Source organism: Streptosporangium sp. NPDC049046, from assembly GCF_040649155.1.
GTDB lineage: Bacteria > Actinomycetota > Actinomycetes > Streptosporangiales > Streptosporangiaceae > Streptosporangium.
The window spans coordinates 115,344-228,256 of sequence record NZ_JBEZEZ010000002.1 but is presented as its reverse complement, the minus strand read 5'-3'; the positions used below and the strand labels follow the sequence as shown (position 1 = coordinate 228,256).

111 protein-coding genes (2 of these 111 cut by a window edge) are annotated in these 112,913 nt (G+C 69.5%); 33 read left to right on the top strand and 78 right to left on the bottom strand.

From position 1 onward, the window contains the following. From AB0B96_RS03455 to AB0B96_RS03440, 4 genes are all read left to right on the top strand, one after another. Positions 1-158 carry the 3' portion of an ABATE domain-containing protein gene (locus AB0B96_RS03455; protein WP_362896137.1) on the top strand. The gene continues 418 nt to the left of window position 1, outside the view, so 158 of the gene's 576 nt are visible here — the last part of the coding sequence; its start codon lies beyond the left edge, outside the window; the stop codon is at positions 156-158. A gap of 450 nt (positions 159-608) precedes the next feature. Continuing rightward, entirely contained in the window at positions 609-1,052 is a 444-nt protein-coding gene (locus AB0B96_RS03450) for a VOC family protein (protein WP_362896135.1), read from the top strand. Beyond that, a complete protein-coding gene (locus AB0B96_RS03445; RefSeq protein WP_362896133.1) occupies positions 1,053-2,024 on the top strand; it encodes a pyridoxamine 5'-phosphate oxidase family protein in 972 nt (323 codons plus the stop codon). It begins immediately after the preceding gene. A 179-nt stretch (positions 2,025-2,203) separates the two neighbouring features. Further along, positions 2,204-3,214, top strand: a complete 1,011-nt coding sequence (locus tag AB0B96_RS03440; protein ID WP_362896131.1) for an SRPBCC domain-containing protein — start codon at positions 2,204-2,206, stop codon at positions 3,212-3,214. 115 nt (positions 3,215-3,329) lie between these two features. Here the strand turns inward: AB0B96_RS03440 and AB0B96_RS03435 are convergent, their stop codons facing one another. The 5 genes from AB0B96_RS03435 to AB0B96_RS03415 all read right to left on the bottom strand — a co-directional run bounded on the left by AB0B96_RS03435 (position 3,330) and on the right by AB0B96_RS03415 (position 6,441). After that, the gene (locus tag AB0B96_RS03435; protein WP_362502782.1) at positions 3,330-3,536 is read right to left on the bottom strand and encodes a DUF397 domain-containing protein; all 207 of its coding nucleotides are present in this window, start codon (positions 3,534-3,536) and stop codon (positions 3,330-3,332) included. A 154-nt stretch (positions 3,537-3,690) separates the two neighbouring features. After that, positions 3,691-4,179, bottom strand: a complete 489-nt coding sequence (locus tag AB0B96_RS03430) for an AAA family ATPase (protein ID WP_362896129.1) — start codon at positions 4,177-4,179, stop codon at positions 3,691-3,693. A gap of 261 nt (positions 4,180-4,440) precedes the next feature. Further along, entirely contained in the window at positions 4,441-5,040 is a 600-nt protein-coding gene (locus AB0B96_RS03425) for a DUF4276 family protein (RefSeq protein ID WP_362896127.1), read from the bottom strand. A gap of 25 nt (positions 5,041-5,065) precedes the next feature. Next, positions 5,066-6,229, bottom strand: a complete 1,164-nt coding sequence (locus AB0B96_RS03420; RefSeq protein ID WP_362896125.1) for an AAA family ATPase — start codon at positions 6,227-6,229, stop codon at positions 5,066-5,068. Further along, a complete protein-coding gene (locus AB0B96_RS03415) occupies positions 6,229-6,441 on the bottom strand; it encodes a hypothetical protein (RefSeq protein WP_362896123.1) in 213 nt (70 codons plus the stop codon). The genes AB0B96_RS03420 and AB0B96_RS03415 overlap by 1 nt, the downstream gene beginning before the upstream one ends. Before the next feature lie 314 nt (positions 6,442-6,755). Here AB0B96_RS03415 and AB0B96_RS03410 point away from each other — a divergent pair, with 314 nt between their 5' ends. Then, complete coding sequence (locus AB0B96_RS03410; RefSeq protein WP_362896121.1) at positions 6,756-9,551, top strand: CDP-glycerol glycerophosphotransferase family protein; 2,796 nt, start codon at positions 6,756-6,758, stop codon at positions 9,549-9,551. Further along, the gene (locus AB0B96_RS03405) at positions 9,548-10,723 is read left to right on the top strand and encodes a glycosyltransferase (protein ID WP_362896119.1); all 1,176 of its coding nucleotides are present in this window, start codon (positions 9,548-9,550) and stop codon (positions 10,721-10,723) included. The genes AB0B96_RS03410 and AB0B96_RS03405 overlap by 4 nt, the downstream gene beginning before the upstream one ends. 157 nt (positions 10,724-10,880) lie before the next feature. On the opposite strand, the gene AB0B96_RS03400 is transcribed toward AB0B96_RS03405, so the two are convergent. The 4 genes from AB0B96_RS03400 to AB0B96_RS03385 form a co-directional block, all read right to left on the bottom strand. Next, positions 10,881-11,924 carry a sulfotransferase gene (locus AB0B96_RS03400; RefSeq protein WP_350943384.1) on the bottom strand — a complete coding sequence of 348 codons (1,044 nt, stop codon included), beginning with the start codon at positions 11,922-11,924 and terminating at the stop codon, positions 10,881-10,883. Between the two features lies 1 nt (position 11,925). Next, a complete protein-coding gene (locus AB0B96_RS03395; protein WP_350943382.1) occupies positions 11,926-12,936 on the bottom strand; it encodes a sulfotransferase in 1,011 nt (336 codons plus the stop codon). 25 nt (positions 12,937-12,961) lie between these two features. Then, the gene (locus AB0B96_RS03390) at positions 12,962-13,948 is read right to left on the bottom strand and encodes a CDP-alcohol phosphatidyltransferase family protein (protein ID WP_362896116.1); all 987 of its coding nucleotides are present in this window, start codon (positions 13,946-13,948) and stop codon (positions 12,962-12,964) included. A 165-nt stretch (positions 13,949-14,113) separates the two neighbouring features. Then, positions 14,114-17,602, bottom strand: coding sequence for a CDP-glycerol glycerophosphotransferase family protein (locus AB0B96_RS03385; RefSeq protein ID WP_362896114.1), 3,489 nt, complete (start codon positions 17,600-17,602; stop codon positions 14,114-14,116). A 490-nt stretch (positions 17,603-18,092) separates the two neighbouring features. Here AB0B96_RS03385 and AB0B96_RS03380 point away from each other — a divergent pair, with 490 nt between their 5' ends. The 3 genes from AB0B96_RS03380 (at position 18,093) to AB0B96_RS03370 (ending at position 23,748) form a co-directional block, all read left to right on the top strand. After that, entirely contained in the window at positions 18,093-19,610 is a 1,518-nt protein-coding gene (locus tag AB0B96_RS03380; protein ID WP_362896112.1) for an NAD(P)/FAD-dependent oxidoreductase, read from the top strand. 122 nt (positions 19,611-19,732) lie between these two features. Then, a complete protein-coding gene (locus tag AB0B96_RS03375) occupies positions 19,733-22,615 on the top strand; it encodes a bifunctional glycosyltransferase family 2 protein/CDP-glycerol:glycerophosphate glycerophosphotransferase (protein ID WP_362896110.1) in 2,883 nt (960 codons plus the stop codon). Further along, positions 22,612-23,748: a glycosyltransferase gene (locus tag AB0B96_RS03370; RefSeq protein ID WP_362896108.1), complete on the top strand. Its 1,137-nt coding sequence runs from the start codon at positions 22,612-22,614 to the stop codon at positions 23,746-23,748. Before AB0B96_RS03375 ends, AB0B96_RS03370 begins: the two co-directional genes overlap by 4 nt. 201 nt (positions 23,749-23,949) lie before the next feature. On the opposite strand, the gene AB0B96_RS03365 is transcribed toward AB0B96_RS03370, so the two are convergent. Then, positions 23,950-25,494, bottom strand: coding sequence for a hypothetical protein (locus tag AB0B96_RS03365; protein ID WP_362896106.1), 1,545 nt, complete (start codon positions 25,492-25,494; stop codon positions 23,950-23,952). Positions 25,495-25,769: 275 nt separating this feature from the next. On the opposite strand from AB0B96_RS03365, the gene AB0B96_RS03360 reads away from it, so the two are divergent. Then, positions 25,770-26,606: a polysaccharide deacetylase family protein gene (locus AB0B96_RS03360; RefSeq protein ID WP_362896104.1), complete on the top strand. Its 837-nt coding sequence runs from the start codon at positions 25,770-25,772 to the stop codon at positions 26,604-26,606. Positions 26,607-26,616: 10 nt separating this feature from the next. Here the strand turns inward: AB0B96_RS03360 and AB0B96_RS03355 are convergent, their stop codons facing one another. The 5 genes from AB0B96_RS03355 to AB0B96_RS03335 form a co-directional block, all read right to left on the bottom strand. Next, positions 26,617-27,822, bottom strand: a complete 1,206-nt coding sequence (locus AB0B96_RS03355; RefSeq protein WP_362896102.1) for an acyltransferase — start codon at positions 27,820-27,822, stop codon at positions 26,617-26,619. A gap of 81 nt (positions 27,823-27,903) precedes the next feature. Then, complete coding sequence (gene guaA, locus AB0B96_RS03350; RefSeq protein WP_362896100.1) at positions 27,904-29,454, bottom strand: glutamine-hydrolyzing GMP synthase; 1,551 nt, start codon at positions 29,452-29,454, stop codon at positions 27,904-27,906. A gap of 178 nt (positions 29,455-29,632) precedes the next feature. After that, positions 29,633-30,532, bottom strand: a complete 900-nt coding sequence (locus AB0B96_RS03345; RefSeq protein WP_362896098.1) for an SDR family NAD(P)-dependent oxidoreductase — start codon at positions 30,530-30,532, stop codon at positions 29,633-29,635. 282 nt (positions 30,533-30,814) lie between these two features. Beyond that, the gene (locus AB0B96_RS03340) at positions 30,815-31,354 is read right to left on the bottom strand and encodes a GNAT family N-acetyltransferase (protein ID WP_362896096.1); all 540 of its coding nucleotides are present in this window, start codon (positions 31,352-31,354) and stop codon (positions 30,815-30,817) included. Beyond that, positions 31,351-31,968, bottom strand: a complete 618-nt coding sequence (locus tag AB0B96_RS03335) for a hypothetical protein (protein ID WP_362896094.1) — start codon at positions 31,966-31,968, stop codon at positions 31,351-31,353. The genes AB0B96_RS03340 and AB0B96_RS03335 overlap by 4 nt, the downstream gene beginning before the upstream one ends. Before the next feature lie 57 nt (positions 31,969-32,025). Between AB0B96_RS03335 and AB0B96_RS03330 the strand changes: the two genes are divergently transcribed. Continuing rightward, positions 32,026-32,544, top strand: a complete 519-nt coding sequence (locus AB0B96_RS03330; RefSeq protein ID WP_362896092.1) for a hypothetical protein — start codon at positions 32,026-32,028, stop codon at positions 32,542-32,544. On the opposite strand, the gene cyaB is transcribed toward AB0B96_RS03330, so the two are convergent. From cyaB to AB0B96_RS03315, 3 genes are all read right to left on the bottom strand, one after another. Beyond that, the gene (gene cyaB, locus AB0B96_RS03325; RefSeq protein WP_362896090.1) at positions 32,541-33,095 is read right to left on the bottom strand and encodes a class IV adenylate cyclase; all 555 of its coding nucleotides are present in this window, start codon (positions 33,093-33,095) and stop codon (positions 32,541-32,543) included. The genes AB0B96_RS03330 and cyaB overlap by 4 nt on opposite strands. A gap of 170 nt (positions 33,096-33,265) precedes the next feature. After that, entirely contained in the window at positions 33,266-34,801 is a 1,536-nt protein-coding gene (locus AB0B96_RS03320) for a DUF885 family protein (protein WP_362896088.1), read from the bottom strand. A 47-nt stretch (positions 34,802-34,848) separates the two neighbouring features. Beyond that, positions 34,849-35,673, bottom strand: a complete 825-nt coding sequence (locus AB0B96_RS03315; protein ID WP_362896086.1) for an NAD(P)H-binding protein — start codon at positions 35,671-35,673, stop codon at positions 34,849-34,851. A 93-nt stretch (positions 35,674-35,766) separates the two neighbouring features. On the opposite strand from AB0B96_RS03315, the gene AB0B96_RS03310 reads away from it, so the two are divergent. Next, positions 35,767-36,174, top strand: a complete 408-nt coding sequence (locus tag AB0B96_RS03310) for a helix-turn-helix domain-containing protein (RefSeq protein WP_362896084.1) — start codon at positions 35,767-35,769, stop codon at positions 36,172-36,174. A 50-nt stretch (positions 36,175-36,224) separates the two neighbouring features. Here AB0B96_RS03310 and AB0B96_RS03305 read toward each other — a convergent pair whose 3' ends face one another. The 4 genes from AB0B96_RS03305 to AB0B96_RS03290 form a co-directional block, all read right to left on the bottom strand. Continuing rightward, positions 36,225-37,076, bottom strand: a complete 852-nt coding sequence (locus AB0B96_RS03305) for an RloB family protein (RefSeq protein WP_362896082.1) — start codon at positions 37,074-37,076, stop codon at positions 36,225-36,227. Then, positions 37,073-38,197 carry an AAA family ATPase gene (locus AB0B96_RS03300; protein WP_362896080.1) on the bottom strand — a complete coding sequence of 375 codons (1,125 nt, stop codon included), beginning with the start codon at positions 38,195-38,197 and terminating at the stop codon, positions 37,073-37,075. Before AB0B96_RS03300 ends, AB0B96_RS03305 begins: the two co-directional genes overlap by 4 nt. 341 nt (positions 38,198-38,538) lie before the next feature. Continuing rightward, complete coding sequence (locus tag AB0B96_RS03295; RefSeq protein ID WP_362896078.1) at positions 38,539-40,230, bottom strand: GMC family oxidoreductase; 1,692 nt, start codon at positions 40,228-40,230, stop codon at positions 38,539-38,541. A gap of 161 nt (positions 40,231-40,391) precedes the next feature. Beyond that, complete coding sequence (locus AB0B96_RS03290; protein ID WP_362896076.1) at positions 40,392-41,972, bottom strand: succinic semialdehyde dehydrogenase; 1,581 nt, start codon at positions 41,970-41,972, stop codon at positions 40,392-40,394. An 89-nt stretch (positions 41,973-42,061) separates the two neighbouring features. Here AB0B96_RS03290 and AB0B96_RS03285 point away from each other — a divergent pair, with 89 nt between their 5' ends. Next, positions 42,062-44,287 (top strand): beta-propeller domain-containing protein, encoded by a 2,226-nt coding sequence (locus AB0B96_RS03285; protein WP_362896074.1) that lies wholly within the window; start codon positions 42,062-42,064, stop codon positions 44,285-44,287. 204 nt (positions 44,288-44,491) lie between these two features. Next, positions 44,492-47,404: a M36 family metallopeptidase gene (locus tag AB0B96_RS03280; RefSeq protein ID WP_362896072.1), complete on the top strand. Its 2,913-nt coding sequence runs from the start codon at positions 44,492-44,494 to the stop codon at positions 47,402-47,404. A gap of 174 nt (positions 47,405-47,578) precedes the next feature. Here the strand turns inward: AB0B96_RS03280 and AB0B96_RS03275 are convergent, their stop codons facing one another. Continuing rightward, entirely contained in the window at positions 47,579-49,321 is a 1,743-nt protein-coding gene (locus AB0B96_RS03275) for a glycerol-3-phosphate dehydrogenase/oxidase (protein WP_362896070.1), read from the bottom strand. A 330-nt stretch (positions 49,322-49,651) separates the two neighbouring features. On the opposite strand from AB0B96_RS03275, the gene nagA reads away from it, so the two are divergent. Next, the gene (gene nagA / locus AB0B96_RS03270; RefSeq protein WP_362896068.1) at positions 49,652-50,788 is read left to right on the top strand and encodes an N-acetylglucosamine-6-phosphate deacetylase; all 1,137 of its coding nucleotides are present in this window, start codon (positions 49,652-49,654) and stop codon (positions 50,786-50,788) included. A 31-nt stretch (positions 50,789-50,819) separates the two neighbouring features. On the opposite strand, the gene AB0B96_RS03265 is transcribed toward nagA, so the two are convergent. The 3 genes from AB0B96_RS03265 to guaB all read right to left on the bottom strand — a co-directional run bounded on the left by AB0B96_RS03265 (position 50,820) and on the right by guaB (position 53,857). Continuing rightward, the gene (locus tag AB0B96_RS03265) at positions 50,820-50,963 is read right to left on the bottom strand and encodes a hypothetical protein (RefSeq protein ID WP_362896066.1); all 144 of its coding nucleotides are present in this window, start codon (positions 50,961-50,963) and stop codon (positions 50,820-50,822) included. 89 nt (positions 50,964-51,052) lie between these two features. Further along, a complete protein-coding gene (locus AB0B96_RS03260) occupies positions 51,053-52,168 on the bottom strand; it encodes a GuaB3 family IMP dehydrogenase-related protein (protein WP_362896063.1) in 1,116 nt (371 codons plus the stop codon). 207 nt (positions 52,169-52,375) lie between these two features. Next, complete coding sequence (gene guaB / locus AB0B96_RS03255; RefSeq protein WP_350943344.1) at positions 52,376-53,857, bottom strand: IMP dehydrogenase; 1,482 nt, start codon at positions 53,855-53,857, stop codon at positions 52,376-52,378. Between the two features lie 482 nt (positions 53,858-54,339). Here guaB and AB0B96_RS03250 point away from each other — a divergent pair, with 482 nt between their 5' ends. Continuing rightward, positions 54,340-55,350: a helix-turn-helix transcriptional regulator gene (locus tag AB0B96_RS03250; protein WP_362896056.1), complete on the top strand. Its 1,011-nt coding sequence runs from the start codon at positions 54,340-54,342 to the stop codon at positions 55,348-55,350. A gap of 197 nt (positions 55,351-55,547) precedes the next feature. Further along, positions 55,548-55,925 (top strand): DUF5319 family protein, encoded by a 378-nt coding sequence (locus tag AB0B96_RS03245; protein ID WP_350943341.1) that lies wholly within the window; start codon positions 55,548-55,550, stop codon positions 55,923-55,925. On the opposite strand, the gene AB0B96_RS03240 is transcribed toward AB0B96_RS03245, so the two are convergent. From AB0B96_RS03240 to groES, 4 genes are all read right to left on the bottom strand, one after another. Then, positions 55,886-56,089: a hypothetical protein gene (locus tag AB0B96_RS03240; RefSeq protein ID WP_350943339.1), complete on the bottom strand. Its 204-nt coding sequence runs from the start codon at positions 56,087-56,089 to the stop codon at positions 55,886-55,888. The two genes, AB0B96_RS03245 and AB0B96_RS03240, sit on opposite strands and share 40 nt — an antisense overlap. 82 nt (positions 56,090-56,171) lie before the next feature. Next, entirely contained in the window at positions 56,172-56,810 is a 639-nt protein-coding gene (locus AB0B96_RS03235; RefSeq protein ID WP_329090055.1) for a sigma-70 family RNA polymerase sigma factor, read from the bottom strand. A gap of 279 nt (positions 56,811-57,089) precedes the next feature. Next, positions 57,090-58,709, bottom strand: coding sequence for a chaperonin GroEL (groL, locus tag AB0B96_RS03230; protein ID WP_350943337.1), 1,620 nt, complete (start codon positions 58,707-58,709; stop codon positions 57,090-57,092). Positions 58,710-58,799: 90 nt separating this feature from the next. Next, on the bottom strand, positions 58,800-59,111 hold the full coding sequence (gene groES, locus AB0B96_RS03225; RefSeq protein WP_030912806.1) for a co-chaperone GroES: 312 nt from the start codon (positions 59,109-59,111) through the stop codon (positions 58,800-58,802). Positions 59,112-59,355: 244 nt separating this feature from the next. Here groES and AB0B96_RS03220 point away from each other — a divergent pair, with 244 nt between their 5' ends. Both AB0B96_RS03220 and AB0B96_RS03215 read left to right on the top strand, forming a co-directional pair. Further along, positions 59,356-60,522 (top strand): methyltransferase domain-containing protein, encoded by a 1,167-nt coding sequence (locus tag AB0B96_RS03220; protein ID WP_362896048.1) that lies wholly within the window; start codon positions 59,356-59,358, stop codon positions 60,520-60,522. A gap of 214 nt (positions 60,523-60,736) precedes the next feature. Then, positions 60,737-62,014: a hypothetical protein gene (locus tag AB0B96_RS03215; protein ID WP_362896045.1), complete on the top strand. Its 1,278-nt coding sequence runs from the start codon at positions 60,737-60,739 to the stop codon at positions 62,012-62,014. Between the two features lie 182 nt (positions 62,015-62,196). On the opposite strand, the gene AB0B96_RS03210 is transcribed toward AB0B96_RS03215, so the two are convergent. Continuing rightward, a complete protein-coding gene (locus AB0B96_RS03210) occupies positions 62,197-62,799 on the bottom strand; it encodes a MarR family transcriptional regulator (protein WP_362896042.1) in 603 nt (200 codons plus the stop codon). Positions 62,800-62,909: 110 nt separating this feature from the next. Here AB0B96_RS03210 and AB0B96_RS03205 point away from each other — a divergent pair, with 110 nt between their 5' ends. After that, a complete protein-coding gene (locus AB0B96_RS03205; protein ID WP_362896039.1) occupies positions 62,910-63,968 on the top strand; it encodes an alkene reductase in 1,059 nt (352 codons plus the stop codon). Positions 63,969-64,252: 284 nt separating this feature from the next. On the opposite strand, the gene tsaD is transcribed toward AB0B96_RS03205, so the two are convergent. From tsaD to glmS, 12 genes are all read right to left on the bottom strand, one after another. After that, positions 64,253-65,284: a tRNA (adenosine(37)-N6)-threonylcarbamoyltransferase complex transferase subunit TsaD gene (gene tsaD / locus AB0B96_RS03200; protein ID WP_350943328.1), complete on the bottom strand. Its 1,032-nt coding sequence runs from the start codon at positions 65,282-65,284 to the stop codon at positions 64,253-64,255. Continuing rightward, positions 65,277-65,708, bottom strand: coding sequence for a ribosomal protein S18-alanine N-acetyltransferase (gene rimI, locus AB0B96_RS03195; RefSeq protein WP_350943570.1), 432 nt, complete (start codon positions 65,706-65,708; stop codon positions 65,277-65,279). The genes tsaD and rimI overlap by 8 nt, the downstream gene beginning before the upstream one ends. A 17-nt stretch (positions 65,709-65,725) precedes the next feature. Beyond that, the gene (tsaB, locus tag AB0B96_RS03190) at positions 65,726-66,409 is read right to left on the bottom strand and encodes a tRNA (adenosine(37)-N6)-threonylcarbamoyltransferase complex dimerization subunit type 1 TsaB (RefSeq protein ID WP_362896034.1); all 684 of its coding nucleotides are present in this window, start codon (positions 66,407-66,409) and stop codon (positions 65,726-65,728) included. Between the two features lie 31 nt (positions 66,410-66,440). After that, complete coding sequence (locus AB0B96_RS03185) at positions 66,441-67,001, bottom strand: class F sortase (RefSeq protein WP_362896031.1); 561 nt, start codon at positions 66,999-67,001, stop codon at positions 66,441-66,443. Between the two features lie 6 nt (positions 67,002-67,007). Next, the gene (locus tag AB0B96_RS03180) at positions 67,008-67,664 is read right to left on the bottom strand and encodes a hypothetical protein (RefSeq protein WP_350943324.1); all 657 of its coding nucleotides are present in this window, start codon (positions 67,662-67,664) and stop codon (positions 67,008-67,010) included. Positions 67,665-67,833: 169 nt separating this feature from the next. After that, the gene (gene tsaE / locus AB0B96_RS03175) at positions 67,834-68,286 is read right to left on the bottom strand and encodes a tRNA (adenosine(37)-N6)-threonylcarbamoyltransferase complex ATPase subunit type 1 TsaE (RefSeq protein WP_362896026.1); all 453 of its coding nucleotides are present in this window, start codon (positions 68,284-68,286) and stop codon (positions 67,834-67,836) included. Positions 68,287-68,420: 134 nt separating this feature from the next. After that, on the bottom strand, positions 68,421-69,494 hold the full coding sequence (locus AB0B96_RS03170; RefSeq protein WP_362896024.1) for an alpha/beta hydrolase: 1,074 nt from the start codon (positions 69,492-69,494) through the stop codon (positions 68,421-68,423). A 20-nt stretch (positions 69,495-69,514) separates the two neighbouring features. Further along, positions 69,515-70,642: an alanine racemase gene (gene alr, locus AB0B96_RS03165; RefSeq protein ID WP_362896022.1), complete on the bottom strand. Its 1,128-nt coding sequence runs from the start codon at positions 70,640-70,642 to the stop codon at positions 69,515-69,517. Continuing rightward, the gene (locus AB0B96_RS03160; protein WP_362896020.1) at positions 70,639-72,255 is read right to left on the bottom strand and encodes an NAD(P)H-hydrate dehydratase; all 1,617 of its coding nucleotides are present in this window, start codon (positions 72,253-72,255) and stop codon (positions 70,639-70,641) included. The genes alr and AB0B96_RS03160 overlap by 4 nt, the downstream gene beginning before the upstream one ends. A gap of 10 nt (positions 72,256-72,265) precedes the next feature. Then, the gene (locus AB0B96_RS03155) at positions 72,266-72,616 is read right to left on the bottom strand and encodes a holo-ACP synthase (protein ID WP_350943315.1); all 351 of its coding nucleotides are present in this window, start codon (positions 72,614-72,616) and stop codon (positions 72,266-72,268) included. A 46-nt stretch (positions 72,617-72,662) separates the two neighbouring features. Continuing rightward, entirely contained in the window at positions 72,663-74,078 is a 1,416-nt protein-coding gene (locus AB0B96_RS03150; RefSeq protein WP_362896018.1) for an alkaline phosphatase PhoX, read from the bottom strand. Positions 74,079-74,255: 177 nt separating this feature from the next. Beyond that, complete coding sequence (gene glmS / locus AB0B96_RS03145; protein WP_350943566.1) at positions 74,256-76,103, bottom strand: glutamine--fructose-6-phosphate transaminase (isomerizing); 1,848 nt, start codon at positions 76,101-76,103, stop codon at positions 74,256-74,258. A 307-nt stretch (positions 76,104-76,410) separates the two neighbouring features. Here glmS and coaA point away from each other — a divergent pair, with 307 nt between their 5' ends. Together coaA and AB0B96_RS03135 are read left to right on the top strand one after the other, a co-directional pair. Beyond that, complete coding sequence (gene coaA, locus AB0B96_RS03140; RefSeq protein WP_362896016.1) at positions 76,411-77,346, top strand: type I pantothenate kinase; 936 nt, start codon at positions 76,411-76,413, stop codon at positions 77,344-77,346. 282 nt (positions 77,347-77,628) lie between these two features. Further along, the gene (locus AB0B96_RS03135; protein ID WP_362896014.1) at positions 77,629-78,402 is read left to right on the top strand and encodes a MerR family transcriptional regulator; all 774 of its coding nucleotides are present in this window, start codon (positions 77,629-77,631) and stop codon (positions 78,400-78,402) included. Positions 78,403-78,559: 157 nt separating this feature from the next. Here AB0B96_RS03135 and AB0B96_RS03130 read toward each other — a convergent pair whose 3' ends face one another. Both AB0B96_RS03130 and AB0B96_RS03125 read right to left on the bottom strand, forming a co-directional pair. Further along, the gene (locus tag AB0B96_RS03130) at positions 78,560-79,339 is read right to left on the bottom strand and encodes a class I SAM-dependent methyltransferase (RefSeq protein ID WP_362896012.1); all 780 of its coding nucleotides are present in this window, start codon (positions 79,337-79,339) and stop codon (positions 78,560-78,562) included. 179 nt (positions 79,340-79,518) lie between these two features. Then, on the bottom strand, positions 79,519-80,709 hold the full coding sequence (locus AB0B96_RS03125; protein ID WP_362896010.1) for a cytochrome P450: 1,191 nt from the start codon (positions 80,707-80,709) through the stop codon (positions 79,519-79,521). A gap of 552 nt (positions 80,710-81,261) precedes the next feature. Between AB0B96_RS03125 and AB0B96_RS03120 the strand changes: the two genes are divergently transcribed. The 8 genes from AB0B96_RS03120 to AB0B96_RS03085 all read left to right on the top strand — a co-directional run bounded on the left by AB0B96_RS03120 (position 81,262) and on the right by AB0B96_RS03085 (position 88,282). Then, on the top strand, positions 81,262-81,843 hold the full coding sequence (locus AB0B96_RS03120; RefSeq protein ID WP_362896008.1) for a hypothetical protein: 582 nt from the start codon (positions 81,262-81,264) through the stop codon (positions 81,841-81,843). Positions 81,844-81,955: 112 nt separating this feature from the next. Continuing rightward, positions 81,956-82,906: a DUF389 domain-containing protein gene (locus AB0B96_RS03115; RefSeq protein ID WP_350943306.1), complete on the top strand. Its 951-nt coding sequence runs from the start codon at positions 81,956-81,958 to the stop codon at positions 82,904-82,906. Positions 82,907-82,990: 84 nt separating this feature from the next. Beyond that, a complete protein-coding gene (locus AB0B96_RS03110) occupies positions 82,991-83,896 on the top strand; it encodes an ABC transporter ATP-binding protein (protein ID WP_350943304.1) in 906 nt (301 codons plus the stop codon). Further along, positions 83,889-84,779, top strand: a complete 891-nt coding sequence (locus AB0B96_RS03105; RefSeq protein ID WP_362896006.1) for an ABC transporter permease — start codon at positions 83,889-83,891, stop codon at positions 84,777-84,779. Before AB0B96_RS03110 ends, AB0B96_RS03105 begins: the two co-directional genes overlap by 8 nt. Next, positions 84,776-85,690, top strand: coding sequence for an ABC transporter ATP-binding protein (locus AB0B96_RS03100; RefSeq protein ID WP_350943301.1), 915 nt, complete (start codon positions 84,776-84,778; stop codon positions 85,688-85,690). The genes AB0B96_RS03105 and AB0B96_RS03100 overlap by 4 nt, the downstream gene beginning before the upstream one ends. A 2-nt stretch (positions 85,691-85,692) precedes the next feature. Further along, complete coding sequence (locus AB0B96_RS03095; RefSeq protein WP_362896003.1) at positions 85,693-86,409, top strand: ABC transporter permease subunit; 717 nt, start codon at positions 85,693-85,695, stop codon at positions 86,407-86,409. A gap of 50 nt (positions 86,410-86,459) precedes the next feature. Beyond that, the gene (locus AB0B96_RS03090) at positions 86,460-87,812 is read left to right on the top strand and encodes an ATP-binding protein (RefSeq protein ID WP_362896001.1); all 1,353 of its coding nucleotides are present in this window, start codon (positions 86,460-86,462) and stop codon (positions 87,810-87,812) included. A gap of 2 nt (positions 87,813-87,814) precedes the next feature. Next, positions 87,815-88,282, top strand: a complete 468-nt coding sequence (locus AB0B96_RS03085) for a hypothetical protein (protein ID WP_362895999.1) — start codon at positions 87,815-87,817, stop codon at positions 88,280-88,282. Between the two features lie 69 nt (positions 88,283-88,351). Here the strand turns inward: AB0B96_RS03085 and glmM are convergent, their stop codons facing one another. From glmM to rplM, 3 genes are all read right to left on the bottom strand, one after another. Then, positions 88,352-89,707, bottom strand: a complete 1,356-nt coding sequence (gene glmM / locus AB0B96_RS03080) for a phosphoglucosamine mutase (RefSeq protein ID WP_362895997.1) — start codon at positions 89,705-89,707, stop codon at positions 88,352-88,354. Positions 89,708-89,710: 3 nt separating this feature from the next. After that, positions 89,711-90,232, bottom strand: a complete 522-nt coding sequence (rpsI, locus tag AB0B96_RS03075; protein ID WP_350943295.1) for a 30S ribosomal protein S9 — start codon at positions 90,230-90,232, stop codon at positions 89,711-89,713. A 70-nt stretch (positions 90,233-90,302) separates the two neighbouring features. Next, the gene (gene rplM / locus AB0B96_RS03070; protein ID WP_344746717.1) at positions 90,303-90,746 is read right to left on the bottom strand and encodes a 50S ribosomal protein L13; all 444 of its coding nucleotides are present in this window, start codon (positions 90,744-90,746) and stop codon (positions 90,303-90,305) included. 564 nt (positions 90,747-91,310) lie between these two features. On the opposite strand from rplM, the gene AB0B96_RS03065 reads away from it, so the two are divergent. From AB0B96_RS03065 to AB0B96_RS03055, 3 genes are all read left to right on the top strand, one after another. Beyond that, positions 91,311-92,060 carry a CAP domain-containing protein gene (locus tag AB0B96_RS03065; RefSeq protein ID WP_362895995.1) on the top strand — a complete coding sequence of 250 codons (750 nt, stop codon included), beginning with the start codon at positions 91,311-91,313 and terminating at the stop codon, positions 92,058-92,060. 35 nt (positions 92,061-92,095) lie between these two features. After that, a complete protein-coding gene (locus AB0B96_RS03060) occupies positions 92,096-93,034 on the top strand; it encodes a hypothetical protein (RefSeq protein ID WP_362895993.1) in 939 nt (312 codons plus the stop codon). Positions 93,035-93,128: 94 nt separating this feature from the next. Continuing rightward, a complete protein-coding gene (locus tag AB0B96_RS03055) occupies positions 93,129-95,621 on the top strand; it encodes a hypothetical protein (protein WP_362895991.1) in 2,493 nt (830 codons plus the stop codon). On the opposite strand, the gene truA is transcribed toward AB0B96_RS03055, so the two are convergent. The 30 genes from truA to rplB all read right to left on the bottom strand — a co-directional run. Next, positions 95,611-96,531, bottom strand: coding sequence for a tRNA pseudouridine(38-40) synthase TruA (truA, locus tag AB0B96_RS03050; RefSeq protein ID WP_362895989.1), 921 nt, complete (start codon positions 96,529-96,531; stop codon positions 95,611-95,613). The two genes, AB0B96_RS03055 and truA, sit on opposite strands and share 11 nt — an antisense overlap. Positions 96,532-96,808: 277 nt before the next feature. After that, complete coding sequence (gene rplQ / locus AB0B96_RS03045; protein ID WP_362895987.1) at positions 96,809-97,348, bottom strand: 50S ribosomal protein L17; 540 nt, start codon at positions 97,346-97,348, stop codon at positions 96,809-96,811. 153 nt (positions 97,349-97,501) lie between these two features. Then, a complete protein-coding gene (locus AB0B96_RS03040; RefSeq protein WP_089210160.1) occupies positions 97,502-98,518 on the bottom strand; it encodes a DNA-directed RNA polymerase subunit alpha in 1,017 nt (338 codons plus the stop codon). Positions 98,519-98,619: 101 nt separating this feature from the next. Beyond that, on the bottom strand, positions 98,620-99,246 hold the full coding sequence (gene rpsD, locus AB0B96_RS03035; RefSeq protein ID WP_350943285.1) for a 30S ribosomal protein S4: 627 nt from the start codon (positions 99,244-99,246) through the stop codon (positions 98,620-98,622). A 20-nt stretch (positions 99,247-99,266) separates the two neighbouring features. Beyond that, the gene (gene rpsK, locus AB0B96_RS03030; protein ID WP_012887860.1) at positions 99,267-99,671 is read right to left on the bottom strand and encodes a 30S ribosomal protein S11; all 405 of its coding nucleotides are present in this window, start codon (positions 99,669-99,671) and stop codon (positions 99,267-99,269) included. A 45-nt stretch (positions 99,672-99,716) separates the two neighbouring features. Next, positions 99,717-100,097 carry a 30S ribosomal protein S13 gene (rpsM, locus tag AB0B96_RS03025; protein WP_306859572.1) on the bottom strand — a complete coding sequence of 127 codons (381 nt, stop codon included), beginning with the start codon at positions 100,095-100,097 and terminating at the stop codon, positions 99,717-99,719. 210 nt (positions 100,098-100,307) lie between these two features. Continuing rightward, complete coding sequence (gene rpmJ, locus AB0B96_RS03020) at positions 100,308-100,421, bottom strand: 50S ribosomal protein L36 (protein ID WP_003956441.1); 114 nt, start codon at positions 100,419-100,421, stop codon at positions 100,308-100,310. A 25-nt stretch (positions 100,422-100,446) separates the two neighbouring features. Next, on the bottom strand, positions 100,447-100,668 hold the full coding sequence (infA, locus tag AB0B96_RS03015; RefSeq protein WP_012887858.1) for a translation initiation factor IF-1: 222 nt from the start codon (positions 100,666-100,668) through the stop codon (positions 100,447-100,449). A gap of 630 nt (positions 100,669-101,298) precedes the next feature. After that, positions 101,299-101,778, bottom strand: a complete 480-nt coding sequence (locus tag AB0B96_RS03010) for a hypothetical protein (RefSeq protein ID WP_350943283.1) — start codon at positions 101,776-101,778, stop codon at positions 101,299-101,301. 111 nt (positions 101,779-101,889) lie between these two features. Then, positions 101,890-102,336: a DUF1707 domain-containing protein gene (locus tag AB0B96_RS03005; protein WP_362895984.1), complete on the bottom strand. Its 447-nt coding sequence runs from the start codon at positions 102,334-102,336 to the stop codon at positions 101,890-101,892. A gap of 32 nt (positions 102,337-102,368) precedes the next feature. Beyond that, the gene (map, locus tag AB0B96_RS03000) at positions 102,369-103,187 is read right to left on the bottom strand and encodes a type I methionyl aminopeptidase (protein WP_350943281.1); all 819 of its coding nucleotides are present in this window, start codon (positions 103,185-103,187) and stop codon (positions 102,369-102,371) included. A gap of 142 nt (positions 103,188-103,329) precedes the next feature. After that, positions 103,330-103,980 carry an adenylate kinase gene (locus AB0B96_RS02995; RefSeq protein WP_362895982.1) on the bottom strand — a complete coding sequence of 217 codons (651 nt, stop codon included), beginning with the start codon at positions 103,978-103,980 and terminating at the stop codon, positions 103,330-103,332. Beyond that, on the bottom strand, positions 103,980-105,299 hold the full coding sequence (gene secY, locus AB0B96_RS02990) for a preprotein translocase subunit SecY (protein WP_350943279.1): 1,320 nt from the start codon (positions 105,297-105,299) through the stop codon (positions 103,980-103,982). Before secY ends, AB0B96_RS02995 begins: the two co-directional genes overlap by 1 nt. A 179-nt stretch (positions 105,300-105,478) precedes the next feature. Next, positions 105,479-105,934, bottom strand: a complete 456-nt coding sequence (rplO, locus tag AB0B96_RS02985; RefSeq protein WP_350943278.1) for a 50S ribosomal protein L15 — start codon at positions 105,932-105,934, stop codon at positions 105,479-105,481. A gap of 2 nt (positions 105,935-105,936) precedes the next feature. Further along, positions 105,937-106,119, bottom strand: a complete 183-nt coding sequence (gene rpmD, locus AB0B96_RS02980) for a 50S ribosomal protein L30 (protein ID WP_012887849.1) — start codon at positions 106,117-106,119, stop codon at positions 105,937-105,939. 3 nt (positions 106,120-106,122) lie between these two features. After that, a complete protein-coding gene (rpsE, locus tag AB0B96_RS02975) occupies positions 106,123-106,755 on the bottom strand; it encodes a 30S ribosomal protein S5 (protein ID WP_329089955.1) in 633 nt (210 codons plus the stop codon). Positions 106,756-106,828: 73 nt separating this feature from the next. Next, entirely contained in the window at positions 106,829-107,212 is a 384-nt protein-coding gene (gene rplR, locus AB0B96_RS02970) for a 50S ribosomal protein L18 (protein WP_344913778.1), read from the bottom strand. A gap of 2 nt (positions 107,213-107,214) precedes the next feature. Continuing rightward, positions 107,215-107,757, bottom strand: coding sequence for a 50S ribosomal protein L6 (rplF, locus tag AB0B96_RS02965; RefSeq protein ID WP_350943277.1), 543 nt, complete (start codon positions 107,755-107,757; stop codon positions 107,215-107,217). Positions 107,758-107,774: 17 nt separating this feature from the next. Beyond that, complete coding sequence (gene rpsH, locus AB0B96_RS02960; protein WP_350943276.1) at positions 107,775-108,173, bottom strand: 30S ribosomal protein S8; 399 nt, start codon at positions 108,171-108,173, stop codon at positions 107,775-107,777. Between the two features lie 146 nt (positions 108,174-108,319). Next, a complete protein-coding gene (locus AB0B96_RS02955) occupies positions 108,320-108,505 on the bottom strand; it encodes a type Z 30S ribosomal protein S14 (RefSeq protein WP_068896544.1) in 186 nt (61 codons plus the stop codon). A gap of 2 nt (positions 108,506-108,507) precedes the next feature. Continuing rightward, on the bottom strand, positions 108,508-109,086 hold the full coding sequence (gene rplE, locus AB0B96_RS02950; protein WP_350943275.1) for a 50S ribosomal protein L5: 579 nt from the start codon (positions 109,084-109,086) through the stop codon (positions 108,508-108,510). Beyond that, positions 109,086-109,406, bottom strand: a complete 321-nt coding sequence (rplX, locus tag AB0B96_RS02945; RefSeq protein WP_350943274.1) for a 50S ribosomal protein L24 — start codon at positions 109,404-109,406, stop codon at positions 109,086-109,088. Before rplX ends, rplE begins: the two co-directional genes overlap by 1 nt. Beyond that, positions 109,406-109,774: a 50S ribosomal protein L14 gene (rplN, locus tag AB0B96_RS02940; RefSeq protein WP_012887841.1), complete on the bottom strand. Its 369-nt coding sequence runs from the start codon at positions 109,772-109,774 to the stop codon at positions 109,406-109,408. Before rplN ends, rplX begins: the two co-directional genes overlap by 1 nt. A 184-nt stretch (positions 109,775-109,958) precedes the next feature. Next, on the bottom strand, positions 109,959-110,240 hold the full coding sequence (gene rpsQ / locus AB0B96_RS02935; protein WP_326635528.1) for a 30S ribosomal protein S17: 282 nt from the start codon (positions 110,238-110,240) through the stop codon (positions 109,959-109,961). After that, complete coding sequence (gene rpmC / locus AB0B96_RS02930) at positions 110,233-110,469, bottom strand: 50S ribosomal protein L29 (protein WP_030912909.1); 237 nt, start codon at positions 110,467-110,469, stop codon at positions 110,233-110,235. The genes rpsQ and rpmC overlap by 8 nt, the downstream gene beginning before the upstream one ends. After that, the gene (rplP, locus tag AB0B96_RS02925; protein ID WP_350943270.1) at positions 110,469-110,888 is read right to left on the bottom strand and encodes a 50S ribosomal protein L16; all 420 of its coding nucleotides are present in this window, start codon (positions 110,886-110,888) and stop codon (positions 110,469-110,471) included. Before rplP ends, rpmC begins: the two co-directional genes overlap by 1 nt. Before the next feature lie 2 nt (positions 110,889-110,890). Next, entirely contained in the window at positions 110,891-111,766 is an 876-nt protein-coding gene (rpsC, locus tag AB0B96_RS02920; RefSeq protein WP_350943269.1) for a 30S ribosomal protein S3, read from the bottom strand. Next, on the bottom strand, positions 111,766-112,119 hold the full coding sequence (gene rplV / locus AB0B96_RS02915) for a 50S ribosomal protein L22 (protein WP_030912916.1): 354 nt from the start codon (positions 112,117-112,119) through the stop codon (positions 111,766-111,768). Before rplV ends, rpsC begins: the two co-directional genes overlap by 1 nt. 96 nt (positions 112,120-112,215) lie before the next feature. After that, complete coding sequence (gene rpsS, locus AB0B96_RS02910; protein WP_012887835.1) at positions 112,216-112,494, bottom strand: 30S ribosomal protein S19; 279 nt, start codon at positions 112,492-112,494, stop codon at positions 112,216-112,218. An 11-nt stretch (positions 112,495-112,505) separates the two neighbouring features. Continuing rightward, positions 112,506-112,913: the 3' portion of a 50S ribosomal protein L2 gene (gene rplB, locus AB0B96_RS02905; protein ID WP_350943268.1), read on the bottom strand. The gene runs 429 nt beyond the window's last position; only the last 408 of its 837 coding nucleotides appear in the window; the start codon falls outside the window, past its right edge — the gene reads right to left on this strand; the stop codon is at positions 112,506-112,508.

The following is a 112,913-nucleotide window of genomic DNA, read 5'->3' as shown; positions in this document are numbered from 1 at the left end:
TGCTCGCCGGGCCTCAGCGGGAGCGGCTCCGCACCTGCCCCGCGCCGCGCTGCGTGCTCTACTTCCTCAAGGACCACGCCCGGCAGGAGTGGTGCTCGGTCGGCTGCGGCAATCGTGCCCGCGCGGCCCGCCACTACCACCAGCACCGCGACGGCTGATCCCTCTCCGGATTCCCTCACGAGTGACACGTGAGCCGTCACTGCGGCGGCTCCCCCTTTCCCCAGGCACGGGTGCGAGGTGGCGCGGAACCGGCACCGGAACTTCGGCCACGAAACAACGCGAACCAACACCGAGACCCCGGGCGCGGAATGACATGAGGCGGCACCGAGCCCTCCGCCACGGAACGACGTGAGGTGGCACCGGACCCCGGCCACGGAACGACGTGGGCCGGTGCCGGGACGACCCACCTCACGTCCGCGTCCAAGGCGGGCCGCACCCGCGACACCCGCGCCGAACTCACACCCGCCGCCGCGATCTCACATCGAGGTCTTCTCTATTGTGATTTACACCACAAATTTATAATGGGAAAAATGCTAGTTATGCGTTAGATTCATCCTGCAGCCAAACTAACGGACCGATCCGTTAGAAAACCTGACGGGAGAGATCAGATGACCTTCCAGACCGGCCATGTCGGCCTCAACGTCTCCGACCTCGACAGGTCCAGGGACTTCTACCTGAAGATCTTCGGCTTCGAGGTCCTCGCCGAGTCCGGTGAGGCCGACCGCAGGTACGCCTTCCTCGGTCTCGACGGCACGCTGATGCTCACCCTCTGGCAGCAGAGCGAGGGCCGCTTCGCCACCGGTCTGCCCGGCCTGCACCACCTGTCCTTCCAGGTTCCGGACCTCGATGCGGTCCGCCGGGCCGAGGACGCGATCAGGGAGGCCGGCGCCACGCTCCACCACGACGGCGTGGTGGCGCACGGCGAGGGCGCGTCCTCGGGCGGCGTGTTCTTCGAGGACCCCGACGGGATCCGGCTGGAGATCTACACACCTACGGGCGTCGAAGGCTCTCCCGTACCGGTGGCCGCCGCTCCTACCTGCGGCTTCTTCTAGATGCCCGTGGAACACGCCGGAGAGCTCGCGGTCCAGCGAAGGGCCGGGGTCCGCGCGGTGGCGCTGGGCTCGGCCAGGACCCGGCCGGAGATCCCGACGGTGGCGGCCGAGTTCCTGGGGCGACAGCGGATGCTGCTGATCGGGGCGACGGGACGGGACGGGCTCCTGTGGGCGTCCGTCCTGACCGGGCCCGAGGGATTCGCGGAGGCGGTGGACGAGCGGACGGTCGTGATCGACGCGGTGCCCGGCGAGCACGACCCGCTGACCGGGCTGGACGGGGGCCAGATCGGGATGCTCGCGATCGAGCCGCGGAGCAGACGCAGGATGCGGATCAACGGCACGGTCTCGCGGCAGGGCGACCGGCTGATCGTCCGTACCGAGCAGACGTACGCCAACTGTCCCAAGTACATCCAGGCACGAGAGATCGTCACGGAACCGGTGGGACCCACCTCCCGAACTCCCGGCTCCGCCGATCCCCACGGAGACTCCCCGGAAACTCCCGATCTCCACCAAGGAGCCTCCGGTCCTCCTGACGCCGCCCCCACCGGTTTCTCCTCCGCGACGGCGTTCGGCGACGACGACCGGACCTGGATCGAGGGCGCCGACACGTTCTTCGTCGCCACCACCGCCCCCGGCCTCGGCACCGACCTGTCACATCGGGGCGGCAATCCCGGGTTCGTCCGGGTGCTGGACGACCGGCGGCTGGTCTGGCCGGAGTACGTCGGCAACTCCATGTACATGACATTGGGGAACCTGGAGCTGGACGACAGCTGCGGCCTGCTCTTTCTCGACTGGGAGGGCGGCGACGCCCTGCACCTGACCGGACGTGCCCGCATCGACTGGGATCCGGGGAGCGTTCCGGGCGCGGAGCGACTGGTCAGGTTCGAGGTGGGCCGGGTCGTCCGCGTACCGGAAGCCAGCCCGCTCCGCTGGAGGTTCACCGAGTACTCCCGCCACAACCCGCCGGTCTGACCACGCGGCTGGACGCATCGCCCCCGCCAACGAGGGCAGTAGGAAGGAAAGGACACGAATCCGGAGCGTGGACACGGACCGCCGTGAGGGCCCAAAGGGACTCCAGGGCGGCATACTGGCGATACGCCCCCGTGTAGTCGTAATGTCGCGACAGCGGCCGACCGGCAAGGAGCGGAGCGATGGCGATGCGGTTCGAGCACGAGTTCACGGTTCCCCTGCCTGTCGAGCAGGCGTGGCCGGTGCTGCTCGACGTCGAGCGGATCGCGCCCTGCCTGCCGGGTGCCGCCGTGGACAAGGCTGAGGGCGACTCCTACACCGGCCGGATGAAGATGAGGATCGGCCCGGTCACGGTGACGTACCAGGGTGACGTCGCCTTCGAGAAGGTGGACGAGGACACCCACACCATGACCATCAGGGCCTCCGGCAAGGAGGCCAAAGGTCCGGGCACGGCCGGTGCCACGGTCGTCGCGCGCCTGCACCCCCAGGGTCGCGACACCCGGGTCACCGTCGACACCTCCTTCGACGTGACCGGCCGCCCGGCCCAGGCGGGCCGGGGCGTGCTGACCGAGGTGGGCGGGAAGCTGATCGACAAGTTCGAGGCCAACCTCTCCCGTCTGCTGGGCGAGGGCTCCGCCACGGAAACGACCGGCGTGGGCGGCCGGAGCGCGGCCGGGAAGCCGGAGGCGGCCGACGACGTTCCGGCGATCTCGGAGAGCTGGGGTCCCGGCCCGGCACGTCCGGCCGACTCGGACTCGACGGGCTCGACACCCCCCGGCGCCGGGAGCCCCGACGCGGAGAGCGGCACCACCGGCTCGGCGTTCCCCGGCCCCGCGGGCTCCACCGGCCACGGCGCGGAAGGCCCCGGTGGCCCGGCGGCCCCTGAGGCGGCGTCCGGACTGGGTGGCCCCGGCGGCCCGGAAGGACTGAACGCCCCCGGCGCCCCGGCGGCACCGGGACGTCACCTCAGTGCGGTGCCCACACCGCCCGGCCTCTCCGTCAACGAGGAGGCCGAGTCCCGACAGAGCCACCCCGCGGGCACCTCGCGCACCTCGCTCAGCCCAGAAGAGGAGGCCCTGAACCTCCTGGAGGTGGCGGGCATGCCCCTGCTCAAGCGCATCGGCCCCCTGGTCGCCGCCCTGGCGGCCCTCATCCTGCTCACCTGGCTGATCCGCCGCGCTCTACGGCACTGACCAGCTGTCAGAGCGTCTCCCGCGATCCTCAGTAAACGCACTTTTCGACGTCGTCCGACGTCCTGCCGGAGCAGAAGGTCCTGGTCTTCGATCGAACAGGCCCGTACCTCTTTGGTTAAGAGTCGAACTCGTGACTCTTGACGCGATCGATGAAGGCCGTCCACACGGCGGGGGTGAACACCGCTGTTCCGGCATCGGGATGGTTGGAGTTACGGACGGCCACAGCGCCACCGCTCAGGAAGGCGACCTCCACACAGTTGTGGTCGCTACCGCTGAGACTGCTCTTGCGCCAGTTGACATTGGACAGATCTGATCGGGACACGCCGCTGTCATCTCCTGTCGTCATAGCTGCTTGGCTATGTCCTCAATCATCACCCGGGAAGCCGCAGCGGACTTCGCCGAAGCACGTAAATGGTTGAAAATAGCCCTATAGCGGCGGACTTCTTCTAGTACTTTCAGCCTGCCGGTCGATCGTCTCATCCACGCCGACCCAGAAGCGGTTCATCGAAAAGAGCGAGTTCGGCGGCGTCCGGAGCCTGGAAGATCTCCGCATACTCCTCAAGCAGCTCGCGGTTGATCGGGACCGTCCCGGGTGCCCCTTCCCGGTTGCGGGCCTCCAGACGGCGGCACAGCTCGTCGACCGGCGCGGCGAGATAGTGCAGTTCGACGGGAAGACCGAGTGCGCGGGCCCCCAGACGCTTCTCGTCGCGCTCGGCACGCGCCCAGAAGCCGAACTCCAAGATCACACTCTGTCCCAGCCTCAGCAGATCCTGAGCGTGCTCCCAAAACCGCCGCTCAAGCTGGTCGCGGGTATTCTCGTCGAACAGGTCGACGCCGAGATCGGCCATCCATTCGTCCGGGCACAGCCGCACCGCTGGAAGCTCTCTCGCCAAGTGCCTGGCCAGTGTCGTTTTCCCCGAGCCGGGCAGCCCGCACAACAAGATCAGCCTAGATTCTGGACTCATGTCCTCCCTCAAGAGTCATAGCGAACCTGGGCCGATAGAGGCCCTGGAAGCCGTGTAGGCCATCAGAGCGGGCGAGTTCCCCGACGGAGATCACGCACCCAGAACATCCGGCGAGCCATCAAACGCGGGCGTCAGCCCCTATACCGATTCGTGTTCCCCCTTGCCGGTCGCGAGCGGGGCGGCACTCGCGGAGACGAGAAAGATCCCGGAGGCGTCGGCTCGGAAACACACGTCGGTGTCGGCCGGGGCTTCCGCGATCGGTCAGACCTCGCATCGCAGAAGCCGTTCGATATCGCGCCAGAACTTGTCGAAGGAAGGAGCGGCTTTACGGTCCTGCTCCAGATCGAAGACGTCGGTCAGCCCTGCCTGGTCCACAGTCGGCCGGTACGACGTGCCGTCGTTCTTCCTGGAGGAGAGCCATTCTTTGGCACCACGAATCCCCTCCGGATTCGAAGGCGGATCCAAGGGGTCGACGAGACCTCGGCAGCCGGACAGCGACGCCGCGGCGGCCAGGAACCACGCCTCGAACTCCCGATGAGCGAGCACGACCGAGATCTCCCGGTCACCACGCGCTTGACGGGCCCGTTCCAGGAGCGCGGGGCCGAGGGAGGCCGGGCAGTCGTCGTCCGAGTCGATCAGCAGCAGGATCCCGCCGGCACCGGTCACCTGATAGGAAGCCTGGAGAACGGCGCTCTCGACTCCGCCGGGAGCGATGAGCTTGCTCCGCGGGATACGGCGAGGCTGAGGAATCCGTAGGTTCCACACCGAGAGCGTTGCAGCGATCCTGCGGAGCAGGACGGGAAGCGCGGACACCTCGCCGTCGCCCTCCACGATGGCGGCGATCGTGACCGGACCGGTCACCTGGGGGACACGGTGATCGGATCGGTCATTCGCCCGCCTCAGGTCGGAGTTGGCCGCCGCGCATCAACTCACCCAGCGTGGTTCGTTTTTCTTCGACGAGACGGCGGCTGACCTCGTCGATCTCGCCGATCACGGTGACCCCGCTGTTCATCGCCACCACCCGCACACAGGCCGGATCGAAGTCGTCACGGTCGAGCAGGTCGGCGCTCTGCGTGGTGATCACGACCTGGACACGCTCGCTCGCCTCGGTCAGCGCGTCGAACAACGCACCGGCGGCGGCAGGGTGGAGCGCGGTCTCCGGTTCCTCGATCACTACCAGTTTCGTCTGCCCGTCCAGCACAAGGGGCTGGAACAGCGCGGCGAGCACACCCGCCGCGTGTAAGGTCCCGACCGAGATGGCCTCAGGGCCGAACGGTCGCTCCCCTTCCCGAGTGCGAAGCTCCACGGTCGAATATCTGTCGATGAGCCGCTCGTCCACTCCCAGCGCATCCGGCACGATCGCTTTGAGATAATCGTCCACACGAGCCTTGAACACGGGATACCTGAAGGCGAGTTCTCCTAGCACGGATCCGATGTGCTCTCCGGAGTAGCCGATCCCCCCAGTCCGCTGATCCGACTGTGGTTGCCGCATCTCATTGATATCCAAGTGGTGAAAAAGCATATCCCGGAGGTCGTAATACACATCACTGAAGTTTCCCCGAGTAGCGGCTAACGGTAGGTAGAGCCGATCCTGCTCGATGTTTCCTTCACCTGTGACCAGCCCTGCCGCCACATCGAATCGGGTCTCCCCGGATCCGGGCTTTCCCTCGCCCCTATGAATGACGCAGCACTCCTCCTTGACCACTACCTGTCGGCGTCCCGTGGAGTCCCGGCCAATGGTGAATCCGTACTCGACCGGCGTCAGCGTGCCCGCCATCTCGATCACGCACTCCAGATAGATGGTGAACTCGTCCACGGGTTCAGGCACCTGCCGGAACACGTCATCCAACCCACCGTGTTTGGCCACAGCGTCGGCCGGGGTCGAATTCAGCGCGTCCGCCACAAACCGGAGCGCGTCAACGAAATTACTCTTCCCAGCCCCATTGGGACCCAGCAGTACCAACAGCGGGGTGAAAACGACCTCGCACGAGGCGATGCTCTTATAGCCGGTCACCCGCACCCGCCTCAGGAACGGCACCGCCTGCTCCATCACACCCTCCGCGCCGTCGCCATACAGATCTGCTCGAATACCTTGGGTGCCCTGGTGCGCTCCTCGGTCACGCCGAGTATGCCACCGACTCCGCAGGCGGAGTCCGGAACATCGATGGCGGCACCTGGATTACTCCTGCCCAGCTCGGGAGCGAGCAGCAGACCGATCGCCTTCCGGTTGAGGTCCGTCGACTGTCCATGGGTGGTTCTCATGTCACTCGCCTTCCGAAAACGGGTCGAATGCCCAGGTTGTCAGACCCTTGTACGCAAGCCTTACAACATCATCGAGCTGGGCCGTGCTCGGGATGCCCGGCGTCGAATCGGGGGACATCGGGAGACAAGGTCAGGTCGGGTAGCGGGCGCGACGTCCTCGCCACCTTGCGGCCCGTCACAGCCCTGACGCCGTGGCTACGCCTCGGCGACCAGAGGACCAGAACTGAGTTACTCGTTCCACACAACGCCAAAAACAGTGTCATCAGTGGACAAGTAGGACAACTGCCTACTTTTTCCCGGGAATATCTCGGGTCGTGATCAATATCCCGGAATGCAGCGTTGTGGTCATCACCTACAACGATGCCCCACGGCTGGCCAGGGCCGTGCGGTCCGTACTCCGGCAGTCCCTGCGCGACATCGAGGTGATCATCGCGGACGACGCGAGCACCGACGACACCGAGCGGGTGGCCCGGCAGTTGCAGCGTAAGGACCCGAGGGTCCGCTACCTGCGCGGGGAGGTCAACAGCGGGGGGTGCGGGGTCCCGCGCAACAGGGGCGTGGCGGCGGCGCGGGCGCCGTACGTGATGTTCCTGGACAGCGACGACGAGCTGACGAGACACGCCTGCAAGAGCATGCTGCTGGAGATCGAGAGGACCGGCGCGGACTTCGTCACCGGGCAGATCACCCGGCTGTACGAGCGGAGCGGGAAGACCGCGCGCTACTATCCCGCGCTGTTCGCCAGGCGCAGGACGGTCGAGGGGATCGCCCAGGAGCCGGAGATGTTCCTCGACTCCTTCAGCACCAACAAGCTGTACCGGGCCGAGCTGCTGCGGCAGGTGCCGTTCCGCGAGGACATGCACTACGAGGACCACGTCTTCACCACCGCCCTGTACTGCGCGGCGCGGCGGTTCGCCGTGGTCCCCTGGGTGGTCTACGTCTGGCACCGGGCCTCGGCGGAGAGCGAGGCCCGGTTGTCGATCTCGCTGTGCCTGACGGAGATGACGAACGTCCGCTCCAGGATCAGGGCGGCCCGCCTCAGCGACGACATCCTGCGGGCCAACGGCCTCGGCCACCTGGTGCACGAGCGGCAGCGCCGCTTCATCCGCCAGGACCTGCGGGTCTATCTCAACCCGCTGCCCTCGCGCGACCCGGCGTGGATCGAGGAGTTCGTCTCGGTGGTCCGGCCCTACCTGGCGGAGCTCGACCCGGTGGTGTTCGAGACGATCGACCCGCTGATGCGGGTCTGCTGCAGTTTCATCCTCGACGGCAGGCCCGACGAGCTGCTGGTGGCCGCCCGGTCGCTGAACGGCCCGAAGGCCCCGCCGCGCGTGGCCGTACGGGAGGGGGGCCGCACCTACTGGGGCACGGTCCCCGACGAGAGGCGGGAGATCACCTCGCTCCGGATGGCCGAGCTTCCCTACAGCGCCTCCCGGCTGCGTCACGAGGCGGTCCTCACCGGCAAGGGCTCGCTGATCAGGCTCGCGATCACGACGTACGACCCGTTCGGCGTGCTCGCCGCCACGCCCGGCTGGACCGCGTACCTGCGGTTCAGGAACCATCGGCTGCGGCTGGACCCGCGCGAGCAGCCGGACGGCGGTTACCTGAGCGAGGCGACGATCGACCTCACCACGATCCACCACGGCCGGCTGGGCTTCGAGGGCCGCTACGACCCGGTGATCGAGATCCTCAACCCCGACGGGCGGGTCACCGCCGACCGGTTGCTCGTCGACCCGTCCACCGCGCCGTTGGGCACGACCGTCCTGTGCCACGAGGTCGTCGTCAAGGCGGAGGGGAACGCCGCGTTCCTGCGGGTGCTCTGGCGCCGCCAGGGGCTGCTGCGGCAGCTGCCCCGGCTCAAGCGGGCCGCCGCCCGCCTGCTGAGGAAGGTGAGCGGGCCGGAGGTGAAGCTCCGCGTCTACAGAAGCCTGATCTCCGTGCTGCCCGCGCGCAGGGACCTCGCCCTGTTCGAGTCCGATGTCGGCACCGGATACACCGGGAACCCGCGCTACATCTACGAGGAGCTCAGGCGACGCGGCGCGCCGCTGAAGATGGTGTGGTCGGCCGCCACGGCGCGGGGGCACTTTCCCTCCGATGTCCGGCTGGTACGGCGGATGAGCTGGCGCCACATCTGGACCATGGCGAGGGCGGGCTACTGGGTCGACAGCCACGGCATGCCGCTCGCCTATCCGAAACCGCCGGGCACCCGCTACCTGCAGACCTGGCACGGCCAGGGCATCAAGTCGGTCGGCTTCGACGCGCCCGACCTGCGCGCCGACTTCGACGGACCGAGGGCGACCTGGCGGGCCGCGGTGGATCGCTGGGACGCGCTGGTCTCGCCCAGCGCCGAGTTCGAGCGGGTCTTCGTGCCCTCCAACGGCTACCGGGGGCGGTTGCTGCGGCACGGTTCTCCCCGCTGTGACGTGCTCGTGCGCGGCGACCGGGAGGCGGCGGGGCGGGCGAGGAGGCGACTGGAGATCCCGCACTGGTCCAGGGTGCTGCTGTACGCCCCCACCTACCGCGACCGGGCCAAGGGGTCCGGGCAGTCGGTCAGGGCCGACCTGGACGCGATGGCCGAGGCCCTCTCCGGCGACTGGACGGTGATCCTGCGGACCCACCCGGTCGAGCGGTTCGAGGTGCCCGAGCACCTGCGCCACTTCGTCCGGCACGCGGGCTCCTATCCGGAGGTGAACGACCTGATCCTGCTCTCGGACGCGCTGCTCACCGACTACTCGTCGCTGATGTGCGACTACGCGGTCACCGGGCGGCCGATGCTGTTCCTGATCGACGACTGGGACGAGTACCGCAGGGTGGAACGCGGCGTCTACCACGACCTGCCCGCGATCGCCCCCGGCCCCTGCCTCACCACGACCGAGGAGCTGATCGAGGTGCTACGCGATCTCGACGGGACAACGGCGGCGTTCGCCTCCAGGTACATCGCGTTCCGCAGGACGTGGTGCGCCGACGAGAAGGGGAACGCCTCGGCGAACGTGGTGGACGCCTTCTTCGACCCCCGGCACGCCCAGGCCCCTCTCCCCTCCGACGTGCGGGAACGTCCCCCGATCGTGCCACGGCACCTGGCCCGCCTGCCGCTGCTCGGACGGTCGCGGTGACCGGCGGGCGCGGTGGGGCGGTGGTGTTCGCGTGCCTGGACGCCGACACCCTGGGCGGCGTCCAGCGCGTCACCCACACCGTGGCGCAGGGCCTGGCGGAACGGGGCCGCGAGGTGCACGTGATCGGGCTGCATCGGTCGGAGAAGCCGTTCCGCTATGTGGAACGGCCTCGCTACACCAGTCACGTGATCCACCGGGCTCCGGTGGGAAGGCTCTCCCGACTCGGCAGGCGCCGCGAGCGGCAGGCGCTCGACAGGCTGCTGCGGGAGGTGGGGCCGGGGTTCGCGGTGCTCTCCTCGCCCAGCGTGGTCACCCGGATCGGGGACCTGCTGCCCGAGCGACTGCTGCCGATCGGGCAGTACCACGGGTCGTACGAGCACGCGCGGGGATCGTGGCACCTCGGCTCGGTCCGCGGCCACTACGGCGCCATGGAGAAGGCGGTGTTCCTCAGCGAGGAGGACGCGTGGCTGTTCTCCGAGCACGCGTTGCTGCCCAACACCTGGTCCATCCCGAACCCGCTGCCCGTCTGGCCTTCGCGGACCGCGGACCTCACCGCCCGCCGGGTGCTCGGGGTCGGCAGGCTGGAGGGCGTGAAACGGTTCGACCGGCTGATCTCGGCCTTCGCGCGGGCGTGCGGCCGTCCGGGTCCCGGAGGCATAGAGGGCGCAGAGGGCGACGGCGATCACCCGGATCTCGTGAGGGCCCGTCGCGAGGCGAGCGAGGGCTGGGATCTGCACCTGATCGGCGAGGGGGCCGAGCGGGAACGGCTCCTGTCGCACGCCGCGGAGTGCGAGGTGAGCGACCGGGTGGTGTTCCGCGGCGCGGTGCCCGCCGCCCGGATGGCGGACGAGTACACGGGCGGGTCGCTGCTCGCGCTGTCCAGCGAGCACGAGGGGCTACCGCTGGTGGTCGGCGAGGCGGCCTCCTACGGGGTGCCCTCGGTGGCGTTCGACGTGTCGAGCGGGCTCAGGTCACTCGTACTGGACGGGCAGACAGGGGTGCTGGTGCCCCCGGCCGACGTGACCGGGCTCGCCGCCGCGCTGGCCGGGCTGATCGCCTCGGCCGCGGAGCGGCGGCGGCTGGGAGCCGCCGCCCGCGCGCACGTCGAGGCGTTCCGCCCCGACCACGTCCTGGACCGCTGGGAGGCCCTGTTCGACCAGATCACCCGCTGAGTTTCCCCCGGACCAGGCGGGAACCCTGTCCGGATCACACCCTGACCGCGTACCACCGGCGGAAAGCCCTGCCCGGATCACCCTCTGACCGCGTACCACCGGCGGGAAGCCCTCTTCGGCCGGATGCCGATCACGTACCGGATCGGCGAGAAGCCCCTCACCTGCCGGCCGCGACGGGCTCGGTGCGCGGCATGGGCACCCCGGCCAGCACGATCTGGGCGGAGGTGAGCCGTGCCCCCAGCGGGTTCGGCTCGCGGAGCCGGATCAGCCGGTCGAACGTCACCCTTTTCACCCGGGTCAGCTTCCGCCTGGCCGCCGTCCGCTCGTAGGACATCAACCGCGAGGTCTCGGCCTTCGGCGCCCCGGTGAGCTCGTACCCGTACGTCTGCAGCCGGTCCCCGAGCACGCTCTCGCACAGCGAGATCTCGCCGGGGTCGAGCCGGTCACGCCACGAACCGGCCCGCGCGGTGGTCACCTCGCCGAAGGTGCGCGCGTGCCAGGTCTTGCGTGCGGGTACGGCGATGCCGGCCATCGCGCCCGGGTCGCACATGGCGGGGGCGAAGTCCTCACCAAGGAACTCGCACAACCTGCGCAGGTGGGCCTCCGGCTCCGCGGTCAGGTCCTCGTAGCGCAGCTCGTGGTAGCTGCCGCCCGGCAGTTTCGGCGCGCCGTGCCTGGCGAAGTCGATCGCCTCGGCCCAGGCGGAGACCGCGCTGTAGACGGTCCCGTTGTACCAGGGCATCTCCTTCAGCGACGCCACACAGTCGCGGCCGTCCCTGATCAGGTGCACGAACTGGGCGTCGGGGAACAGCCGCAGCAGCACGTCGGTGTACTGGAAGTACGAGGGCCGCTTGTCACCCCAGCGCGGCTTGCCGTGCCTGGCCGCGTAGGCGCGCAGCACGATGCCCAGCGCGGAGCCGAGCGTCGGCGGCCCGCCGACGATCTGGTCGAGCACCTCGTCGCGGTCCAGTTCCAGCTCGTGGAAGCGTGACTGGCGCCGGTCGACCACCCATTCGCCCAGCTCACGCCGGTGCGCGGCGTCGTTGAGGTCGCCGAACTGGAGCCGCCGCTGGTAGGCGGAGACCATGAACCGGGTCTCCGGCGGGATGGCGACGCGCGGGTGGGCGTGCAGCATCAGCTGCAGCATCGTGGTCCCCGAGCGGGGACAGCCCAGGATGAAGATCGGGCGATCGGGCTTCATCTCAGACCTTCGCAAGCTCGCCGAGTTGCCGGCTGGTGAGCCTCGCGGCCACCGGGCTCGGCTCGCGGAACCGGTTGACGCGGTCGCGCATCTCCTTGCGCCTGCGTGCCCAGCGCCGCTTGGACGCCGCCTTCTCGCACGCCTCGACGTGGGTCTTGCTCGCCTTGGGGGCGCCGCTCAGCTCGTAGCCGTTCGCGGTGAGCCGGTCGCCGAGCACCGTCTCGCACACCGAGATCTCCCAGGGCTCCAGCCTGGCCTTCCACGACCCCGCCCTCGCCGTCGTGACGTCGCCGTGGGTGTGGCTGTGCCAGACCTTGTGCTGCGGGATCGCCACCCTGGCGACGTGGTACGGCTCGGTCATCGCCGGGTCGTAGTCCTCGCCGAGGAAGTCGCAGAGCTTGCTCAGCTCGGTCTCCGGGTAGGCCGTCAGGTCCTCGTAACGCAGCTCGTAGTAGCTGTCGGCGGGGAGCCTCTTGGCGTGGCGGCGGCCGTAGTCGATCGCCTCGCTCCAGTTGACCGCCGCGTGGAAGACGTCCTTGGTGTACCAGGGCATCTCCTTCAGCGACGCCACGCAGTCGCGGCCGTCCCTGATCAGGTGCACGAACTGGGCGTCGGGGAACAGCCGCAGCAGAAGGTCCACGTGGTGGTAGTAGCTGGGCCGCTTGTCACCCCAGCGGCTCTTGCCGTACTGCTCGGCGTAGGAGCGGAAGGTGATTCCCATCGCCGACCCCAGCGTGGGCGGACCGGCGACGATGTCGTCGATCAGCCTGTCCCCGTCGAGCTTGAGCTCCTTGAACTTGGTGTCCTTGTCGCTCACGATCCACCGGCCGACCCTGCGCCGGTTGCGTTCCTCGCGCAGGTCCCCGAAGGAGAACCTGCGGTAGTAGCCGGGCACCACGAACCGTGTCTCCGGAGGCACCGCGATGCGCGGGTGCGAGTGCAGCATGAGCTGCAGCATCGTGGTGCCGGAACGCGGACAACCGATCACGAAGATCGGGCGGTCGGACTGCATGACAACGAACCCCCGTAAAGCTTGGTCAAACAGATATGCGTGGCGCCTTCCCGACGAGCGGTACGACGGGCACCACCCGGGCGAAGAGCCACATTCGGTAGATCAGAACGACCTCGTTCAGCAGAAGCAGGACCCCCGCCGCGACCGCGAGGGGTACCAGGGCGACCGTCCCGACCAGCGGGGCGACCACGAACACGGCGGCGTGGAACTCGATACCGCTGATCAGGTGGGTCCGCACCCGGTGGCGGGCCAGGAGGCGGGTGAACCTGCGGGGCAGCCTCGGGCGCCTGCCTTTCCTGGGCCCCCGCCGTCCGGCCCCGTCCTCTGCCCGGTTCTCGCCGCGCACCTCTTCACGGTCTTCTTCCCGGTCCTCGAATCCGGCGACTCGCAGCGGCTCGCGGGGCGTGATGACCTCGACGGGCCTGAGGCGTCCCGCGTGGGCGGTGTGCCCGGCGGCCATCGGCGCCTCCCCCGCCCTGGGGGATCCCACGGTCACCACGGACTCGACGGGTACCGGCCGTCCGAGCCGGTTCTCCCTGACCACCTCGCGCACGCGCTTCATCTGCGGCGCGTTCACATAGCGGAACAGGTCGAGGACGGCCACCCCGGCGCCCAGCAGGATGTAGGAGACGTCGCCCGTCGCCACGTACTGCCCGGACGCCAGCCCCGCGGCGCAGCAGAGCACCCTGATCCGGTCGCCGACGTAGTCGAGCCAGAGCCCGAACGCCGTCCCCGTCCCCTTGAGCCGGGCGATCTTCCCGTCCATGCAGTCGACCATGAAGCTCACGTAGAACAGCAGTGCCCCCGCGGCGAGCCGTCCTGACGCGAAGCAGATCGCCGAGCACATGCCGAGGATCAGGGAGAAACGGGTGAGCCCGTTGGGGGTGATGGACGTGTGGTTGGCGACGAGCAGGGTGAGCCTGCACGCCACCGGGTCGACCAGGAAAACGGTCCACCAGGAGTCTTTTCGTTTCCGGGTCGCGAGAACGTCGTCCAACGAATAGGCCCTCATGCGTTCCAGCATGGCCACGCGGTGTCTCCTGTCATCTACGCTCTGTAACTACTAGAAGATCTCCATGCCACTTCTTGACCGACCCGCGCCATGGGGCTCCGGCGCTTGAAGGACACGAAAGGCCGAGGAGGGTCTCCCCCGGCCTTTCGTGAGGACGACGGGCGGCTACCGGAAGATCCGGTCCACGGCCCTGGCCGCCGCGCCGCCGTCCTCCAGCGGGCAGAACCTGGCGGTGAAGGCGTCGTACAGCTTCCGGTACTTACCGCGCACCTCGTCGGCGTCCCGCACGGCCGTCACGACCTCCTCGGTCGTGCGCAGCAGCGGCCCGGGGGCCTCGGCCTCGAAGTCGAAGTAGAAGCCGCGCACCTCGTCGCGGTAGCGCTCCAGGTCGTAGGTGAAGAAGAACATCGGCTTGCCGGTCACCGCGAAGTCGAACATCGCCGACGAGTAGTCCGTGATCAGCATGTCCGCGACCAGGTAAAGCTCCTGGATGTCCGGATATATCGAGACATCGAAGAGGAAGTCCGTGCCGACCCTGGGCAGCCTGTCCGTGACGTTCGGGTGCTTACGGATCATGAGCACATGGTCCTCGCCGAGCTTCTCCGCCATGTGCCGAACGTCGAGGCGCAGGTCGAGCCGGTAGCGTCCCCTGCTGTAGAGCTTGTCGTCGCGCCACGTCGGGGCGTACAGGATGACCTTCTTGCCCTCGGGCAGGCCGAGACGCTCCCGGATCTCCCCGATCCGCTCGGCTCCGGCACGACGCAGCAGGTCGTCGCGAGGAGAGCCGATCTCCAGGATCTCCCCCTCGAACCGCAGAGCACCGTCCAGGATCGAGGTGCACCAGGGACTCGGCGAGATGAGGTGGCTCCACCGGGCGACGGCCCTGGCGAGCCGCTCGTGCTGGTCGGGCCTGGCGAACGGCACCTTCTCGACGTCGAACCCGACGCGCTTCAACGGCGTGCCCCGCCAGGTCTGCAGCACCGTCTGCCCCTGCCTGCGCTCGAACCAGGAGGGCAGGTGGCTGTTGGTCACGATGTACCTGCAGCGGGCGAGGGCCTCGAAGAACTCCCGCCCGTACCGGCGGACCGGCGTCACCCCCTCGGGCAGTTCCACCTGCCCGTCCCGCACGACCCACATGAACTCCAGGTCCGAACCCCGCCGCACGAGCTCCTCGTAGATCGCCTTCGGGCTGTCGGAGAACTGCCTGCCCCCGTAACTGTCGAAGAGGACGGCGGGCCGCAGCGGTTCCTGGCACCTCGCGGGGTAGAGGTCCTCGCGCAGCAACCGCTGCTGCTTCGGCCTGCCCGAGGCGCGCAGGTCGTCGCTCACGGTGAAGACGGCCTCGTTCATCAGGTCGGTGTCGAAGACGAACGTACGGGTGGCGGAGATGTGCTCCAGCGGCGCGGACAGCCGGAACTCCATGCGCATGTCACCGGTGCCGGCGCCGGTACGGATCGCGAAGCCGTGCGTGCCCGCCGGCAGCGGCAGCCACCCACCGAGCGTCTCGCTCCCCTCGGGCGTCACCGTGGCACTGCCGTCGACGAGCGGGAAGAGCCGCTCGGTGAGCCGGTTGCGCGAGGTGACGACCAGCCACGCCGGGCCGTCGATCGGGCGCATCGGGGCCCCGGTCACCCTGAGGTGGCCCAGGTCGGTCCACTCCACCCGCTCCACGTAGAACGTCGGCCGCTGCTCGCGCAGCACGAGCCCACCGGCCTGCGACCGGTTCAGCACCACGTCGCGCCCGCGGAGCCGGTAGAGGCCACGCTCCACGTCGCGGGCGACGAGCAGCGGCCGGGCCTTTCCTTCGGCGGGGACGACCTCGAAGTGCCACTCGGCTCCGGGGTTGAGCGCGCTCATCTCCAGGCCGGCCGGGTCGAGCTCCGGCCAGCGCTCGGACAGCACCTCGTCGAGGTCGACCACCGCCTCGAAGGCGCCGTCCGACACGGTCATCGGGTAGCGCCGGTCACGGCCCCCCTGCGGCCGGATCAGCCGCAGCGTCGGTGCGGCGCCGAGGTCGTCGTCGCACCGGCCGCCGATCCTCAGCTTGCCCTCGGCCACCCGGTGGCCGGTGACCCAGCCCCCCGGCCGCTCCACCCGGAGCCTGAACTCCTCGGCGGGCGTCCACTCCGTCCACGCCACGGTCCCCGGCTCGCGCTCGGTGAACTCCAGCCGCCGTGCGGCCGGGCTCGGCTGCCCCAGCCTTCCCCGGCGCAGGAGTCCTCGGGACAGTACGCACAGGTCGATCCGCCAGGACGAGCCGGCCGGGAGCTTGGCGGGATCGACGGTGAGCCGGAACCCGCACCAGTCCTTGCGCCTGCGCGGGCCGGTGTCGACCAGCGACAGGCCCCGCCTGACCGTGACGGGGAGCCGGATCCTGCGTCGGCGACCTTCGAGTCCTTCGGTGCCCTCAGCGCCCTTGGCGTCCCCGGTGCCCTTGGCGTCCCCGGCGCCCTCGGGGACGAGCCAGGCGAGGAGGTGCTGCTGCATCCGCCTGCGGGGACGCAGGTAGCGCAGCGAGATCCGGCCCTCGACGACCAGCTTGTCGTCCTTCCATTCCAGGCTGTCCACCCGCTGGCGCAGGTCCAGTTCCTCGCGCATCCGCGTGGCGGACCGCTCGACCTGCACGGGCACGTTGAGGTGGTACCCGCGCAGGCTGCTCCCGACGACGCGGGCGGTCGGCTTCACCGTCCTGTCCCACTCCAGCAGCTGGAGCAGGTCGCTCATCCTGCGTTCCTCGACGAGGATCCACTTCGCCCTGCGCTGCGCGGGGATGAGCGGGAGAACCTTCGGCCCCGCTGTGTCGAGATAGGCGCACGCCAGGTCGAGGAAGCGACTCCGGAACTCCTCCCCCGCCTGGTCGAGCACCTGCAGGAAGTTCGGCAGGTCACTGTCGAGGACCATCCGGTCCCACGCCCTCAGGTGCTGGGTCCGCCCCGTGTCGACGAGGAAACTCCGCACGGAGTCGACGGCGGCGAACCGGTCCTCGATCCCCTTGAGGTGCCCCCGGTTCTGGGTGATCGAGACGCTTTCCCCCTCCCGCTCCCGCCACAGGTAGACCGGAGTGGACAGCACGTCCACCGCCCCGGCGAGGAAGTGGGCGGGCAGGGCGACGGCGATGTCCTCCCACAGGACCCCCTCGGGAAAGCTCAGCCCCCGCTCGTCCCAGAAGGAGCGCCGCCAGAGCTTGTTCGTGACCAGCCGGTCCTTGAGCAGGATCTCGTCGGCGGTCACGTGGGTCCGCCTGGCGGAGTTGGCGAAGATCGCCTTGTGCATCGCCGACTGGCGCACCCCCTGCCCGCTGAAGCGCAGGACGTTGCCCGTGACGAGATCGGATCCGCTCTCCGTCAGAGAGCACACCATCGTCTCGACGGCCGTCAACGGGAGCATGTCGTCGCTGTCCAAAAAGGCGAGGAAATCACCGCTGGCGTGCCTTATGCCGGTGTTGCGCGCGGTGCCAAGGCCCCCGTTCTCCTGCCGGATCAGCCGGAACCGGGCGTCACGCTCGACGAAGGTCTCGGCGATCTCCGCACTGGAGTCGGGAGAGCCGTCGTCCACCATGACGACCTCGATGTCACTCCAGGTCTGCGCGACCAACGACTCCAGACACGCCTCAAGGTACGGCTCCACGTTGTATATGGGCACGATGATGCTCACTGGGGCCACGATCGGTCCTCCGGTAGTCGAAAGCTCACAGTCCGGTCCATCGGCGTGAACGCCGGACATGGCACGCGGGTGAAGATCCACTCAGCGTGGAAGACGTCACGGGCGCGCGGCGGGAAGCCCAGTGGTCGCCGGAAAGCGGCGGAAGGAGCCCGTGTGCCCGTCGACACAACCTGGCGGCCATGAACGCGACGTAGACGTCACGTCAGCAGCATGGCTCCGCGCCGGGCCGGGCGAGCCCAAAATATGACCGCGATGGAGTGAGCTGACCGAGACTTGACCATCTCCGGCACATCTCCCCCGGCCGGCCGATCCGCCCTCGGGTCCGTGACGCGGCAACGCCTCCCCCAAGCCCAGGTCAAGGCTGGGAATGCACACGTCCTAGTAAGACGTGATGACCCTTCGATCCCCCCTGACCGTCCGACACGATCGGGTGACCGAGACGGGCGAGATCGCGGCAAACGGCATTCGCGGGGGGAAACGCATGGACTCAACAGTGGTCGTGGGAGCGGGGCCCGCCGGGCTCACCGCGGCCTACGAGCTGGCCCGGCGAGGACACCCGTGCGAGGTCTTCGAGGCCGACCGCGTGGTCGGCGGCATCAGCCGGACGGAGGAACGCGACGGCTGGCGCTTCGACATCGGCGGGCACCGCTTCTTCACGAAGGTGCCCCGGGTGGAGGACTTCTGGAACGAGATCCTCGGCGAGGAGGACTTCCTGCTCCGCCCGAGAATGAGCCGCATCCACTACGGGGGCCGTTTCTACGACTACCCGCTCAGGGCGTCCAACGCCCTGCGCAACCTCGGTGTCCTGGAATCCCTGCGCTGTGTCGGCTCGTACGCCTGGGCCAGGATCAGGCCGCCCGCCGACCAGTCCACCTTCGAGGGCTGGGTCGCGGCCAGGTTCGGCCGGCGGCTCTACGGGATCTTCTTCAAGACCTACACCGAGAAGGTGTGGGGCGTTCCCGCCGCGAGTATCCAGGCCGACTGGGCCGCGCAGCGGATCAGGGACCTCTCCCTGGGCAAGGCCATCGCCGCCGCGCTGACGCCGGGGAGGAACCGCAGGGAGATCACGAGCCTCATCGAGGAGTTCCGCTACCCCAAACTGGGGCCGGGCATGATGTGGGAGGCCTGCGCCGACCGGGTCCGCGAGCGGGGTTCCACCATCCACCTCGGCACCCGGGTCGAACGGATCCGCCGCCACCACGGCCGCCTCGCCGTCACCGTCCGCCACGACGACGGCGAGAACGAGAGGCCCGGTGTCGGGGGCGCCGTCCGCGAGGTGCACTGTGACGACCTCATCTCCTCGATGCCGCTCAACGCCCTGATCCGCGCGTTCGGGCCGGACGTGCCCGATGTCGTCGCGGAGGCCGCCGCGGGGCTGAAATACCGCGACTTCCTCACCGTCGCGCTGGTCGTCCCCGAGCGGTTCTCCTTCCCCGACAACTGGATCTACATCCACTCCCCCGAGGTCCGGCTCGGCCGGGTGCAGAACTACGGTTCCTGGTCGCCGTACCTGGTGCAGGCGGGACGGACCTGTCTCGGCCTGGAGTACTTCGTCAACGAGGGCGACGACCTGTGGCGCGCTCCGGACGACGACCTCATCGCGTTCGGCACCCGGGAGCTGGAGCGGCTGGGCCTGGTGACCCCCGGCTCGGTCCGGCAGGGCTACGTGGTGCGAATGCCGAAGGCCTACCCCGTCTACGACGCCGGTTACGCCGGCAACGTCGAGGTGCTCAGGAAGTATCTCGACGTGGAGTGGCCGGAGATCCACCCGGTCGGCCGCAACGGCATGCACCGGTACAACAACCAGGACCACTCCATGCTCACCGCGATGCTGACCGTGGAGAACGTCGTCGACGGAGCCGGGCACGACGTCTGGCAGGTCAACGTCGACGCGGAGTACCACGAGGAGCACACGGGACGGCCGGGGACCCCGAGGGTCACGAGGGGCACCGGCCGCGACGCCCCCGTCCTCCTCGCCGACACGCCCGCCTCGGGCTGAGTGCCCACATCCAACACCAGCGATCCCATGACGCCTTGCCCTGCCGTTGCCGCCTCCGCCCCGCCGAGCGCGGACCACCGCGGGTCAAGGCTCTCCTCCCAGCCGCCTTGGAGTTGCGCGCCATGACAACACAGCCGTACACGGTCCCGGACGTCAGCGTGATCGTCATCACCTACAACGACGCGGCCCGGTTACCCCGGGCCGTGCGCTCCGTTCTCGGCCAGACGCTCAAGAACCTCGAAGTGATCATCGTGGACGACTGTTCCGGTGACGACACCCCGGCGGTGGCCAAGGCGCTCACCGAGGAGGACGGCCGGGTCCGCTACCTGCGGCTGCCCGCCAACAGCGGCGGCTGCGGCGCGCCGCGCAACGCGGGCATGGACGCCTCCCGCTCGCCCTTCCTGATGTTCCTCGACAGCGACGACGAGCTGCCCAGACACGCCTGCAAGAGCCTCCTGCTCGAAGCGGAGGCGACCGGCGCCGACTTCGTCATGGGCACCGTGGAGCGCGTCGACGAGGCGACCGGCGCCGTCACCCTCTGGTACCCCCAGCTGTTCGCGGAACGACGGGTCGTGGACGGCATCCGCGCCGAACCCGAACTCCTCTTCAACTGCCTCGCCACCAACAAGCTGTACCGGCGGACCTTCCTCGACGTCACCGGCATCCGTTTTCCCGAGGACATCCACCACGAGGACATCGTCTGGTCGACGGAGCTGTTCTGCCGCAGCAAGCTGTTCGCCGTCGTGCCGTGGCCCGTCTACCGCTGGCTGCTCGCCGCCACCCCGGCCACCAGGTCGATCTCGTCGCGGCGGCACGAGCTGGAGAACGTTCGCCAGCGCGTCGCCGCCGCCGTCCTGAGCGACCGCGCCCTCGCGAACACCCACTCCCTCGACCTCAAGGAGGACAAGGACTTCCGCTTCCTCTCCCACGACCTCCGCCTCTACCTGGGCGACCTGCCCCAGCGTGACCCGGCGTGGATCTCCGACTTCGCCGACATCGTCATCCCGTACGTGGACACGCTCGAACCCGCCGCGATCGAGCGGCTGACCAGGGCGGAGCGGGTGTGCCTCCAGCTCGTCCGCGAGCGGCGCGGAGCCGAGGCGGCGCTCGCCGCCGTCGAGCTGGGGGGCAGGCACTCCGTCCCGCCCCGGGCGGTCACGGCGGACGACGATCGGGTGTTCTGGGGGACGGTGCCCCCTCAGGACGAGCGGGCCAGGAGCGAACTGGACGTCACCGAGCTGCGCCTGGCCGAGCAACCGCTGTCCGGAGCGCTGCTGCGGCACGAGCTCATCGACCTGCAGGCGTCGAGGGACCGGATCCGGTTGCGCCTGCGAACCTACGATCCCGGCCGGGTGCTCGACGGCCGCACGCTGACCGCGTGGCTCCGCGTCGGCGGCAGGAAGAGGACGATCACCTCGATCCCCGTCCAGATGGCCCCCGTCGTGATCGAGTCGCTGGAGGAGCGGGAGAAGAAGAGCCCGAGAGGGCTCGAAGGGCAGTGGGAGCCGGAGGAGCCGGAGCGGACGAGGATCCCGCGGATGACGGGAGGTCCTCCCGAGGGGACGGGAATCCTGGAGGGGACGGTGACGATCTCCCTGCCGGAGCTGGAGTGGCCGGACAACGCCGTCAGGCCGCAGGCGGTCATGATCTCGCTCCAGGAGGGCGAGCGCGGGAACCTCAGGCCCCTCCTCGCGGTCCCGGGGTTCTCGTTCACCTCCGTGGGCACGGTGGGCTCCGGCCGCCTCGTCCTCGAGGCGTCCGCCGACCTCCCGTTCCGCCTCATGGCGCGCAGGCTCGGCCCCGCGGCCAAGCGGCGTTTCCCGAGCGTGCCGGAACTCTGGCGTGGCCTGCTGGCCGACCTCGCCACCCCCCGCAACCTGGGCCGCTTCTACCGGCTGGTCAGCATGACGGTGCCGGTGAACCGGAACCTGGTGTTGTTCGAGTCGGCCGAGGGCACCGGCTACACCGGCAACCCGCGCTACATCCACGAGGAACTGCAGCGGCGCGCCACCGGCCTGCGGGCGGTCTGGTCCCACGCGGACGTTCCCGAACGTTTCCCCGAGGACGTCGGTCTCGTCCGGCGCGACACCTTCCGCTACGCCTGGACCCTGGCGCGCGCCGGGCACTGGGTGGACAGCCACAACCTGCCCTACTGCTACCGCAAGCGCGGGAGCACCCGCTACCTGCAGACCTGGCACGGTCAGGTGCTCAAGAAGATGGGCCTGGACGAGCCCAGGCACCGGACGCAGCCGGCCCTCGCCAGAAAGTACGCCGAGGCGGTGGCGCGCTGGGACGCGCTGCTCACCCCGGGCCCCGACTTCCTGCGCGACTTCGCCGAGGCGAGCGGGTTCAGGGGCGAGCTGATCCACGCCGGATACCCGCGCACCGACGTGCTGGTACGGCACATGGAACCGGCGCAACGCGAGCGGGCGCGGCAGGTGAGGGAGTTCTTCGAGATTCCCGCGGGAAAGCGGGTGATCCTCTACGCGCCCACCTACCGCGACAACAGACGCTTCAGCGGCGACTCGATCCGGCTCGACCTGCCCGCCCTCGCCGGCGCGCTGCCCCCGGACTGGGTGATCCTGGTGCGCGCCCACCGGTACGACCGCTTCACGGTGCCCGACCCGCTCGGCTGGCTCGTCCGGGACGCCTCGGCGTTCCCCGAGGTCAACGACCTGATGCTCGCCTCGGACGTCCTGGTGACGGACTACTCCTCGATCATGTTCGACTACGCCTGTCTCGGCAGGCCGATCCTCTACTACGTCGACGACTACGAGCGCTACGCCTCCGCCCAGCGGGGGGTCTGCTTCGACCTGGCCGAGATCGCCCCGGGGCCGCTGCTGCGCGAACCGGGCGAGCTGGCCGAGGCGCTGGAGCGGCTCACCGAGATCACCGAGAGGTACCGGCGGCGCTACGCGGAGTTCCGCGACCGCTGGTGCGGCCTCGACGACGGGCAGGCGAGCGGCAGGGTCGTGGACGCGTTCTTCCCGGAGGTCATGCGTTGAGATCGCGAGACGTCTTCTTCCTCAGCACCGACGGCGACTCGATGGGCGGGTCCCAGCGGGTCATCCACACCCTGGCCCAGGGCCTCGGCTCGCGGGGGCACAGGGTGACCCTGATCAGCATCAATCCCTCCCGGCAGCCGCAGAGCTACATCGCCGACCCCGTCTACCGGCACGCCACGCTGTACGACACGCCCGCCCCCGAGCCCGCCGCCCGCTCGCTGCCGTGGCGCAGGGGCAGGCAGAGAAGGAGCCCGGAGGAGGTCGCCGCCGCGAGGCGGAAGCTGCTGCGGCTGACGGACCGGATCGACGGCGGACACGGCGGATACATGGTCATCGCCTCGCCCTGGGCCGCCCACTGGATCGCCGACCTGCCCATGCCGCACATCGCCAAGATCGGCCAGTACCACCAGTCGTACACCGAGGCGGTGGACTCACCGAACCTCAAGCTCATCAAGAAGCACTACGCGCACCTCGACAAGGCGCTGTTCCTGTGCGACGACTACGCGGCGTCCTTCACCGCGCACCGGCTCGCCAACTGCGGCACCATGCTGAACCCGGTCAGCGTCTTCCCCGAGGAGGCGGCCCCGCTGCGCAACCCGCGGATCGTCTCGGCCGGACGGCTGGTCAGGGTGAAGCGGATCGATCTGCTGATCGACGCCTTCGCCGCCGCGGCCCCGGCCGTCGCCGAGCCGTGGGAGCTGCACGTCATCGGCGACGGGCCGCTTCGGGCGGCCCTGGAGGCGCAGGCCGCCCAGACCGGCCTCGGCGACCGGATCGTCTTTCGCGGACAGGTCGAGAACGTCGAGGCCGAGTACCTGGACGCCTCCATCGTCACCCTGAGCAGCGACTTCGAGGGATGGGGGCTGGTCCTCGCCGAGGGCGCGGCCTGCGGGCTGCCCGCCGTGGCCTGCGACGCCTCTGCGGGGGTGAGGACCCTGGTCGAGGACGGGGACAACGGCATACTGGCCGAGCCCGGAGACACCGGGAGCTTCGCCGCCGCCCTGGAGCGCCTCATGTCCGATGCCGAGCTGCGCCGCAGGATGGGGGCGAGGGGCAGGGAACGGATGAGGAGGTACCGGCTGCCGCGCGTCCTGGAACGCTGGGAGGCGCTCTTCGACGAGCTCGACCGCTGACGGCTGCCCGCACCCCGCGGGTCCGGCCACTGACGGCTGCCCGCACCCTACGGACCGCTGACGGCTGCTCGCGCCCTGCGGATCGGAACGGGCGTGGTGCCCAGGAGACGCCTCCGGCATCTCACACCCGGTGACGGGCCGGATCCCGGGCGGCCCACCGGGACCTTCGGCTCTCCTGCGGAGCGGCTCGGGGAGCACCGCTCATCGGCGGGAGAGCAGGATCCCCGCCTCCCGCAGGAGCAGCGGAACGAACAGGACGCCGACAAAGATCGGCGACACCATGAACCGGAAGTCCGGCGCGGTGTTGGTGAGGATCACCCCGATCTGCTGCCCCGCGACCACGGCCGCCCCCGCGAGTGCCGCCCGGCTACCCGTCCGCCACCAGGCGAGCGCGGCCGTGGCGTAGGTGAGGTAGCACCAGAAGGGCGCCCGCCAGAGCAGCCATTCGAACTGCCTCACGGTGCTCGCGTCCAGCGCGAACAGCCCCGCGGCGAGCAGCCCTTCGGAGATCGGCCGCTGCCGCATCACCGAGGCCGCCGGGGAGCCCTCCCAGCCGTCGGGGAGCCGTGGGTCTCCCGGGGAGAAGCGGTAGAGCTCACCGCCGGGCTCGTCCGAGGTCGATCCGGGCTGCCAGGCGAGCGCGGCGCGGCAGATCCTGGCGCTCAGGATCGTGCCCGGCGCGCGGACCAGCAGTCCTCGCCACAGCTCCAGGATCTCGGACATCCGCTGTTCGGCCCGCGCGTGGCCGAACCCGGGATCGAAGAAGACCCGCGCCATGGTCTGGCAGGTCGCCCCCCGCCGCCAGACGTCGAGCGGGGCGATCTCCGCCAGGAGTTCCCGCTGCTCGCGGTCGAAGAGGTGGGGTCTCTCCCCGTACGCCACGGCGAGGTCGCCGAACACCGTCTGGTAGGCGAACGAGCGGGACGGCGACGCGATGCCCATCGCCGGGTAGCCGACGCTCAGCAGGAGCGGCGGCGCCGCCACCGCTCCGGCCGCGAGCGCCGCGACCCGCCGGCGGGCTCCCGGGCGGCCGGCCAGGAGCACGACGAGCGCGACGGCGGCGACCAGCGCCACGAGGAAGCCGTTGTTACGGAAGAGCCCCAGGCCGAGCAGTTCGGCCCCGAGGGCGGCGAAGCGCGGGTCCCACGCCCACCGGCCGCCCCCGCGTCCGGCCATCCTCCGCCCGCCGACCCCGGCTGCGTCCCGCACCCGGCCCTCACCTCGCACGACAGATCCAGACCGCAGCCCCGACCGGGCCATGAGCCGTACCGCGGTGCCGGCGGCCAGTACGGCGCACACGGTGAACGGCACGTCCTTCCACATCGACACCGTGAAGGCGCCGAGCGGCGGTGACAGCGCCGCGCACCCCACCGCCACGAGCAGCGGGCGTCCCCGTACCCCCAGCGGCCGGATCGCGCCCGCGAGGTGGGCCAGGGCGGCGGCCATCGCCGCCGTCTGCAGGAGGGTGACCGCGGACAGGTCGCCGGTCACCTTCAGGGAGAGCCCGAGCAGGGCGTCGTAGGCGACCGACTGCCCGGCCACCCAGGGGCCCGTCGTGACGTGCGCGACGTAGGTGACGGAGTCGGGGCTCATCAACCCGGGGTGGAAGCCGAGCCACCAGCCGAGCAGCGCGAGCTGGGCGGTGGCGTAACAGGCGAGCGTGAACCGCCGGTCGCGGGCCGGCGCCCCATCGGTCGCTCCGAGCCCTTTATCGACCGGTTTCAAGCTCGCCGTACTGATCGTCATTTTTTCCCAGCGCGCTCCTCCGGGGGACCGACGCCCATCATCGAATACGTCCGAGGTGCGACCCGCACGCCCACGACCCGCTATACACACTCATGACCTGGGGAAACGTCAAGTTTGTGCTGAGCGAAGACGGCATGCCCCGGCCGCGGGAGAGCGTGCCTTTCACAGGACATCGTGACGCTTCTGCCCCAGGAGGCATCAGGCACCTCGATAGGATGCCCATTCGACCGACGTCGATTTGACCCGGAGCTCCCCTCATGAAGTCTCCTGTCCGAATGTTGCTGGCCACATCCTGTGCGCTGGCCATGATTTCCGTCCCGACCACCGCGTGGAGCGCGGAGAAGCCCGAACCGAAGGCCACCACGGCGAGCAAGGCCAAGCCCGCCCCCAAGGCCAAGCCCGCGCCGAAGCCGAAGCCCGTGGACTGCGGGAAGGTGAAGTGCATCGCGCTCACCTTCGACGACGGCCCCGGCAAGTACGCGGACAAGCTGCTCGACACCTTCAAGAAGTACAAGTCCAAGGCGACGTTCTTCCTTGAGGGCCAGTACGTGAAGTCCCGCCCCGCGTTCGCCAAGCGGATGGTCACCGAAGGCCATGACATCGGTAACCACAGCTACACCCACCCGCACCTGCGGGAGATCTCGGAAGACAAGATCCGCGAGGAACTCACCAAGACCCAGGACATCGTCAAGAAGGTCACCGGCAAGTACCCGACGACGATTCGCCCGCCCTACGGCGAGTTCGACGAGCGGGTCTCGGCGATCGCCACCCAGATGAACATGCCGATCATCCTGTGGAACGGCGGCTCACGAGACTGGGCGACCAAGAACGAGAAGGCCATCTACGACGAGGTGCTCAAGAACGCCAAGCGTGACGGGGTCATCCTCATGCACGACTGGGTGGAGCAGACCGTCAAGGTGATGCCGAAGCTGCTGACCGCGCTCCAGAAGCAGGGCTACCACGTGGTGGCCGTCTCCTCGCTGCGCGGCGCCAAGGCCACCCAGCCCGGGGACGTCTACCCCGTCGGCTCCGAGAAGGACAAGGACCTGCCCACCGAGTCGCCCACCGGCGACCCCGAGGACTACGCCCAGTCCCCCGAGGACGGCTCCTGAGCCGAAACCCTCACCGCGCGGGGGCGACCTCGCTGGAGGACGGCCTCCGGGCCACCCGCCTGCCCAGCCGCTGCATGGGAAGCTCCACGTAGCGGTAGGTGAGCAGGCTCAGGCCGAGCACCACCAGCACGAACGCCACCGACAGTGAGACCTGCACCACCTGCCCCGCGTTCCGCACGTCACCGACGACGACGTGCGCGATCCGCAGGAGCGGGTGGTGCAGCAGGTAGACCGAGTAGCTGACCAGGCCCAGCCAGACGAGGAACCTGGGCAGCCGGCGCTCGCGCAGGGCCATCGCACCCGCGAACGACGCCCCGGCCAGCGCGATGGTGGTGAACCACGGCCCCGGCTGCACCCACCACCAGCCCGCCTGCTCCGCCCAGACCGGCGCCAGCGCCACGAGCACGGTCGCCGCCGCCACCGGCCAGAGCCCACCCGAGCCCTGCTCCCAACGGCGGATCGCGGTCCCGGCGAACATCACCGACAGGATCGCCGCACCGAACCACGGCACGAAACTCGAAAAGATCAGAAGCACCAGCGCCGTCGCGCCGAGGACGTACGCGGCGGTCCTCCTGAACCGGCCGCCGATCAGGCCCGCCAGTCCCACGAAGAACAGCACCCCGGACACGTACGCGGGCCAGGGGCCCTGTAGCAGCGGTGCCGTCAGCACCAGCCCCACCGCGACCGCGACGGCACCGAAGCCCACCGCGAAGGTCCCGCTCGCGCGGTGCAGCCCGCCGACGAACAGCGCGGTGACGACCAGGTAGAAGACCATCTCGTAGGAGAGCGTCCACATGGTGTCGGCGAGGCCGCCTCTGCCCACCACGTCCAGCAGCATCGTGGCGTGCGCGGCCACCGACGACAGGTCCCTGGGCACCTGCTCGCGGACGGGCATCCAGAACGCCGTCACCAGGACGAACGCCGAGACCAGCAGGTAGATCGGGTAGAGCCGGAACACGCGGCTGATCCAGAACGCCCTGACATCGCCGTGCCGCTCCAGCGAGACCGGGATGATGTATCCGCTGACCAGGAAGAACACCAGGACGCCGTACATCCCGAGGTTGAACCAGTACGGTCTCAGGGCGGGCATGAACCAGGGCAGCATGTGCTCCAGCAACACGGCGACCGCGCCGATGCCACGCAACGCGTCGAGCCACGCCAGGCGGGCGACGGCGGTCTTGGGGGAGTCTGCGCCGATGGGGGTGGTGGAAGACACCCACCCCAACTTACCTTCCGGCCCACCGCCAAACGGCGCCAACCGCCGAGGAGATCCCTCCCCCGTCGCCCGCCGAGGCGGCTACTCCCACTCGATGGTGCCCGGGGGCTTGCTGGTCACGTCGAGCACCACCCTGTTGACCTCGCGGACCTCGTTCGTGATGCGGGTGGAGACGCGGGCGAGCACGTCGTACGGGACACGCGACCAGTCGGCGGTCATCGCGTCCTCGCTGGAGACCGGGCGCAGGACGACCGGGTGACCGTAGGTGCGGCCGTCGCCCTGGACGCCCACCGAACGGACGTCGGCGAGCAGGACGACCGGGCACTGCCAGATGTCCCGGTCGAGACCGGCGCGCGAGAGCTCCTCGCGGGCGATGGCGTCCGCCTCGCGGAGGATCTCCAGACGCTCGCGGTTCACCGCGCCGATGATGCGGATGCCCAGCCCGGGGCCGGGGAACGGCTGGCGCCAGACCATCGCGGCGGGCAGGCCCAGCTGCTCCCCCGCCCGGCGCACCTCGTCCTTGAACAGAGCCCGGAGCGGCTCCACCAGCGAGAAGCGGAGATCGTCGGGGAGGCCGCCGACGTTATGGTGGGACTTGATGTTGGCGGTGCCGGTGCCGCCGCCGGACTCGACCACGTCGGGGTAAAGAGTGCCCTGGACGAGGAAGTCGACGGGGCCGTCGGCGAGGATGGCGCGCTGCTCGTCCTCGAAGACCCTGATGAACTCGCGACCAATGATCTTGCGCTTCTCCTCGGGGTCGACGACCCCGTCGAGCGCCTTCAGAAAGCGCTCGTGGGCGTCGACCACGCGCAGCTTGACGCCGGTGACGGCCACGAAGTCGCGCTCGACCTGCTCCGCCTCACCCTTGCGCAGCAGCCCGTGATCGACGAAGACGCAGGTCAGCCGGTCGCCGATCGCCCGCTGGACCATGGCGGCGGCCACCGCGGAGTCGACCCCGCCGGACAGACCGCAGATGGCGCGACCCTTGGGGCCGATCTGGGCGCGGATCGCCTCGACCGCGTCCTCGACGATGTTGACCATCGTCCAGGAGGGACGGCAGCCCGCCGCGTCCAGGAAGTGCTTCAACACGGTCTGACCGTGCTCGGAGTGGAGGACCTCGGGGTGGAACTGGACGCCGTACAGGCCCAGCTCGGGGTGCTCGAAGGCGGCGACGGGCGTCTGGGCCGTCGCGGCGGTGACCGTGAACCCCTCGGGGGCGGCGGAGACGCTGTCACCGTGGGACATCCAGACCGACTGCGCGGCGGGCAGCCCCGCGAAGAGCACACCCTCCTCCTCGACGTCGAGGTGGGTGCCGCCGTACTCGGCGGTGCCGGTCCTGGCCACCTTTCCGCCCAGTTCCTGGGCCATGACCTGGAAGCCGTAGCAGATGCCGAAGGTCGGCACGCCGGTCTCGAACAGGCCCGCGGGGGCGGCGGGGGCGCCCTCGGCGTACACCGAGGAGGGGCCGCCGGACAGGATGATCGCCTTGGGCTTCTTCGCCATCATCTCCTCGACCGGCATCGTCGAGGGGACGATCTCGGAGTAGACGTGGCATTCACGCACCCTTCGCGCGATCAGCTGCGCGTACTGCGCGCCGAAGTCGACGACCAGGACCGTGTCGAACTCAGACACCAAGACCCCCAAAAGGAACAGAGCGGTGTCCCCAGTCTATCGGCGCCCGTCAGCCCGCCTGCTCACAGCCGAAAAGATCTCCCGCCGCCCCGCTCACCCGGACCAGGAAGGACTCCTCCCCGTCCGCGACAGAAAGGAATTCCCCTCCACCCGCGCCTGGAAAGGGCCCCACAGCCCTCTACCCGCGCCCCGGAATGCCTCCCCCGCCGTCGCGCCCACCCGCACGGTCCCCCCGGCCGGAGAACGAGGGCAGCGCCCCGGCGATCAGTGCCTCGGTCTGCTCACGCAGGATCTCCGCGTAACCCGGGTGGGTGAGGACCAGGAAACGCTCCTCGCGGATGGCGGCCACCGCGGCGCGGGCCACCTCGGCCGGGTCGATGCCCTCCTCCACCAGGCCGCCGATGATCGCGGCGGAGACCTCCTCGTCCTCGTCCTCGGCGCGTCCGGCGGCCACCAGGTTCTCCGGCCGGTGGCGGCCAGAGTGGTTGAGGCCGGTACGCACCCCGCCGGGGCACAGCGCGGTCACCCGGAGCCTGGAGCCGGCCGTCGCGAGATCCTGGGCGAGGGACTGCGAGGCGGCGAACGCGGCGTACTTCGAGACCGAATAGGGCCCCAGGTAGGGGATGGCGAACAGTCCCGCGGCGGAGACGGTGTTGAGGACGTGCCCCTCGGTGTCCTGGTCGATCATGCGGGGCACGAAGGCCCGGATGCCGTGGAGGATGCCCCACAGGTTCACCCCGAGCGGCCAGGCGAAGTCCTCCGGCTCCCTCGTCCACATCCGGCCGCCCTGGAAGACCCCCGCGTTGTTGCACAGCACGTGAACCGCGCCCAGCTCGCCGAACGTACGGTCGGCGAGGTGCTCCACGGCCACCGGGTCGGAGACGTCGGTGATCTCGGTGAGGACCTTGCCTCCGTCGGTGCTCGCCTCCACCAGTGAGGCGGTGTCCGCGAGATCTCCCGGCTCGACGTCGGCGAGCATGAGGGACATCCCCTCCGCGGCCAGGCCCAGCGCGAGCGCTCTCCCGATCCCGCCGCCCGCCCCCGTGACGACCGCGACCTTGCCCGAAAACTCCCGCATGGCGCTTCCTCCCAGCCCGATGGTTCACGGATCGTCGTACCTCCAGGCCGCTGATTCACACCTCGCGCTCCTCCGGTTCGTGCTCTCCCTGACGATCGATGGCCCCCAAGGCCAACGTGAAGCCCACCACCAGCCAGCGACGAAGCGTCCCTCATCCCCGGCATCTACCTGGTCTTCAACGGCGCGCCACCGCCGTCGTGAGCATCCCCCAGTAGTCCGGACACCGATTGATGGATCTGTTTCTCGGCGAAGGGGGCGGGATGCCACCGGCGCTCCTAACGGCTACTGTCCGTCCAGCTCCAGCAGCAGGGCATCGGAAACTCGGGCGTCGGGCGCGGGCCGTACGGGGCCCACCAGTTTCCACCCCCACCGCTGGTACATGGCGTGCGCGGGAGCGGCGGGATTGGCCAGCAGCGTCGCGTAGGGCGTGCTCTGCTGGGTGAGCAGCGTCTCCAGGAGCTGCCGACCGATACCGCGCCATCGGTAGTCCTGGTGAACGTTCAGCTCGATCACCGCGAACTTGGGTGCGGCCATCACTTCCGGGGTGGGGAGCGTGGCCTCCCCTCCCCACCATCGGCCTGCCGCGAACGCGAAGCCGAAACTGAAGCCCACAAGCTGCGCCCCGGATCGCGCCGACACCAGGGTGAAACTGTCACTCGTCACCTGCTGGCCCGTGCGCTGAAGAAATCTTTCGCGACTGTAGAGCGGCCCGGACAAATAGGGCGGTTCGGCGTGGTTCACCAGATACAGGCTCACATACTCATCGGTAAGTATCTCGGCTGCGGCGTCACCAGTTACGTGCTGGTATTCGATGTCGGTCACATGTCCTCTTTCGCTGCGTTCAGGGCGAGCCGTTCCCGGTACGCGGTTATGGCGGGTTGCGCTTTATGGCCCGGCGGGACAGCGTCAGCCACACCGCGAGCGACGTGCAGCACAAACTGTGACATGTCCTCTGGCGCGATGCTCTCCACGATTGCGGCGGCTTGGTTCAGCCCTTCGGTGACGTCTCCGTCCACGACTGCCGTTGTCGCCTGGTGCAGGCGGATTTGCGCGATTTGCCGCTTATGGCTGGGTGGGTAAGCGCGGAGTGCCTCCTGCTGTGCGGATGCCGCCAAGGAGTCCTCGGTCAGGGTCATGACGAGAGAGCGGGTGTGCAGCAGTCGGGGCTCTGGCCAGCCCTCCAGGGTTTCGTTGCCGGTGACGGAATCGGGGAGCGTGGCGAACACATCAGCCTGCCGGTTCAAACTGGCACGCGCCCCTGCATGGTCTCCCATGAGCGCGAGTGCGTGAGCACGGGCACCGAGCGCTGCGGCTGCGGCCCGGCCTGGCCGGTCGGCGGTGAGGGCGAGAGCCTTGTCGGTGCGTGACACCACCAGCACCAAAGGCCGGCCTTCGTAGAGCGCTTGGATGGCTTCGTAGGCGTGGGCTGCGGCCACGAACTCGTCGTCGCCGGTCTGAGTAGCTGCTCGGCGAGCATTCCGTGCCGGGTCGCCATGGCGGCGCTCGATACCCAGCCGCGGACGTGGTTCCTGGCGGTGTACGTGCCCAGCCGCGACCGCGGCCAGACCAAGACCGTCCGCAAGCAGACGTTCATCGCGTCGCTGCTGGAGGCGCTGGAGGCTCTACCGGCCGAACAGCACGACCACCTGGTGATCGGCGGCGACTACAACGTGATCGCCGCCGACCACGACCCGCTGCACCCGGGGTTCCTGCCGTTCGAGTTCGCCATGCTGGCCACCCTGGAGGCCCGGGGATTCCTCGACGCTCATAGCCATTGTTCGCCGGGCGTGCATGCCTACAGCTGGATCGGCCGCACCGGCGACGGCTACCGCTACGACTACTTCCACGTCGGCCCGACCCTGGCCGGCCTCGTGCGCTCGTGTACGTACCTGCACGAGACCAGGCAGGAGAAGCTGACGGATCACGCGGCGGTCCAGCTCGTCATGGACGTGAAAGCGGCCCTCTTGCCGTGCACCGACCCGACCGGATCCGGCGAGCTGCCGCTGTTCTAGGCCGGGGTCAGCGCGGCGCGTACCAGCGAGTCGTAGGTGTCGGTCATTCGCTCCAGGGCGACGCCGAGCGACCGCGCGAAGCCGTCCAGCTCGGCCTGCACGGCGGTGCCGGACTCCTGCCCGCTCACCGTGCGCTCGATCTCCACGAAGGCCCCGGCGTGCTCCACCTCGTCAACGCAGATCGTCATGTCCCCCAACGCCGCGGTGCGGCGGGTCTTCACGATCCGGACCGTGGGGTGGAATCCCATGAGGGTGATGGCGTGGTGCATCTGTTCACGGTCGGCGACCGCGGTTTCGTGCTCCAGGCATGCCATGGAGTTGTCCACGGGCCGCTTCACAGTGAACAGGTGTTGGCCGCTCTGGGTGCGTAGCCGGGCGAACGACCGGCCGATCTTGGAGTCGGCGTAGGTCCACCCGTCTTCGGCGTACGCCTGGTCGTCCTGGTGCGTGGGCGCCGACAGCAGCGCTCCCCGTTGCGCGAGAGCGTCCTCCAGTGCCGCCAGGTCACTCACCCGGTATTTGACCTCGATCTCCTGCACCCCGTGCGTCACGGCTGCCTCCCTGGTCTCTGTAGTGACTCAGGGAGCCTACGGGAGCACCGAGACCCTTACCTGGGGAACGATGCCGACCCCACCAAACTGGTGGGATCGGCCGCCGTTCCGATCGTCGTCGATGGTCGAGCGGCCCTCGACCCCGACCTGTGGGGTGAGGCCGGATGGAGCTATCGGACGTTGGGGCGGGCCTGAAGGGCGTGGCCGAGGAGGCCGAGGGGCGGGGAGCCGAGGTCGAGCATCGCGGTGTGGAAGCGGTTGAGACCGAAGCCGGGACCCCACTCGGCCCTGGCGCGGTCACGCAGGTCGAGGATCTCCAGCTTGCCCCAGGTATAGCGGCCGTAGGTGGGGTCGAAGGTGGCCCGCGCCGCCTCCGACAGGGCCGCGGGACCGGCGAGGTGGGTGTCGGCGGCGAACCGGCGGGCCCCCTCCTCGACGGTCATCGCACCGGAGTGCACGCCGATCGCGCAGGCCAGCCGGGTCACCCTGATGAGCGCCTCCAGCCACACGCCGATCTCGAAGCGCGGGTCACCCGGAGCGAAGTCCTCCTCGACGCAGAGCTCCTCCGCGTAGTGCGCCCAGCCCTCCGCGAAGGAGAGCGACATCAGCGTCCGCCGCACGTCGGAGCGGGCGTGGCGCAGGGCGCGGCCGTGGGAGAAGTGCCCGGGGGCGACCTCGTGCACGTTGATCGCGGGAAGCGTGGTCTCGCTGAAGACCTCCAGCCACTCCTCGATGTCGCGCTCGGGCCACGAGGGGTCGGGCGGGGTGACGTGGTACCACGAGGGACCGTCCGGCTCGCCGGGTGCCGACCAGTTCATCATCGCCATGCCCCACCGGCGCGACTCGGGCGCGATGCCGACCAGGCACTCCCCGTCGTGATAGGGCACCAGGTCCTTCTCCCTGGTGAAGGCGATCGCCCTCTCGGTGCCGATCCTGGCCGCCTCGACCACACCGTCGGGGTCGGGGTGCTGCCTGACGAGCTCGCGCGCGACCTCAAGCGGCGGCCGTCCCGCGAATCCCAGCGCGGCGCACGCCTCCGCCAGCCTGGCCATCAGGCGGTCGCGCTCGGCGTCGGCGCGCTCGGCGAGCCGTCCCAGGTCGACCGGGAGCCCTTCACCACCACTCATGAGCCTGGCGAGCCCCTCGGCGCCGAGGGAGGCGTCCGGGTCGCCGTCGTGCGCGGCCTTCTCGACATGCTGCACCAACCTGGCATGTGCCCTGAACGCCGCCTCACGCACACTCTCCTCGGCGTCCCCGGGAACCCCGGAGGCCAGACCGCGCACCACTCCGAGCAGGGCGGTCGCGACGGGCGCGCTGAGCAGGTCGAGTGAGGCGATCGCGCCGTCCACCGCCTCCGGCCAGCGGGCCAGGTGCGCGAGCTTGGCGGCGTTCCGCTCGGCCTCGGGGGCGTACTCGCGGTCGTAGGTGGCCAGGTCGAGGTTGCCCACATGCTCCAGAGGGTTGCGGCGGTGCAGTTCCAGCTCGCCGAACTGCACCCGTACGGCCTCCTCGAAGATCTGCAGGTGCGCCGCGTCGTACGGATCGGCGGGCAGCGGTCCCCGGCCCAGCGCGGCCAGCCCGGTGCGCACCCCCTCGGGCGAGAGGTCCTGGATGAGGCCGTCGTACTCGTGCCGCCCGGCCATTTCCCTGACGCCTGAGACGGTGAGGTCGCACACCGCACGAAGGCGGCCGTCGAGTTCGCTCATGACCGCGACGCTATCTCAGCGAACCCTCCCGAACCCGGGAGTAAGCACTATCCGGACGACTTCCCGGTGATGATCTCCAGGGCGGGGCGGGGTGCCGTACCGAGCAGGCTTCGCAGGTCGCCGTCCGTGCCCTCCATGAAACCGTTCGCGATCGAGGAGTAGGTGCCCACCAGCATCGGGACCTGGAAGAACGCCAGGCCCAGGGCGGTGAACGCCTCGCGGGCCTCGGCGAGGGTGCTCGGCTCGTACGAGACGGTGCTCCCGGGGGCCTCGGTGAGAGCGGCGGCCAGCTCCGCGCCGCCGACCGCCTCCTCCCCGACCAGCTCGTAGGTCCGGCCCGCGTGCGCGGAGGCGTCGGTCGCGACCAGGGCGGCCACGTCCGCCAGGTCCTCGCGGGCCACCGCGGCGAGCCGTCCTGAGCCCAGCGGCGCGGTGATCCTGCCGTCCACGACGGGCGCGAGCGTCGCCAGCAGCTCGGCGTAAAGGCCGTTGCGCAGGATCGTCCAGTTCGCGGTCCCCTCACGGAGCCTGCGCTCGGTCCAGCGGTGGGCGAGCGCGTAGGCCAGGTGGTCACCGGCGGCGCTGAGGCTGGTGTAAACGATGTGCGAGACCCCGGCCTTCTCCGCCGCCTCGATCGCCGCGCCGTGCCTGGCGATCACCACGTCGTCCTCACCGTAGCCCGCGGAGATCAGCAGCAGCGTGTCGACTCCGGTGAAGCCCTCCCGCAGCGAGGCGGGGTCCTCGAAGTCGATCAGGCGGCTCGGTGTCCCCGCGGGGACCGCCTCGGGGGCGCGGCTGCCGATCACCACGTCGTCCCGCCCCGCCAGCCGCGCGGCGACGAGCCGCCCCAGTGCGCCCGTCGCCCCTGTCATGAGAATCATGGAATCTTCCCCGTGTGAGTGGTTCTCTTCGGTAACCGGGTCCATCATCGATAACCAGGACGCGTGGCATAAGGAGGCACTTCGATGTCAGTGGGGCACACCGCGGTAACCACGGAGCCGGTCGTCTCCTGCGGGGACGAGGACTGCGGCATCCGCGAGGTCCTCGACCGGATCGGCGACAAGTGGTCGGTGCTGGTGATCGTGGAGCTGGCCCAGGGGGTGCGCAGGTTCCGCGAACTCCAGCGGGCCGTCCCCGGCATCTCGCAGCGGATGCTCACCCTGACCGTACGCCGCCTGGAGCGCGACGGCCTGATCTCCAGGACCGTCCACGCCGTCGTCCCGCCACAGGTCGACTACGAGCTGACCTCGACCGGGCACAGCCTCACCCACCTGGTGCGGGCCCTCGCCGACTGGTCGGCCGAGCACCGCGACGGCATCGCCGAGTCGCGCCGCCGCTGGGACGCCACCCACCCCGACTCCGGCATCCGCTGAGATCCGCCGGAATTTCCGGTCTTACGTGCATCCGAGATGCACGTAATGGCCTAGACGGATGTGGAAGAGATTGCTTCCGTCTCTGCAGGCGCGCCTTTGCCGGGTTTCCGCCCGTCGATTCCCAGCGTGACCAACAAGCGCCACATGTCGGTGGACGGATCGCGTTGCAGGACCTGGCACTCCGGGGCATGTCCGGAACGAGCTGCCCACTCTTGAGGAGGCTCAGGTTCGGTCTTGAGGTCGACCGGCCCGATCTTCGCACGATCGGGCGCGCAGAACCCCTGTGGGCAGGAGGTCACCAAACTTCGGGCATGCATCACCGCCTTGCCCTCCCGTCCTTTCAGGGCGTCGCGCCGAGCACCCTTGGTGCTCTTCTCTCCCTTCTTGCCATAGTCCTTGAAGGCGTCCGTGCCCCTGGCCTGCCGCAGCTTCTCGACCACGATCTTGCCATTGCCACTCTGTGCCCCTCCGAACATCTGGAAGTGCAGCAGTAACCACAGGTCGAATGACGGGTGCGAGAAGGCGAGCTCGACCTTGGAGGCGGCGGCGGCCTTGACCGCCTGCGGGATGTCATTCCACCGATCACGGTCGAAGAGCGCCCATGCCTCATCCTCACCCGCGACTTTCCTTACGGCTTCGACGATCCCCGAAGGCGTCCTTCCATCCCTGCGGGGGACGAGCTGGATTCGGAAGGATTGCCGCCCCTGACCACCGTCCCCGAACTGGTCGTTCAGGTAATCCAGGTAATCCGGTTCGGTGGATTCGCCCTCGCAGGCCACGTACAGCACCCGTACCTCACGCGAGTGCGAGCCGAGTCTCGGAGTCAGCGGACGCTCGTCTTCCAGGCGTCCGCGTCTTCTCCGCCTTCCCGGCTCGCGCTCTTTCCCCGCCCGTTTGCTCACGCCGTCGCCTTCGCCTCTTGCCTGGACAGTTCACGGACGATTTTTCCGGCGGTTACCCGAGGCACTCCGCCATAGCGGCCACGCAGGTAACCGCGCTCCAGGTTCTCTTCCTTACGTGGCTTGGCCTCTGTCAGCGGGTACAGCTCGGTCTCTCCTGAGCGCTGTTTCACCGTGATCCACACCTGATCACGATTGAGCGGCCTGTCGAGCACCTCGCTGCCCAGCAAGGTCGCGTCGTGCGTCGTGAAGATGAGTTGTGCACCGTGTGGGTTGGACCCGGGGTCCTGGAAGACCCGTACGACCTCGGCCGCGAGTGTGGGGTGCAGACTCGAATCCAGCTCGTCCACCAGCAGGACCGACCCCTGGTCCAGCACGGTGAGCATGGGTCCGAGAAAGGCGAACCAGGCATGGGTGCCCAAGGACTCCTCTGTGTGAAAGTCCAACGCGGTCTCTCCGCCATCCGGTGTGCGATGCCACAGTCTGATCTCCCCGGTCTCGGGGTCCGTGTCGAGGCGGGTGACCCCCAGGTCGGCCGATTGCAGCAACCGAGTGATCCGCTGGTGGTAATTCGTCTCCTGATCCGAGCGGGTGAGGAGCCGCTTGGTCCAGTCCACCCGGGCGTTGAGATCTCTTCCCGGTGTCACCAACCACAGGTTGTCGAGGAACCATCTGTGTATCGCGGACAGCTGCGGATCGTTGAGAGTCGCGCCGACGGACAGGAACAGGGCGTTGGGGCGGGTCAACCTGACCAGGGATTCCCGTTCTCCTCTGAATCCCTCTCCCCTGAAGATGAACTCCCCTCCTTCCGACTCGGGGCGGCCCGCCTCCCGGTCGAACCAGACGTTGCGGCGACCATGTGGATATGAGTGAAGCCACTCCGCCTCCACCCGCTCGTCCGACAGCTCGAAGCCATAGGTGTAGCGGACAGGATCCCTGCCCAGGGCGAGATCCACCTCGAACAGGGTCGTCTCCTCGCGACATGCGGGATCGAGCTTGAAGGACTGCCGGGGAACCACCTCCGGCGTCTTGGCCCAGTCGGCGAACGAGTCTCGCACCGCATCGCGCATGAGCCGGAAACCACTGAGCAGGTTCGACTTCCCCGACGCGTTGGCTCCGAACACGCCCGCCACGGGTTGCGCAGAAACATCTCGCCCACGGTGTTTGAGGCCGGTCCTGCGTCCCGCGCTCTCATCGAACTCAGTCGCGATCAGGGACAGCTCATGCTCATTACGGATGGACCGGTGGTTGGCCATCCGGAAACGGATAAGCACCGTAGACCTCCTACCGGGACAGGGCTTTTCGCACTGTCATCTGCGTTCTGGTGCACAAAGTCTGCACGTAACAGCCTATGACGCTCCCCTGACGGATGCCAGCACAGAATTACCATGTTCTCTGGAGTCCGGCCCGATGGTTGTCGAATCCGCGGTAGATCACCCGGCGCGTCGAATCGCGCGGCGACCCGTCAGGTGATGTCGACGACGGGAAGGCGGAGGGCGCCGGGGGCGGCGGTGGGGACGGCGGGGTTCGCCGGGGCGACGGGTGTGAGGCGGGCGTACGGGGAGCCCTGGGCGGGGCGGGTGTCGGGCTCTCCCCGGTTGGGCCACAGCGCCATCGCACGTTCGGCCTGTGCGGTGATGGTGAGGGAGGGGTTGACGCCCGGGTTGGCGGAGACCGCGGAGCCGTCGACGACGTGCAGCCCCGCGTAGCCGTGGACGCGGTGGTAGGGGTCGATCACCCCGGTGTCCGGCCCGGCGCCGATGGCGCAGCCGCCCAGGAAGTGGGCGGTGGCCGGGATGTCGAACAGGTCGAGCCAGGAGCCCGCGGGCACGCCGCCGACCTCCTCGGCCGCGTGCCGGACGAACTCGTGACCGGCCGGCAGCCAGGTGGGGTTGGGGTCGCCGTGGCCCCGCTGCGAGCGCAGCCCGCGGCCGAACACGCCCCTGCGCGAGGACAGGGTGATCGAGTTGTCCTTGGCCTGCATGACCAGCGCGATGATGCCGCGCTCCGACCACCGGCGGTGGTTGAACATCCTCGCGGCCCGACGCGGCGCGCGCATGGCCTCGCCGAGGAACCTGAGCCAGCGCGGGGCGCCGCCTCCGTCGACGAGCAGGGTGCGGAGCATGCCCATCGCGTTGGAACCGTCGCCGTAGCGGACCGGCTCGATGTGCGTGTGGGCGTCGGGGTGGATCGAGGAGGTGATCGCCACCCCCCGGTTGAGCTTCTCCCCCGTGACCGAGAGGCGCTCGAATCCGAGCAGCGCCTCGGAGTTGGTCCTGGTGAGGGCCCCCAGGCGGTCGGAGAGGCCGGGCAGCGCACCCGAGGATTTGAGCCGGTGCAGCAGGCTCTGGGTGCCGTACGTCCCCGCGGCGAAGATCACGTGCTCGGCGGTGAGCACCCGGCGGCGCCAGGGCGCTCCCGTCCTGCGCACCTCGACCCGGTAGCCGCCCTCGATCGGGGCGACCGAGGTGACCGTGGCCTCGGCGAAGACCTTCGCCCCGGCCCGCTCCGCGAGGTGGAGGTAGTTCTTGACCAGCGTGTTCTTGGCGCCGTGGCGGCAGCCCGTCATGCACTCGCCGCACTCGGTGCACCCCCTGCGGCGCGGCCCCGCGCCGCCGAAGTAGGGGTCGTCCACCTCGACGCCGGGGGTGCCGAAGAAGACTCCGACCGGCGCGAGGTGGAAGGTGTCGCCCACGCCCATCCGTTCGGCGACCGCGCGCACCACCTCGTCGGCCGGGGTGACGGTCGGGTTGAGCGTCACGCCCAGCATGCGCGAGGCCTGGTCGTAGTACGGGGCGAGCTCGGCCTTCCAGTCGGTGATGGACGACCACTGGGCGTCCTGGAAGAACGCGTCCGGCGGCTCGTAGAGGGTGTTGGCGTAGACCAGGGAGCCCCCGCCGACCCCGGCGCCCGCCAGGACCATCACACCGGTGCCCTTCTCGCCCCGCAGCACATGGATGCGCTGGATGCCCTTCAGGCCCAGCGCCGGAGCCCACAGGAAGTCGCGGATCCGCCAGGAGGTCCTGGGGAGCGTGGTCTCGTCGAAGCGGCGGCCCGCCTCGAGCACGGCGACCCGGTAGCCCTTCTCCGTCAGGCGCAGCGCCGAGACGCTCCCGCCGAACCCCGATCCGATCACCAGCACGTCGTGGTCGAACACGGCGGCTCCCTTCGAACGACGACCTCCGACGGCCCCGGCCGGCCCGGCGACCTTGACGGCCCTCGGCGGCCCAGGCTCCGCGTCTTCGGCGCGGCCGCCCGGGAAACCTCGTGCCCCGGACGGCCCAGGCGACTCCGCGCTCCCGGGCGGCCCCGTGACGCTCACTTCAGGCGGAGCGTCTTCATCAGCTTGAAGGCGGTCGCGAGGGTGTCGGCGTACTTCTCGTACGCCATGCCGAGGACCGGTTCGAAGCCCAGCCAGGGCGCCTGGCTGGAGACGGTCTGTCCCTCGGTGTATCTCAGCAGCCCCTCGGTCCCGTGGCGGCGGCCGAGGCCCGAGGACTTCATGCCGCCCATGGGCGCGTCGTAGGAGGCGTAGGCCGAGGCGTACCCCTCGTTGATGTTGACCGTGCCCGCCCTGATCCGGGAGGCGAGCGCCCGCCCGCGCGGCACGTCGCGGGTCCAGACGGAGGCGTTGAGCCCGTACGCGGTGTCGTTGGCCCGCTCGACCGCCTCGTCGTCGTCGCCGAAGCGGTAGATCGCGACGACGGGGCCGAAGGTCTCGGCGCGGCACATCTCCATGCTCTCGTCGACGCCGGACAGGACGGTGGGCTCGTAGAACAGCGGGCCGAGGTCGGGGCGGGCCTTGCCGCCCGCGAGGAGGGTGGCGCCCTTCGCGACGGCGTCGTCCACGTGAGCGCCGACCGCCTCCAGCTGCCGCGCGGAGGAGAGCGAGCCCATCTGCACGTTCCAGTCGAGCCCAGCGCCGAGCCGCATGTTGCCGACCTGCCGGACGAACCGTTCCACGAACGCGTCGTACGCGGAGTCGTGGACGTAGAGCCGCTCGACCGAGAGGCACAGCTGTCCGGCGTTGGTGAAGCAGGCGCGCAGCGCGCCCTGGGTGGCGGCGTCGAGGTCGGCGTCGTCGAGCACGAGCATCGGGTTCTTGCCGCCGAGTTCCAGCGAGCAGCCGATCAGCCGCTTCGCCGCCTCCTCGGCGATCTTCCTGCCGGCCCGGGTCGAGCCGGTGAACGCCAGGTAGTCGGCGTCGTCGAGCAGTGCCTCGCCCACCTCCGCGGGGTCGCCGAGGACGACCTGCCAGATGTCGCGGGGCATGCCGAGGGAGACGAGCAGGTCGATCGTCCACAGCGTGGACAGCGCGGTCTGGGTGTCTGGCTTGTGGACCACGGCGTTGCCCGCGAGCAGCGCGGGGACGGCGTCGGTGACGCCGAGCGAGAGCGGGTAGTTCCACGGCGAGACCAGGGCCACCGTTCCCCGGGGCCGGCGCGCCTCGACCGTCCTGGTGGCGACGGGCAGGATCCCCGCCCGTTTCTTCGGCTCCAGCAGGCCGGGGGCCCGCCGCGCGTAGTACAGGGTGCAGCCCGCGACGTCGAGGACCTCCTCGAAGGCGTGCCTGCGGGCCTTGCCGGTCTCCCACTGGACCACGTCGAGGATCTCCTCGCGGCGGTCGAGGATGGCGTCGTGCAGGCGCAGGAACGGCTCGGCACGCTCCCGCGCGGACCTGGCCGCCCACTCCCGCTGTGCCTGTCGCGCCGAGGCGTGGGCGGCGCGGACGTCGTCGGCGGTGGAGACGGGCATCTCGGCGAGGACCTCGCCGGTGAACGGCGCCGTGATCTCCCGCGTCCTGCCGCCGGAGGTCACGTGCCGTAGGACGCGCTCGATCATGCGGGGGTCGAGGACCCGTGTCATCTCTGCCCGTGTCATTTCAGGGGGAACGGCCATGTTCGCAGCGTAATCGTGGGAGGCGTGCCGTGACTACCGGCGAGTAGCACGGTGTTGAACCGCATGCTCTCCCGATCCGTCGTAGGGGCATGAGGACATCGATTCGTACGGCCGGCGCGGTCACCCTCGCCGCGGCCCTGCTCGCCACGGCGTGCAGCTCGACGGAACCGAAGACCGCCGCGGGTCGTACGGCACCGGTCGAGCTGGGAGACGTCAAGCTGGTCTCCTACCGCGGCTGCGACGACATGCTGGCCGGTCTGCGCGCGGCGACGGCCGAGAACGTCGGCCCCTGGGGGATCGGCGGCCCCGCGGTCATGTACGCGGAGGCGCGGTCGCTCGCCTCCGACGCCGCGGCCAAGAGCGGGTCCGGCGCGCCCGAGCACTCCACCACGAACACGCACGAGGCCGGGGTCGACGAGCCCGACCTGGTGAAGACCGACGGCGAGCGGGTCGTCGTCGTGAACCGCGGCGTGCTGCGGGTGGTGGACGCCGCGACCAGGAAGGTCACCGGCACGCTCAGGCTCGTCGACGCCGAGCAGGCGTGGGTTCCGGCCGATCTGCTGGTCAGCGGCGACCGGGCGCTGGTGCTGTTCTCCGGCGGCGGAATCATCCCGTACGGCGCGACGGCCAAGCGCGCGGCGAGCCCCGGACCGCGCTACGTCCTCGTCGACCTGTCGGGGAAGCCGAAGGTGATCGGCTCGCTCACCCCCGACGGCGCCCACGTGGACGCGAGGATGGTCGGCTCGACGGTGCGCGTCGTGGTCCGCAGCCAGCCGCGGATCGAGTTCCCCGACCCCGGCCCCGACCTGTCGGAGAACGAGCGCACCCGGCGCAACGCGGAGATCGTCGCGAAGGCGCCGATCGAGGCGTGGCTGCCGAAGTACGAGCTGACGACCGCCGACGGCGTGACCTCGGACCGTACGGTCGACTGCGGCCAGGTCAGCCACCCCGCGGAGTACACGGGGACGTCGATGCTGACCGTGCACAGCCTCGACCTGTCGCAGGCCCTCGCCGAGACGTCCCCGATCAGCGTCGCGGCCGACGGCGACACCGTCTACGGGACGGGCTCCAGCCTGTACGTGGCGAGCAACCCGCGCTGGTGGTGGCCACGGCCGGTCGATCTGCCGATCGTCGAGGACGCTCCCGCGACCTCCGAGCCGTCCGAGCCGTCCGACTCCGCGACCGTCACCGCCGTCCCGGGGACGTCGACCGGCGCGCCCGACTCGGCACCGACCGCCGCGCCCTCCCTGACACCGAACGCCGCGTCGACCTTGACACCCACCCCCGCCGTCACCCCGGCGTCCGTCTCGAACGCCGAGCCGGCCCCGAGCCTGCTCCCCGAGCCGCCCGCCTCACCGGTCCCCGACCCGTCGGTGACCGGCGCGACCCCACCGAGCGACCCCGCCGCACCGACCGTCGCCTCGCCCACCCCGGTGCCCGCGACGACCCCGGAACAGCCGCCTGAGGAGACCGAGGTCCACCGGTTCGACATCACCGCGGCCGGGGCACCCCGCTACGTCGCCTCGGGCAAGGTCTCCGGCAGGCTGCTCAACCAGTACTCCCTGTCGGAGCACGAGGGACACCTGCGGGTCGCCACCACCTCGACGAACGGGCAGGACAGTTCAAGCGCCGTCTACGTGCTCGACGCCGACACCCTGGCCAAGACCGGCGAGGTCGGCGGGCTCGGGCGGGGCGAGCGGATCTACTCGGTCCGCTTCATCGGCCCGGTGGGCTACGTGGTGACGTTCAAGCAGGTGGATCCGCTCTACACGCTCGACCTGCGCGACCCCGCCGCGCCGAGGAAGACGGGCGAACTGAAGATCACCGGCTACTCGGCGTACCTGCACCCGGCGGGTGACGGGCGGCTGATCGGTGTGGGCCAGGAGGCGAGCGAGCAGGGCCGTACGCTCGGCACCCAGGTCTCCCTGTTCGACGTGAGCGACCCGGCGAACCCGCGCCGCCTGTCGCAGATGTTCCAGAAGGACTCGGGCTCGGAGGCCGAGTGGGATCCGCACGCCTTCCTGTACTGGGCCAGGACGGGCATGGCGGTCCTCCCGCTGAGCTCGTGGGGAGGTTCCGAGCCGACCAACGGGACCGCCCTGGTCCTCAGGATCGACGACTCCGCGGTCACCAGGACCGGCACGATCAGTCACCCCAGGCCCAAGCCGGTGGAGAACACCCGCTTCGCCGCGTACGATCCCGGCATCCGCCGCTCGGTCGTGATCGGCGAGAGCCTGTGGACGGTCTCCGACCTGGGCCTCAAGGTCAGCGACATGAAGGACCTCGCCGACCAGGCGTGGATCCCCTTCTCCTGAGCCCGGCTCCCGAAGCCTCGGATCCGCGCCCCCGGCCCACCGCCGGGGGCGCGTCCTGTTATGTGCCTTGCGAGCCCCTATAACACCGATATACACACCTTTACAAGATCTTGTCAGGACACTTGAATCGGTGTTACCTCTTGCCCACCACACGTGATCCGCGTGTGCCATGGCCGACGACGGCCAGCTTTCGCAGGAGGATCGGTGTCGACCAAACCCTGGTCACGCGTTACCGTCATCGCCGCCGCCACAGCGGCGCTCTTCATTCCCCTGCCGGGGGTCGCCCAGGGCGAACCCGGTGGCCAGCCTCCCAAGCCCCACGACTTCCAGTCGGAACACAGCGCCAAGCCCGACCTGGACAACCGGCGCGGCAGCGTCGCACCCCCGGCCTCGCTCTCCAGATCCGCGACCGCGAGCACCGCGACGATCCGGTGGAACGCCCTCGGCACCCCGGCCGTCATCACCGACTCCGCCCCCCTCGCCGAGGGCCTGGACGCCGACCCCGAGCGGGCCGCGCGAGCCTACCTCAAGGCGAACGAGAACCTCTTCGGGCTCTCCGGCGAGGCCGTGGACGCACTGGAGAAGATCGCCGCCAACCCCATCGGTGACGGGTACGCCGTACTGCTGCGGCAGAGGTTCGGCGACCTGCCCGCGGGTGTGGACGGGCAGGTCGTGATCGGGGTGAAGGGCGGCAAGGTCCTCCACGTCACCTCGACGCTCTCGCGCTCCTCCGAGGCGCCTCCCGCCGCCAGGCTCACCGAGCAGCAGGCGCTGGAGATCGCGGCCAGGGACGGCGGGATCGACCTGGCCACGGCCACCGTGAAGAAGGTCACCGCCACGGCGGTGCCCGCACCCGACGGGACGCACAACGCGTTCCAGGTCGTCCTGATCGGCGGCGGCGAGGGCGAGCCCGCCGCGTACACGACGCACGTGGACGCGGTCAGCGGCGAGATCCTCACCCGCGAGAACCTGGTGGACCACCACAGCGCGCCGGACGACCCCAGGTGGAAGGCGTTCACCGCCAATCCCCCCGCCGACTACTCCTCCACCGACACCCGCGCGACGTGGTGCGCCAAGGCGGGCCCCGGCTGTGACGTGATCGGCGCCGACCCGGCCACCGGCAAGGCGTGGGACGTCGACCACGCCACGAACACCCCGACGAACACGAGCGTCGGCAACGCCGCCAAGACCGTGGAGAACCGGGCCAGCGGCGACGCGTTCTCCGTGGGCACCCGCAGCAACGTGGCCACCCCGAGCCGCGACTACGTCTACCCGTGGACCAACAGGTGGTTCACCGCCAAGTGCGACCCGGCCGTCCTTGACCAGCCGGGCGAGGCCGACCTCGAAGCCGCGATGTCCAACCTGCACGTCATGCACAACCGCATGCACGACTGGTCCTACCGGCTCGGCTTCACCGAGACCGCCTGGAACATGCAGAACGACAACGGCGAGCGCGGCGGCCTCGGCGGCGACCCCGAGCAGGGCAACGCCCAGGCGGGCGCCCGGGTGCTCAGCGTGCGCGACAACGCCAACCAGATCACCGGCCCCGACGGTGTCGCCCCCATCACCAACATGTACATGTGGCAGCCGATCGCGGGCTCGTTCTACTCGCCCTGCGTGGACGGCGACTACGACATGTCGGTGATCGGGCACGAGTACACCCACGCGATCTCCGGTCGCATGATCGCCGGCCCGAACGCCGGGTGGAGCGGCGCCCAGGCCGGGGCGATGAACGAGAGCACCTCCGACCTGTTCGCGATGGAGTACCTCTCCGAGTACGGCTACCGTCCCGCGGGCGACACCCCCTACGTCACCGGCGGCTACGTCACCGGCGACAGGAAGGCGGGCATCCGCAACTACGACATGTCCAGGTCCCCGCTGAACTACAGCGACATCGCGTACGACATCGTCGGCCAGCAGGTGCACGCCGACGGTGAGATCTGGTCGGCGACCCAGTACGGCGTGCGCAAGGCCTTCGTCCAGAAGTACGGCGAAGGCACCCCCGCCAAGCAGAAGGCGTGCGCCGAGGGCAAGACCCCGCTCGGGCAGTGCCCGGGCAACCGCCGCTGGGCGCAGGTCTCCTTCGACGCGCTGCTGCTGATGGCCTCCGGCTCGGTCAGCTACGTCGACCACCGCGACGCGATGCTCGCGGCCGACGTGATCCGCTTCGGCGGCGCGAACCAGGCCATCATGTGGCGCGCGTTCGCCGAGCACGGCCTCGGCCAGGGTGCGGCGAGCGCGGGGAGCAACGACCCGGACCCGACGCCGAGCTTCGTCGACCCGGTCGGCAAGAACGGCAGGATCCAGCTCAAGCCGCTGCTTGAGGCGAAGGACGCGGCGCTCCGGCTGTACGTCGGCGACTACGAGGGCCGCGTGGTGCCGGTGGCCGACACCGACCCGGCGACCGAACTCGGCGACACCGTCGAGATGACCCCGGGGGTCTACGACTTCGTGGTCGTGGGCAACGGGTTCGGGCACACCCGGGTGAAGTTCGCGGTGCTGCCCGGCGTGAAGCTGCCGCTACCGCTCGCGCTGCCGAAGAACCTCGCCTCGGCGGCGCTGGGCGCGACCGCGACCGGTGACGGCGTCAACCAGGCCAAGCTGATCGACGAGACGGAGGCGACGAACTGGGCCTCGCTCACCGCTCCGGTCAAGGGCAGGTCCGTCACCGTGGACCTGGCCGGCACCAAGCCGGAGAAGATCCGCCGCGTGCAGGTCAGCGCCATGCTCAGGCCGCCCGCGCCGAGCGACCCGGCCGACCCCGGCACCCAGAACCGCTTCAGCGCCCTGCGCGCCTTCGAGGTCCTGGCCTGCGACGCCACCAAGAAGGACTGCTCGTCACCCGCGTCCTTCTCGGTCGTCTACACCAGCCCGTCCAACGCCTTCGAGACGCGCAGGCCGCGTCCTCGCGGCGCCGACCTGCTCATCGAGTCCTTCAAGATCCCCACGACCACCGCGACCCACCTCACCCTGCGGGCCGTCTCCACCCAGTGCACCGGCAACCCCGTCTACGCCGGTGAACAGGACGCCGACCCCAACTCCGCCACCGACTGCGCCACGGCGAGCCCCGCCAGGGACCACCTGCGCGCGGCCGAGTTCCAGGCCTTCACCCGCTAGTCCCGCTCCCGGAGTCCCCGGGTCCCGAGCTTCTCGGGACCCGGGGACCTCCCGGTTTCCGGGTGCCGGTTCCGCGATCTCCCGGTTCGAGGTCCTCCTTCGCGAGGGCCGGTTGCGGAGCCCTCCGGTTCGAGAACCTCCGTCGAGGAGGTCCGCTTCCCGGTTTCCCCGAGGCTAGACGGAGTCCGTCTCGGGAACGGCGACCGGCACGATCTCCGGGGCGCCGAGGCGGATGGCGTCGGCCTCGTGGTCGGTGTCCTGCTCCTGGGACAGCCGTTCCGACTCGACGCGCTTGGTGTAGTACTCCACCTCGCGCTTGATCTGCTCGGCGTCCCAGCCCAGTGGCCCGGCGAGCAGCTGGGCCGCCTCCTGGACCACGCCCACTCCTCGGTGGAAGGTCTCGATCGAGATGTGCGTACGCCGGGTCAGCACGTCGTTCACGTGCCGGGCACCCTCGTGGGTCGCCGCGTAGACCACCTCCGCCCGCAGGTAGTCGTCGGCCCCGGTGAGCGGCTTGCCCAGCGACGGGTCCTGCTCGACCAGCGCCAGGACCTCGTCGATCATCGACCCGTACCGCTGGAGCAGGTGCTCGATCCTGGCCACGTGCAGCCCGGAGGACTGGGCGAGCCGCTGCCGGGAGTTCCACAGCGCCTGGTAGCCCTCGGCCCCGGCCAGCGGGACGCGATCGGTGCAGGAGGGCGGGACCCGCTGGTCCAGGCCGTGTGCCACGGCGTCGACCGCATCCTTCGCCATAACACGATATGTCGTGTATTTTCCGCCGGCCACCATCACCAGCCCCGGCACGGGATGGGCCACCACGTGCTCGCGGGAGAGCTGGGACGTCTCCTCCGACTCCCCCGACAGCAGCGGGCGCAGCCCCGCGTAGACACCCTCGACGTCCTCGCGGGTGAGCGGGACCGAGAGCATCTCGTTCACGTGGTCGAGGACGTAGTCGATGTCGGAGCGCGACGCCGCCGGGTGGGCCCGGTCCAGCTCCCACCGGGTGTCGGTGGTGCCGATGATCCAGTGCCGGCCCCAGGGAATGACGAACAGCACCGACTTCTCGGTGCGCAGGATGATCCCGGTGAGGGAGTGGATCCGGTCGCGCGGCACCACCAGGTGGATGCCCTTGGAGGCCCTCACGTGGATCTGCCCGCGCCCGCCGACCATCTCCTGGATGTCGTCGGTCCACACCCCGGTGGCGTTCACCACCTGCCGGGCCCGCACCTCGAACTCCTTGCCGCCCTCCAGGTCACGCACCCGGACCCCGGTGACCCGCTCCCCCTCGCGCAGGAAACCCACCACCTGCGCCCGTGAGGCGACGTTCGCCCCGTACATCGCCGCCGTCCGCAGCGTGGTCATCACATGGCGGGCGTCGTCGACCTGGGCGTCCCAGTACTGCACCGCACCCGAGAACGCCGTCTTGCGCAGCGCGGGCGCGAGCCGCAACGCCCTTGTACGCGACAGGTGCCTGTGGCCCGGTACGCCCCTCGCGAGCCCGGTGGAGAAGCCCATCGTGTCGTACAGCACCAGACCCGCGCCGACATAGGGCCGCTCCCAGCCGTAATGCGTCAGCGGGAACAAGAACGGCACCGGCCTGACCAGGTGAGGGGCGATCCGCTGCAGCAGCAGGGCCCGTTCCTGGAGCGCCTCCCTCACCAACTCGAAATTGAGCTGTTCCAGATAGCGCAGACCGCCGTGGATCAGCTTGGACGACCTGGAGGAGGTGCCGGAGGCGAAGTCGCGCGCCTCCAGCAGCCCGACGGACAACCCCCTGGTCACCGCGTCCAGGGCGACCCCCGCTCCGACGACCCCGCCTCCGATCACCACCACGTCGAGTTCTTCGGCGCCCATCTGCGCCAGTGCGGCGGACCGCTCGGCAGGACCAAGTCGTCCGGTGCCCATTCGCGCCGTCATTGTGCGACCCCCTGGGGTGCGTCTTGTCGCCTTACGTGAGGTATCTACCCATCTACCCTAGGCATTACTACTGACCGGTAGGGAAGGCGGGCAGCACTCAGGCCGTACCCCATGAACATCAGGAAACCAAGTTCTCGGCAGCATTTCACCAGCAACTCACCGGAAAGCAGACGCGCCCGGTATATCACCGGTCACCTGAGGACGGCGCACCGGCCATCCGAAGTCGAGCGCGAGCACCACGTCGCTTCACAGGGAGAAGATCCCTGCCCCCGTGGTCCCGACGGCCGTGCCGGGAGCCGGTTCTCCCGGGGACCCGCAAGGATGGGCAGCATGAGCATCACACTCGCCGACGCCCGCGTCGTGACCCCCGAAGGTGTCCACGAAGGCTGGCTCACCATCGAAGACGGCCGCATCACCCACGTGGGCCAGGGCTCGGCCCCCGGCGCCGGGCTCGGTCTCGGCGGCCGGTACGTCGTGCCCGGTTTCGTCGACATCCACAACCACGGCGGGGCGGGCGCTTCCTTCCCCACCGGGGACCCCGACCAGGCGAGCCTCGCCGTCGACCTGCACGCCCGTCACGGCACCACCACGCTCATGGCCAGCCTGGTCACCGCCTCCACGGACGATCTGGCCAGGGCCGCCGCCTCCCTCGCCGACCTGTGCGAGGACGGCCTGCTCGCCGGTATCCACTTCGAGGGCCCCTACATCTCCACCGCCCGCTGCGGTGCGCACAACCCGGCCCTGCTGCGGGACCCCTCACCGGCGGAGCTCGCCGGGTTGCTCAAGGCCGGACGCGGCCACGTACGGATGATCACCATCGCCGCCGAACTGCCCGGCGCGCTGGAGACCGTACGGGAGGCGACAGCCAACGGGGTGATCGCTGCCCTCGGCCACAGCGACGCCACCTACGAGCAGACGATCTCGGGCATCGAGGCGGGCGGCAGCGTCGCGACCCACCTCTACAACGCGATGCCGCCGCTGCACCACCGCGATCCCGGGCCGATCGCCGCGCTGCTCCAGGACGAGCGCGTCACGGTGGAGCTGATCAACGACGGCGTGCACCTGCACCCGGCCATGACGCGCCTCGCCTTCGAGGTCGCGGGGCCCGGCAGGACCGCGCTGATCACCGACGCCATGGCGGCGGCGGGCATGGGCGACGGCGTCTACGAGCTCGGCCCGATGACGGTGAACGTGGTGAACGGTGAGGCCAGGCTCGCCGGGAGCGGCACCATCGCGGGCAGCACCCTCACCATGGACGTCGCGTTCCGCCGCGCCGTGCGCGAGGTGGGCCTGTCCCTGGCCGAGGCGTCCGAGATCGCCTCCCTCACCCCCGCGAGGGTTCTGGGACTCGCCGACCACCTGGGATCCGTCTCGGTCGGCAAGCGGGCCGACCTGGTGGTGCTCACCGACGACCTGGAGGTCTCCGGCGTCATGCGCGGGGGCACCTGGATCACCGAGCCCCGCTGACCCAGCGGATCAGAGCCGCATCAGGACCGGATCAGGGCCGGTCCCGGCGGATACCGACCAGGCCGGGTTCCAGCGACCCGGCCATCAGGTGCACGGCGTGGTGGGCGTTGAGGGAGAGCTCACCGAGATCACGCCCCACGGCCCCGGCGCCGTGCCGGGCGAACCGCCGGACCACACCGGGAGGGCCTGCCGCGCGAAATCCACCCTGCCTCGATCGACCTCACGGGGGCCGGCGTGAGGTCCGGCCCCGCCCTCGCGAGAAGGTCAGCCCTGCGGAGCGACGACGACCTCGACCCGCTGGAACTCCTTGAGGTCGGAGTATCCGGCGGTGGCCATCGTGCGCTTGAGCGCGCCCATCAGGTTCATCGAGCCGTCGGCGACCGAGGAGGGGCCGTGCAGGATCTGCTCCAGCGTGCCGACCGTGCCGAACTCGACCCGCTTGCCCCTGGGCAGCTCGGGGTGCTGCGCCTCGGACCCCCAGTGGAAGCCCCGGCCGGGAGCCTCGACGGCCCTCGCCAGCGGCGAGCCGACCATGACCGCGTCCGCGCCCACGGCGATCGCCTTGGCGATGTCACCGGAGGTGCCCATGCCGCCGTCGGCGATGACGTGGACGTAACGGCCACCGGACTCGTCCATGTAGTCGCGGCGGGCGGCGGCGACGTCGGAGATCGCGGTGGCCATCGGCACCACCACGCCCAGCACCGTGCGGGTGGTGTGCGAGGCACCGCCGCCGAAGCCGACGAGCACCCCGGCCGCGCCGGTCCGCATCAGGTGCAGCGCCGCGGTGTAGGTGGCGCACCCCCCGACGACGACGGGCACGTCGAGTTCGTAGATGAACTGCTTGAGGTTGAGCGGCTCGGCCCTGCCGGAGACGTGCTCGGCCGAGACCGTGGTGCCGCGGATCACGAAGATGTCCACGCCCGCGTCGATGACGGCCTTGTGGTACTGGACCGTGCGCTGCGGGGACAGCCGGACGGCCGTCGCCACCCCGGCGGCGCGGATCTCCTCGATGCGGCGGCCGATCAGCTCCTCCTTGATCGGCGCGTCGTAGATCTCCTGCAGCCGCTTCGTGGCGGGCGCGCCCTTGAGCTCGGCCACCTCTTCCAGCAGGGGCGTCGGGTCGTCGTACCTGGTCCACAGCCCTTCGAGGTCGAGCACGGCGAGACCGCCGAGCCTGCCGACCTCGATGGCGGTCTTCGGTGAGACCACGCTGTCCATCGGGCTCACCACGACGGGCAACTCGAAGCGGTAGGCGTCGATCTGCCAGGCGATCGAGACCTCCTCCGGGTCGCGGGTGCGACGGGAGGGAACGATGCCGATCTCGTCGAGCGCGTAGGCACGGCGGCCGTTCTTGCCGCGGCCGATCTCTACCTGAGTCATATGCCTGTCTTTCCCGTTCCGTGCGCGCACAGCGCACGCCGTGTTCCATGCGTGCGCCCGGCACGCCGTGTTCCGTGCGCGCACAGCGCACGCTGTGTTCCCTGCGTGCGCCCGACACGCCGGTTCCCCGCGGTACGGCCGTACGCGCGGCGTCTCGTGCGTGCGGGGCGCACGCCACGTTCTCCCGCGTGAGCGGCGCGCGCCGCTCTAGCGACCGTGGTAGTTGGGAGCCTCGACCGTCATCTGGATGTCGTGCGGGTGGCTCTCCTTGAGGCCCGCCGCCGTGATCGGCATCAGCTCGCACCGCTCGTGCATCTCGGCGACCGTACGGCACCCGGAGTACCACATGCCCTGGCGCAGGCCCCCGATGAGCTGGTGGGCCACCGCGGCGACCGGGCCGCGGTAGGGGACCTGCCCCTCGATGCCCTCGGGGATGAACTTGTCCTCGTGGCCGACGTCGCCCTGCGCGTAGCGGTCCTTGCTGAAGGAGGCGCCGCCGCGCTCGCGGTTGCGGACCGCGCCGAGCGAGCCCATCCCCCGGTACGACTTGAACTGCTTGCCGTTGATGAAGATCAGCTCACCCGGGGACTCCTCGCAACCCGCCAGGAGCGAGCCGAGCATGACCGTGTCGGCTCCGGCCGCGATGGCCTTGACGATGTCACCCGAGTACTGCAGGCCGCCGTCGCCGATCACCGGAACCCCGGCGGGACCCGCGGCCAGCGAGGCCTCGTGGATCGCCGTCACCTGCGGGGCGCCGACACCGGCGACCACGCGGGTGGTGCAGATGGAGCCCGGCCCGACGCCGACCTTGACCGCGTCGACCCCGGCGTCGACGAGCATCTGGGCGCCCGCGCGGGTGGCGATGTTGCCACCGATCACGTCGACCCGGCTGTTGGACTTGATCTTGGCGATCATGTCGGCGAGGCCCTTGGAGTGACCGTGCGCGACGTCCACCACGATCACGTCGACCCCGGCCTCGATCAGCGCCATCGCCCGCTTCTCCGCGTCGCCCCCGACGCCGACGGCCGCCCCCACGACGAGCCGGCCGTCGGCGTCCTTGGTGGCGAGGGGATACTGCTCGCTCTTGGTGAAGTCCTTGACGGTGATGAGCCCGCGCAGCCGCCCTCCGGCGTCGACCAGCGGGAGCTTCTCGATCTTGTTCTGCTTGAGCAGGTCGAACGCGTCGTCGGTGGAGACCCCGACCGGCGCGGTGACCAGCGGCATCGGGGTCATGACCTCGCGTACCGGACGGTTCTCGTCGGTCTCGAAGCGCATGTCGCGGTTGGTGACGATGCCGACGAGCACACCGGTCTCGTCGGTCACCGGGACCCCGGAGATCCGGTACGTCGCGCACAGGCGCTCGACGTCGGCCAGCGTGTCGTCCGGGGAGCAGGTGACCGGGTTGGTGACCATCCCGGCCTCAGAGCGCTTGACGAGGTCGGCCTGCTGGGCCTGGTCCTCGATCGACAGGTTGCGGTGCAGGACGCCGATGCCGCCCTGGCGTGCCATCGCCACCGCCATGCGGGCCTCGGTCACCGTGTCCATCGCCGCCGAGACCAGCGGGATCCGCAGGGTGATGCCCCGAGACAGCCGCGTGGTGGTGTCGGCCTGCCCCGGCTGCAGGTCCGAATACGCGGGAACGAGGAGCACGTCGTCGAACGTGAACCCCGGCTCGGTGAACTTGGCCATCTGCAATCCTCCTGCCGCGGCGCTCTCATGACGGGGAAAGGCGCCGACCCCCGGGTCACAGTTTAGAGTCTGGCGCCAAACCCGGTGGACCCGGGGGAAAAAGGCGAGACAGGTGGACCGCGGAGAGAAGAGGGGTCCGGGGGGCCCGGGGGAAAGACGGGCCCCCCAGGTAAAACGGGGAGGAAAGGGAAAGCGAGGGACCGAGCGGTCGGTGATCCGCTCGGTCCCCCGGATCACCGGCGTCGGCGCGGGGACGCCCTGACACCACCCGAACCCCCCTCCACATCCGGATGGCGGTGTGATCCGCGCCTTTGCCGACGCTGCGTCAAGGGTGCGTCACGATGCGTTCGCCACGCAATGTCCGAACGTGCAATTGCACGAAGCTGCACACGAGGGCATGCGAGTAGAAGCAACGCCCGGACAGGGATGATTCGCCGGGTTATCCTCGCCAGACCTCGTGTACCTGCAGGAGTCCCTCACCGATGCGCACAGACACCCCCGCACTGCCCGATCCACTGGAAACCCTGGGGCTCACCCCGGCCCAGACGACCCTTTACAACGCGGTCCTGCGCCTGCACCGCGCCACCTGCGCCGAACTCGCCCAGGCCACCAACGGCTCGCCCGAGCCGATCGGCCGCGAGCTGGCCACCCTGGTACGGCTGGGAGTCGTCGACGAGCAGGGGGGTGAGTACCTCGCCCGTCACCCGGCCGCGGCCCTCGGCCACCTGGTCGCGGAGAGGCTGGACCGGCTCGCCGCCGAGAGTCGCAGGATCGACACCGTGCTCGGCTCGATCCGCGGCTTCATCCACCAGTACGACGCCGGGCGCGACTACCAGACCGGCCAGTTCTCCGTGGACCTGGTCGGAGGGGCGGACGAGCTCTACGAGAGCGTGATCGGCATGGCGGTCCAGGCCCCGCCGCTGAAGCTGATGTCGGGCATCCCCGACAGGCGGACGATGAGCGACTTCGCGCACCGCTACGCCGACCAGTGGATCGCGGCCCAGCGCGACGGCCTGCTCTCCTGCCGGGTCACCATCCCGGTGCACACCCTGGAGATCCCCGGTCTGCGCGACAAACTGGACCAGTTCGAGCGGGCGGGGGCCGAGGTCCGCACCCTCGACACGGTGCCGAGCTGGTTCCTCATCGCGGGGGACGACGCCGCGGGCATGCCCGCCCAGTGGGGCGGCACGCTGCCCGAGAACGCCTACAACTTCCACCTGGTGAGGGCTCCCGTCGTGGTGGCCGCGCTGCGCTCACTCTTCGAGGAGCTGTGGGCCCGCGCCGCCCGCCTGCCCTGGACCCACCGCGACGACGGGGTGGTCCGGGTGCTGCGACTGGCCGGCCAGGGCGTCACCGACGAGATGATCGCCCGGCAGCTGGGCGTCTCGGTCCGCACGGTGCGTGCCAGGTTCGCCGACGCCATGTCCGAACTGGGGGCGCAGTCGCGGTTCCAGGCGGGGGTGGAGGCCGCCCGGCGCGGCTGGCTCGCCTAGGCTCCCCCGGGCCACCCGGGCTCCCGAGGCTCCCCGGGGCCTACCGGCACGGCCGCCGCCCTCGGGCTCCCCTGTCACCTGGACCTTCCCCCATCGCCGGGGACCTTCGGCATCTCCGAGTTGCCCGCACTGTCCTAAAGCGTCCCACTCATACAGTTCGGAACTCGTCTGTCACATCCAGGCCATAAGGTGGGATCGTGCTCGACGATGTCCCTCGCGACCCATTCGCGGATGACCCCGACGACCCGGCGGCGGCGCTGGGCGATGCCGACGATCCCGAGCCCTTGACGACGGACGAGCGCGACGAGGCCATGACCGACCTCGCCGACGTGGAGGTCTTCCGCTCGCTGCTGGAGCCTCAGGGCGTACTCGGCCTGGTGCTCGACTGTCCGGAATGTGGAGAGCAGCACTACTTCGACTGGGAGCTGCTGCGCGGCAACCTGCGCCAGATGATCGAGAACGGCCAGCCCCAGGTGCACGAGCCCGCCTACCAGCCCAACCCCACCGACTACGTGAGCTGGGAATACGCCCGTGGTTACGTGGACGGCGTGATCGACACCGAAGAACACCGCTGATCCACGTCGTCGACCAGGGCCGCCAGCAGCGCGACCGCGACGTCCGAGGTGGAGACGGGCGTCCTGCCCGAGAGGGCCTCCACGAGCTCGTCGGTCTCGGCTACCGCCGGGTCCTCGTCCGGCCCGTATCTACGAACCGGACGGCGCGGGTGAACCGTTGTCATGATCGTTCTCGCTCCGGGTCGTCGCGATCCCCGTCCCGCGGCTCGGGCTTGCGCTCGCGCCCCCTCTTCGACGGCTCCGCGGTCAAGCTATCGACTCCAGCTCCGCCATCGCTCGCAACCGGGCGAGCGCCCTGTGCTGGGCCACACGAACCGCACCTGGTGACATGCCGAGTACATTACCGGTCTCCTCGGCGGAAAGACCCGACACCACTCGGAGCATGAGCAGCTCGCGTTGGTTGTCGGGCAGCCTGGACAGCAGCCGGCGGGCGTGTTCGGCCTCGATGTAACGCACCACCGTCTCCTCGGGCCCCGGCCCCTCGTCGGGCCCGTCAGGAAGATCCTGGGTGGGCACGGCGGATCGCACGGAGCTGCGCAGCGCGTCGGCCACCTTGTGAGACGCGATACCGAAGACGAAGGAAGCGAACGGGCGTCCCATGTCACGGTATCGGGGCAGCGCGGACAGCACCGCTATGCATACTTCCTGGGCCACGTCGTCCGCGATGTGATACTGGCCGGAAACCCGGCCCAGACGACCACGGCAATATCGGACGACCATCGGCCGCAGTTGCGCGATCAGAGATTCGATCGCGGTGCGATCCCCCTGAACGGCGAGGCTTGTCAGATCCTTGAGATCATCCCTGTGGGCGACCCCATCAGACCTCGTCGCAAGCCTCACCCCATTTTTGGCGTCGGCGACGCATCCCTCGGTCACGTTAGGCATGATGCCCGCCCCGATAGTGACTGTCGTCATCGCAAACGGCTACGGATTGGTCACATTGAGGCGGAGTAACGGGGCGTAATCAAACAGCGACGGCAACGACTACAGAATGTGCAAATATTTCATTCGATTGCCAAATACATCGTCTATTCGCTAGAACCGCGTTTGGTCTTCCGTCCGACATGACGCTTGAGATCGTTTTCGGTTTACCGCGAAACACGAACGGCTCGCGCCTCCTGCGAGACGCGAGCCGTTCGGAACCGCTTCGGAACCGCTGAGGAATCAGTGGCCGTGGCCGTGGCCGTGACCCTGGCCGGCGGCCGGGGCCTCCTCCTCGGGCTTGTCCACCACGAGGGCCTCGGTCGTCAGCAGCATGCCGGCGATGGAGGCGGCGTTCTGGACGGCCGAGCGGGTGACCTTGACCGGGTCGATGACGCCCTGGGCGATCAGGTCGCCGTACTCGCCGGTGGCGGCGTTGAAGCCCTGGCCGACGGACAGCTCGGTGACCTTCGCCGTCACGACGTAGCCCTCAAGGCCGGCGTTCTCCGCGATCCAGCGGGCCGGCTCGACGAGAGCCTTGCGGACGATGGAGACACCGGTCGCCTCGTCACCCGTCAGGCCCAGGTCGTCGAGGACCTTGGAGACGTGGATGAGCGCGGAGCCACCGCCGGAGACGATGCCCTCCTCGATCGCCGCACGCGTCGCCGAGATGGCGTCCTCCAGGCGGTGCTTCTTCTCCTTCAGCTCCACCTCGGTGGCCGCGCCGACCTTGAGCACGCAGACGCCGCCGGAGAGCTTGGCGAGGCGCTCCTGGAGCTTCTCGCGGTCCCAGTCGGAGTCGGACTGCTCGATGGCGAGCTTGATCTCCTTGACGCGGTCGGCGATCGCCGCGGCCTCACCGGCACCGTCGACGACGGTGGTGGAGTCCTTGGTGATGACGACGCGCCGGGCGGTGCCCAGCACCTCCAGGCCGACGTGCTCCAGCTTGAGGCCGATCTCCTCGCTCACGACCTGGCCACCGGTGAGGATGGCGATGTCCTGCAGCATGGCCTTGCGGCGGTCACCGAAGCCCGGCGCCTTGACGGCGACGGAGGTGAAGGTGCCACGGATCTTGTTCGTGACGAGGACCGCGAGGGCCTCGCCCTCGACGTCCTCGGCGATGACCAGCAGGGCCTTCTTCGTCTGCGCGATCTTCTCGAGCAGCGGCAGGAAGTCGGCGACAGAGGCGATCTTGCCCTGGGTGATCAGGATGTAGGGGTCCTCCAGGATCGCCTCCATGCGCTCCTGGTCGGTCACCATGTAGGGCGACAGGTAACCCTTGTCGAACTGGAGACCCTCGGTGAACTCGAGCTCCAGGCCCATGCTGTTGGACTCTTCGACGGTGATGACACCGTCCTTGCCCACCTTGTCGAACGCCTCGGCGATCAGCTCACCGATCTTGGCGTCCTGCGCGGAGATCGTCGCCACATTCGCGATCTCCTTCTTGTCCTCGACCGGACGGGCCGACTCGATCAGCCGGTCGCTCACGGTCCTGGCCGCGATGTCGATGCCGCGCTTGAGGGAGAGCGGCTGCGCTCCGGCGGCCACGTTGCGCAGACCCTCGCGGACCATGGCCTGGGCCAGGACCGTCGCGGTGGTGGTGCCGTCACCGGCGACGTCGTTGGTCTTGGTCGCCACTTCCTTGGCCAGCTGGGCGCCCAGGTTCTCGTACGGCGTCTCCAGCTCGACCTCGCGGGCGATGGTGACACCGTCGTTGGTGATGGTGGGCGCACCGAACTTCTTGTCGATGACGACGTTGCGGCCGCGCGGGCCCAGCGTCACCTTGACCGCGTCCGCGAGAGCGTTCACGCCGCGCTCGAGAGCTCGGCGCGCGTCCTCCTCGAACGACAGGGTCTTCGGCATGACAATCCTCTCTATAAGTACGTCGGCGCATCAAAGCCCCGGGCGCTGACGCGACCCGGGGCTCGATACGTCATCTTTGTGAAGCGAGAACTACTTCTCGATGATGGCGAGCACGTCACGGGCGGAGAGCACGAGATACTCCTCGCCGTTGTACTTCACCTCGGTGCCGCCGTACTTGCTGTAGAGGACCACGTCGCCCTCCTTGACGTCGAGCGGAATCCGCTTCTCGCCCTCGTCGTCCCAGTTGCCGGGACCCACCGCGAGGACCTTGCCCTCCTGCGGCTTCTCCTTGGCGGTGTCCGGGATGACCAGACCGGAAGCGGTGGTCTGCTCGGCCTCAAGCGGCTGGACCACAATGCGGTCGCCGAGCGGCTTAACGGGAACCTTGGTGGCGGTCGTCACGTCGGACCTCCCCTTCAGATATGAATGATCTAGAAGAGGCGACCAGCGGTCTGCCGTCGCGGGTGTCAGACCTGCCTCGTCGCATGTATTTGGCACTCTCACCGGGAGAGTGCCAATACGGAACAGTATGCAAGGTGGCCTTGACAGTCAACACGAAGCACCCCTTCTCCGCTTCACGCGAACGTCAAGCCAGGTGGAAGCCCTACGGCGAAGCCCTACGGCCGAGGCGGTAGCGTCGGCCGATGTGAATCTCGACGCATTCCGGGAGCTCCTCACCCAGCGCGGCCAGGAGGCTCTGGGCGCCGCGGCCGAGACCGCCGCCGACGACCCGGTGACGGCGGTGACGAGGTTAAGGAAGATCTACGACGCGGACCTGACCTCCGCGGCGCTCACCCAGGCGACGCTCAGGCTGCGCGCGAGGGAGAAGTTCGGCGCCGACGCCGATCTCATGTACTTCACCCGGACCGGCCTGGAGCAGGCCACCCGCCGCGAGGTCGCCGACCACAGGGCGCGGCGCCTCCCCCCGGGCTCGCGGGTCGCCGACGTCTGCTGCGGCATCGGCGGCGACCTCCTCGCCCTGGCCAGGGCCGGGTGCTCCGTCGAGGCCGTCGACGCCGACCCGCTCACCGCCGCGATCGCCCAGGCCAACGCCGACGCCCTGGGCTTCGGCGACCGGGTCTCGGTCCGCGCCGCCGACGCCTCCACCCTGGACCCGGCCGCCTTCGACGTCCTGTTCGCCGACCCCGCGCGCCGCGGCGCGCGGGGCCGGACCTTCGACCCGATGGGATACTCACCGCCCTGGCCCGCCGTGCTGGAGATGGTGGCCCGAGCCGGGGCCGCCTGCCTGAAGGTCGCCCCCGGGATCCCGTACGAGTTCGTCCCCGAGGGCGCGGAGGCCGAGTGGGTCTCGTACAAAGGCGACGTCAAGGAGGCCGTGATCTGGTGCGGTGCGCTGGCGGGCGAGGCGGCGCGCAGGGCGACGATCCTGCCGTCGGGGGCCACGATGACCCCCGACCCCGCCCTCGGCGATCCCGCCACCGGCCCCGCGGGACGCTACATCTACGAGCCGGACGGCGCGGCGATCCGCGCCCACCTGGTCGCGGAGATCGCCGCGTCGGTCGGCGGGCACCTGCTCGACCCGCAGATCGCCTACATCACCGGTGACACCGCGACGCCGACGCCGTGGGCGTCGCGGTACGAGGTCCACGAGACGCTGCCGTTCTCGCTCAAGCGGCTGCGGGCGGCGCTCCGCGAGCGCGGCGCCGGCAATGTGACGATCAAGAAGCGTGGCTCAGCGGTGGACGTCGACCGCCTCAGGAAAGACCTCCGACTTTCCGGCGGGGAATCCGCGGTGGTCATTCTCACCCGAATCGGTGACCGGCCGTTCGCCTTCGTGTGCACCTCCGACTGACCGGCGGATCATCACCATCTGACCAGCCAAAATAGTCAATTCTTCCAGCCAACCGGCAATTCCTTTCTTTTATTCTCGCTGCCAGAAAACCCTGATCCAGGGGCTAAGGTTGCCGGGCGGGAGTTCTCTCTCGCCTGCGTTTCCCTCTCGTTCATCAGCAAATCCCATCAAACCCAACCGCGCGGCTGAGCGTCGGCGAGCGAAGGAGCTCTCGGTGGATCACTCCGACCACACCCTGCTCCAGGCAGGCGGCCAGGCCGCCATCTCCGACCGGATGCGTGAGCTCCTCGCCCGCGCGGCACAGGACCACGTCTACGAGCAGCGCACCCAGGGGGCCGTGCTCGACGAGATCCGGCGGCGCCTGGAGGGCATGGAGTGGGTGCTTCGCGAGGTCAGGGAGCGCGAGATCGGCGGGCTGAACGGCACGCTGGAGTCCGTCCACGGCCGGCTGGACGACATCGCCGCCCGCCCGCCCTCCTGGGCCGAGGGCCTGGCCCAGCACGTCGAGGCGATACGCGACCACGTCGACACCGTCGGCGAGCGGGTCGACTCCCTCGGCCGCCGCGTCGACACCGTCCGCGACCGGGTCGTCCCCCTGGGCGAGCTGCCGAGCCTGTGGACCGACCTCGGTTCCGTGGGCGAGAGCATGGACGAGGCGCTCACCCGCCTACGGGCGATCTCCGACGGCACCCAGGGCCTCGACGAGCAGGTGGGGCAACTGGCCGAGCACCTGGGCAGGCTCCAGGCCGACATGGGCGTCGCGGCGCACCGGTTCAGCCGCCTCGACCGGGCCGTGGCCGACCTCTCCCAGCGCACCGGGCGCGTCGAGGCGGGGATGCTCGACCTGGTGGCGAGCGTCCAGCAGGCCGTCGGCACGGCCACGGACCGGATGCTCGCCGCCGTCGAGCAGGTGAACGGCAAGGTCGACCTGGTGAGCGGAAGAGTCGAGCAGGTGGGCGCCGGGGTCGACCTGGTCGCGCCGAGGATCGACGAGCGCACCGCCGCCGTCGAGAGCCGCATCGACAGGCTGGACGGCCATCGCATGACGGCCGGTGGCCGCTTCGACACCCTCGACGAGCGCCTCGACGACATCGAGGGGCGCCTCACCTGCCGGATGGACGTCATCGACTCCCGGCTGTCCACGCTGGACGGGCGCGCGGAGAAGTCCGCAGAGCGCCTGGAGAGCCTGGACGAGCGCCTGGAGGACCTGCCGGCCGTGCTCGGCGTCGGCGCGCTCATCGGCGTTCAGACCGCCGAGCAGCGCGAGCGCTTCGACTCCCTGGACGAGCGCGTCATCAGGGCGGAGGCGGCACTCTCCCCTCTCGCCGAGACGCTCCGCGCCCTGCCCGACCGCGACGAGCTCTCCGAGGCCCTGAGCGAGACCGTGGAGCCCGCGCACGCCGACCTCACCCGTCGTCTGAGCGCCCTGGAGGAGACCATGCTCGCCCTGGCCGAGGCGTTGCTCCGTCCCACCAGGGGCGACAAGGACTGACCTCGGTTCTCCGCCGGGGGCCGCTCCGGGCCCTCCCCGGTCCCGCTCGGCCTTCGCGAAAATCCCGCCCGGCCTCACCGGTCCCGCTCGCCCTTCGCGGAAGATCCCGCCCGGCCCTCACCGTGTGGGGAGACCCGGGCCTCACGGGGAGAGGACGAACCGCGCGAGAAGCACGGACGCCGTCAGCCGGAGCGGGTGGCATCGGCCGCCGGGCGCCTCCCCTCGCCTTCGACGACCTTCGCCTCGCGGCACAGGTTGTTCCTGACCACCGAGAGCAGGGACGACAGCTCGTCGGTCTGCTCGGCCGTCAGTCCGTTGGTCATCCGCCGGTGCACCTCGGCGAGGACCCGGTCCACCTCCGGGCGGAGCGCGTGCCCCTTGGGCGTGATGTCGACGATGCTGATCCGCCGGTTGGCGGGGTCGGGCCTGCGACTGACGAAACCGCTGCGCTCCAGGCGCTGCAGGGTCTTGGTCATGGTGGACACGTCGACGCCGACGATTCTCGCCAGGGCGTTCTGCGACTGGGGGCCGTTGTCCCACAGCGCGCCCATCACACGCTCCTGGCCCGGGTAGAGGTCGATCTCGCCGAGGAGGTCGGCGAGCAGCACGCGGTGGCCGCGAGTGGCGTAGGCCATCAGGCAGTTGAGGTCGTTGTCGTAGTCGCCGCACTCGCCGGCGGACGAGGGACACGCCCCGGCCTCGTCACCTCCTCCGGAGAGGGCCTCGGGTGTCGTGCCGCGCTCTTCGGTCACGTCGCGCTCTTCGTCGATCGACAACTCCGCCATGGTCGGGTCCTTCCGCTCTCCCCGAGACTACCCGCTTGCATGTTGGCCGACCAAGTTGTAGAACTACTTATTGGCTAGCCAAGTTGGCCAGCCAACAAAAGGAGTTCACCATGCCGTTCTCACCGTTCACGCTCGCCGGCCTCCAGCTGCCCAACCGCCTGGTGATGGCGCCCATGACACGCTCTCGGGCCTACGTCGACGGAATCCCCTCGTCGCTCACCGCCCTGTACTACGCCCAGCGGGCCTCGGCGGGCCTGATCATCACCGAGGGGGTCCAACCCAGCCAGGCCGGCAAGGGCTACATGAACACCCCGGGGTTGCACACCGACGAACAGGTGGCCGGGTGGCGTGAGGTCACCGACGCCGTCCACGCGGCGGGCGGCAGGATCTTCGCCCAGATCATGCACGCCGGCCGGATCGGCCACCCCGACAACACCGGCGCGCTCCCCTTGGGGCCGTCCGCCGTACGGCCGGCGGGGCAGATCTTCACGCCCACCGGCCTGCAGGACTACCAGACCCCGCTCGAACTGACGACCGCCCAGGTCGAGTCCACCGTCCAGGACTTCGCCGACGCCGCCGCACGCGCCGTGGAGGCGGGCTTCGACGGGATCGAGTTGCACGGCGCCAACGGCTACCTCATCCAGCAGTTCCTGTCGCAGAACGCCAACCTGCGCGACGACCACTTCGGCGGCTCGCCGGAGAACAGGATCCGCTTCGCCGTGGAGACCGCGCGGGCGGTCGTGGACCGGATCGGCGCCTCCAAGGTCGGCATCCGCCTCTCGCCGGGCAACGGCGCGGGTGACCTGGTCGAGGACGACATGCACGAGATCTACCCGGCGCTCGTCTCCGAGCTCGCCGCGCTCGACCTCGGCTACCTCCACCTGGTGGCGAGTTCCTCCGAGGAGCTCAACCAGGAGATCCAGACGCTGTGGTCGAACGCCCTCATCGTCAACGACCCCTCGATCGACGCCCCGGTCGAAAGGGTCACGCGGTGGCTGGAGCGCGGCGCCGACCTGGTCTCGCTGGGCCAGTCGTTCCTGGCCAACCCCGACCTGCCGCTCCGCCTCCGCCTCGGCGCCGAGCTCAACCAGGCCGACTTCAGCTCGGCCTTCGGCGGCGACCACCGCGGCTACACCGACTACCCGGTGCTCACCCTGCACTCCGTCTAAGGCACCCGTGGTGAAGTGCCTCCGGGAGGAAGGAGCCCTCGAAGGAGAAATCCTCGGGGCGGCCCCCGGAGGAAGAACCCGCGGCAAAGGGGAGAGCCCCGTGCGGCCGCCGCCCAACGGGGGCGCGACGGCCGACGGGCGCACACGGACACGCCGGCGGGGGTCCAACGCACGAACACCCCCGGCGGGATCGGCGGGGCGCGCGCGGACGCCCTCGGCGGGGGTTCGAAGGAGCGCGCGGACGCCCTCGGCCGGGCGTCATCCCCTGACGAGGACGGGGCCCGTCAGACGTGGACGGTGGTGATGGGCATCGAGGAGTCGGCCGGGATGTCCAGCCGCGACGGCGTGATGCCGGCCGCGACCAGGTCCGAGCCCAGGGCCGCCACCATGGCGCCGTTGTCCGTGCACAGCCCGGGGCTGGGGACCCGCAACCGGACACCGGCCGCGTCACAGCGCTCCTGTGCCATCGCCCTCAGCCGGGAGTTGGCCGCCACCCCGCCACCGATCAGCAGGTCGTGAACGTCGTACTTGGCGCACGCCTGCAACGCCTTGCGGGTCAGCACGTCGACGACGGCCTCCTGGAACGACGCCGCCACGTCGGGCACGTGAACCGGCTCACCCGCCTTCTCCCTCGCCTCCACCCATCGGGCCACCGCGGTCTTCAGGCCGGAGAAGGAGAAGTCGAGCGTCCCGTCGTCGTACTTGCCGCGCGGGAACGCGATCGCCGCGCCGGAGCCGTCACGGGCCACCCTGTCGATGTGCGGCCCGCCGGGGAACGGCAGGCCGAGCACTCTCGCCACCTTGTCGAACGCCTCGCCCGCGGCGTCGTCCACCGTGGAACCCAGCGAGATGACGTCCCTGGCGACGTCGGGCACCAGCAGCAGCGACGAGTGCCCGCCGGAGACCAGCATCGCGATGCAGGGCTTGGGCAGCGCCCCGTGCTCCAGCTGGTCCACCGCGACGTGGGCGGCGAGGTGGTTGACGCCGTACAGCGGCACGCCCAGGCCCAGCGAGTACGCCTTGGCCGCGGCGACGCCGACGAGCAGCGCGCCGGACAGGCCGGGCCCGGCGGTGACCGCGATCGCGTCGACGTCGGCGAACCGCAGGCCCGCCCGCTCCAGTGCCCGCTCCACGGTCGGGGTCATCGCCTCCAGGTGCGCCCTGGAGGCGACCTCGGGCACCACCCCGCCGAAGCGGGCGTGCTGCTCGACACTGGAGGCGATGGCGTTGGCCAGCATCGTGTGCCCCCTGACGAGGCCGATTCCCGTCTCGTCGCAGGAGGTCTCGATGCCCAGGACCACCGGTTCGTCACGCATGGAGATCCTTCCTCATCATGATCGCGTCAGTGCCGTCCTCGTAGTAGCGGCGGCGCAGGCCGATCCGCTCGAACCCGAACCTGTCGTAGACGGCCTGCGCGCCCAGGTTGTCGGCGCGCACCTCCAGGAAGACCGACACGGCGCCCCTGCGGGCGGCCTCGGCCAGAAGATCGGTCAGCATCGCGCCGCCGACGCCGTTCCCGCGCCACTCGGCCAGGACGGCGATGGTCTGCACGTCGGCCTGGTCCCCCGCCGCGGCGAGGCCCGCGTAGCCGACGATCACGCCGTCGACCAGGGCCACCACGTAGTGCCTGGTCCTCGGCTGGTCGTCGAGCTCCCCCCGGAGCATGCCCTCGCTCCAGGCGTCGGCGGGGAAGGTCTTCCGCTCGACCTCCATCACCGCGGGCAGGTCGTCCGCGGTCATCCGGCGCAGGACGGCCGTCACGTGGAGACCTTCTTGGGCGCCGAGGGCACCTTGGCGTCGGGCCGGCGCAGGTAGATCGGCCTGGGCGGACCGAGCACGGGGTGGGTGCCGCTCTCCGCGGCCTCGCGGACGCCCGGCTCGCCGAGTCGCCCGGCGGCGAGCGCCGCCATCGCGCCCGCGCCGGGATACTCCGGCGCGTCCAGGATCCGGGAGGCGCCGACGATCTCGGCGTACATCCGCGCGCCCGCGCCGACCAGCGGGAGCTCCCCCGGCAGGTCCTGGGGCCGGTCCACCGCGGGGCCCGACAGCCGGGTGCGCGGGTCCCGGTAGTGGCCCCAGAACACCTCCTTGCGCCGGGCGTCGGTGGCCACCAGGAACGGCTCGTCCGGTCCGCTGCCGTACGCGAGCGCGTCGAGGGTGCACACGCCGTACGCCGGGACGCCCAGCGACGTCGCGAGGGCCTGGGCGGTCACCAGGCCGACCCGCAGGCCGGTGTAGGGGCCGGGTCCCGAGCCCGCGACGATGGCGGTGACGTCGCGGAGCGAGGCCCCGGCCTCGCTCAGGACCGTCTCGATCGTGGGGACGAGCAGCTCGCCGTGGCGGCGCGCGTCGATCGTCGTCGACTCGGCGAGGACCCTCGCACCGTCGTGCAGAGCTGCGGTGACGGCGGGGGTCGCGGTGTCAAAGGCCAGGACCAGCACGAACACTTAGCCTAGCCCGTCCCGCGAGGGCTCAGGTCTTGACCAGGGTGGCGTAGACGATGAGGTTGTCGCGATACTCGTGGCTGTCCCAGTCGAAGGTCCCGCCGCAGGTGATCAGTCGCAGGCCGTCCTCAAGATAGACCTTGTCGGCGGGGAACCGGTTCTTGCTGATCTGCTCGACCGTGTCCACCCGGTACTGGGCGACCTTGCCGTCGCTGCGTACGACCTTGATCACCTGCCCCTCCCGCATCTCCTTGAGCTTGTAGAAGACCGCGGGCGCGGTCTTGGTGTCCACGTGCCCGAGGATCACCGCGGACCCCTCGTCGCCGGGGACCGCGCTGTCCTTCACCCAGCCCGCGACGTTCGGCTTCTCGTACGGCGGCAGGTCGACCCGGCCGTCGGTCACGCCGAGCTTCATCAGCGGCGCCTTGATCCCCAGTGAGGGGATGTCGATGCGGCTGGGCGAGACCGACGCGCGGGCGGGCGCCTTCTCCTTCTCGACCTCGCCGCCCCGGTTGCCGAACGCGACCAGGACGACGCCGGTGATGACCCCGGCCAGGACGATCCTGGACCAGCGGGTTGAATCGGCCATGGAGGACTACGAACGGCGGCGACGCACGACCGCGATGCCGATGCCGCCGGCCAGGGCGAGGGCGAGCAGGACGCCGGTCGTGCCGATCGGGGCGCCCGAGTCGTTCGGGCCTCCGGCGGCGGTGCCGCCGCCACCCGTCTCCGGCGCCTCGGTGCTGATGATCGTCCTGGTCGGCTTGGAGGTGGGGGTGGAGCTCGGCTCGGTGTCGGCCACGATCCTGAGGTTGGCCTTGCCGGTGTCGTTGGTCCCCTCGCACCTCGCGTTGACCTCGTGGATCCCGGGTTCGGTGCCCTCGGCGACGGTGGCCTGGCCACGGACCCACGGACGCGGTGCCGGGGTCGCGGTCGAGGCGGGGTCGGGCGTGGGCGTCGCGAGGATCGGGTCGAGGGTCACCGGGGTGCGGAAGATCTTGGAGGACGCGGTACCGCGATGCTCGGGGCCGCCCTGCGGGATCGGGCAGTTGGCCAGGATCCATACCTTCTGCCCGGCCTTGGCGCGGGCCGGTTGGAGTTGGACCTCGATGTCCTGCCGGCTGATGCCGGAATCAGGTGGGGCCGTGGTGGGTGTGCCCGACGGGTCGGCCGTTTCGGCACCCGCAGAGCACCCGACCAGTCCGAAAAGGAGGATGGCTCCCACAACCGCGACACGCTTGACGCTTGGCACCGTCGAACTCCACTTCGCCCTCCGGCCGACGACCCTCGCCCGGCACGATTTCCCACCTGTTCCCCATTAAACATGGGCAAACCCGCAAGAGTCGATCATCACGCCTGACGATCTAGACCAATGGTGCGTAGTCCGAGCGTGCCAGGATTTCTCTGTCTTTGTAGGCAGATCAGATGACGCCGTGCCAGCGCGGCCCGATTCCCCTGAGGGTGACGGTCCGCTCCTCCCCCGGCTCTTCGGACGCGCCCCTGCCGATGAGGATCTCCAGCCGGTCGTCGGCGAGCCCCTCCACCAGGCCCTCGCCCCACTCCACGACCGTCACCGACTCCTCGATCGAGGCGTCCAGGTCCAGGTCGTCGACCTCCAGATCACCCCCGAGGCGGTAGGCGTCGACGTGGACCAGGGCCGGTCCACCCGAGAGCGAGGGGTGCACCCGGGCGATGACGAAGGTCGGCGAGGTGATCGGGCCGCGCACCTTGAGCCCTTCGGCGATCCCCTGCACCAGGGTCGTCTTGCCCGCGCCGAGCGGGCCCGAGAGCACCGCGAGGTCCCCCGGGCGCAACAGGGCCGCCAACTCCTCGCCCAGCTCCCGCATCTCCTCGGCGGTCGCCACGATTCTCACCGCTTCGTCACTCCTGTTCCATGCCTTCCTGGGCCTCACGAGGTCTTCCAGGACCTTCCAGGGCTCAGCGCCGTCTTCACGGCCCCGGCGAACCCCGCTCAGGGCTCACCGTACGCCGTACGTGCGCCTGCGGCTCACCGGTCCTCGTCATCGATGTCGGCCGTGTCCACCCGCTTGAGCAGGTCGTGCAGGGCGTCGTTGACCACGGTAGGCCGCTCCAGCTGGACCAGGTGCGAACTTTCCGGAACCTCGGTGAACCGGGCGCTCGGCAGCGCCGCCGCCATCGCCCTGCTGTGCTCGACGGGGGTGAGCCAGTCCTTGTCGCCGACCATGATGGAGGTCGGGACCTCGTCCAGCACGCGTAGCGCGCTCAGCTTGTCGTGCGACATCAGCGCCGGGTAGAACTCGGCGATCACCTCGAACGGGGTGGAGCGGATCATCGACTCGGCGAAGTCGACGACCGTGGGGCTCACGTTCTTGGAATCGCCGAACCCGAGGTGGCGCAGGACGAGGAAGGCCACGTCGTTGCCGACCTGGCGGCTCTTGTCGACCAGCGAGCCACCGCGTCTCAGGATCGACACCGTGCCCGGCGTGACCTTGTGCACCGCCTTCGACAGCAGCGCGGGCAGGCCCAGGGAGATCTCACCGAGCTTGCCGGTGGAGGTGGAGATCAGCGCCACCCCTCTGATCCTGTCGCCGAACAGCTCCGGGTGCCTGTCGGCCAGCGCCATGATCGTCATACCGCCCATGGAGTGGCCGACGAGCACGCACGGGCCGGGCACCAGCGCCTCGATCACCTCGGCCAGGTCGTCGCCGAGCCGGTCGATCGAGCAGTCCTTCATCGGGATGCGTGGCGAGCGCCCGTGGGAGCGCTGGTCCCACAGGACCAGGCGGTGCTCGCCGGCCAGGTCGCGCCGCTGGTAGTGCCAGGAGTCGAGGTTGAGCGTGTAACCGTGGCAGAACACCACGGTGAGCGGAGCCTCCTCCTGCCCGTCGACCTCGGCGTACAGGGGAACACCGTCGGAGGTGGTGACCGTGGTGGGGCGGCCGCGCAGCTCTCCGAGCGGCTCGCTCGCCTCCAGGTCGGGGCGGAGCCTGATGCGTCCGACGGCGTACCGCTTGGCGAGAGCCCCTGCGGCCACTCCGGCCGACGCGACACCGACGACCGCGCCCGCGATACCGACCTTGCGCCGTCTGGTACTACTCATGCGCCCCCCTGAGCTTCCTTTCACCGGTAAACGCGCGGGACCCGCGAACCGATCCTGGTCACGATCTCATGCGTGATCGTGTCGAGGGAATCCGCCCACTCCTGAGCGGTGGGCTCGCCACGGGAACCGTCGCCGAACAGGATCACCTCGTCACCCTCCGTCAGCGGGTCGTCTCCTACGTCGATCATGAACTGGTCCATGCAGACCCTGCCCGCGATCCGCCGTCTGCGGCCACCGGCCATCACCTCCGCCACGTTGGTGGCGTGCCGTAGGACCCCGTCCGCATACCCGAGGGGGACGAGGCCAAGCGTCGTCTCCCGATCCGTGACGTACAGGTGTCCGTAGGAGACGCCCGACCTGGCGGGCACCCGTTTGACCAGAGCGATCCGCGCGACGAGCGTCATCGCCGGATGCAGCCCGAAACCTCCGAGCCGGGGCACGGGGCTCAGGCCGAAGGTCGCGATGCCCGGACGGACCAGGTCGTAGCGTGCCTGCGGCAGCGTCAGGATCGCCGCCGAGTTGGCGATGTGCCTGATGACGTGGGAGCCTCCGGCCCCGGCCTTCTCCGCGATGTGCAGCGCCTCGTCGAAGGCCGCCAGCTGGGCCGCGATGGACGGGTCTCCCGGTATGTCGGCGCAGGCGAAGTGGGACCAGAGCCCGACGATCTCGATCACGCCCTCGGCCTGGTGCCGCAACGCCCGCTGGACCAGGGCCGCCCATTCCGCCGCCGTCGCGCCACCGCGTGACATGCCGGTGTCGACCTTCAGGTGCACCCTCGCCGCCCCACCGGCCTCCGCGGCGGCGTCGGCGATCGCGTCGATCATCGAGACGGAGCTCGCCGAGAGCTCGATGTCGTGCCCGACGGCCTGCTCAAGCGGCTCTCCCGGCGGGATGATCCACGCCAGGATCGGCGCGGTGATCCCGGCGGCCCTCAGTTCCAGGGCCTCGCGGATGTAGGCGGTGCCCAGCCGTCCCGCGCCGGCCTCCAGGCAGGCGCGGGCCACGGGAACCAGCCCGTGCCCGTAGGCGTCGGCCTTGACAGCGACCATCATCTCGGCGCCGGGAGCGTGGCTCGCGAGCTGCCTCACGTTCTCACGAATCGCCGAGAGATCCACCCGTGCCTCGGCGGGAGTCATCGGGAAACTCATGACCCCAGTTTGGCAGGTGGGAGGCGATGCCGAGGCCCGTCGAGCAGGGAGCGCGCCACCTCCGGCAGGGCCTCGGCGACGTCCCAGGCGGTGAGAGGGCCCTGACGACCGGCGATTCCGTGCAGATACGCGGCACAGGAGGCCGCGTCGTACCCGCTCAGCCCCGCGGCCAGCAGCGCGCCGGCCAGACCCGCCAGCACGTCGCCGGTGCCGCCGGTCGCGAGCCAGGGGCTGCCGGTGAGGTTGATCCCGACCGGCCGGTCCTCCTCGGCGACCAGCGTGGTCGAGCCCTTGAGCAGCACGGTCACCCCCAGTTCCGCCGCCGCCCGCCGTACGCTCTCCAGGCGCCGCGCCTCGATCCGCTCCCTCGGCACACCGATCAGGCGGGAGAGCTCGCCCGCGTGCGGGGTGATCAGGACCGGCGCGTCCCTGCGGAGCAGCGCCCTGTCCTGGGCCACCAGGGTGAGCGCGTCGGCGTCGACGAGCACGGGGACCTCGCTCGACAGCACGGAACGGGCGACGGCGCGGGCCTCGTCGCCGGTGCCGAGGCCGGGGCCGAGCACCCACGCCTGCACGCGGCCCACCCTCTCGACCCCCTCCCCGGGGGCGAGCGTGGTGATCACGGCCTCCGGCCAGCGGGCCCGCACCTGGGCCACCGGCTCCGCGCCCCCCGCGTAGCGGACCATGCCCACCCCGGCCCGCAGTGCCCCGCCCACGGCCAGCACCGCGGCGCCGGTGTAGAGCTCGCTGCCCGCCGCGACCCCGACGACGCCCCGGCGGTACTTGTCGGACGAGGCGTCGGGTCTGGGCAGCATCGCGGCCACGTCGGCGTCCGTCGGCGCGACCGCCTCGGGGTCGGGCAGGTGGGGGCCGAGGCCGATGTCCACGAGTTCCGTCCGGCCCGCGTGCCGGGAGCCGGGATCGACGAGCAACCCGATCTTCCACGCCCCGAACGTGACGGTGGCGTCCGCGACGACCGCGGGACCCTCCACCCGGCCGCTGCTCGCGTCCACACCGCTGGGCACGTCCACCGCGACGACCTCGCCGGGCGCGTCGTTCGCGAGCCGGGCGAGGGTCGCGTACGGCTCCCTGAGTGCCCCGGCCCCGCCGATCCCGAGCATCCCGTCCACGATCAGGTCCGCCGCGTCGAGCAGGCCGCGAACGCGCGCACCCGCGGGATGATCCGCCGTGGCCACCGCGATACCGGGCCCGTTTCCCGCGCCGTGACCGGGACCGGGGTCGGGACCGGAACCGGGATCGGGATCGGGGTCGGGACCGGATCCGGGACCGGGATCGGGGTTGAGCCGGGTGACGCGGCCGCCCGCGCGGCGCAGGGCCTCCAGACCCCCCGCGTGGACGCGCGTACCGGCGAGGAGCGCGTCGACCCTCGCCCCCCTGGCCGCGAGACGGGCCCCGGCGTAAAGGGCGTCGCCGCCGTTGTCGCCACCGCCGACGAGCAGCACGACGCGGGAGCCGTACACGCCGCCGAGCATCCTGGCGCAGACCACCGCGAGCCCGGTGGCCGCCCTCTCCATCAGGGCGCCCTCGGGCAGCGTCGCCATCAGTGCCGCCTCGGCCGCCCTGATCTGGTCGGAGGTGTACGCGGTCCGCATTCCACCGAATCTATCCCTCGGCGATCACGTAGGCGATCGCGACGCCCCCGTCGTGGGTGAGGGAGACGTGCCACCGGGCCACGCCCAGGGCCTCGGCGACGTCCGCCACCCGGCCGGTCACCCGCAGCTCGGGCCGCCCGTGCTCCCCGCTGAGCACCTCGGCGTCCAGGTGACGCAGCCCGGGAGGGGCGCCGAGGGCCTTCGCGACGGCCTCCTTCGCCGCGAACCTGGCGGCGAGGGACTCCGTGGCCAGCCCGCTCTCCCTATCGGTGAACAGGCGTCCCCGCAGCGCGGGCGTCCGCACCAGCGTCGCCTCGAACCTCGCCACGTCCACGACGTCGACACCGATACCAACGATCACCCTCCCAGGCTAGTGGCGTCACGCCGTCGGCCCGCGTTCCCGCCGGTCAGAAGCCGCCGCGCTGCCAGGGGCCCCAGATGGCGAAGCTCGTCCCCTTGGTGGACTGGACGTTGACGTAGAGGGTGTGACCGCCGGGGCCGAAGGTCGAGCCGGCGAACTCGGCGCCGGAGTCGCCGCGGACGGGGGTGAGGCGGGAGAAGTCGAAGATCTCGCCCTGGCGGGTGAGGCCGCGCAGGTAGTTGTCACCCGCGCCGTCCTCGCACAGGACCAGGGTGCCTCTGGGGCTGGCGGTGACGTTGTCCGGCAGGTCGAGGGTGACCGCGCCCGGCGACTCGTAGACGAGTTTGAGCCGCCCGCTCCACGTCTCGTACGCCCACACCTGGCCGCGTCCCTTGCCGAAGCCGCCGGGCGGGGTGTCGCCGGACGCGGTCGCGCCGCCCTGGGTGGAGACGAAGTAGATCGTGCCGTGGTGGTTGATCGCCCCCTCCAGCCGGGAGAAGAGCGCCGCGCCCTTCGCCCTGCCCTGGTTGCCGACGGCCTGGAGGGCGAGGCTGTTGGCGGGGGTGCCGATGAAGGTGGGGTCGGGGTCGTCGATGTCCACCCAGGTCGTCGAGTACGAGGCTCCCCTGGGCTGGCCGAGGGAGAGGTTCTTGCCGGGCGCGCCCCGCACGGCCAGCATCTGGAGCCGGCCGCCGTCGAGGATGCGGCGGGCCGTCAGCGGGTTCTTCGGGGGCAGGTAGCGGTAGAAGCCGGAGGCGAAGCCGAAGTTGTCCTCGGTGAGGTAGAGCGCGCCGGTGAACCCGTCGAACGCGACCGACTCGTGGGCGAACCGCCCGGCGTTCCTGATCGGTCCTCCGGCCTGGCCGTCGAGCGGGACCTCGAAGATGTAGCCGTGCTTGCGCGTGAGCTTGCCGTTGTCCTGGCCGGTGAAGTCGTCGCCCACGTCCGGCCCGTTCACGGTCTCCTCGCAACTCACCCAGGCGCCCCAGGGCATCGGGCCGCCTGAGCAGTTCATCTGGGTGCCGGTCAGGCTGGGGGCGGAGGTGAGCACCTTGCCGTAGCGGGTGACCCTGAGCGTCGAGGTGCCGCCGCCGGCCGCCGGATCGTAGGCCTTGGCCGGGTTTCCGAACGCGCCGACCGGGCCGTTGACCTCGTGGTTGCGGATGAGGATCGCGCTGCCGCCCGGCCCGCGGAACGCGGCCATGCCGTCGTGCCTGGAGGGGACGGTGGATCCGTCGCTGTACTTGTCGCCGGCCGAGCTGAAGGACCGGTAGTGGAAGCCGTCGGGCAGGTGGAGGCGCACCACGCCGTCCCGCTCGTCCTTGACCGGCTTCAGCGGGCCGTACCCGGCCCCCGGGAGAAGCTCCCCGTTCGCCCCCGCCCGCGCGACCCCCGCGAACGGCCCGGCCACCCCCAGCGCGGCCAGTGCGCCACCTCGGGCGAGGAAACGACGACGGTCCATCTTGCGGCTCCCTTGGATCCGGTGGATTCACGCCACGTTGATGCGCCTCAGTAAACCGTTATATGGCATATATCGACACTTAATGGGACAAGAAGAAGGGCAGACTCTATACCCACTTACGGGTGTGGGTAATCCATAGACTTTATCCACAGGCTGTGGACAACGCACGGGGAGGGCTTACTCCACCGTGACCGACTTGGCGAGGTTGCGGGGCTGGTCGACGTCGTGCCCCTTGGCCGTGGCCAGCTCGCAGGCGAAGACCTGGAGCGGCACCGCGGCGACCAGCGGCTGGAGCAGGGTCGGCACGACCGGGATGTGGATCAGCGTGTCGGCGTAGCGCCCGACCGCGACGTCCCCCTCCTCGGCGACGACGAGGGTCCTCGCACCCCTCGCCCGGATCTCCTGGATGTTGGACACGATCTTGTCATGGATCATCCGCTGGCCCGACGGCGAGGGGACGACGACCACGACCGGGAGCCCTTTGTCGATCAGCGCGATCGGGCCGTGCTTCAGCTCGCCCGCCGCGAAGCCCTCCGCGTGCATGTACGCCAGTTCCTTGAGCTTCAGCGCCCCCTCCAGCGCGACGGGAAAGCCCACGTGCCGCCCGAGGAAGAGCACACACCGCTCGTCGGCGAGCGACCTGGCCAGCGCGCGGACCGGCTCGACGGTCGAGAGGACCTCGCTCACCTTCGACGGCGCCTCCGCCAGCCGGTCGACGATCTGGGTGATCTCGTCGCCGTACTTCGTCCCCCTGACCTGGGCGAGATAGAGCGCCACCAGGTAGCACGCCACCAACTGGGTGAGGAACGCCTTGGTGGAGGCCACCGCGACCTCCGGGCCCGCGTGCGTGTAGAGGACGGCGTCGGACTCGCGGGAGATCGTGGAACCGTTCACGTTGCAGACCGCCAGCACCCGCGACCGCTGCCCGCGCGCGTGCCGTACCGCCATGAGGGTGTCCATGGTCTCGCCCGACTGGCTGATCACGATCACCAGCGTGTCCCGGGTGAGGATCGGGTCGCGGTAGCGGAACTCGCTCGCCACCTCGACCTCGCAGGGCAGCCTCGCCCAGTGCTCGATGGCGTACTTCGCGATGAGCCCGGCGTGGTAGGAGGTCCCACAGGCGACCAGAATGATCTTGTTGATGTCGCGTAGCTCCTGGTCGGACAGTCGCATCTCGTCCAGCACCAGCCGGCCGTCCTCGCCGACCCTGCCGAGCAGCGTGTCGGCGACGGCCCGGGGCTGCTCGGCGATCTCCTTGAGCATGAAGTGGTCGTAGCCGTCCTTCTCCGCGGCCGAGGCGTCCCAGTCGACGTGGTAGTCGCGCGTCACGGCCGGGAGGCCCTGGAAGTCGGTGACCGTGATCTTCGAGGGACGCAGTTCGACCACCTGGTCCTGGCCCAGTTCCACCGCCTCGCGCGTGTACGCGATGAACGCCGCCACGTCCGAGCCGAGGAAGTTCTCCCCCTCGCCCCTGCCGATGACCAGCGGTGAGTTGCGCCGCGCGCCCACCACCACGTCGGGCTCGTCGGCCGAGATCGCGAGCAGGGTGAACGCCCCCTCCAGCCGCAGGCAGACCCGGCGCATCGCCTCCATGAGCCCTCCGGCGGCGAACCGCTCCAGCAGGTGCGCCACCACCTCCGTGTCGGTCTCGGAGACGATCCTGTGCCCCGCGTTCTCCAGCTCGGCCCTGAGCGCGGCGAAGTTCTCGATGATCCCGTTGTGGATGACCGCGATCCGTCCCTCGCAGTCGGTGTGCGGATGGGCGTTGCGGTCGGTGGGGGCCCCGTGGGTGGCCCACCGGGTGTGCCCGATCCCCGTCGTCGCCGCGGCCGGCGGTGTGGGACGTGAGACCAGCGCCGAGCGCAGGTTGGCCAGCTTCCCCGCCCGCTTCTCCACGACCAGGCCGTCCGCCCCGACCAGAGCGATCCCCGCCGAGTCGTATCCCCGGTACTCCAGGCGGCCCAGCCCCTCGACCGCGACTTCGATCGCCTGGCGCTGTCCCGTATATCCCACTATTCCGCACATTGTCATACCCCCTCCCTGAGAAGTCGTCCGGTGCGTCTATGGAGAACCCCCCGGACAGACCAAGAATCCCGCCCGGTGCCCGTCGGGAAGCGCTCCCGACGCACCACCCCCGTCGGGAAGCGCTCCCGGCACACCAGCACCCACCGGGAAGCGCTCCCGGCACACCAGCACCCACCGGGAAGCGCTCCCGGCACACCAACGCCCACCGAGAGGCCGCCCCCGGCACACCGACACCCGCCAGAACCCCGTCCCACGGACCAACACCCGCCAGGAACCCGCTCCCGACGGATCAGTAGGCTCTCTGAACATGGCCAACGGTTTGGACACCGCGACACCGTACGTGCAGCTCAGCCGGGCTCAGTGGAGCGAACTCCGCAAGAACACGCCCCTCACGCTCACCGAGGACGAGCTGGAGGAACTGCGCGGCGTCGACGACCCGATCGACCTGGCCGAGGTCACCGACATCTACCTGCCGCTCACCCGGCTGCTCAACCTCCACTTCACCGGGGCCAGGCAGCGCAGCGCGGCGCTCAACACCTTCCTCGGCGGCGGGCGCAGGACGGCCCCGTACGTCCTGGGCATCGCGGGGAGCGTCGCGGTCGGCAAGTCGACCACGGCCCGGCTGCTGCACACCCTGCTGGCCCGCTGGCCCGAGCACCCTCGGGTGGACCTGATCACCACCGACAGCTTCCTCTTCCCCAACGAGGTCCTCACCGCGAGGGACATCATGCACAGGAAGGGCTTTCCCGAGAGCTACGACCGGCGGGCCCTGGTCAGGTTCGTCGCCGACGTCAAGGCGGGCCTTCCGGAGGTGACGGCCCCGGTCTACAGCCACCTGGAGTACGACATCGTGCCCGGCGCGCCCCAGACCGTGCGCCGACCCGACATCCTCATCGTCGAGGGCCTCAACGTCCTGCAGCCCGCACCGCCCACCGCCCTCGCGATCAACGACTACTTCGACTTCTCGATCTACGTGGACGCCAAGGTCGAACACATCCGCGACTGGTACGTGGACCGCTTCCACAAGCTCCGGCGTACGGCCTTCGAGGACCCGAAGTCCTACTTCAAACATCTCGCGAGTCTGTCGGAGGAGGAGGCCACCGACTTCGCCAGGAACATCTGGCGAGACATCAACGAGCGCAACCTCGTCGAGAACATCGCCCCCACCAGGGGCCGGGCCGACCTCGTCCTCCACAAGGACGCCAACCACTCCATCCAGCGCGTCCGCCTCCGCCGGATCTGACCCTCCCGGCGCTCCGCCCCACCCCCGGGAGGCCCCTCACGCTCCCCGATCATCAACCGACTCCTGACTTCGAGACGTGGCGGCGCCGGTCCCTCCAGATCCCGCGCCGCCACGTCGGCCTATCAGGCCCTCCCGGACAGCAGGGCCGTCCAGATCGCTGGAGTCTCGGTGATCGATCACCGATGGCTCTCGTCCACCCGGTGATCGCCGTCGAGTCGCGTGGGGCGCCGGATCCGCAAGGGACTTGAACCCGCCGCAACGGCAGGTCCTAACGTTGCGGACGTGATCGGGAAAGACGACGCCGGGCGTCGGTGGAGCATCGGCGAGGTGGCGCGGGCGAGCGGGATGACCGTGCGCGCGCTGCGTCACTACGACGCGATCGGCCTGCTGAGCGCGAGCGAACGTACCGTGTCGGGGCACCGCCGCTACACCGGGGACGACGTGCGGCGGCTGTACCGGGTGCGGGCCCTGCGAACGCTCGGGCTGTCTCTGGAGGAGATCGCGAACGTCCTCGCGAACTCCACGGACGACCTGGCCGCGATGCGCGACCTGCTGGCGGCGCAGCTTCGCGAGTTGGAGGCGCACGGCGCGCGGATCCAGCGGCTCACCCGCCGGCTGCACGGCCTGCTGGGACAGATCGACAGTGCGTCGATGCCCGATCCGGACCAGTTCATGACGACCCTGGAGATGATCTCTATGTTCGAGAGCTCGTTCACGACGGAGCAGCGGGAGCAACTGGCCCGGCGCAGGGCAGACCTCGGCCCGGAGGCCGTCGAGGCGGCCAGGACCGAATGGGCGGGGCTCGTCGAGGAGCTCCTGCGGCACGTGCGGGACGACACTCCGGTTGACGACCCGCGCGTGCGGGCCCTGGTCCACCGCTGGGACGCACTGGCGAACCGGTTCCACGACGACGGCGACGACGGGGAGGGAACCAAAGCCACCGCGCGGCGGATGTGGCGGGAGAACAGCGAGGAGATCGGCCGGAGCCTCCCCTGGCCTGCCGACCGCATGCGCGACCTGGTCCTCTATCTGGAGCGCTGCCGCCAGGCCGGTTGACCACGACCTGACCGCGGGGAACGACGCGGGGCATGAGCGGCGCGGGGACGCAGGGACGCGGCCGAGGATCCCTTCCGCATCGGGATCCCCTGTCCGGGGCCGACGACTCCCCTGGGGTGGCGAGAGTGCCGCCCACGACCGGGGACACATCCGGCGCTCAGTCGGCCCTGCGGGCGACGTACAGGATCCGGTCGTGGTCGTCCTCGTCGGCCGGCTCCCGCGCCGACGTCCCCACCAGCCCGCGGGTGGCCACCACGCGTAGCCCGGCCCGCTCGGCCACCCGGCGCACCGTCCGGTCGGAGCGGTGCCGCTGCACGTGCCGCATCGACACCCGCTCCCAGCCCGCGCCGGCCCGCTCGAACAGGTCGAACTGGGTGACCACGACCGCGTCGGCCTCGATCCGCGGTGATGCCGCGAACCACGCCACGTACCGGTCCCCGCGGTCGGCGACCGTCGGGACGCCGAACGTACGCCGGTAGTAGCCGATGGTGCTCAGGTCGAAGATCAGCACCCCGCCGTCCGCGAGCTGGTCGCGCGCCGACGCCAGCGCCCACCGCAGCTCGTCCGTGCCGGTCAGGTACGCCATCGGCAGGTCCACGCAGGCGACCACGTCGAAGCCGGTCAGCCCAGGCGGGGGCTGCTGCAGCCGTCCCACCAGGAACCGGACGTCCTCGGCTCCGGGTCTGCTCCCGGCCATCGCCACCATCGCCGGCGACAGGTCGTAGCCGGTCACCTCGAACCCCCGCTCGCGGAAGGCCACGCTGCTGCGGCCGGTTCCGCACCCGGCGTCCAGCAGCCGCCGCCCGCCCGTGCCGTACAGGTCCGCCATCTCCACGTAGCGGTCCACCAGGGCGGCGGTGTCCATCCGCGCGTTCAGCTCGTCGTACCGTGCCGCGACGCTCTCGTACGCCGCCAGCGTCTCGTCCACATGCGTCATGAGCGCCTCCCTGAGCGCGGACCCGTCGGGGCCGCGCCGGGCCGTCGGAGGCCAGGCGCGGCCGGAGGGGGAGAGAGTCTTACCAGACGAACCATGCCTGCCGGTTGACCCGGCGGCCGGTAACACGGCGCAGCAACTTCCTCATGGAGTTCACCTCCCTTCCTGGTGGCCGCTGGCGGTCAGGGTCTGATGGGGGTCCGGCGCAGTTGGAACGAGGGCGGGGTGATGATGCCCGCGACGTGGGGGCGCCCGTGGCCGCCGCGCACCTCCAGGCGGGCACCGTCGCTCACGGCGGCGAGCAGGCCGGTGGCCAGGGTCTGCGCGACAGCGGCCCCGGCACAGGTGAACGGGCCGCCGCCGAAGGGCAGGTAGGCCCCGCGAGGGCCGGGGCCGTCGTCCCACCGTCCTGGCCGGAACCGGGCGGCCTGCGACCAGTACCGCTCGTCGCGGTGCAGCAGGTAGACGCAGACCGACACGCTCTCCCCCGGCTCCAGCCGCACGCCGCCGATCCGGTGGGCGCGGTGTACCGGGCGGCCCAGCAGCCACGCCACCGGCCACAGCCGCAGCGACTCCCGTACGGCCGATTCCGCGGGCACGTCCGCCAGGTCGACGCCGTGGGCGGCGGCCGCCAGCAGCGCCCAGCCGACCACGTGGCCGACCGGCGCCACCGAGGTACGGAACAGCAGGAGATACACCTGGGCGACCTGCGCGGCGGGCGTGTCGGGCGGGGTGGATCCGAGCACGGCGTCCAGCAGGTCGCCGGGGCGACCGGGCCCCTGACCGGCCGGACCGGTCACACCGGCCCGGCGGGCGCGCACCTCGCCGGCGACCGCCCGCACCACGCGCGCCCACAGCGCCGCCCGCGCCACGCGTGCCAGCCGGCCGCCGGGACGGATCAGGACGTCACGCTCCACCACCCGCGTCATCAGCTCCCGCAGCGCCGGCGGGCTGTCCGGGCGCAGCAGCGCCTCGGCCAGGAACCGGTGCGCGGCGGTGCGCCCGGCCGACGGCCACTCGCTGACCTCCCCCAGCCCCGCCACGACGGCGGGCAGCCGCTCGCGGTGGGCGGCCAGGTGGGCGCGCACCGTCGCCCGCGCCGCACGCCCGATGGCGACCTGCGTCTCCCGCGACCCCAGCCGCCCGCCGCGGACATGGAAGAAGTCGGACACCTCGTCGTAGTGACCCTCCTCGTTGTGCAGCACCCGCAGGGCCTCGACCGGGTCGGCCACGCACAGTGACCCGTCGTCGGGCAGCCGGAACACCGGGCCGTGCTCGCGGGCCGCCCACTCGACGAACCCCAGCGGGTCACGGCGGTACCGGCGCGCCGCTCCGGCGGAAGCGGTCCGATCCGATTCACCGGCCGTCGCCATCCCACCCCCATGCCGTCCGTGACCTCGGGCGCACGCGCGGGTGGTGCCGCCCACGCGCCCCGCCGGGAGAGGGCGCCGCCCGCCACCTTCGCCGGGCGGGCGACCGGATCGTGGGCCCACCGGCAGGCGGCGACGACGAAAAAGGCCGACACCACACCAGGAACAGCGGAAGCCTATACCTGCGAGTCATTCTCGATGGTCATTGAGTGAACGATGGGGAATATCAGTGTTTTATTGACAGAATTGGTTGAATAAACGCTGCGGAGGTATCCCGTGAATAGGTCGTCCGTTCCCGCTCCAGCACGGCGAGAACGCACACCCGCCCCTTCCCCGAAACCGTGAACCAAGACGCGACCGGTAACCGTCCGACTACAAATCTGCACGTCAGAGCCATGATCATGACGTAGCGGACCTCCGGCGTCACACCTCGTTACCTTTCCGGGCCCCGTTTCGGCCACTCACCCATCGGAGGTAAAAAACTTCCCCGCCTGCGGTTATGCATGCCGTAACAGCACCAAGCACTCGCCAGAAGAGTGGATTAGTGTCTTATGTGTGAGCATCTCATCTCATGGTCCGCTGAAGCTGAGCGTCGGCGCGAGCACCGGCATGAAGATCGCTGCCATACTCCTCGCCGTCCCCTTCGTCGGTTTCCCGCTGTTCGCGATCTCGGAGATCGGGCGGGTCGTCGACCTCTCCCTCGACGACCCCTCTCTGATCCTGACGCTGCCCCTCGCCCTGGTCATGGTGGTCTTCCTCATCGTCCTCCTCGGCGTCCTCCGCTTCCGCGCGGAGATGGAGGGAAGCGTCGTGGAGGTCCACGGCGCGTTCACGACGCGCAGGGTGGATCTCGCGCGGGCCCACGTCTGGCTGGACTCCTTCCCCGAGTGCTCAAGAGCCCGTGACCTGACCGGCCACCGGCTCCCCTACCTGTACCTGTACGCCCAGGAGCCGGGCGGCCGCAAAATCCTGCTGCGGCTGCGCGCGGCGCACGCCTTCCTGCCGCCGCGGGAGCTGGGCGCCCTCGCGGACGCCATCGAGTCGGACCACCGGACCGGCCAGGACGCCGAGCGGGCCTCCCGCACAGCCGACCTGCTCCGGCGCCTGAGCGCCGACCCCGCCCTCAAGGTTCCCTGACGGGCTCCGCTCCCGCACCGGCCCGGGCAGTCGGGAAGCAGGAAAGGGGCGGACGACGACCGTACGGCTCCCGGGCTTCAGCCGGCCGGGATCCAGGTCCTAGGGTTGGCCCGTGCTGCATCTACGTGTGATCACTCCGGCGGAGCTGACGGACAAGGTGCTGAAGGTGCTCGACGAGTGCGTCGGCGTCCTCAACATCGTCCTGTTCCCCGGTGTCGCGCGCTCCCCGGCCGGGGACCTCGTCCAGTTCGACATCGCCCGTGAGGCCGCCAACCAGGTGATCGAGCGACTCCAGGAGCTCGGCCTCCACACGGAGGGGTCGATCGCGGCCGAGCAGATCGACCTGTCGATCTCACAGGCGGCCGAGCGCGCCCAGGAGGAGGCACCCGGCGACAGCGAGGACGCCGTGGTCTGGGCGGAGTTCGCCCAGCGGGTCGACGAGGACACCCGGCTCACCTGGGCCTTCCTCGCGTTCCTCACGATCGCCACGCTGCTCGCGGCGATCGGCGTGATCGTCAACTCACCGATCCTCATCATCGGCGCGATGGTGCTGGGGCCCGAGTTCGGCGCGATCGCGGCCATCTGCTTCGGCCTGCTCCGCACCGACGGGAACCTCATCGGCCGCGCGGCCAGGACCCTCGTCCTGGGCTTCGCCGCCGCCCTCACGATCACCTTCGTCTGCGCGCTGGCCGCGCGGGGGCTCGGCTGGATCGGCGTGGGCACGCTCGCGACCGGGCACGAGGAGATCGAGTTCATCGTGAAGCCCGACAGGTGGTCGTTCATCGTCGCACTGCTCGCGGGGGCCGCCGGGGTGCTCTCGGTCACCGCGGGCAAGTCCTCGGCCCTGGTCGGCGTCTTCATCTCGGTCACCACGGTCCCCGCCGCCGGATACTTCGCGGTCGCCGCCGCGCTCGCCCGCTGGGGCGACATGGCCGCCTCGGCCGTCCAGCTCGGGGTGAACGTCGCGGGCATGGTGATCTCCGGTGTGGTGACGCTGCTCGTCCAGAGGGCCTACTGGTCCCGGTTCGGCATGCGGCTGCCGGCGCGCCCGGGTGGGAGATAGCGGCTGAGAATTGACCTTTTGGACGAGGGGAGACTCCTTCGCATGACGGAGGTGCGCACCTGCGGCGACGGATAGTGTCCGAGCATGACTATCCTCGCCACCGAGGGACTAACCAGACGTTTCCCCCGGGTGACGGCGCTCGACCAGCTCACCGTCACCGTCGGCTCCGGTGTGACCGGCCTGGTCGGCGCCAACGGCGCGGGCAAGTCCACGCTGATCAAGATCCTCCTCGGCCTCCTCGAACCCAGCGCGGGCGGTGCCCAGGTGCTGGGCATGGACGTGACGACCAAGGGCGCGGAGATCCGCCGGATCGTGGGCTACATGCCCGAGCACGACTGCCTGCCACCCGACCTGTCCGCCACCGAGTTCACCGTGCACATGGCCCAGATGTCCGGCCTGCCGCGCACCGCGGCCCGCGAGCGCGCCGCCGACGTCCTGCGCCACGTCGGGCTGTACGAGGAGCGCTACCGGGCGATGGGCGGCTACTCCACCGGCATGAAGCAGCGCGTCAAGCTCGCCCAGGCCCTGGTGCACGACCCGCGCCTCGTCCTGCTCGACGAGCCCACCAACGGCCTCGACCCCCGGGGCCGCGACGAGATGCTCGCGCTCATCCGCAGGATCGGCTCGGAGTTCGGCATCAGCGTGCTCGTCACCTCCCACCTGCTGGGCGAGCTGGAGCGGGTCTGCGACCACGTCATCGTGATCGACGGCGGCAAGCTGCTGCGCTCCTCCTCCATCGGGGACTTCACCCAGAGCACCCAGACGGTGACCGTCGAGGTCGAGGAGGGCCAGGACGCGCTGGCGGCCCGCCTCACCGAGCTGGGCGAGACCGTCACCCCGCACGGCAGGATGCTGCTCGTCCACGTCCGCGCGCCGGAGACCTTCGACGTGCTCCGCGACGCCGTCTGCGAGCTCGACCTCTCCCTCGTACGCGTGGAGCAGGGCCGCCAGCGCATCGAGGACGTCTTCAGGGAGCCCGCCAATGTCTGAGTCCGTCTCCGAACCCACGGGTGTCATCCACGACATCGGATACCGCCACTACGAGGGGGCACGGCTCGGTCGACGCCAGGCCGCCGTCGCACTCACCGTGCACAGCCTGCGCGGGATCTTCGGGCTCGGCCGCACCGCCCGCTCGAAGATCATCCCGTTCGTGCTCCTGGGCGTGATGCTCCTGCCCGCGGTCGTCTCCATCGCGGCCATGGCGCTGATCAAGCAGGAGGGGATGCGCTACAGCGAGTACGCCATCGTCATGCAGGCCGTGCTCGCGATCTTCCTCGCCTCGCAGTCGCCGTACACCGTCGCGCCCGACCTGCGCTTCCGGGTGCTGCCGCTCTACCTGTCGCGACCGGTGACGATCTGGGACTACGTCGGGGCGAAGCTCGCGGCGATGGCGAGCGCGATGTTCCTGCTGCTCGCGGTGCCGCTCACCGTGCTCTACATCGGCGAGGTGGTCATCGACCTGCCCGGCGACACGCACACCTTCGAATACCTCACCGCCATGGTCGGCGCGGTCGGCTACGCGCTGCTGCTCGCCTGCCTCGGCGTGGCCATCGCCTCGTTCACCCCCAGGCGCGGCCTGGGCGTGGCCTCCGTCATCGCCTTCTACCTGCTCGCCTCGGCCGTGTCGACCGTGCTGTTCGCGACGCTGGAGTCGATGGGCAGCGACGGCGCCGCCGCGTGGGCCTGGCTGATCAACCCCTTCTTCCTGGTGGACGCCGCCGTCCATGTCGGGATCTTCGGGGCCGAGCCCAGCGCGGGCGTCATCTACCCCGCGAGCGGCGGAACCCTGGTCGCGGGAGCGATCATGATCGCACTCATCGCCCTCTCCCTCACGGCCCTGATCGCGCGCTACCGTAAGGCGGCCTCCCGATGAAGATCGAACTGGCCCAGGTGTCCCGGTGGTACGGCAACGTGGTCGCCGTCAACGACATCACCATGACCGTCGGCCCCGGCGTCACCGGACTGCTCGGCCCGAACGGCGCGGGCAAGTCCACCCTGCTGCACATGATGGCCGGCTTCCTGCCCCCCTCGAACGGCACCGTCACCCTCGACGGCGACCGCATCTGGCGCAACCACCAGATCTACCGCTCCATCGGCCTGGTCCCCGAGCGCGAGGCCGTCTACGGCTTCCTCACCGGCTGGCAGTTCGTGCTGTCCAGCGCCAGGCTGCACCGCCTGCCCAACCCCGACGACGCGGCGCGCAAGGCCCTCGCCCTGGTCGAGATGGAGAGCGCCAAGGACCGCAGGATCGAGACGTACTCCAAGGGCATGCGCCAGCGCGTCAAGGTGGCCGCGGCCCTCGTCCACGACCCGCAGGTCCTGCTGCTCGACGAGCCGTTCAACGGCATGGACCCGCGCCAGCGCCTGCACCTGATGGACCTGGTCCGCTCCATGGGCACCGCGGGCAAGACCATCCTGTTCAGCTCGCACATCCTGGAGGAGGTGGAGCGGGTCGCCCAGCACATCGAGGTCCTCGTCGCCGGACGCCACGCCGCCTCAGGGGACTTCCGCGAGATCCGCCGCCGGATGACCGACCGCCCCCACCTGTTCAAGGTCCGCTCCAGCGACGACCGCCGCCTCGCGTCCGCGCTGATCGCCGACGCCTCCTCGGGCTCCGTCTCGCTGACAGAGACGGGCCTGGAGGTGCACGCCGTCGACTTCCGGCGCTTCACCTGGCTGCTGCCCAGGGTCGCCAGGGACGCGAACGTCCGGATCATGCAGGTCTCCCCCGCCGACGAAGACCTGGAGAGCGTCTTCTCCTACCTGATCAACAGGAGCAGCTGACCATGAACGGTGTCATCGCCGGAATCTCCTACCGGGCGCTCCTCGGCCGCCGCCGGATCTGGCTGCTGATCATGCTGCCCGTCGTGCTGATCGCCATGGCCGCGCTGATGAGGTTCATCGGCGCCGCCGACGAGCGGACCGCCGTCGCGCTCATGCAGACCTTCGCCATCGGCACCATGCTGCCGCTGCTCGGCCTGATCGCGGGGACCGGGGTGATCGCCCCCGAGATCGACGACGGCACGATCATCCACCTGCTGTCCAAGCCGATCTCCCGCTCGGTGATCGCCCAGACCAAGTTCGTGGTCGCCGCCTCGATGCTCGCGCTGTTCGCCGCCGTACCGACCTTCGTCGCGGCCTATCTCCTGGTCAATCTCGAATCCGGCATCGCGTACGGCTTCGCGCTCGGCTCCCTCATCGGCGGGATCGCGTACGCGGCGGTGTTCATGCTGCTGGGCGTGCTGACCCGGCACGCGGTCACGATCGGCATCGTCTACGCGCTCGTCTGGGAGGGCGTGGTCGGCAACTTCGTCCCCGGCGCCCGCAGGTTCTCCATCCAGCAGTGGGCCCAGACGATCGCCGACCAGCTGTCGTCCTCCGCGTTCTTCTCCACCGAGATCACCCTCGGCTTCGCCGTCCCCGCCCTGATCGTCGTCACCGTCGGCGCGGTCGTCTGGGCGGGCATCCGCCTGCGGAGCTTCTCCCTCACTGGCGACGAGTAGGCACTCACGTGCGTCCCACCTGGCCGGGGGCGCACGTGTACCGTTCGAATATGAAGCCGTACTTGAGCGAGCTGCGCCTCACGGAGTTCAAGACGTTTCGCGACGCGAAGCTCCCGCTGGGCGGCATGACAGCGCTCATCGGTCGCAACAGCAGCGGAAAGTCGAACGCGCTCGACGGGCTCGAAGTGCTCTCCCGGCTGGCGACCGGTGCGGACATCGTGGACGCGCTCGACAGCAGGCGCGGCGACGAGGGGCCCCTCCGCGGGGGCATCGAAGGATGTCCCCCGCACGGAGCGGACCGGTTCAGTCTGGGCTGTACGATCTTCCCTTTCAACCACGAGCCTGGCAGCTACATGATCGTGGGACTCGATATCACGATCCAGGTTCGTCCCGAACCAGAGATCATCAGCGAAACGCTCTGGGGCATATCGGGCCACAGACGATCCACGAAAAACCTTCAGGAGCGGCTTCGTCACAAGCTGCTCGCGACCGAAAGCGCCTCTCCGGGGTCGGGCAGCATCGAGGCCACCTGGTACCGCGGCCGCCCAGGCCGGAGCCCTCGGGCCCCCTTCCGCTCCTCCCGGCTCCTGACCAGCCAGCTCGCCCTTCGACTGGAGGGAAAGACCGAGGTGGAGCGCTCCGTCGTCGCGGCGGCCGAAGCCACCCTGGAAGCTCTGCGCGGCGTCTTCCATCTCGATCCCGTCCCCCACCTGATGAGGCAGTACGTCCCCGGACGCGACATAAGGCTACGCAGAACGGCGGAGAACCTCTCCGCCGTCATCGGTCACATGGCGACACACGACGCCGAACGATTCCGGCAGCTTCTCACCCGCGTGCAGAACCTCGTCGAGCACGAGGTGACGGGGATCGAAGCCATCCGTTCGGATCTGAACGATGTGATGCTCGCCCTGCGGGAAGGAACCGCGATCACCCCCGCACGCGAGATGAGCGACGGCCTGCTGAGATTCACGGCCATCGCCACGACGCTGCTGCGGCAGGGACGCGATCTCGACCTGGGCGGGCGCGATACGAGTGATGACGGGAAATCGCCCATGCTGGTCATCGAGGAGCTCGAAAACGGTCTCCATCCGTCCCAGGCGACGCAGGTGCTCGACCTTGTGAAGCAGGCGACCACGGGCAACTCCGCCCGCGTGATCTTCACCACGCACAGCCCCGCCCTCCTTTCCGCACTGAGTTCCGAAGATCACAAGAACGTCGTGGTGTGTTCCCGAGATCGTGCCACAGGCCTGTCGAACCTCCGGACGCTTCCCGAAATCGACGGTTACCCTAGCCTGATGGCTCAGGGGGATCTCGGCACGGTCGTCACGTCGGGCCTGCTTGAGCAGGCACCTCCCGGAAAGCGTGACTTCAGCGAGTTCGACCGCCTGATGGGAATCGGCTGACGATGGTCCGCAGGGTCGAGTTCGTCGACACTTCGGTGCTCTGCAACATCCTCGACATCCCCGGGAGAAACCAGGACCGGGAAAGCGTGCTGCGGGCACTGCGGGACGAGAAACGATCATGTGATCTCATCCTGCCCGTCACCACGGTGATCGAGACCGGCAACCACATCGCCCAGCTCTCGGACGGCCGGCTTCGCAGGCAGCACGCCGACAAGCTGTCCGATCTGCTCGGACTCGTCATCACCGGACAGGCGCCCTGGGTCCTGCACACCGTCGAATGGGGTGAGGGCTTCCTGCGGTCACTCCTGTCAGGAGCCGGAACGGGAACACCGTTCTCCGACCACGTGATGGCCAAGCTGGGGCTGGGCGACCTCTGCATCCTGACCGAACGCGAGCTCTATCGAGCCAGAGTCAGTGGTGTGGACGTCGGTATCTGGACCCTGGACGCACAGCTCCGCTCACATTCCTGAGCATCCTCCGACGCCGCTCGAACGAAAGCACGGCCCGCACCCACAGGTGCGGACCGTGTTTCGATCGCTTCAGACGCAGGCGGTACGGACGACCTCGGCGAGGCGACCGGCCAGCTGCTCCGCCTGTTCCGCCGAGGCGGCCTCGACCATGACGCGGATCATCGGCTCGGTGCCGCTGGGCCGGATCAGCACGCGCCCGGTCTCGCCCAGCTCCGCCTCCGCGGCGCCGACCGCGGCGGCCAGCTCGGGAGCCGATGCCTTGGACCGGTCGACGTCCTTCACGTTGACCAGGACCTGCGGCAGGCGGGTCATCACCGAGGCGAGCTCGGCGAGCGGCTTCTTCTCCCGCGCCATGACCGCGAGCAGGTGCAGCGAGGTGAGCAGGCCGTCCCCGGTGGTGGCGTGGTCGAGCATCAGGACGTGGCCGGACTGCTCGCCGCCGAGGTTGTAGCCCCCGGCCCGCATCGCCTCCAGGACATAGCGGTCGCCCACGGCGGTCTCGACGACGTCGACACCGGCGTTCTTGAGCGCGATCTTGAAGCCCAGGTTGGACATCACCGTGGCCACCACGGTGTCGCCGATCAGCTTGCCCTCGGCGTGCATCGCCATGGCGAGCACGGCCATGATCTGGTCGCCGTCGACGATCTCACCGGTGTGCGAGACGGCGAGGCAGCGGTCCGCGTCACCGTCGTAGGCGATGCCCACGTCCGCGTTCCGGGAGACCACGATCTGCTGAAGCCGATCCAGGTGGGTGGAGCCGACCCCCGCGTTGATGTTGAGACCGTCGGGGCGCGCCCCGATCGTCTCCACGGTGGCCCCGGCCCGCAGCAACGCCTCGGGAGCCACCATGTGGGCGGCGCCGTGGGCGCAGTCGAGGACCACGTTCAGGCCGTCGAGACGGCCCTCCATGGTGGACAGCACGTGGGACACGTAGCGGTCGGCCTCACCGTACGCCTCGCGTACGCGGCCGACCGAGGCACCGACAGGACGCTCCCACTTCTCGCCGAGCCGCTGCTCGATCTCGTTCTCCACCGTGTCGGGCAGCTTGTAGCCGCCCCGGGTGAGGAACTTGATCCCGTTGTCGGGCGCGGGATTGTGGGAGGCGGAGATCATCACGCCCATGTCGGCTCTGAGAGCCGTCGTCAGATAAGCGACCGCCGGGGTGGGCAGCACGCCGAGCCGGAGAACGTCCACACCAGACGACGCGAGGCCGGCGACCACCGCGGCCTCCAGGAATTCTCCTGAAGCCCGGGGGTCCCGGCCCACGACGGCGACGGGACGGCCTCGCCGCCCGACGCTGGCGTTGAACGCCCCGGCATCGCCGAGGACATGAGCCGCGGCCACGGACAGGTCCATGGCGAGCTCGGCCGTGAGGTCGCGTCCGGCGACCCCACGTACCCCGTCGGTGCCGAAGAGGCGCCCCAACGCTTAACGCTTGCTGTACTGCGGAGCCTTACGGGCCTTCTTGAGGCCGTACTTCTTGCGCTCGGTGGCGCGGGCGTCACGGGTCAGGAAGCCGGCCTTCTTCAGCGGCGGGCGGTTGACCTCGACGTCCAGGGCGGTGAGCGCGCGGGAGAGACCCATGCGCAGGGCACCGGCCTGGCCGGTGACGCCACCACCGTTGATGCGGGCGATGACGTCGAACTGGTCCTCGGCGCCGAGCACCACGAAGGGCTCGTTCACGATCTGCTGGTGGACCTTGTTCGGGAAGTAGTTCTCAAGCGTACGGCCGTTGATCGTCCACTTGCCGGTGCCCGGAACGATGCGCACGCGGGCCACGGACTCCTTGCGACGGCCGGTGCCGTACGAGTTGCCGGTGGTGATGGGCTTACGGACGGCGGCGTCGCCGCTGGCAGTGGACTCGGAGGTGTACTCGGAGGGGAACTCCTCCGCGGAGTACGCTTCCTGAGCGCCCTCGACGGGCGTCTCGACACCGGTGGGCTCAGCCACGGTTCTCCTCTTAACTTTCCTACTCGGCGTCGGCCGTCGGCCAACGCTGCTGGCGACAAGCAGCTAGTGACTACTGGGCGATCTGGGTGAGCTCGAAAGACACCGGCTGCTGCGCCTGGTGCGGGTGCTCGGAACCGGCGTAGACCTTGAGCTTCTTGATCATCTTCCGGCCGAGGGCGTTCTTGGGAAGCATGCCCTTCACGGCCTTCTCGACGGCGCGGTCGGGACGCTTGTCCATGAGCTCGCCGTAGGTCATGGAGCGCAGACCGCCCGGGTAGCCCGAGTGGCGGTAGGCCTTCTTCTGCTCAAGCTTGTTACCGGTCAGCGCGACCTTGTCGGCGTTGATGACGATGACGAAGTCACCGGTGTCGACGTGGTTGGCGAAGGTCGGCTTGTGCTTACCGCGAAGCAGGATCGCGACGTGGCTGGCCAGCCGGCCAAGCACGATGTCGGTGGCGTCGATGATGTGCCACTGACGCTCGACTTCGGCAGGCTTGGGTGTGTACGTGCGCACGGTCGTATGCCTTCTTTGGTCGCGTCTTCGGCGCTGTCGGACAGGACAGCAACATGGTCGGTAGGTGCGGGCACACGACAGCCCGGACCTTCCGTCTCCAGATAAAGAGGAGATGACGCCGGACGCGCCGCGTATCGGTCTGCTAGAGGAGACCAATTCGCACACAACGAACTAGCAGGATACCGGCGCGGAGGAGCGCATGCAAAACGACATGACTCTCCGGCGGTTCCCCCGGCAGTCTACCCGCCACCGGCCGGTGCCGGGAAACCGTCACGCACCGGGCGCCGAGATGATGATTTATCCCGATATACAGCGCTATATGCCGAATATCCAAGGTCACCGCGAGCGGGGCGCCGAGACCCGGACGACCACGGAAAGGGGCCGGTCACCGCGCCGGAACCCCTCCGGGAGCGGGCCTGAAACCGGGCGGCGCGACGTTCCCCGAGAGGGGGCGCCGAACGACGAGCCAAGGACGATAGCGCCGGAACCTTCACAGAACGGTTCCAACATGTTCTCAGCATTCCCTTCTTCCTCACCGCAAACATCTCTATCTTTGATAGCGGTATGTGGCAGCTTCCTCACCCCGGGCATACCCAGCGAGCGCGCCTGCGCCGCATGGGGGTGTTCGTGTGCCTGCTCGCGGTTCTGCTCGTCGGCTTCATCATCGGCCGGGGCAGCCGCGACGAGAAGGCCGCCGACCAGATCTACCTGAACGACACCGGGCCCGTACGCCCCACACCCAGCGGCGCACTCGCCGGCCAGGTCGAGCGCGCCCCGCTCTCCCGGGTCGCCCGCTCCACCCCCGCCCCCGAGGACCGGCGCCCGCGCCCCACCCCGACCCCCGGCACGTCACTCGGCGACTCCGGCGGCTCCGGCGAGGACGGCCCCTCCCGCCTCCTCCTCAACGGCGACGACGGCGGCGCCACCTCCGCCCTCGGCGCGATGGAGCGCGAGGTCGTCCGGCTCGTCAACATCGAGCGCAGGCGGGCCGGATGCGTACCGCTGCGGATCGACAGGAGGCTCACCGTCTCGGCCAGGAGGCACTCGGCCGGAATGGCGGCCACGGGCCGCCTCTCCCACAACTCCGCCGACGGCGCCTCCCCCTGGGAGCGGATGGAGGCGACCGGCTACCGCGACGGCGGCGCGGAGAACATCGGGCGCGGCTACACCTCCCCCGACGACGCGGTGCGCAGCTGGATGGGGACGAGCGGCCACCGGCGCAACATCCTCAACTGCGAGCTCAGGGCCACCGGCGTCGGAGCCGTGCGAGGGTCCGACGGCCCCTGGTGGACCCAGGACTTCGGATACTCCTGAGCCAAGCGGCCCCGATACCGGGCTACGCTCGGCGCATGGGTTTTCCCGTGGAGCCGCCGCGCCGCCAGCCTTACAACCGGCCTGACGCGTCGCCGCCCGCACAGGGCCAGCACTGGTTCGACGCCTCGCAGAACAACCGCCCCCCCGACTCCCCCTCCCAGGCCCCACAGGCCTCCCGGCCGCAGGGACGGCCCATCGAGGCGCCCAATGAGCGGCCTCGCAAGGAGATGTGGAGCCCGTACGACGAGGGGCCCCGCTCACGCCGCCCGATCTACATCGCGGCCGGGGCGTTCGCGGCGCTGGTCGCCGCGGGCGTCGGCCTCGCCGTGCTGGCCAACTCCGACCCCGACCCGGTGCCCGGCGCGACGGAGCCCACCGCCGCGGCCCCCCTCATCCCGCCCGCGAACACCGCGAAGGGCAAGTTCGGCTTCGCCTCCTCCCGCGCCACCGACCCGCACCCTCTCACCCTGAACGAGGTGTTCAAGAACAAGAAGATACGGATCGGCGGGCAGACCTACCTGATGACCACCCGCAGGACCGACAAGAAGTGCGACAAGGCCGTGGTCGGGGAGAAGCTCCAGAAGGCCCTCACCTCGGCGCGGTGCAACCAGCTCCTGCGCGCCAGCTTCCGCGACGCCTCGGGGAAGATCATCGGCACCGTGGGGGTCGCCAACCTCAAGACGTCGGCGGGAGCGTCCAAGGTCGTCTCGGCGAGCACCGGCAAGGAGCGCGAGGAATACATCAAACCGCTGCCAGGTAAGGATAAGGTCACCAAACTTCTCGGCACCGGCGAGGCATTCGTCGGCGAATGGCGCCACGGGCACTACGTGGTGATGGTCTGGTTCCAGTACAAAGACGGCCACATGCCAAAGAAAACCGAGGTCAAGAAGCTGAACCAGGCGGCCTTCGGCGCGGCGGACGCGACCGTCACCCCCGCCCTGGAGTCACGGACACTGACCGGAAAACGCCCCTGACCATGGGGTCATATCCCCACTTCGAGGCATGAATCCGACAGACGATACGGCCATACTCGCATGACGATCTCCGGCTGTCGCTAGGCTGCGTCGTATGCGTGGGCAGGAATCCGGGTCCGAGCACCAACGTGAAGCCGAGGGTTCGGCGACACCGGCGACGCCGCCGCCGAGTTTCGGCCAGCCCTCGCCCCACGTGCTGCGGACCGATCTCACAGACGACGAGCAACCCCCCGGCCCTTCCGGGTGGCCGGAGACGGCCCCGGGCGCGGCTCAGCCGTGGACGGTCCCCGGCGACGGCGCCCCCTACGACTGGTACGCCCAGCCGGAGGACGATCCGCCCGCCCCCTGGCCCGGCCCCGCGCACCCCGCGCCCCAGCCGGGACCGCTCTCATACCCGGAACCCTCCGGCCCCACGCGGCCCGAGTTCTCCTCCGACTCCGCGGGTCCCACCAGGCCCGAGTTCCCGCCCGGCCCCTCGCGGGACCCCCGACCGGATCTCCCCGGCCCACCCGGCTTCCCCTCCGGCCCGCCGCCCGGGTTCCTCCGGGGTCCCTCGCAGGACCCCCGGCCGGAGTTCCCCCGCGACCCCTCGGGCCCGCCGCCCGGGTTGCACCCACAGACATCGGAATCCCTTCCCCGCGATCCCTCCGGACCGCCGGGATCTCCCTCCGGCCCCTCGCAGGCCCCCCGGCCCGAGTTCTCCCAGGACTCGGGTCCGCGGCCCGAGTTCCCCGCGGGTTCCTCGGGTCCCCGGCCGGAGTCCTCCCCCGGCTCCTCGGGCCCCACCTGGTCCGAGTTCTCCCGGCCGGAACCGGCCCCTCCGGCGTGGATCAACTCCCCCACCCCGCCGGAACCCTCACCTCCCGCCTGGCCCACCCCGGAGAACCCGAACGTCTCACCGCGGCCCGGTGGGACGCACGAGGGCGAGCGCCACGAGCACGGGGTTTCCTCGCCACGGGCCGACCAGCCGCTGTCCACCGCGCCCATCGTGCCGGGGGCACCCCCCTGGCAGCCGCCGCCCGCCTTCACGGCGGCGGCCGCGGGCATGCAGGTCTGGCCCTCCTCAGGTCAAGAGGCCCCCTGGCCCGCCGCCACCGGCGAGCCGGTGTGGACCGACCCCGAGGAGAGCACCGCTCGCCCGGGAGAGCCCGGCGACATCGCCGTCTGGCCGCCGGACGCCACTCCCCCGCAGGAGCCGGGCGAGAGCGACGACACCACAGCCGACGTCCGCGCCGCCGTGGCCGGCGCACCCGGACACCCCGAGGAGGGAGACCTCCTCGCCTCCGGCCCTCTCCCCCCGACTCGGCAGAACCCTCAGCAGAGTCCGCCCCGCCAGGAGCCTGCCCAGCAGGCCCTCGCGCAGCCCTCTCCCGGACAGGCCACCCATCAGGTCTCCGTGCCCTCACCGGCCACCGGTCCACGAGACGAGAGCCCTCCCGCCCCGTCCGGTCTCACTCCGTCCGGTCCCGCCCCATCAGGTTCCGCCCCGTCCGGCCCCGCCCCGGGGGCCCCGCCCCCCATGGCCGCGCCCACCACCGCGTCCATGACCCAGCCCTTCACACGCCAGGAACCGGAGCCGATCTCACAGGTGCCCGTGCCTCCCTTCGGACAGGACACCCGCGACCGGACACCGTCCGAGGCCGCGCAGCCCTTCCCCCTGTCGGACCACACCCCACCGGGCGGCATCCCCGTCGTGACCGGCATCGCCCCCTCGTTCCCCGTTCTCCCGCCCCCGCCGGTGACCTCCACACCGGCGGACGAGACCGCGGCGCTCCCCGAGAGCGGACCGGCGACGATGCGTGGGGCGTTCACCCCTCTCTCGGAGTTCACCCCCGAACCACCGCCCTCTCCCCCCGAGCCGACCCGCAGCAGGGCGAGTACGACCCTGCTCGCCGCCGTCGTCGCGGTCGTGGTGGTCGGCATCGGCACCGGGGCCTTCTTCGCCTACCAGTCGTTCAGCGCCAAGCAGTCGGCGAACGCGACGGATCCGATTCCCAGGTCGGGGACCCTCGACCCCACCGACGACCTGGACATCACCGGCGAGCCGGAGCCGATCAACACCACGATGCTCAACTCCGAGAAGACCGACCCCGGCACGATGACCGTGGCCGACGCCTTCGGCCAGAAGGTGTCCGTGGCCGGGACGACGTTCAAACGGGTCAAGACCGACGTCACCGAGCAGTGTCAGAAGGCCGCGTCCGGCAGGTTCGGCGGCACCCTGCGCAGCCAGGACTGCCGCCGCGTGCTACGGGCGACGTACGTGGACAGCAAGCGGAAGTACGCCGTGACCACGGGGATCGCCGTGCTACCCACCCGCGAGTCCGCGGTGGCGGCCGACAAGGCCAAGGATCTGGACAGCAACCTCTGGTTCCGCGGCCTTCCCTCCGCCGCCGGTACGGGAGGCGAGCGGGTGCACATCGCGGGCGGCTACGCGGCCGGGATGGTGTGGGGCCGCTACATCGTGTTCAGCTACGCCACCTTCAGCGACGGCCACACGCCGACCGCCAAGGAGAAGTCCCTGGGCAAGGTGAGCGGCGCCTTCCGCGACCAGACCGCGAAGGTCGTGGAGCGCCGCGTCACGAACTGATCGTCCGCACCCGGCGGGTCTCCGCGGCCCGCCGGGCGAACTCGCCCGGCGCGGGGTAGCGCACCTCCTCCAGGCAGAGCCCGTGCGCGGGCGCGACGTGCACCCCCGAGTCCCGTACGGCCCGCGACAGCACCTCTCCGGGCCAGTCGACCGGGAGCCGGCCCTCACCGACGGGCAGCAGCGATCCGACGAGCGCCCGGACCATGGAGTGGCAGAACGCGTCGGCCATCACCGTCGCCACGACGAGGTCGTCCTCACGAACCCAGTCGAGCCGCTTGAGCTCCCGGATCGTGGTCGCGCCCTCGCGTCTCCGGCAGAACGCGGCGAAGTCGTGCTCACCGAGGAGAGCGGCGGCGGCCGCGTTCAACCTGTCCACGTCGAGGGGCCTGTTGTACCAGACGACCTCGCGGCGGCGGAGCGGGTCGACACCTCCGGGGGCGTCGGACACCCGGTAGGCGTAGCGCCTCGACAGCGCCGAGAACCGCGCGTCGAAGCCCTCAGGAGCCACCGTGACGTGATGGACACGGACATCGGGGGGCAGGACTCCGGCGAGTCTCCTGCGCATGGCAGAGAGCCTCTCGCCGAACTCCCCCTCGGATCCCGGCTCGGGGTCCCCGCCCGCGGCCCCCCTTCGGCGCCCACGGCCGTCCAGCGCGCCGAACGCGCCGGGATCCAGGTCGACATGGGCCACCTGACCTCGGGCGTGCACACCGGCGTCGGTCCGCCCGGCCACGGTCAGCGCCGGAGGCTCGGGAAGCCGCAGGATCCTGCCGAGCGCCCCCTCGATCTCCCCCTGGACCGTACGCCGCCCGGGCTGCTTGGCCCAGCCGGAGAAGTCGGTGCCCTCGTAGGCGAGATCCAGCCTCAGCCGTACCACGATGGTTCCCCATGAGACTTGGCGAGCCGCCATCCGGCGGACTCGGGAAGTGTTGACGTGCTCTTCGGCTCGCCGCGGGCCGGCGGTTGTCCGGCATCGGACGATCAGGTCGCGGGACCCGTAGCCGAAACGGGCGGCGGAGCCGTGAACACCGAGCGTTCCGCCCCCGCCCTCGCCACCGCCGCGACGGAAAAGGCCCGGCGCTCACCGGCGCCGCGATCCTTCGCGGTGGCGACGCTCGCGCCAGACGGAAAAGGGCCCGGCGCTCCCTGTGGAGGGAGTGCCGGGCCCTTTCACGGGGCCTGAGAGATCAGGCGTTGTCCTTCTTGGCCTCGGTCTCCTCGGCGGGAGCCTCGGTCGTCTCCTCGGAGGCCTTCGTCTCCTCGGTGGTCTCGGCCTTGGCCTCCTCGACCTCGGCCTCCTTGGCCTCTTCCGCCTTGGGCTCGGCGGCCTTGGCGGCGGCCGGGGTCCGGCTGGTCGTGACCTTGTTCAGCGGCTCGGACACCAGCTCGATCACGGCCATGGGGGCGGCGTCGCCCTTGCGGAGGCCGATCTTGGTGATCCGGGTGTAGCCACCGGGACGCTCGGCGAAGGTCGGGGCGATCTCGGTGAAGAGGTGGTGGACGACACCCTTGTCCCTGACGATCGTCAGCACCTGGCGACGGTTGTGCATGTCGCCCTTCTTCGCCTTGGTGATCAGCTTCTCCGCCACCGGACGCAGACGCTTCGCCTTGGCCTCGGTGGTCTTGATCCGGCCGTGCTGGAACAGCTGGGTGGCGAGGTTCGCCAGGATGAGCCGCTCGTGGGCCGGGCTGCCGCCGAGACGGGCACCCTTGGTGGGCCTAGGCATAACGTTCTCCTTGGGAGTAAACCCGCCCCGGCCGTACGAGGTACCGGGGTCGGGCCGGGGAGTCGCTCGATCCCCGTTATCGTGAAACTCGGTGACACCGGACGTGACGCGGAGTCACCCGGTGTCGCGGAACGCCGTGGGGCGTCCCGAGACTCAGTACTGCTCGGTCTCGACGTAGGCGCTGTCGTCGTCGTCGTAGCCGCCGCCGGCCACCGCGCTCGGGTCGAACCCGGGCGGGGAGTCCTTGAGCGCCAGCGTCATCTCGTGCAGCTTCTGCTTGACCTCTTCGATGGACTTGGCGCCGAAATTCCTTATATCGAGAAGGTCCTGCTCGCTGCGGGCCACGAGCTCACCCACGGTGTGGATGCCCTCGCGCTTGAGGCAGTTGTAGGAGCGGACCGTGAGGTTCAGCTCCTCGATCGGCAGCGCGAGGTCGGCGGCGAGGGCCGCGTCCGTCGGCGACGGGCCGATGTCGATGCCCTCGGCCTCGACGTTCAGCTCGCGGGCGAGACCGAACAGCTCGACGAGGGTCTTACCGGCGGAGGCCACCGCGTCGCGGGGCTTCATGCACGGCTTGGTCTCGACGTCCAGGATCAGACGGTCGAAGTCGGTGCGCTGCTCGACTCGGGTCGCCTCGACCTTGTAGGTGACCTTGAGCACCGGGGAGTAGATGGAGTCGATCGGGATGCGACCGATCTCCTGGCCCGGCTGCTTGTTCTGCGCGGCGGAGACGTAGCCGCGACCGCGCTCGACGGTCAGCTCCATCTCCAGCTTCGCCTTGCCGTTCAGGGTGGCGATGCGCAGTTCGGGGTTGTGCACCTCGACACCGGCCGGCGGCGCGATGTCGGCGGCGGTGACGTCACCGGGGCCCTGCTTGCGCAGGTACATCACCACGGGCTCGTCGTGCTCGGAGGAGACGACCAGGTCCTTGAGGTTCAGGATGATGTCGGTGACATCCTCCTTGACGCCCGGCACGGTGGTGAACTCGTGCAGCACGCCCTCGATGCGGATGCTCGTCACGGCCGCGCCCGGGATGGACGACAGCAGCGTGCGACGCAGCGAGTTGCCGATGGTGTAGCCGAAACCCGGCTCCAGCGGCTCGATGATGAACTTGGACCGGGTCTCCTCAAGGGATTCCTCAAGGAGGGAGGGACGCTGAGCGATCAGCATGTGCAAATCTCCCTTGCATGGCGGCGCCCGCTATTTGACGCCGCTCGAACAACAGCGTAGGTGCCGTACGGCGAATCGCCGTACGGCACCGACAGGAGCCGCTACTTGGAGTAGAGCTCGACGATCAACTGCTCCTGGACCTGGGTGTCGATCTGCTGACGGACCGGGAGCTGGTGAACCAGGACGCGCAGCGCGTCCGGGATGACGCCGAGCCACGCCGGGTACGTCTTGTCACCGGCGGTGGCGCGGGCCACCTCGTAGGGCAGGAGGTTGCGCGACTTCTCGCGGACCTCGACGATGTCGTGCTCGCGCACCCGGTACGACGGGATGTCGACCTTCTTGCCGTTCACCAGGATATGTCCGTGACGGACCTGCTGGCGGGCGGCGTCGCGCGACTCCGCGAAACCGGCGCGGTAGACCACGTTGTCGAGACGGCTCTCCAGGATCTGGAGGAGGTTCTCGCCGGTCTTGCCGGTCTTGCGGTTGGCTTCCTCGTAGTAGTTGTGGAACTGCTTCTCGAGGACGCCGTAAATGCGGCGGGTCTTCTGCTTCTCACGAAGCTGGAGCTGGTACTCAGACTCCTTGGGACGGCCGCGGCCGTGCTCACCCGGCGGGTAAGGGCGGATCTCGATGGGGCACTTCGCGGACTCGCACTTCTTGCCCTTGAGGAAGAGCTTGGTCTTCTCCCTGCGGCAGAGCTTGCAGTCCGCACCCGTGTAACGAGCCATTTTCTATCTTCTCCTGGGCGTCAGACGCGGCGGCGCTTGGGCGGGCGGCAGCCGTTGTGCGGCACGGGGGTGACGTCCTGGATGGACCCGACCTCGAGTCCGGTCGCCTGAAGCGAGCGGATCGCGGTCTCACGGCCGGAGCCGGGGCCCTTGACGAAGACGTCGACCTTGCGCATGCCGTGCTCCATGGCGCGGCGGGCGGCGTTCTCCGCGGCCATCTGCGCCGCGAACGGGGTGGACTTGCGGGAGCCCTTGAACCCGACGTGGCCGGCGCTGGCCCAGGAGATCACGTTCCCACTCGGGTCGGTGATCGAAACGATCGTGTTGTTGAACGTGCTCTTGATGTGGGCGTGCCCGTGAGCGACGTTCTTCTTTTCCTTGCGGCGCACCTTCTTGGGTGCACCCTGGCGGCTCTTAGGAGGCATTCTTTGCCTTCACTCCTGAGGTCTTCGGTCCTGCGGCTACGCGGACTACTTCTTACCGGGCTTCTTCTTGCCGGCCACGGTCTTCTTCTTGCCCTTACGGGTGCGCGCGTTGGTCTGCGTACGCTGACCGTGCACGGGAAGGCCACGGCGGTGCCGAATGCCCTGGTAGCACTGAATCTCGATCTTGCGACGGATGTCGGCCTGAACTTCGCGACGGAGGTCACCCTCGATCTTGAAGTTGGCCTCGATGTAGTCGCGCAGCGGCACCAGCTCTTCGTCGGTCAGCTGGTGAACCCGCAGGTCGCCGTTGACGCCGGTGGCCTTGAGGGTTTCGAGCGCACGAGTGCGGCCGATTCCGAAAATGTAGGTGAGAGCGATCTCCAGCCGCTTGTCGCGGGGGAGGTCTACACCAACCAGGCGAGCCATGGTCGGGCATTCTCCTTCGTTATGGCGGAGGTCCTGCGCCTCACTTCCCCTCCCCATGCCCGGGGTGAGGGCCCCGGCCTCCGACCGGGGGTCTCCTGCGGGGTACGGCGTGAGCCGCCTGCGCAGGTGTGAGACGCGATTACGTGAAAGCCCCACATGAATCGAGTCCGCCTCTTGGAGCGGACTCTCACGGGGCCTTGTCTGGAGCGACTAGCCCTGACGCTGCTTGTGGCGCAGGTTGTCGCAGATCACCATGACGCGACCGTGCCGGCGAATCACCTTGCACTTGTCACAGATCTTCTTGACGCTCGGCTTGACCTTCATAGTCCTATTCGTCCCTCAGACGCGCTTACTTGTATCGGTAGACGATCCGCCCACGACTGAGGTCGTAGGGGCTCAGTTCGACGACAACCCTGTCGTCAGGAAGGATTCGGATGTAGTGCATCCGCATCCGCCCGCTGATGTGGGCCAGGACCTTATGGCCGTTATCGAGCTGCACCCGGAACATCGCGTTCGGGAGCGACTCAACCACAGTGCCCTCGATCTCGATGGCGCCGTCTTTCTTGGCCATGTCCCTCGCGTTTCACTGATCGGTCGTCTGAGGCTTCGGAACACTAAGCAGCCGCGACCCAGCGCTTCGATGAGAGCGGCGGTTGCGACACCGCCGATGCGCAATGGTCATAGTGAACCGAAAAAGGAGTGTACGGCACCGGGCGAGGAAATGCGAAACACACGGCCGGTGCCTTGACACAACTGCTACGAAGGATACCGCAGATCCTGAGCGGGCTGGACGACACGACTCGGCACGCGAACACTCGCGCCCTCATTGTGGCACGTCGGACCAGGTCAGGCCAGCATCCCGGCGACCGGACCGAGCCGAGCGGCCCGACATCCCGCCGACCGAGCCGGGTTGGCCCGGTCGGCGTCCCGGCGGCCGAGCCGGGTTGGCCCGGCCGGTATCCCGGCGGCCGGACCGTGCGGGCGACACGGGAAGGCCCCCGGCGACGCCGCGCCGGGGGCCCGTTCGGCCGACCCTGTCGATCAACGTTCCTCGACCGGTTCTCCTTGATCAAGGCTTCTCGGTCGACGCTCCTCGATCACGTCCCGCTGAAAGGCCCCCCGCCCTCACCGGGCGCCCCCGAGGACCGCCCCCGCGGAAGGCCCCCGAGGGCCACCTCCGCGGAAGGCGTCGGAAGACGCCTCAGAAGGCGTCACCCCAGCGGCCGCAGTCGTCGAACTTGTCGCGGCCCTCGCAGACCCTGATCTTGAAGTCGTCGAAGCCGCTGCTCTTCTTGAACCCGCCGAACTTGGTGAAGCCGGAGCGGCCGAAGGTGCTGAACACCTTGGTGTGCGAGCCGAACCTGTCGTGCCACTTGAACCACACGTAGCTGCGCTCACGATCACGGTCACGGTCGAACAGGTCGCCGTAGAACCAGTAGCGGCCGCCGCTGCTGGTCCAGTAGCCCTTGAAGTACGAGCGCCTGCCGAAGCTCTCGCCACCGCCGAAGCCCGAGTAGTACGGACCGAAGAAGTGCTTGCTCGACGCCTGGGTCTCCTGGGCCGCGACGGCGGACCCCGCGGAGGCCTGCGTGGCGGCCGTCGCGGACGGGGCGGCGACCACACCCGCGGCCAGCGAACCTGCCAGCGCCGCTCCGACCAGGGCTGTACGGATCTTGCTCATTGGATCTTCCTCCTGCGAACCGGGGTCCTGTCGTTCGGACACCGCTCACGTTAGGAAGATTCAACGCCATCATCTGTGGAGGAATGCACACTCAACGCCCAGAGTGCACTATTACCGCTTCCTGTCCCGCCCCTGGCCGCCGGCGATCGTGGCCACCAGCAACACCACGCCCCACGGGCCCATCACCCACAGGGGCCACGGGTAGGGGAAGTCTCCGGTCATCCCGATGATGAGCCAGATCACCCAGTTGACGCCGCTCGCCGTCGCCCAGACGGCCCAGGCCTCCGCCATGCCCTTGCCCTGCTTGTTCTTCCCCTCGGCCGCCTTGGAGCGCTCAGGGGCGCGTGAGGGGACCTCGGGGAGCCGACGCAGGTCGACGTCCGGAAGGTCGGAGGTGAGGACGGCGAGCTCGCCGTACGTCTTGCTCGTGTAGAGCTGCTCAAGGCGCTCGTCGAACTCCTCCGTGGTCAGCCGGCCCTGCGCGTAGTGCTCCCTCAGGACCGAGGCGACCTTGTCACGGTCTCCGTCGGAGGCTCGCATCTCCGGACCAGCCGCCATCTCAACCCCATCCGCTCGCCGACGGGCCGAAACTAGCCCGCGTTTCCCAACAGGTCGGCAAGCCGCTCTTTCCCCCCGTCAAGGGCGGTCAATACCCAAGGACCATTATGTGTCACGGCGACGCTGTGTTCGAAGTGCGCGGAGACCTTCCCGTCGATCGTGACCACGGTCCAGTCGTCGGCGAGCACCTTGGTCCTGTCCGTCCCGAGGTTCACCATCGGCTCGACGGCGAAGCACATGCCGGGCTCGAACTTCGGGCCCCGGCCCGGCTTGCCGTGGTTGGCCACCCACGGGTCCATGTGCATCTCGGTGCCGATGCCGTGACCGCCGTACTCCTGCGGGATGCCGTAGCGCCCCTGGGAGCGGATGTACTTCTCCACCTCGTGCCCGATGTCGGACAGGTGACGGCCCACGGTGAGCGCGGCGATCCCGCGCCACATGGCCTCCTCGGTGACCCTCATCAGCTCGGTCAGCTTGGGATCGACCTCGCCGACCGGGACCGTGACGGCCGAGTCACCGTGCCAGCCGTCCAGGATGGCTCCGCAGTCGATCGAGATGATGTCGCCCTCCCGCAGCGGACGGCGGTCACTCGGGATGCCGTGGACGACCTCGTGGTTGACCGAGGCGCAGATCGTCGCGGGAAATCCCTGGTAGCCCTTGAAGGAGGGGATCGCCCCCTCGTCCCTGATCGCCTTCTCCGCGATCGCGTCGAGGTCCAGGGGTGTCATACCCGGTCGGACGCTCTCCCTGAGCAGCTGCAGGGTACGGCCGACCACGAGGCCTGCCGCCCGCATCTTGTCCACCTGCTCGGGCGTCTTCAGCTGGATTCCGTGCTTGTTCTTCTTGAACACCTGCGCACCCCCTGGGGTGGTTCAACGGGCGGTCCGGGACCCCAATTCCCCCGATTCTGCCCTAAATGACAGCACACCACCCATGGGAAACCCATGGGTGGTGTGCACCGTGTCGTCGTTCGGCCGGCCAGCGAAGGGGTCGCTAGCCGATGAAGGGCCTCAGGGCCTCCATCGCGCGCTGGGTGACCTCTTCCACCGGCCCCGTGGCGTCGACCCCGACCAGGATGCCCTCGTCGGCGTAGAAGGAGACCAGGGGCGCCGTCTGCTCCTGGTAGACCTCCAAGCGGTGCCTGACGGTCTCCTCCTTGTCGTCGTCCCGCTGGTACAGCCCGCCCTCACAGGCGTCGCAGATGTCGTCCTTCTTGTCATCGAAGTCGACGTGCCAGATGCGGCCGCACTGGCTGCAGGTCCGGCGGCCCGCGAGCCTGCGGACGACCTCCTCGTCGTCGACCACGAGCTCCAGAACGATGTCCAGACCGACCTGGAACTCGGCGAGCATCTTCTTCAGGATCTCGGCCTGGGGCACGTTCCTGGGGAAGCCGTCGAGCAGGAAGCCGTCCTGCGCGTCGTTCTCGGCGAGGCGGTCGCGGACCATCGCGATGGTGACCTCGTCGGGCACGAGGTCACCGCGGTCCATGTATTCCTTGGCAAGCTTGCCGAGCTCCGTGCCGCCCGAGACATTGGCGCGGAAGATGTCACCTGTCGAAATCTTCGGGATCGACAGGTTCGATGCGACGAACTGGGCCTGTGTCCCCTTACCCGCTCCGGGGGGCCCGACCAGGACGAGGCGCACTACTTCAGGAAGCCTTCATAATTACGCTGCTGCAACTGGCTCTCGATCTGCTTCACGGTGTCGAGGCCGACACCAACCATGATCAGAATGCTCGTTCCTCCGAACGGGAAGTTCTGACTCGCGCCGACGAGCGCCAGCGCGACGATCGGCACCATGGAGATCAGGCCCAGATACAGCGCGCCTGGAGCGGTGAGTCGCGTGAGCACGTAGTTCAAGTACTCGGCCGTCGGGCGACCCGGGCGGATACCCGGGATGAACCCACCGTACTTCTTCATGTTGTCGGCGACTTCAACGGGGTTGAAGGTAATCGACACGTAGAAGTACGTGAAGAAGACGATGAGCAGGAAGAAGGTGATCATGTACGTCGGGGTGGTCCCGCCACCGCCGAACTCCTGCGAGATCCACTGGATGATCGGGTGCGGCTCTTCCTGGGTGTTCGAGAAGAGCGTGGTGATCAGCTGCGGGAGGTAGAGCAGCGAGGAGGCGAAGATGACCGGGATGATGCCGGCCTGGTTGACCTTGAGCGGGATGTAGGTCGACGTCCCGCCGTACATTCTGCGGCCGACCATGCGCTTGGCGTACTGCACCGGGATCCGGCGCTGTGCCTGCTCCACCATCACGACCAGGGCGATCATCGCGATACCGACCACGATGACCACGCCGAAGACGAAGCCACCCTTTTGGCGGGCGATGTTCAGCAGCTCGGACGGGAAGACCGCGATGACCTGCGTGAAGATCAGGATGGACATGCCGTTGCCGATACCGCGATCGGTGATGAGCTCGCCCAGCCACATGACGACGGCGGTGCCGGCGGTCATGGTCAGCACCATCGTGACGATGGCGAAGACGTTGTCCTTGTCGAGAAGGATCTCCTCGCGGCACTGCGGGAAGAGCTGGCCGCTGCGGGCGAGCGCCACGAAGGCGGTCGACTGCAGGACCGCCAGGCCGACCGTGAGGTAGCGGGTGTACTGCGTGATCTTGGTCTGCCCGGACTGTCCCTCCTTCTTGAGGGCTTCCAGTCGCGGAATGACCACGACGAGCAGCTGAAGAATGATGCTCGCGGTGATGTACGGCATGATGCCGAGGGCGAAGACTGAAAGTTTCAGAAGGGCGCCGCCGCTGAACAGCTGCACCATTCCGTAGATGTTGCCCGCGTCCCCCGCTTGCGCCTGGGTGAGACAACGGCTGATGTTCTCGGTATGCACACCCGGAGTCGGCAGGACCGACCCAAGTCGGAACAGCGCGATGATGCCCAAAGTGAAGAGCAGCTTCTTACGCAGGTCCGGCGTACGGAACGCTCGGGTAAATGCGGTCAGCACGGTCCCTCCTGCGCGCCTGAAAGGCGAGGTCGGTCAGCGATGGTGCGGGGGTGTTCCATCTTTGCCATATCCAGTCAATGAGCCCAAGGAAATGAGTCGAGGCCCACTGTCCAGCGAACTCTAACGCACTACGGGCGCGGGAGCCCATTACGAGCCCCCGCGCCGCGTGATGATAACGCCTACAGCTCGGAGACGGAGCCCCCGGCCGCGGCGATCTTATCCTTGGCGCTGGCCGAGAAGGCATGCGCCTCCACGTTCAACGCCACGGAGATGTCACCGGTTCCCAGAACCTTGACGAGTTGGTTCTTGCGAACCGCGCCCTTCGCGACGAGCGTGTCGACGGTGACGTCGCCCCCCTCGGGGAACAGCTCGCCGAGCTTGTCAAGGTTGACAACCTGGTAGGTCGTCTTGAACAGGGCGTTGGAGAAGCCCTTGAACTTGGGCAGGCGCCGCTGCAGCGGAACCTGGCCACCCTCGAAACCGAGGGGGACCGTGTTCCTGGCCCTCGTGCCCTTGGTGCCACGACCCGCGGTCTTGCCCTTGGACGCCTCGCCGCGGCCCTTGCGGACCTTCGACTTGTTGGCGCCGGGAGCCGGACGCAGGTGGTGGATGCGGAGCGGAGTGTTCTCTGCCATGTCTAGTCGACCTCTTCCACGGTGACGAGGTGCGTCACCACGGTGACCATGCCGCGGATCTCCGGGCGGTCCTCCTTGACGACGACATCGCCGATTCGCTTCAGACCGAGCGAGCGCAGCGAGTCACGCTGGTTCTGCTTGCCACCGATCTTGGAACGGACCTGGGTAATCTTCAGGCGTGCCATGGACTAGCTCACCGCCTTCGCGGCCGCGGCCTCCGCGAGGCCCTCGGCGCGAGCCTTGAGCATCCTCTTGGGGGCGACGTCCTCGATCGGGAGGCCGCGGCGGGCCGCGATCTCCTCGGGGCGGCTGAGGCCCTTCAGGGCCGCCACGGTGGCGTGCACGATGTTGATCGGGTTGTCCGAGCCGAGCGACTTGGACAGCACGTCGTGAATGCCGGCGCACTCCAGCACGGCGCGCACCGGACCACCGGCGATGACGCCGGTACCGGGCGAGGCCGGACGGAGGAAGACGACGCCCGCCGCCTCCTCACCCTGCACGATGTGCGGGATGGTGCCCTGGATACGGGGCACCTTGAAGAAGTGCTTCTTGGCCTCTTCGACACCCTTGGCGATCGCCGCGGGCACCTCCTTGGCCTTGCCGTAGCCGACACCGACCATGCCGTTGCCGTCACCGACGATGACGAGGGCGGTGAAGCTGAAGCGACGACCACCCTTCACGACCTTGGCCACTCGGTTGATCTTCACAACGCGCTCGATGTACGAGACGCCCTTGTCAGCGTTTCCACCGCGGCGATCGTCACGACGACCGTCACGCCGCTCGCCACCGGCGGCGCCACCGCGACGCGGAGCTCCGGCCATTAGTGGTTCCTCTTCTCATTCGTAAGACGGGCCATCGGGTGCGATCCTGGATTGCGATCCTGGGACGGAGTCATCAGAACTCCAGTCCGCCTTCGCGAGCGCTGTCTGCCAGCGCCGCGATGCGGCCCGCGTAGCGGTTGCCACCCCGGTCGAACACGACCGCGGTGATCCCGGCTGCCTTGGCCCGCTGAGCGAGAAGCTCGCCGACCTGCTTGGCCTTGTCGGTCTTGGCGCCCTCCGCCGAGCGCAGGGAGGCGTCCATGGTGGACGCGCTCACCAGCGTGTGGCCCTGGGTGTCGTCGACGATCTGCACGAAGAGGTGCTTCGTGGACCGGTTGACGACCAGGCGCGGACGTGTGGCCGTACCGGCCACCTTCTTGCGGACTCGGCCGTGGCGGCGGGCCCGCGAGACGGCGCGGGCGGCCGTGTGCTTGCCGAACGCAGTCTTGCCAGCCATGCCTACTTACCAGCCTTTCCGACCTTGCGGCGGATAACTTCACCCTGGTAGCGCACGCCCTTGCCCTTGTACGGGTCGGGCTTGCGCAACTTGCGGATGTTCGCGGCGATCTCGCCGACCTTCTGCTTGTCGATGCCGTCCACGTGGAACAGCGTCGGCTTCTCGACGCGGAAGGTGACACCCTCGGGGGCGTCGACGATCACCGGGTGGCTGAAGCCGAGAGCGAACTCAAGCTGAGTCGGGCTCTTGGCCTGCACGCGGTAACCGACGCCCACGATCTCCAGGGTCTTCGAGTAACCCTGGGTGACACCGGTCACCATGTTGGCGACCAGGGTGCGAGACAGACCGTGCAGCGCACGGACCTTGTTCTCGTCGTTGGGACGGGTGACGGACAGATTGCCGTCGTCACCCTTGGCGATCGCGATGGGTTCCGCGACCGTGTGTGAAAGCGTGCCCTTGGGGCCCTTGACCGTGACGTCCCGGCCGTCGATGGCGACGTCCACTCCGTTCGGTACGGGGATGGGCAGCCGTCCGATTCTTGACATGCTGTTCGTTCTCCCCTCTACCAAACGAAGGCGAGGACTTCCCCGCCCACTCCACGCTTGCCGGCCTGCTTGTCCGTCATGAGGCCGCCGGACGTCGAGATGATCGCGACGCCCAGTCCACCCAGGACTCGGGGCAGGTTGTCCTTCTTTGCATAGACCCGCAGGCCGGGCTTGGAGACCCGGCGCAGACCCGAGAGGGAACGCTCACGGGTCGGCCCGAACTTCAGCTCCACCACGAGGTTCTTTCCGACCTTGGCGTCTTCGACGCTCCAGGACTGGATGTAACCCTCCTGCTGGAGGATCTCGGCGATGTGCGCCTTGATCTTCGAGTACGGCATCGCCACGCTGTCGTGGTACGCCGAGTTCGCGTTTCGCAGACGCGTCAGCATGTCTGCGATCGGGTCGGTCATCGTCATGGCCGGTGGCCTTCCTCACCGCGGTTTCCACAGGGGACCTACGGTGCGGTCGTGGGCGCCTGTAGGCGGCGCCCGGTGAATACGACTTCTATGTGCGGCCGGTGCCTCGCGCGGGCCCGTGATCGCTCACGGGGCCGCGCGGAGGGCTACCAGCTCGACTTGGTGATGCCGGGCAGCTCGCCCCGGTGCGCCATCTCGCGGAAGCAGATGCGGCACAGGCCGAACTTCCTGAAGACGGCGCGGGGACGACCACAGCGCGAGCACCGAGTGTACGCCCGGACCTCGAACTTGGCCTTGCGAGCAGCCTTGACCTTGAGCGACGTCTTCGCCATGATCAGGCCTCCTTGAAGGGGAAGCCGAGCTGCTTCAGCAGTGCCCGGCCCTGGTCGTCGGTCTTAGCGGTGGTCACGACGGTGATGTCCATACCACGCTGGCGGTCGACCTTGTCCTGGTCGATCTCGTGGAACATGACCTGCTCGGTGAGACCGAAGGTGTAGTTGCCGTTGCCGTCGAACTGCTTGGGCGACAGACCGCGGAAGTCACGGATACGGGGCAGCGCCAGCGAGAGCAGCCGGTCGAGGAACTCCCACATCCGGTCACCGCGCAGCGTGACGTGCGCACCGATCGGCATGCCCTCGCGCAGCTTGAACTGGGCGATGGACTTGCGGGCGCGGACGACCGCCGGCTTCTGACCGGTGATCACGGTGAGGTCGCGGACGGCGCCTTCGATGAGCTTCGAGTCGCGCGCGGCCTCGCCGACACCCATGTTCACCTTGATCTTGGTGATGGTGGGCACCAGCATGATGTTCTCGAACTCGAACTGCTCGTTCAGCTTCGCGATGATCTCTTCGCGGTAGCGCTGCTTGAGGCGCGGGAGGGCCCGCTGTTCGGTCTCAGTGGTGTTCGCGGTCATCAGTTGTCCTCACCCGTCTCCTCGGAAGCGGCCTTGGCCGACTCCTTCTTGGCGGGCTTGTCGTCCTTGGAAGGCTTCTCATCCTTGAGCTTCTTGACGTTGCTCACGTGGATGGGAGCCTCCATGGTCTGCACGCCACCGGCCTTGGCACCGCGCGGACCCTGGTTGGTCTCCTTGCTGTGCTTCTTGACCATGTTGACGCCCTCGACCACCACGCGCTCGTCACGCGGGTGGGCGGCGATCACACGACCCTTGGCACCCTTGTCCTTGCCGGCGATGACCAGGACGAGGTCACCCTTCTTCACATGAAGCTTCGGCATTACAACACCTCCGGCGCGAGCGAGATGATCCGCATGAACTTCTTGTCACGCAGCTCACGTCCGACGGGACCGAAGATGCGGGTGCCCCGGGGGTCGCCACTGTCCTTGATGATGACGGCGGCGTTCTCGTCGAAGCGGATGTAGGAGCCGTCGGGCCGGCGGCGCTCCTTGACAGTGCGGACGATGACGGCCTTGACCACATCGCCCTTCTTCACGGTGCCGCCCGGGATGGCGTCCTTGACCGTGGCGACGATGATGTCACCGATTCCCGCGTAACGTCGGCCCGAGCCACCGAGAACACGGATGCAAAGGACTTCCTTCGCACCGGTGTTGTCGGCGACCTTGAGCCGCGACTCCTGCTGGATCACTTGAACTCCTGTTTGTCTCGCCGGTTCTCACCCGTGGTTTCGGGTGAGCCTTGCGGAACCTGCTGGTCTTTTTCCTCCGGCGACAGCCCTCGCGGACCGCCGTCGCAGGCGGGGCGAAGATCGCTTCGCCCCCTTGGACGCCATCATGGGGGGTGACGGTGTCACCCCCCACGAGGCGCGTTACCTACTTGGCCTTCTCGAGGATCTCGATGACGCGCCAGCGCTTGCTGGCGGACAGCGGCCGGGTCTCCATCAGGAGAACGCGGTCGCCGACACCGCAGGTGTTGGCCTCGTCGTGCGCCTTGTACTTGGTCGTCCTGCGGATGACCTTGCCGTACAGGGGGTGCTTGACGCGGTCCTCGACAGCGACCACGACAGTCTTGTCCATCTTGTCACTGACGACCAGACCCTCACGGGTCTTGCGGTAGTTCCGCGTCTCGGTCGTGGTTTCCGTGGCCTCAGCCATCGATCGACTCCTTCTCTACCGTGACGATTCCGAGCTCCCGCTCGCGCATCACCGTGTAGATACGGGCGATCTCGCGGCGGACGGCGCGCAGCCGCCCGTGGCTCTCCAACTGGCCGGTCGCTGCCTGGAAGCGGAGGTTGAACAGCTCCTCCTTGGCTTCCTTCAGCTTCGTGACCAGGGTGTCCTGGTCTTCCACCCGCAGCTCACCGGCGGTCAGGCCCTTAGCCATCACGCCTCACCCACTTCACGCTTGACGAACCGGCACTTCATCGGCAGCTTGTGCATCGCACGACGCAGGGCTTCGCGAGCCACCGGCTCGGCGACACCCGAAAGCTCGAACATGATGCGACCGGGCTTGACGTTCGCGACCCACCACTCCGGCGAACCCTTACCGGAACCCATGCGGGTCTCGGCGGGCTTCTTGGTGAGGGGGCGGTCCGGATAGATGTTGATCCAGACCTTTCCGCCACGCTTGATGTGACGGGTCATCGCGATACGAGCCGACTCGATCTGACGGTTGGTCACGTAGGAGTGCTCAATCGCCTGAATGCCGAACTCGCCGAACACGACCCTGGTGCCACCCTTGGCGGCGCCGTGACGGTCGGGCCGGTGCTGCTTGCGGTGCTTGACCCTGCGCGGGATCAGCATGGTCAGCTCCCTTCAGCACCCGGCTGCGCAGCCGGGCCGGTCTCGGGGGCGGCCTGCGAGGCCGCCTCGGTCCTGGGGGCGGCGGAGCCACCCGAAGCGCGGTCACCGCGGCCGGCGCCGGCACCACGACGGGCGCCACCGGCGCCACGACGGGGACGGTCGCCGCCACCGGCACCAGGGCCACGACGGTCGTCGCGGTCACGGCGCTGGCCCGCGCGAGCACCGGCGGCGGCCGCCTCGCGCTCGGCGCGGCTGGTCGGAGCCTCACCCTTGTAGATCCACACCTTCACGCCGATGCGACCGAAGGTGGTGCGGGCCTCGTACAGGCCGTAGTCGATGTCCGCGCGGAGGGTGTGCAGGGGCACGCGGCCCTCGCGGTAGAACTCCGAACGGGACATCTCGGCGCCGCCGAGACGGCCGGAGCACTGCACCCGGATGCCCTTGGCACCGCTCTTCATCGCCGACTGCATCGCCTTGCGCATGGCACGGCGGAACGAGACACGGCTGGACAGCTGCTCGGCCACACCCTGGGCGACGAGCTGAGCGTCGATCTCAGGGTTCTTGACCTCGAGGATGTTCAGCTGGACCTGCTTCTTGGTCAGCTTCTCGAGGTCACCGCGGATCCGGTCCGCCTCGGCGCCGCGGCGGCCGATGACGATGCCCGGACGGGCGGTGTGAATGTCGACCTGTACCCGGTCGGTGGTCCGCTCGATCTCCACCTTGGAGATGCCGGCCCGCTCCATGCCCTTCTTGAGCATGCGGCGGATCGCCACATCCTCGGCAACGTACGACTTGTAGAGCTTGTCGGCATACCACCGGCTCTTGAAGTCGGTCGTGATGCCGAGGCGGAACCCGTGCGGGTTAACCTTCTGACCCACTAGCGGGTCCTCCCCTTCGGCTCGCGGGACTCCACGATCACGGTGATGTGGCTGGTCCGCTTGTTGATCCGATAGGCACGACCCTGAGCACGGGGACGAAACCGCTTCAGCGTCGGGCCCTCGTCGACCCAGGCACGGCTCACGAAGAGCGTGTCACGGTCGAGCTTGAAATTGTGCTCCGCGTTGGCAATGGCGCTCGAAAGTACCTTGTACACGGTCTCGCTCGCCGACTGGGGAGCGAACTGCAGCACGGCCTGCGCCTCCGAAGCGGGCAGCCCGCGAATGAGGTCCACCACACGGCGGGCCTTCATGGGCGTGTGGCGCGCGAACCGCGCCTGAGCCCTGGCTTCCATCGCTTACTCCTCTTACCCTTCGTTTTGGTCGAGTCCGTCTCGCCCGTGACGATCGCTTCCGATCGTTCTCGGCTCGACGTCCTCTTCCTGAGGCGCTTATCGCCGGCTGCGGCGGTCTTCCTTGACGTGGCTGCGGAAGGTTCGCGTGGGAGCGAACTCACCCAGCTTGTGGCCGATCATCGACTCGGTGACGAACACCGGGACGTGCTTGCGGCCGTCGTGAACGGCGATCGTGTGACCAAGCATGTCGGGCACGATCATGGAGCGCCGCGACCACGTCTTGATGACGTTCTTGGTGCCCTTCTCGTTCTGGACATCCACCTTCTTCTGAAGGTGGTCGTCCACGAAGGGACCCTTCTTAAGGCTACGTGGCATTTTGGCTGCTCCTACCGCTTCTTCCGCTTGGTACGACGGCGGATGATCAGCCGGTCGCTGGCCTTGTTCGCCGCACGGGTACGTCCCTCGGGCTTGCCCTTGGGGTTGACGGGGTGACGACCGCCGGAGGTCTTACCCTCACCACCACCGTGCGGGTGGTCGACCGGGTTCATCGCGACACCGCGGACGGTGGGGCGCTTGCCCTTCCACCGCATGCGTCCGGCCTTACCCCAGTTGATGTTGGCCTGCTCGGCGTTGCCGACCTGGCCGATCGAGGCCCGGCAGCGGACATCGACCTGGCGCATCTCACCGGAGGGCATACGCAGCGTGGCGTACTGGCCCTCCTTGGCGAGGAGCTGGATCTGCGCGCCGGCGGACCGGCCCAGCTTGGCGCCACCGCCCGGACGGAGCTCCACCGC

Bases quoted from the DNA above. Each gene is read 5' to 3' on its own strand.
- AB0B96_RS03275 (WP_362896070.1), bottom strand. From the start codon at position 49,321: ATGACGGCGCGAATGGGCACCGGACGACTTGGTCCTGCCGAGCGGTCC.
- rplF (WP_350943277.1), bottom strand. From the start codon at position 107,757: ATGTCAAGAATCGGACGGCTGCCCATCCCCGTACCGAACGGAGTGGAC.
- rplX (WP_350943274.1), bottom strand. From the start codon at position 109,406: ATGCCGAAGCTTCATGTGAAGAAGGGTGACCTCGTCCTGGTCATCGCC.
- guaB (WP_350943344.1), bottom strand. From the start codon at position 53,857: ATGGCCAAGTTCACCGAGCCGGGGTTCACGTTCGACGACGTGCTCCTC.
- AB0B96_RS03250 (WP_362896056.1), top strand. From the start codon at position 54,340: ATGCGCACAGACACCCCCGCACTGCCCGATCCACTGGAAACCCTGGGG.
- AB0B96_RS03375 (WP_362896110.1), top strand. From the start codon at position 19,733: ATGACAACACAGCCGTACACGGTCCCGGACGTCAGCGTGATCGTCATC.
- alr (WP_362896022.1), bottom strand. From the start codon at position 70,642: ATGAGTTTCCCGATGACTCCCGCCGAGGCACGGGTGGATCTCTCGGCG.
- AB0B96_RS03395 (WP_350943382.1), bottom strand. From the start codon at position 12,936: ATGCAGTCCGACCGCCCGATCTTCGTGATCGGTTGTCCGCGTTCCGGC.
- rpmD (WP_012887849.1), bottom strand. From the start codon at position 106,119: ATGGCACGCCTGAAGATTACCCAGGTCCGTTCCAAGATCGGTGGCAAG.
- AB0B96_RS03110 (WP_350943304.1), top strand. From the start codon at position 82,991: ATGACTATCCTCGCCACCGAGGGACTAACCAGACGTTTCCCCCGGGTG.
- AB0B96_RS03400 (WP_350943384.1), bottom strand. From the start codon at position 11,924: ATGAAGCCCGATCGCCCGATCTTCATCCTGGGCTGTCCCCGCTCGGGG.
- infA (WP_012887858.1), bottom strand. From the start codon at position 100,668: ATGGCCAAGAAAGACGGCGCCATCGAGATCGAGGGCACTGTGGTTGAG.
- rplV (WP_030912916.1), bottom strand. From the start codon at position 112,119: ATGGAAGCCAGGGCTCAGGCGCGGTTCGCGCGCCACACGCCCATGAAG.
- AB0B96_RS03065 (WP_362895995.1), top strand. From the start codon at position 91,311: ATGTGGCAGCTTCCTCACCCCGGGCATACCCAGCGAGCGCGCCTGCGC.
- rpsH (WP_350943276.1), bottom strand. From the start codon at position 108,173: ATGACGATGACCGACCCGATCGCAGACATGCTGACGCGTCTGCGAAAC.
- AB0B96_RS03150 (WP_362896018.1), bottom strand. From the start codon at position 74,078: ATGGACCGTCGTCGTTTCCTCGCCCGAGGTGGCGCACTGGCCGCGCTG.
- truA (WP_362895989.1), bottom strand. From the start codon at position 96,531: ATGGCGGCTCGCCAAGTCTCATGGGGAACCATCGTGGTACGGCTGAGG.
- AB0B96_RS03360 (WP_362896104.1), top strand. From the start codon at position 25,770: ATGTTGCTGGCCACATCCTGTGCGCTGGCCATGATTTCCGTCCCGACC.
- AB0B96_RS03450 (WP_362896135.1), top strand. From the start codon at position 609: ATGACCTTCCAGACCGGCCATGTCGGCCTCAACGTCTCCGACCTCGAC.
- AB0B96_RS03185 (WP_362896031.1), bottom strand. From the start codon at position 67,001: ATGGCCGATTCAACCCGCTGGTCCAGGATCGTCCTGGCCGGGGTCATC.
- AB0B96_RS03010 (WP_350943283.1), bottom strand. From the start codon at position 101,778: ATGAGCAAGATCCGTACAGCCCTGGTCGGAGCGGCGCTGGCAGGTTCG.
- rplP (WP_350943270.1), bottom strand. From the start codon at position 110,888: ATGCTGATCCCGCGCAGGGTCAAGCACCGCAAGCAGCACCGGCCCGAC.
- rpsK (WP_012887860.1), bottom strand. From the start codon at position 99,671: ATGCCTCCTAAGAGCCGCCAGGGTGCACCCAAGAAGGTGCGCCGCAAG.
- AB0B96_RS03260 (WP_362896063.1), bottom strand. From the start codon at position 52,168: ATGACTCAGGTAGAGATCGGCCGCGGCAAGAACGGCCGCCGTGCCTAC.
- AB0B96_RS03170 (WP_362896024.1), bottom strand. From the start codon at position 69,494: ATGAGTAGTACCAGACGGCGCAAGGTCGGTATCGCGGGCGCGGTCGTC.
- AB0B96_RS03330 (WP_362896092.1), top strand. From the start codon at position 32,026: ATGGCGGCGCTCGATACCCAGCCGCGGACGTGGTTCCTGGCGGTGTAC.
- AB0B96_RS03235 (WP_329090055.1), bottom strand. From the start codon at position 56,810: ATGCCTAACGTGACCGAGGGATGCGTCGCCGACGCCAAAAATGGGGTG.
- rpsE (WP_329089955.1), bottom strand. From the start codon at position 106,755: ATGGCCGGAGCTCCGCGTCGCGGTGGCGCCGCCGGTGGCGAGCGGCGT.
- rpsS (WP_012887835.1), bottom strand. From the start codon at position 112,494: ATGCCACGTAGCCTTAAGAAGGGTCCCTTCGTGGACGACCACCTTCAG.
- tsaD (WP_350943328.1), bottom strand. From the start codon at position 65,284: ATGCGTGACGAACCGGTGGTCCTGGGCATCGAGACCTCCTGCGACGAG.
- AB0B96_RS03100 (WP_350943301.1), top strand. From the start codon at position 84,776: ATGAAGATCGAACTGGCCCAGGTGTCCCGGTGGTACGGCAACGTGGTC.
- AB0B96_RS03445 (WP_362896133.1), top strand. From the start codon at position 1,053: ATGCCCGTGGAACACGCCGGAGAGCTCGCGGTCCAGCGAAGGGCCGGG.
- AB0B96_RS03420 (WP_362896125.1), bottom strand. From the start codon at position 6,229: ATGGAGCAGGCGGTGCCGTTCCTGAGGCGGGTGCGGGTGACCGGCTAT.
- AB0B96_RS03365 (WP_362896106.1), bottom strand. From the start codon at position 25,494: ATGACGATCAGTACGGCGAGCTTGAAACCGGTCGATAAAGGGCTCGGA.
- AB0B96_RS03130 (WP_362896012.1), bottom strand. From the start codon at position 79,339: ATGACGCATGTGGACGAGACGCTGGCGGCGTACGAGAGCGTCGCGGCA.
- rplR (WP_344913778.1), bottom strand. From the start codon at position 107,212: ATGGCTGGCAAGACTGCGTTCGGCAAGCACACGGCCGCCCGCGCCGTC.
- AB0B96_RS03160 (WP_362896020.1), bottom strand. From the start codon at position 72,255: ATGCGGACCGCGTACACCTCCGACCAGATCAGGGCGGCCGAGGCGGCA.
- rpmC (WP_030912909.1), bottom strand. From the start codon at position 110,469: ATGGCTAAGGGCCTGACCGCCGGTGAGCTGCGGGTGGAAGACCAGGAC.
- AB0B96_RS03060 (WP_362895993.1), top strand. From the start codon at position 92,096: ATGGGTTTTCCCGTGGAGCCGCCGCGCCGCCAGCCTTACAACCGGCCT.
- AB0B96_RS03440 (WP_362896131.1), top strand. From the start codon at position 2,204: ATGGCGATGCGGTTCGAGCACGAGTTCACGGTTCCCCTGCCTGTCGAG.
- AB0B96_RS03290 (WP_362896076.1), bottom strand. From the start codon at position 41,972: ATGGCCGTTCCCCCTGAAATGACACGGGCAGAGATGACACGGGTCCTC.
- AB0B96_RS03240 (WP_350943339.1), bottom strand. From the start codon at position 56,089: ATGACAACGGTTCACCCGCGCCGTCCGGTTCGTAGATACGGGCCGGAC.
- AB0B96_RS03105 (WP_362896006.1), top strand. From the start codon at position 83,889: ATGTCTGAGTCCGTCTCCGAACCCACGGGTGTCATCCACGACATCGGA.
- nagA (WP_362896068.1), top strand. From the start codon at position 49,652: ATGAGCATCACACTCGCCGACGCCCGCGTCGTGACCCCCGAAGGTGTC.
- AB0B96_RS03055 (WP_362895991.1), top strand. From the start codon at position 93,129: ATGCGTGGGCAGGAATCCGGGTCCGAGCACCAACGTGAAGCCGAGGGT.
- AB0B96_RS03345 (WP_362896098.1), bottom strand. From the start codon at position 30,532: ATGCGGGAGTTTTCGGGCAAGGTCGCGGTCGTCACGGGGGCGGGCGGC.
- AB0B96_RS03310 (WP_362896084.1), top strand. From the start codon at position 35,767: ATGTCAGTGGGGCACACCGCGGTAACCACGGAGCCGGTCGTCTCCTGC.
- AB0B96_RS03205 (WP_362896039.1), top strand. From the start codon at position 62,910: ATGCCGTTCTCACCGTTCACGCTCGCCGGCCTCCAGCTGCCCAACCGC.
- rpsD (WP_350943285.1), bottom strand. From the start codon at position 99,246: ATGGCTCGTTACACGGGTGCGGACTGCAAGCTCTGCCGCAGGGAGAAG.
- AB0B96_RS03315 (WP_362896086.1), bottom strand. From the start codon at position 35,673: ATGACAGGGGCGACGGGCGCACTGGGGCGGCTCGTCGCCGCGCGGCTG.
- AB0B96_RS03095 (WP_362896003.1), top strand. From the start codon at position 85,693: ATGAACGGTGTCATCGCCGGAATCTCCTACCGGGCGCTCCTCGGCCGC.
- rimI (WP_350943570.1), bottom strand. From the start codon at position 65,708: ATGACCGCGGACGACCTGCCCGCGGTGATGGAGGTCGAGCGGAAGACC.
- glmS (WP_350943566.1), bottom strand. From the start codon at position 76,103: ATGTGCGGAATAGTGGGATATACGGGACAGCGCCAGGCGATCGAAGTC.
- AB0B96_RS03125 (WP_362896010.1), bottom strand. From the start codon at position 80,709: ATGGCGACGGCCGGTGAATCGGATCGGACCGCTTCCGCCGGAGCGGCG.
- coaA (WP_362896016.1), top strand. From the start codon at position 76,411: ATGGCCAACGGTTTGGACACCGCGACACCGTACGTGCAGCTCAGCCGG.
- AB0B96_RS02955 (WP_068896544.1), bottom strand. From the start codon at position 108,505: ATGGCGAAGACGTCGCTCAAGGTCAAGGCTGCTCGCAAGGCCAAGTTC.
- rplE (WP_350943275.1), bottom strand. From the start codon at position 109,086: ATGACCGCGAACACCACTGAGACCGAACAGCGGGCCCTCCCGCGCCTC.
- AB0B96_RS03040 (WP_089210160.1), bottom strand. From the start codon at position 98,518: ATGCTGATCGCTCAGCGTCCCTCCCTCCTTGAGGAATCCCTTGAGGAG.
- AB0B96_RS03380 (WP_362896112.1), top strand. From the start codon at position 18,093: ATGGACTCAACAGTGGTCGTGGGAGCGGGGCCCGCCGGGCTCACCGCG.
- AB0B96_RS03390 (WP_362896116.1), bottom strand. From the start codon at position 13,948: ATGAGGGCCTATTCGTTGGACGACGTTCTCGCGACCCGGAAACGAAAA.
- AB0B96_RS03210 (WP_362896042.1), bottom strand. From the start codon at position 62,799: ATGGCGGAGTTGTCGATCGACGAAGAGCGCGACGTGACCGAAGAGCGC.
- rpsM (WP_306859572.1), bottom strand. From the start codon at position 100,097: ATGGCTCGCCTGGTTGGTGTAGACCTCCCCCGCGACAAGCGGCTGGAG.
- AB0B96_RS03085 (WP_362895999.1), top strand. From the start codon at position 87,815: ATGGTCCGCAGGGTCGAGTTCGTCGACACTTCGGTGCTCTGCAACATC.
- AB0B96_RS03285 (WP_362896074.1), top strand. From the start codon at position 42,062: ATGAGGACATCGATTCGTACGGCCGGCGCGGTCACCCTCGCCGCGGCC.
- rpmJ (WP_003956441.1), bottom strand. From the start codon at position 100,421: ATGAAGGTCAAGCCGAGCGTCAAGAAGATCTGTGACAAGTGCAAGGTG.
- AB0B96_RS03090 (WP_362896001.1), top strand. From the start codon at position 86,460: ATGAAGCCGTACTTGAGCGAGCTGCGCCTCACGGAGTTCAAGACGTTT.
- groL (WP_350943337.1), bottom strand. From the start codon at position 58,709: ATGCCGAAGACCCTGTCGTTCGAGGAGGACGCGCGCCGAGCTCTCGAG.
- rplQ (WP_362895987.1), bottom strand. From the start codon at position 97,348: ATGCCTAGGCCCACCAAGGGTGCCCGTCTCGGCGGCAGCCCGGCCCAC.
- AB0B96_RS03415 (WP_362896123.1), bottom strand. From the start codon at position 6,441: ATGAGAACCACCCATGGACAGTCGACGGACCTCAACCGGAAGGCGATC.
- AB0B96_RS03005 (WP_362895984.1), bottom strand. From the start codon at position 102,336: ATGGCGGCTGGTCCGGAGATGCGAGCCTCCGACGGAGACCGTGACAAG.
- AB0B96_RS03430 (WP_362896129.1), bottom strand. From the start codon at position 4,179: ATGAGTCCAGAATCTAGGCTGATCTTGTTGTGCGGGCTGCCCGGCTCG.
- rplO (WP_350943278.1), bottom strand. From the start codon at position 105,934: ATGGCAGAGAACACTCCGCTCCGCATCCACCACCTGCGTCCGGCTCCC.
- AB0B96_RS03320 (WP_362896088.1), bottom strand. From the start codon at position 34,801: ATGAGCGAACTCGACGGCCGCCTTCGTGCGGTGTGCGACCTCACCGTC.
- rpsQ (WP_326635528.1), bottom strand. From the start codon at position 110,240: ATGGCTGAGGCCACGGAAACCACGACCGAGACGCGGAACTACCGCAAG.